This window comes from Pseudoalteromonas translucida KMM 520 (assembly GCF_001465295.1).
Classification (GTDB): Bacteria; Pseudomonadota; Gammaproteobacteria; order Enterobacterales; family Alteromonadaceae; genus Pseudoalteromonas; species Pseudoalteromonas translucida.
The window spans coordinates 749,729-865,071 of record NZ_CP011034.1 but is presented as its reverse complement, the minus strand read 5'-3'; the positions used below and the strand labels follow the sequence as shown (position 1 = coordinate 865,071).

Sequence of the window (115,343 nt, the reverse complement as noted above, 5' to 3'; positions counted from 1 at the left end):
CAAGCTCGCGCACATTACCTGGCCATGTATGGCTAAGGAGCTTTTGCTCAGCTTGCTTATCTAAAATAGCCAGCGGCTGCTTAGCTTTAATTAAATGGCGTTCAATTAAGTGCTTTGCCAACACAATTATATCGCCAGGGCGCTCGCACAATGGCCGCCACATAAGCGGAAAAACGTTAAGGCGATAATATAAATCTTCCCTAAACTGATTATCCGCAACCGCTTGTTTTAAATTGCGATTACTGGTTGCGAGTATGCGTACATCTAGCGCAATGGTTTTACGACTACCTAAGCGCTCAACTTCGCGCTCTTGTAATACACGCAGTAGTTTAACTTGTAAGCCTAAATCCATTTCGGTAATTTCATCAAGTAAAATAGTACCGCCCTGTGCTTGCTCAAACTTACCTGGGCATGCCTGAATCGCGCCAGTAAACGCGCCTTTTTCGTAGCCAAATAATGTTGCTTCTAGCATGTTTTCAGGAATAGCTGCACAGTTAATAGCCACAAAAGGCTTTGCTGCACGCGCTGATTTATCATGAATAAACCGCGCCAATACTTCTTTACCCGAACCACTTGGCCCCAGCACCATAACACTGGCGTCTGATTTAGCTACCCTGCTTGCAAGCTCCAGTAATTGAATACTCGTTGGGTCGGCAACAATAGGGCCGTCGGTTTCTTTGGGTTTTTCGGGCAAATAGCGGCTCACCATATTTAATAGCACCTCGGGTGCAAATGGTTTGGCCATATAATCAATCGCGCCTAAGCGCATTGCCTCTACCGCATCATCAATAGTTGCGTAGGCGGTCATCATTAATACCGGTAAATCGGGGTAATTTAATTTAATACTGCGCAATAAATCTAGGCCGCTCATAGCGCCCATTTGCACATCGCTCACCACTAACGAAAAGGATTCTTTTTTTAGTAGTAACATCGCCTGCTCTGCACTGTCGGCAGCAACGCATTCAATACCCGACATTTCTAGGGTATCTATTAATGCTTCGCGAAGCCCTGCGTCGTCCTCTACAACTAAAATAGTATTACTCATAACGATTCCTCTAATTTAGATGCTGCGCTAATTGGCAATAACAAGTTAAAACAAGCGCCGCCATGTACATTATTAGTCACCTCAATACGCCCTTGGTGCGCATTAGCAACAGAGCTAACAACCGCCAACCCTAAGCCTGTGCCTTGGCTGCTAGTGGTAAAAAATGGTTCAAACAGTTTATCTACCTGCTGTAGGTCAACACCTGGGCCATTATCACTCACGCTAATGCGTACAAAGTCTGGGGTTTGCAAATCGCGCATTGCACTTACTTGCACTTGTGCCCCAGCGCCTATAATTTGAATACTGTTATGAATCAGGTTTTGAATCGCACTAGCAAGCGCGGTTTTATTTCCTAAAATAGTAATGTCGGGCTCAGGTAAGCTTACACCAAGCTCACTGTTATTAAGCGTTACCATGGCATCTGCACCGGCTTTTACTTCGCTTAATAATTGCTGCATAGATACCTGCTCAACCACATGCTGATCGCCACTTTTAGCAAATAACAGCATGTCGTTTACTTGGTTTTCTAAATCTTTTAAACGCGACATTAATTTCGTTTGAAAATTATCGCGCGACGCTTCGGGTAAGCGTTTTGAGCCTAAATTAGCAGCATAAAGCATAGCCGCCGACAGCGGCGTACGTACTTGGTGCGCCAACGATGCCACCATTTTACCCAGCGCACTTAAGCGCTGCATATGCGCAACCCGCTTTTGTAAGCGGCGGGTTTCGCTCAAATCTGTCATTAAAATTAGTTGCCCTGGCTCTGGTGCAAGTGCGGTAATATCAAGTTTTATTAAGCGTCCGTCTTTTAAAGACACTTCGTGGCCATCATCTTGCTGAGGCCGAAAAGAGCGCTGAATAACACTAAACCACTTTTCGCCTTCTAACGGCTCGCCAAGCATATCAATCGCAATTTGATTCGCTTTCGCTATCATGCCTTTACCATCAAGCACTATTACTCCTGCAGGCATAGTATCTACTAAATGCGAAAGCCAACTAGCCTGTTTACGCAGATCGCTTAACTCCCCTATATACTCCTCTTGAAGTAAACATGGGTTATACTGATTTGCAGAAATAAACTGTGGTTTTAACACACTAGCAAGTGCCATAATCAAATCTCTAATTGATGTAGATACAGCTTTAAATGCACAATTTATACCATCTTTTATTAGCATGTATATCATTGAGTTACACAATAAAAATGCGCGACATTAAAATGACGCGCAAATAAAAGCACCGCAACTAAGGAACTATAATGACCAAGCAATCTCGCTGCTCATGGCTCGACACCAGTAAACCCGACTACGTTGCATACCACGATAACGAATGGGGAGTGCCAGTATATGACGATAAAAAACTGTTTGAATTTTTAACGCTGGAGTCGGCGCAAGCAGGCTTGAGTTGGTACACCATTTTAAAAAAGCGTAATGGTTATAGAAATGCTTTTGCCAACTTTGATGTACACAAAGTAGCAGCATTTACCGAGCAAGATATTGAGCGACTAATGCTTGATGCAGGTATTGTGCGTAATCGCTTAAAAATTGCTGCTACTGTAAATAACGCCAAATGCTTTATTAAAATTCAGCAAGAATTTGGCAGCTTTAGTAACTATCAATGGCAGTTTGTTGGCAATAAGCCGCAAGTAAGTAATTTAAATTCTGCTGACGACGCCCCAGCAATTACCCCTATCTCAAGCGCATTTGCTAAAGATTTAAAAAAGCGTGGTTTTAAGTTTTTAGGGCCAACAACCGTATACGCCCATATGCAAGCCTGCGGTATGGTTAACGATCACAGTAATAACTGTTTTAGAAAAGAAGAAGTTAAAAAACTAGGGGCTAGGCAAACAGTCTGATTTCAGGCTTTTAACCAAGCCTCTGTAATTAGTGCGCGCGTCAGCAAGCTTAACGCCTACAGCAAAAGCTAAACGCTGTGCTTGGTTATTTTTTACCTAAAGCCTGAACCCTGACACCTAAAACCTGCACTTTCCATTTCTAGCCGTTCGCTGACACCTAAAACCTGATAGCTGCCCTTAGCTTTTAATCTCTCGACAAGTTATATTTTTTCATTTTTTCGACCAAAGTAGTGCGGCGTACTCCGAGTATTTCGGCGGCGCGAGCAACTACATAATCAAAGCGTTCTAATGCTTGAGTAATTAAGTTAATTTCTAGCTCGGCTAAGTATTCTTTAAGCTCAATCCCTTCGCTGGGTAACAAGCCTGAATCTGCTGTTGCAGAGTGTTCGGGTTCATCGTCATAATCGCTAAAGTCGGTGCTAAATATGTCGTTAAAAGCATCGCGCTCCATTAACTCTTCTGGATACTGTGGCTCATAGGCTTCAACTTCAATATAACGATACTTAGCCGGTAAGTCGGGAACATCTACCACTTTTTCCGGGAACATTATCACCATTCGCTCAACTAAGTTTGCAAGCTCGCGAATATTACCCGGCCAACTATGCTCTTTTAAACTTTCGACAGCGCGCTCAGTAAACTTAGCGGTTGAGCCACTTTGCTCATTAACGCGGCGCATTAACTCTTTTAATAACAGCGGTATGTCATCGGCGCGCTGAGTAAGCGATGGGCTTTCAATGGGGAACACGTTTAATCGGTAGTATAAATCTTCACGAAACGTGCCTTGCTCTATCATGGTTTCGAGGTTGCGATGGGTTGCAGCAATAATACGTACATCAGCCTGAATCGCTTTAGTGCCGCCTACTCGCTCATAACTGCGCTCTTGCAATACGCGCAGCAACTTAACTTGCATTTGCAGCGGCATATCGCCTATTTCATCTAAAAATAGCGTACCGCCTTGTGCCAGTTCAAAACGCCCTTTACGAGCAGAAATAGCCCCTGTAAATGCGCCTTTTTCATGGCCAAATAATTCACTTTCGAGCAACTCCCCCGGAATCGCACCACAGTTAACTGGTACAAAAGGCCCTTTAAGGCGTTTAGATAATAAATGTACGTTACGCGCCACTACCTCTTTACCTGTGCCCGACTCACCTAAAATAAGTACATTAGCATCGGTTTTGGCTACTTGTTCAATTAAAAAGCGCAGATCTTTAACCGCTGATGTTTCGCCCACTAGACCATCAAAAGTATTGTGTGGTTTACTGTGTTTGTGCTCAATAGGCAGCATGCGCTGATATTGTTGGCAGTCGTGTAATAATTGCGTGGTTATTTCGTGGCTAAATGGCTCACAAATCAGCCCCACTACATTAGCAATACTGAGTAAAGGCTTGAGTGTTTCGCCTATGAGTAAAAAAGGAAACGTAGGGTAGCGTTTAATTAAACTTTCGTGATCGAGCGCCTGCAATGCACCTAAAATTACAATGCATTCTTTACTTTGATACTTGCTACATGCTTGCTCAAAATCTGCTTCAGTTTGTAATTGCACCGCTTCACCAATAAAAGTAAGTGAGGCATATAATCCTATCGAGCGATTGTTATTATTATCTAAAATTAAGATCATATTTAGCGGGCCATTCTTTTCACTAATTTATTTTGTTAATCAAATTGTAAGCCAGTTGAAATTGTATGCAAGCACTAGTGGCGACTTTTTGACATTAACGCCAAAAAACAGACACTTTAGTTAAAGCAACAATACTTAAGGATTAATCATTAAGTATTAAGGTTGTAAATACCCCCTAAATTTGCATAAAAAGTTAATCGCAAAGCTTAATACTTAAATTTGAGATACAAAGTAACTTTATAATAAAAATATTCACTAATATTTACTTAAGTTGCCGCCTTTAATGCCGATAAGTAATTATATATAAAATGCTTGGCATTATAATTGCTGGCATTGTATTAATATTTTTAGTTATCAAAATTTAGGATTTTCTTATGGCACATGCATCAATTAAAAAATACGGTCAAGTTCGTGCAAGCAGCATTAGCGAAATGACACCTTACGAACAAATAAACCTAATTTTTAGTAATATTATTGGGCGCTTAGCTGCAACTAAAGGCTTTATTGAACGCAAAGAAATCGAAAAAAAGGGCGAAAACATTTCAGCCTGTGTTTTACTTTTTGGCGCATTACAAGACGCACTTAATTTTGACGTTGAGCAAGGTTCAGAAATTTCAGACAACTTATTAGCGCTATACGATTATTGCCAGCGTACACTAACTAAAGCAAATTTAAATAACGACACAGCAGCAATTATGGAAGTGTCTAGCATAGTGAAAGAAATAAAAGAAGGGTGGGATAATATTCCTGCTAGCGAACGCTCTCCTGCAGTTTAATTTATTATGCCTTTAATAACTGACCAACAGCCAGCAGAGCAAATTAAAAAATTGCTCTGCGAGCTTGAAACACTGGTAAATAACAACGATGCTGACGCGGCAGCTTTACAGCTTGAAGCGTTAAATACGTGTTTAAAAAGCTGGTGCGAAAGTGCTGAGCAGCCAAGTAGTGACGAGCTAACCGCAACACTAGCGCATATTAATACTATTTTAACTCAAGCTAACAGCCATAAAGACGACTCGTTTAAAGCCTTGTTAAAGCATAAAAAGTCAGACAAAGCGATCAGCGCTTACAAAAGTACTTAAAAAGCTAATTAGCTTAATGAAAAGTGAATTAAACGATGGTGTTGCACACTGTTCTTCTCTAAAGCGCAGCGCCTCTTAGCCTCTTTGTGAATAAGTTATTTAAAGATCATTTTTCACAAAGAGAAAACAATGAGGGGGAATGAGAAGCCAATTAAACAGGTTATTTAGTATCTTTTTCTTCTCTAAAGCGCAGCGTCTCTTAGCCTCTTTGTGAATAAATCACTTAAAGCCTTTTTGTACTGTTGTGATTAAATAAAACCGCACTTATAAAACCAGCAGCTACCCTTTGGTAAGCTCACCGTTTGTATTAGCCTAAAGCCTAGTATATTCCCTAGAGATCGAGCCCTTAACTATTTAGACTTTCTAACTACGCCTGGCATATTATCTAACTGAGATTGAAGATAACTACTGGTTGAATTTAAGCCTGCCACCAATAAATCCATGCTGTTGTACTGCGCATAAAGGCGCGACTCTAACGACTGCATTTTACGTGCAAACGATACTCGCTCGTCATCAATACCACGAAGCTGACCTTCTTTACTCTCTATTCTGTTTTGAATTAAGCCATCTGACTTAGTATAAAAGTTCATTAGCTCATCAAACGATTGGGCAAAACCGCCTTCGTCTTTATTTTCGCCAATAAAAAACTGCTGTACTAAATCAACATCATTTTTTACTTGCTCATCTAAACGTTCGGTATCTAAGCTTAATTTACCATAGCGGTCGGCTTCAACACCTAACTGCGACAACGACAAAGAGTTGCCATCGCCTAAGTCAACACTGTTAGTAATTTCTTGCCTTAACTTTGACATAACACCGCGCAGCAGAGAATCACCCGCCATTACGCCAGCACCATCTTCGCCAGATTTGCCTAAGTTTTTACTTAGTTCTAGCAGCTCGTTATAACTTTCGATAAACCCATTTAAGCCAGCTTTAATATTATTGTTATTTTCTTTAACGGTTAGCTTACTTAAGTCGTCGTCAATACCTTGTGCTTTTTTAGCGGTAATAGTCACGCCATCAATCACGTTTTTAAATTCGTTAGTGCTACTAGTTACTGTTACTGTGCCATCAATAGTTATTGACGCGTCAACAGCGGCAACTACTTCGCTCACATTTTTGATTCCTGCAGGTGCAGGATCAAATGCTAAACGCGAAAGGCCTAGGGTATCGGTGTTATTAGCATCGTCATCGGCCACAGCTATTTTAATTTGGTTTTCTACACCACTGGTTTGAGCCGAAAACACTAAGCGCTGGCCAGTATCATCGGTAATTATAGTAGCGTTAATGCTTTTATTATCTTTACTGTTGTTTATTGCATCGCGAACTTCGCTAAGCGTTGCAGTGCCTGATACTGCAATATCAAAACTATTATCGCCCGAGCTTAACGTCATGGTGCCAGCGCCAACAGGGCTAGCGGCATCAAACGCACTCGACATTATTTTATGCTCAGTGGCTAAATTATTTACTTTTACCGAGTAGCCACCTGGTTGAGCGTCTTTATCTGAGCTAAGCGATATAAAATCATCATTACCCGATATAGTACGTTTTTGATAGTTATCAACGTTGCCTAATCCTGTCATCGACTGCTGTACTTTTTCGAGCGCGGCCTTTAATGCCCCCACCGCCGATATATCGGTAGTTAAGTTAGCTTCTTTTTTATTTAAACGTGATTCAAAAGGTGCTTTTTCAGCATTAACTAATGCACCCACAATTTCAGATACTTGTAAGCCTGAACCTAAGCCAGTAAACGAAATAGCCATGTTTATACCCCCTTTTTACACTTTTAAATAAAAAACAAAAAACTTAAAAAACGCAGCTACTATTTAGTAATATAAATATATAGCTATACCGTTTGGTCAATTAATAAACCCGCAGTTTCAGACAACTTAGACACTAAACTTAACACTTCTTCCGAAGGGTATTGTTTAATTACATCGCCAGTGGTTTTATCGAGCACTTTAATTACATCGCGGCCTGAGTCTTCATCAACCTGAAATTGCAAACTGCGGTTCATTTCGCCCATAAAATCCTGCAATTGCTGCGCCACTTTTTCAAGCTGTTCACGCTCTAACGGTTGCTGCTGTGTAGCAGTGTCGGCATTACTTTGATATTGTTGTGCTTGTGAACCACTTTTTTTAACATCATCAATGGCACTAGCCGTTAGTACAGCACTTGCTTGCCCTGCTTTACTTTCGCTAGCTTGCCCAGTGTTACTTGCCGTTACTAAAACTTCTGCGCCTGAGGTAATTGTATTCATAACGCCTCCTAAATAGTTTTAAACATTATACACTATTTATAAATTAGCTTAATTTAGTAAGTTAAACGACAAAAGGAGATGAACAAAGCCATCTCCTTTTTTTAAATTACTAATACAGACTTTGGTATTAGTTAGCTATTAATAAGCTAATGCCTAATAAACTCTTAGCTATTAACCTAGTAAGCTAAGTGCTGCTTGTGGTAACTGGTTCGCTTGCGACAAGATTGACGTACCTGCTTGTTGCAATATTTGGTTTTTCGTCATCTGCGCAGTTTCGGTTGCAAAGTCAGTATCTTGAATACGACTACGTGAAGCAGATACGTTTTCAGATATATTAGCCAAGTTACTAATTGTGTGGCCAAAACGGTTTTGAACCGCACCTAAATCAGCACGCTGTGAATCAATTTCTGAAATAGCAGAGTCTATTAAAGAGATAGCACGCTGTGAGCCAGCCTGAGTTGATATATCAACTGTATTAATTTTTTGCTCTGTTGCTAATACAGCGCTCGCAGCGGTGTTTGCCAAAGTTGTAGCACCTGAAACAGTAAATGACGTCTCTGAAGAAAACTCTAAAGCAGAAGTGTAGCTATTTGCAGCATTGTCTGCACCTACTTGAGTAGGTACAGTACCTCTGGCAGCTAAGCCAACTGTATTTGCTGCGGTGGAATCTGCACTTTTTTGAATTGAAACACCATCTACGCCGCTTACGTTAAGCTGGATAACACTACCTACAATTTTTGCATCATAACCAGCCTCTTGTAATTGCGCCTCTAATGTTGTGTTAGTAGCTGCACTAAAAGCAAATTCATTCTCACCAATAGTTAATACACCTGTAGCAGTTGCAACTGAAATATCAACTTGCGCTACAGCAGAGGCTTTAACAGGGGAATCAGATGCATTTATAGCTGCTGCTGCATCAGTTACTGATGATTCAGCATCAATAACAACATTAGTTGTTGCACCACCAGAAAGAAAGCTTAAAGTTTGAGCTGCAGCTCCACTTGTTTCAAAAACAGCATTATTATCAGCTGCACCAAAAATAGTTCCGGCTTGAACTGCATTTGCGAATGTTCCGCCTATTTTGTCAGCAGAAATATCTTTAAGTGAAACGTTGATCAATTCGTTAGCGTTAGAGCCAATCTGAAATGATTTCGTGCCAAAACTACCGTCTAATAATTGCTGACCACCGAAAGAAGTTGTTTCTGCAATACGTGTTAATTCGCTTTGTAAAGCACTTACTTCCTTTTGTAACGAATCACGGTCTTCTTTAGAGTTTGAACCATTCGCTGATTGCAGTGCTAATTCACGCATACGTTGCAGGATGCTTGTTGATTCGCTCATCGCACCTTCAGCTGTTTGCGCCATTGAAATACCATCGTTAGCGTTACGCTGAGCTACACCTAAACCATTTATTTGTGATGTAAGGCGGTTTGAAATTTGCATACCTGCCGCATCATCCTTTGCACTATTGATACGCATGCCTGATGATAGACGTTCCATTGAAGTAGCTAAGCTCTGGCCTGATTTAGAAAGGTTACGTTGAGCGTTTAGTGAAGATACGTTTGTATTTACTGATATAGCCATGATAAAACTCCTGATTACTTTCGTAATGTTACTATTTTAATTTAACCAAGAGCTGTCACAAATGTATGCTCAGCTCCGAACTGATTAAGTTAACGGCAGGAGATAAATTATCTTTAGGAATATTTTATAAATAAATTAAACTATTTAACAAGCATTATGTAAGACACTGCTTTATAAGAGAATTAAATGAGTAATTTTAACAACAAAAAACGCACTTAATAAAGTGCGTTTATACGTTCAGTTATTAGTTAAACAGATAATTAGCCGCCTAATAAACTAATTGCTGCTTGTGGTATTTGGTTCGCTTGCGACAAGATAGACGTACCCGCTTGTTGTAATATTTGATTTTTAGTCATTTGCGCTGTTTCTGTTGCAAAGTCAGTATCTTGAATACGGCTGCGTGATGCTGATACATTTTCAGATATATTAGCAAGATTACTAATAGTATGACTAAAACGATTTTGCACCGCACCTAAGCCAGCACGCTGACTGTCAATATCTGAAATAGCTGAATCTATTAGTGAAAGCGCGCGTTGCGAGCCCGCTTGTGTTGAAATGTCTATAGTATCGACGGTTTGCTCTTCAGAAAGCTCATTTACCACACCTGTTATAGTTCCGCCATTTGTAACATCAAAAGACCTCTCAGACGAAAACTCTATTGCTGAGGTCAACGTAAAAGATGAGTTGCCAGCACTTAATGCTGTAGTATTAGTTGTATCATCTCTAAAGTTAACTAGGATAGTGTTAGCAGGTAATGCATCTGAATCTTTTTGGATCGTTACACCATCGACACCGCGAACATCCAATTGTATTAATCCACCAACAATTTTAGCATCGTACCCTTGCTCTGTTAGTTTAGCCGTTAATGTTGCATTAGTTTCACCAGTAAGGTCTATATCTTCATTGCCAATAGTCAGAAGCCCGCCAACGCTGCCAGCTAAAGTAATATCTACTTTTGCCACCGCTTCAGCTTTAACTAGTGAGTCTGCAGCATTAATCTGGCTTGCCGTACTTGTAGCTGTGGATTCTGCATCTATAGAAACACTTGTAGATTCACCACCTGAATTTAAGGTAAAAGTTTGCGCCGTTGCACCACTAGTAGCAAAAACAGTACTAGAAGCAGCTGCAAGCCCAAAATTAGTTCCGCTTGTAGAACCTTGAGCAAAGGTCCCTCCTATATCGTCAGCAGCTACGCTACTTAACGTAATATTAATTAGTTCATTTGCATTAGCACCGACTTGAAATGATTTAGTTCCATAGCTACCATCTAAAAGTTGTTGCCCACCAAAAGATGTTGTATCTGCTATTCTTGTTAGCTCGGTTTGAAGTGCTGCAACTTCTTTTTGTAATGAATCTCTATCTTCTTTTGAATTTGAACCATTGGCTGATTGCAATGCAAGCTCTCGCATTCGCTGCAAAATATTTGTTGATTCGCCCATCGCGCCCTCAGCAGTTTGTGCCATAGAAATACCATCGTTAGCATTTCGTTGAGCAACTGCTAAGCCATTTATTTGTGATGTTAATCGGTTTGAAATTTGCAGGCCTGCTGCATCGTCTTTTGCGCTATTAATACGCATACCAGAAGACAGTCGCTCCATTGAAGTAGCTAAACCCTGACCTGATTTAGATAAGTTACGTTGTGCGTTTAGTGACGACACATTAGTATTTACTGTTAATGCCATTTTACCATCTCCGAGTGTTGAACAGGATGTGGTTCAAAATGCTTTTGCAGGAACCACTATTAGATGCAGTTAATAAAGCAGGTTTTGTGCCAACTCAACTAAAGAGCTCAATACATTGTTTTTAAAGTGAAATTATAAACATTAAATTTAGTTTGAAAGTGAAACCGAGCTTTATAATAGAAAGTTAATAAATAGTGACAGTTTTTTGCCGCTTGGATCAGTGGTGATATTCGGGGGCGATTACCGGGATATGACATGTTTTTTACTTTAGTGTGTTTGGTTCTCTAAAGCGCAGCACCCTCTTAGCCTTCTTGTGAATAAAGCATTCAAATATTATTTTTCACAAAGAGAAAACAATGAGGGTAAATGAAGAATAACTTAAACTGGTAATTTTTGTGTTTTTTCTTCTCTAAAGCGTAGCGCCCTCTTAGCCTATTTGTGAATAAATTTACTTAAATTCATTTGCACAAAAAGCAGTAAATGACAAAAAACTAAAGGTGTCAGATAGTCGATAACCAAAAAGCGCGGTATATAACCGCGCCTCCATCAACAAAAACGCCTAGCTTGACTAGTTTTTGCCTAAAACCTGATACCTGACACCTCAAACCTGCTCTTTCACACCGTTCTTGGTTAATTTCTACCTAAAACCTGATACCTGACACCTAAAACCTGCTCTTTCACACCGTGCTTGGTTAATTTCTACCTAAAACCTGATACCTGACACCTCAAACCTGCTCTTTATCTTTAAATATAATCAAATAGTGATAATTTAGCTAAACGGCCAAATGTGGCCTGCGACGCCTGGAGTGCGGTTTCTTGCTGAGTGAGTTCGCTAATTGCAGCGGCCATATCTACTTCAAGCAGGCTTGAACGATTACTTTGGTTTTGAATGTCTAACGCAGAGTTAGAGTCGGTTACTCTTTCTAGCACATTCATCCGCCCGCCTAAACTGGCTTGGGTAAACACGACTTGTTCGCTGGCGTTTTGCAGCTGCGTTACACCATCGTTAAGTACTTGCTGAAAATCGTCCCCCGTAAGCGTGCCATTATTTAAGCCTGTAATTAAACCTTGTAGCGTATTAAGTACGTTTTCTTTGTGGGGTTTTTCTAGGCTAAAATCGAGCTGCTGCCCAGGTGCTGCGCCAGTGAGCTGAATTTTCATTCCGGCAAACTCTATTGGCTCGTCGGTTACATTTCCGCTAACAGGTGGTGTTTGCGCTACTCCATCTCGTAAAATTTCATACTGATCCAGATCGCCTGGGTTAGCACCGGCAGTAACCACTACATTAAAAGTATTTGCTGTGGCTGACACTAAAGGGTCTGGATCAGCGTTATATTGCTCTTTATGAAACTGATCGAACACGCCTTGTTTATCTACATAAACAGAACCCGCAAGCGTACTTGTTGCATCGCCTGCATTAGATGTTACATCGAGGCGTGCATTGGTTTTTTCAAAGGTGTCGTAGCCGTTGTCGCTAGATTTAATTGACACACCTTCGGCAATAGTAATTTTATGCTGACCTTGATCGCCTTGGTAATTGTATTTGCCGCTGGCGGCATCAAACTGATACGGTTGCGTGCTGTCTTGGTAGCCTGAAAATATATATTTACCGTCTTCTGAACGGGTGTTCATTAAATTAGCTAACGTTTTTTGTATTTCGGTTAGCTCCGACGCTAACGACTTTAAGTCGTCTTTACTGTATGCGCCATTACCTGCTTTTAAAGCAATGTCTTTAGCCGCTTGAATACTTTCGTTAATACCTTGCAGTACGCTTTCTTCGGTTTTTAGTCGGCCATTGAGCTGATTAATATTTTTTGTATATTGCTCATTACTTTGTATTTTATTGGTATATAGCATAGCTTGCGATATATCGGCAGGCGCTTCTGAGGTAGATAAATACTTTTGCCCAGTATTTACTCGCTCTTGTGCGTTTGCTACGCCATTTTGATTTTGTAGTATTTTATTAATGCTGTTTTGATACATTAAGTTATTTGATAAGCGCATAATTACCTCGTGGCACTAAGTAAAGTGTCAAAAATAGAACGTGCAGCAGAAAGCACCTGAGCTGAAGCCGCGTAAGATTGTTGAAAGCGCAGTAAATTAGCCGCTTCTTCGTCAAGGTTTACCCCAGATAACGACTCGTACCATGCCTCTGACTGCTGTGCGAGTGCGTCGAATGCTGCGCCGTTTGTTTTAGCTTGGCCTGTTACCACACCAATATCGGTTACTAATCCGGCATACGCTTGGTTAAACGTTTTATGGTTATCGGCATCTGAGCTTGAAACAACATTTTGACGCACCAAGTCACCATTTTGTAACTCGGCTAACTTTAAGCCATTGCGGTTATCGTCAAAGCCGCCTTTGTTAAACTCTAACGTAAAGCTATCGCCTGTTGCTGGCGAGCCTTCAATATCAAAATCAAAGCCATAACCGTCATAAGGAGCACCAAGGCCAGCCAAAACATTTTTACCTGGTGGTGCAATAGTAATTGGCACATTGGCACCGTTTCCATCGCTAATTAAGTAATCATTTGTACCCGCTGCTTTAACTATGGTTATATCTCCATTAGCGAGTGCAGGAGGAGTCGTAGTTGTAAAACCACCAGCGGTAACACTACTCACACTGCCTGCAGAAATAGCGCCACTACCGGTATTATTTATGTCATCGGCGGTGCGTATTGGCGATGCGAGCGCTAGGTCTTCACCGCGCCCGGTGGCGAGAGTGATATTAGCGGCGGCTTCTGAGTTAAGTTTAATTTGAAATTTATCGCCTTCATTACCTGCACCAGCCATAGTCAGCTGCAAGCCAAATAAATCAACACCAGGGTTATTTACCGAGTTAATTTCGCCGCCTACAAATGTTGCTGTTGTAGCAGCGCCTAATGGCTCACCTTTATTATCTACTGGCTGAATACTCACTTCATTTGGGTTTGCTGTATAAGTCACAATAAAATCACTGGCTGGTAAATTACTGCCTTTACCGGGTTCTACTGTTGCACTAACACCCGCACCGCCGGTATTAGCTTGATAGGCAAACCCCTTTGCCGTAGGTATATTGAATATATCGCCACCCAATTTACCGTTAGCATCCATTCCCAAACGGTTTTGCTGATTAAATGCATCTGCTAACGCTAAACCCATTTGGCCTATTTGATTTTGTGCAGGTACTAAAATATCGTCTCTGAAGGCAAGTAAACCACCTATTTTGCCTTTTAATTTACTGGCATCAACCTCAAGCGGCACAGCTTTGCCGCCATTTACATCTAAGCGCAGTTCTTTAAAGTTTGGATCGGGGTCGCCGCGCATCGAAAATAAGTTAAACGAGCCGTTTTGCATTACAACCGCTTCACCGCTGCCCATAAAAACAAGTTTTTCACCATTGGGGCCGTCGAGCGTTTCAATGTCGATTAACTCTGATAAATCGCGAATCGCTTTATCGCGCTCGTTATATGTTCCGCTTGCAGCAGATGCGTTGTTAGTACCATTAACACCAGCAATTTGTTGGTTTAACGATCCTATTTTTTGAATTAAGGTATTGGCTTCATCGGAGAATATTTCGAGCTGCTCATTTACAACATTTTTTTGATCCAGCACTATTCCCGATAACCTATCCATTTGGCTTATTAAGCTATCGGCGTTAGTCATTACTAACGAACGTGCAACCGTTGACGATGGCTGATTAAGCGCTTCTTGCACGTTATTAAATAGCGAGTTTATACCAGTCGATAAGCTATTCGCTTCTTGCGAAAACAACGTGTCTACTCGGTTTGCTTCACTTACAAACTGATCAAAAAACGTTTTATTTGAGGTGTCTCTGTTTAATTGTTTTTGTGCAAATTCATTAAGTAACCTGTAGGTATTACCTTTGCCGACTTGATTGTCGATCATGGTGCCATGCTCTGTACGCTCGCGCACATAGCCGTCGGTATTTACATTGGCAATATTTTTACTGGTTGTTTGCAACAGATCAGTGTTTGCTCTTATTCCTGAATTGGCAATGTTTAATAAATTAAACGACATGTTACTTTACTCCTTGGCGGATCACGTTTGTTGCAATATTTTTTAGCTCGCTACTGTTAAGTACGCGCTTTATTTTATCCGCATAATTTGGGTCTGTTGCATAACCGGCTTGTTGTAATGAGTCTAAAAACGCTGCCGGTTTAGCGGTATTTTGTAATGCTTGTTGATAGCGTGGGTTTTGGGTTAAAAAATCAACAAAGTCGTTCACGCTGTCTTTTATTGAGTCGTAAGCCCTAAAACTGGCTTGTTTTTTAACTGCAGCACCTTGTTCAAACTCTAAGGTAACTTTGTTGGCTTTTTCGCCCTGCCAGCTTTTATCTGACTTAATATTAAATAAGTTATTTGAGCTGTTACCGTCGCTTTTATTAATAATATGCTTACCCCAACCGGTTTCAAGCGCTGCTTGAGCCACCATAACAGCAGGATTTAAACCAATTTTTTTAGCCGCTGTTTTAGCATGCTCCCATACCGAACTTACAAACTCTTCGGCTGTTTCAAAGTTTGGCTTAGCTACTTCTGGCTTTTCGGTGTTCATAGCGCTTTTATCTACAGGCTCGGCTACGGCTTTTTTACGCTGTTGCTGCGGCAACTCTATGCCAGCACGCTGATCGCTTAAAAGATCGTTACTGGTTCTGAGTACTGAAGCTGGGGTGTAATTTTTTGCCGTAGGAGAAAGTTGCTGCACTATTAAATCGGCAAGCCCTAATGAGCCATTAGACGAGAGCTCTGATGAAAGTTGCTGATCATGCATTTCTTCAAAAAACTTTACGCTACTTGAATTTAATGGGCTTTCTTTGTCTTCGAAGGCTTCGCTGGCTTTGCGCATGCTTTTAAGCAGCATTTGCGTAAATATGGCTTCAAATTGTGCCGCTGCTTTTTTGAGAGCCGCTTTTGAGGCATCACTAGACGCGTCGCCACTGTTTAAGGCATCTTTACGCAAAGCGTTTAAGTTACCTAAATCAAAAAAGTTTTGCTTATCGAGGTGATTTGTTTCCATCAGCTTTTTGACACAATAATGAATAATGTATAAAGCAATGCAAAAATTGAGCCAGAGGGGAAAGTGTGGAGCTATATGCCATCGGTTGTCAGCTTTTAAAACTGACCACCGATAGCATTACGTTGTTTTAAATTACGACTAGCTGGCCGTTTATTGCGCCGGCTTCTTTTAGGGCTTCTAGTATTGCCATTAAATCGCCAGGTGCGGCGCCTACTTCGTTTATAGCACGTACTAGGTCATCTAAGCTCACTCCTGGGTTAAATACAAATGCCCGTGAGTCGTCTTGTTTTATATCTATAATACTTTGCTGAGTAACAACGGTATCGCCATCACTAAAAGCATTTGGTTGCGATACATTTAATTGCTCGGCAATCGTTACTGTTAAGCCACCGTGAGTAATAGCAGCTGGTTGCAGCTTTACATTTTTACCAATAACAATAGTACCAGTGCGCGAGTTAACAATAATTTTTGCTGCTGTATCTGCCGGGGTAAATTCTAGGTTTTCGAGCGTTGATAAGTAAGACACGCGCTGCGAGGCGTCTCTTGGGGCAATCACTCTAATAGACGCAGCATCGAGTGCTTGGGCGCTATTTGGGCCAACTAAATCGTTTATGGTTTTTTCTAATCGCTTAGCGGTAGTAAAGTCTGGGCGATTTAAGTTAAAAGTAATATAGTCGTTTTGCATAAATGGGCTTTTAACTGCGCGCTCAACGGTTGCGCCATTTGGAATGCGCCCCACTGTTGGCGTGTTTATAACAACTTTACTGCCATCAAGCCCTTCAGCGCCTAAACCACCTACAATTAAACTACCTTGGCCAATAGCATATACGTTGCCGTCGACCCCCTTTAAAAAGGTTTGCAATAAAGTACCACCACGTAAACTACCTGCACTACCAATAGACGATACGGTAATATCAATAGTTTGCCCGGGCTTTCTAAAAGGCGGCAGTTCAGCATGCACTGCAACCGCAGCCACGTTTTTAATTTTTGGTTTTAAGCTTGCTGGTAACGTAATGCCAAAGCTGTTTAACATGCCTTTAAAGCTTTGCTCGGTAAATCGGCTTTGCTCGCCCGTACCAGGTAAGCCAACAACTAGGCCATAGCCTACTAATTGGTTTGAGCGTACACCCTCAACCATAGACACATCTTTAATGCGCTCGGCCATGGCAGGAAGTTGCCAGCCAAGTAACACCATTAAATAAAAAACTTTAAATACATTCATAATGAATGTCCTCTAAAAAGGAAAAAGTGAGCTACTAAAAAAGCGTGTTAGCCAACCGGCACTTTGTGCTTCTTGAGTTTGCCCTTTGCCCGAATATTGAATTCGTGCATTAGCAATTCTATTTGACTGCACGGTATTATCTGCAGTTACATCTTCTGGCCTTACTAATCCCTCTAAACGAATAAATTCTTCGCCCGAGTTTAACGTTAGCCATTTTTCGCCGCGAATAACTAAATTACCATTAGGTAAAACACGCATTACGTTTACCGATATATCACCGGCTAAACTATTTGACTGATTTGATTTTGAGTCGCCTTTAAATGACGCGTCGCTGCCAATACCAAATTGAATGCTGTCGCCGCCAATATTTACCGGTAATCCGCCTAAACCAATAACGGGGTCGAGTTTTGCGTCTGACTGTTTATCAGTTTCTGTTTTTGCCGCTTTAGAGGCTTGCGTAGATTCTTGCAATTTAACTGTGATTATATCGCCAGTACGCAGTGCTTTTTTATCGGCGTATAAGTCGTTCGATAAATACGTATTAAACAGTGAGCCATTAGCAACTGCCGGTTCAACATTGGGTTCTGGGTACATGGGCGAATAGTAAGGGTCGTCTTGTACTACATCACTATTTTGTGTAGAAACACAGCCACTTAACAATAAAGTACCCGCTGCAAATAATATAATATTGCGCATAATAACCTCTAAAATATTATAATTGCTGATTGATGTAGCTCATCATTTCATCAACTGCCGAAATTACTTTTGAGTTCATTTCGTAAACACGTTGGGTTTCTATTAGGTTTACCAACTCTTCGGTTACGTTTACGTTTGACGTTTCTAGTGAGCCTTGAATAATAGTGCCTAGCCCATCAACCCCAGGGTTACCCTGCACTGGCGCACCACTTACTGCGGTTTCGGTGTAAAGATTTTGCCCTATAGGCTCAAGGCCCGACGGATTAATAAAGTCACTAATGGTAATTTGCCCAATAACCACGTTATCGGCCTGCCCTGCAACGCGTACAGACACTTCACCGTCTTGCGATACGGTGATTGATTGCGCGTCGTCGGGTACGTTCATTTCTGGTTGAACTACATAACCAGCACCCGAGGTTACAACTCGCCCGTCGCCATCGGTAGTAAATTGTCCGTTGCGCGAATAAGCAATATTGCCATCTGGCTGCAGTACTTCAAAAAAGCCTGAACCAGAAATCATCCAATCCAGTGAATTTTCAGTGGTTAACATATTACCTTGCGAAAAGTTTTTTTGGTTAGCTACTACTTTGGCACCAGCACCTAGCATTAAACCTGATGGCATTTCGGTATCTTGCGATGAGCGACCGCCTGGTTGATTAATGTTTTGGTAAAGTAAATCTTCAAAAACGGCGCGGCTTTTTTTATAACCAACCGTACTGGCGTTGGCTAAGTTATTAGAAATAACCGAAATGTCGGTTTGTTGGGCGTCAAGCCCGGTTTTACTGATCCACAATGCTGGATTCATAATCGTGTCCTCATTTTAAAGTTAAACTATGCGCAACAGCTGATCTTGCGATTGATCTATTTCTTCTGCTGTTTTCATTAGCTTTACTTGTAATTCAAATTGGCGTTGATGGCTGATCATATCGACCATTTCGTGTACCGGATTAACGTTCGACATTTCTAATGCGCCGCTTATCACTTGTACGTTAGCTGAGGTTTCAACCGTTTGATTTGGTTTTGGTCTAAATAAACCATCGTTACCTTTTTCAAGTGTTGAGTTATTTGCCTCAACCACTTTTAAACGATCAACCTCTTCTAAAAAGTTAGCCGGCGCGCCCTGTGGGCGTACTTGTATGGCACCGTCTTTACTAAATTCTATTTTTTCAATCGGAACTGGCAAAATAATAGGGCCGCCTTCGCCAATTACTTGACGACCACCGCTGGTGACTAACATGCCTTCGGCGGTAATGTTAAGCGTACCTACTTTTGTATAAGCTTCGTTGCCGGAGGCGTCTTGTACACTCAGCCAGGCGTTATCGCTCATGGCAATGTCGAGCTCGCGACCGGTTTGCTGTATGCCACCCGATGTCATGTTTGAACCTGGGCGCTCTTCCATAGAAAACACCCGCGATGGCAAACCTTCACCAAACGCTTGCATAGATCGAGCTTGGGCAAAGTCGGCTTTAAAACCTGTGGTATTTGCGTTCGCCAAATTATTGGCTTTAAGGGCAAGCCCCATTAAGCTTTGCTTAGCGCCAGACGCGGCAATGTAGACCATTTTATCCATAACATCGACTCACTTAAAAATCTCTGTAAGAACAAATGCAATATATGCGCCAGATTAAATTTAATACTAAAAACTGTTATTTTGAAGGAGTGTAAATACGCATAAGAAAACAATAAAAAGAAGGGAAATATGCTTTTTCGTACTTAGTGTGCGGCGGCAAGCTAGTTGCCCAAAATAAAAAGGCTGCAATTAAGCAGCCTTGAATATTCAAATTAATAAATTGTGCTTATCTAATTTGTAGAATACTTTGCTGAATTGTTGAGTTAACTTCCAGCGCTCGCGAGTTTGCTTGGAAATTACGCTGTGCGCTAATTAAATCAACTAGTTCGTTAGTTAAGTTTACGTTTGATTGCTCAAGCGCTGATGAGTTGATATTACCTAACGTGCCAGAGCCAGGTTCACCAGCAATAGGCTCGCCTGACGCTATACTGGCTTTCCAACCTGTGCTGCCCACTTGTTGTAAACCTTGTGAGTTTGAAAAACGTACCATAGCCACCTGGCCTAAAAACGTTGAGTCGCCATTACTGTACGAAGCCACAACTTTACCATCGGCACCAATATCAATACCCGCTAAACGGCCAACCGTTGCACCGTCTTGCTCAAGTGCTTTTACTTCAAAGCGACTTGCATATTGAGTAGGTATTTTATTAGCTGTACCAGTTTCATCACGCCAGTTAACTTCTATATCTGCAGGAAAGGTAGCACCATTAGTTAATAAATCAGAAAGCCCCGCTGTGCCACCGCCTCCAGCAGTTATAGACAATGGATTAAAAGTGTTACTTAAGTTTGGTGCACTGTCTGTACTTTGTGGTAAACCACTTGAGTCAAACTGAAAAGTAGTCATAGGAGTGTACGGAGCTACTGTTTGTTCAACACCATTGGCACCAAAAGATTTACCATCAAGTGTTGAGTGTACGTTCCATTGATTTTCATTACCGGGTACTGCAGGGTCGCTTTTTACAAAAAACAGCTGCAATACATGTGGCTCACCGAGTGAGTCATACACGGTTGTTGAGGTTGATGAATTATAAGTTGCACTTTCGGTAGGGTTAAACGCAATTGTAGGTGCAATTGATCGTGAGTCTAAATTAAACGAGCTATACACGCTTGAAGTAGCACGCGGCGATCCTGACGAGTCAGGTATTTGTAAAGCCGATGAAGTACTTAAACTCACTGATGTAGTATCACCTGTTGAAGGGTCAACCGGAAAACCTTGTAAAAAGCTGCCATTTGCATCTACCACAAAGTTGTCTTTGTTTAACTTAAATGCGCCGGCACGTGTGTAGGTAAAATCTTGCGCGCCTAGGTCTTGGCTAGTTGCAAAGTAACCTTCACCGGTAATCGCTAAATCTAACGAGTTATTGGTAAACTGTAATGATCCTTGGTGAAATTGTTGTGCAACCATAGTCGTTTGCACGCCGTCACCATTTTTTGTTTTACCAGAACTAAATACCGACGATGCATACACGTCAGCAAATTCTGCGCGCGACTCTTTAAAACCCGTAGTATTTACGTTGGCTATATTATTTGCCGTAACGTTTAAATCTTTTTGTGCGGCAGCAAGGCCGGATAATGCAATATTGAAGCTCATAATTGACCTCTAAACTATTTAATTTTTAGCCCGCTGGCTAATGAATCTTTTACGCGATTTCTGCAACATCAGTCAGCCTAACCGCACCTTCTTTAGTGTTAATAATGATGCCATTTGCACCATTAATATTAACACTCTCAATATTTTTAAAGGTAGCAATTGGCAGGCTCGAAAACTCACCATTAGTACTCCCCTCAGCTTTAATTTTATATTCGCCAGGAGGTAGGCGCTCACCCGCTTCATTTTTACCATCCCATGCAAAACGCACTGCACCAGCTGGTTGCGAGCCTAAATCTATGGTTCTAACTAACTGCCCAGACTCGTCTTCAATTCGTAGCTTTAAGCTTTCAACTGGCTTTTCGGCAACAACTGAGCCTCGTGCATCACCGGCTGCATTTAAGTCTAGCGTGTCAGACTCTAAAAGCGCCTGCTTGCCTACTAATGTAGAAGCTTGTAGTGCTGAGTTTGATGTCATTGATGCAGCTAAAGATTCAAAGTTAGAATTTAAATTTGAAATACCCTCTGCCATAGTAAAGTTAGTCATTTGCGCAATCATCTGATCGTTATCAGCCGGTTTACTCGGATCTTGAAACGACAGTTGCTGCGTTAGTAATGAGAAAAAATCTTCTTGGGTTAACGCATCACTTTTTTCTTTACTGGCTGCTTGCTTATCTTGCCACCGTAAAGAGTCTAAATAGGATGAAGATGTACTAATATCGTTGCTCATAACCTACCCTCTGTTACCGCTGGCCTAACAGCAGTGTTTTACTTAACATTTGCTTTGCTGCATCGGCAACTTGCACATTTGTTTGATACGAACGAGAGGCAGAAATCATGTTTGCCATCTCCTCAACAACATTAACGTTGGGTTTATAGATATAGCCATTTTCATCCGCACTTGGATGGTTTGGGTTATATTCAATTTGTAATGGCTTGTTGCTTTCAACAATACCCAATACTTTAACGCCAACAGCGGAGCCCTGTGGATTACTTGCTGATGCTGAAGCTTTAGTAAGCTCAGCAGCAAATACAGGTTGTCGCGCTCGGTAAGTTTTATCCTGAGAAGAACTAATAGTATTCGCATTCGAAATATTACTTGCGGTGGTGTTTAAACGCACATTTTGTGCGCTCATACCAGAACCAGCAATATCAAAAACATTATATAAACTCATAATTATTATCCTTGGCTACCGAGTGCTTTTTTCAGACCTTTAAATCTGCCGCTTAAAAATTGCAAGCTGGCCTGATACTCCATAGCATTCTGTGCATACAAGTTTCGTTCCACCTGTATATCAACTGAGTTGCCATCACCTGTATCTGGTTGATTTGCATTACGAAACATTTCTGAACCACCAACTTCTTTACTACCACCGGCAATGTGTTTACTGTTGGTTCTTACCATACTATTGCCGCCTTGTTGGTGTGACTTTGCCGTTTTTAGTGCAGAGGCAAAGTCTATATCTTTTGCTTTATAGCCCGGCGTATCAGCATTAGCGATATTGGTAGCGAGCATTTCGGCTCTTTGCGAACGGATCAACATAGCGTGCGGGTGCACACCAAGCGCTTTATCAAAACTGATAGCCATAACCATCTCCAAAAAATTGACTTAGCTTGAACAAAGCAAGAAATAAGCCATTTAACTAATTTTTGTTTAAAGTTACTTAGTAAGCTGATTAAACATAGCTATTTAAAGTGCAGGTTTTAGGAGGAGTTTTAGATAATAGGTAAATTGATATGAGCCAATACAGTTATTATAAAAAATGCCAGTAGTTAAAAACTCTAAAGCACATTTGCACACTGAATGCGAATGGGAGTAAATGAGGAGTGATTTAAACAGATAATTTATCTATTTTTTCTTCTCTAAAGCGCAGCGTCTCATAACCTTTTTGTGGATATATTTGCTTAAACATATTGGCACAATGCGCTTTAAATAAGGGGAGGTGCGAAGCTATAACTAATAACAGTGCTTGGTAATACAAAGCTTAGCTAATTACTTGCTGATCACTAAAACGAAAAACGACGCTAGATGCGTCGTTTAAAATAATGCTTAAAGTGTGCAAACTGCTCGCACTTCACCATACTTGCAGTTATTTCTTTTGATAAATAATACCAGGGTTACATCTAACCATATCAAAATCGTTACTTAAACCGCTCATAGATTCCGACGCCCCTAAAAGTAAATAACCTTTAGGATTAAGTGCTTGAGAAAATTGCGCAATAATTTTTGCTTTTACTTCTGGTGCAAAGTAAATCAACACATTGCGGCAAAATATAATATCAAACTTGCCCATAAGCGCGTATGAGTCGAGTAAATTAAGATGTCTAAAGTTAACCTGTTTTTTTATTGGGTCGATAACTTGAGCCATGCCATTGCCGCTGTCTTTAAAAAACTTTTTACGACGTTCGGCCGAGAGCCCTCTTGCTAGTGCTAACGCGTCATACTCTGCGTGTTTACACATATCCAGCATAGTATTTGATATATCGGTAGCCACTATTTGCGCTCCCTGCGTAAAACCCCAGGAGAACTTGCCTGAAACTCAGCAACCGACATAGCAATAGAGTATGGCTCTTGCCCAGAAGAACTTGCCGCAGACCATATTTTTAATGGTCTGTTAAGCCCTTTAAACTCTGGAAACAGTTTAGTTTTTAATAACTCAAACGGATATTGATCTCTAAACCATAGGGTTTCATTGGTGGTCATTGCATCAACCACTGCGGCGCGTAATTGGCGCTCATGCAATCCCAACGTTTTATTTACTAGCTGTGACAAAGACTCAACATTAAATCGCTTCATTAACGGTGCTAAACGGCTTTTAACCAAGTATTGTTTGTTTTCGCCCAATACAATACCGCACTGTTGTTCTAAAAATAAGCGAAATTGATCGTATTCACTTTGCTGTAAATCTTTACTATTCAAATCAATAACACCTCTGTTTATTAATCACAATGAACCCATTTTCTTACTGCTGTTGCGAGTTCGTCGGGATTAAATTTTGCAATAAAGTCATCTGCACCTACTTTTTCAACCATGGCCTGATTAAAAACACCACTTAACGAGGTATGTAAAATAACATGTAATGGTGCCAATTTAGGGTCGGCTTTTATTTCGGCGGTTAATGTATAGCCATCCATTTCAGGCATTTCTACATCGGAAATAAGTAACCCTACACGTTCTGTAATATCGTTTACGCAGTCGTGTTCGGCTATTTCTTTTAATCGTTTAAGTGCTTCTTTACCATTTTTGGCAAGCTCTGTTTGAACGCCTAGTGGCTCTAATGCTCGCTTAACTTGGTTTCGTGCTACTGCTGAGTCATCGGCAATAAAAACAATTCGCTCGCCTAAATCTTTTTTAATGTCACCTTGTGTAGCCGCAACATCGGCACTTACTTCGGTATTAACGGGACAAATTTCGTTTAATATTTTTTCTACATCTAAAATTTCAACTAATTCGTTTTCAATTTCAGTTACAGCAGTTAAGTAAGAATAACGACCTGCACCTGGCGGCGGCGGCATTATTTTTTCCCAGTTCATATTTACAATACGCTCGACACCGCCAACTAAAAAGCCTTGAACGGTACGATTATATTCAGCAATAATTATAAAACTGTCTTTAATATTTTCAATTGGACGCCCACCCACAGCCATAGAAAGGTCGATAACCGAAATAGTTTGGCCGCGAATATGGGCAACACCACGAATGTAAGCATTTGATTTTGGCATATTAGTAAGAGGAGGACATTGCAGCACCTCTCTGACTTTAAACACATTAATCCCAAAACGCTGACGCCCTCTAAGTTTAAATAGTAGTAGCTCTAAGCGGTTTTGTCCCACCAACTGGGTTCGTTGGTTTACTGAGTCTAAAATACCTGCCATTCAAATCTCCTAAAAAACAAACTATACGGAACGATAATTGCTTTGAATTTATAAAGTCACATAATACAACGGGAGCGTCTACTTTTTGACGCTAAATATTTATACCCTGTTTTAACCTATAAGCATAGCCGAAACATTATGAGTTTGTTAAAAAAAATCAGAAGATACAGTGTTTTTTATGTTCTTACTAGCCTCTGTTTAACTTTACCTTTAGAGGCAAAAGTATTTAGCAAAGACATATTACAACAAATGGCCATAACTCACGTTGCGGCGCAAATTAACAACCTCGATGAAAACAAAGTACAGCTTAGTGCGTTACCACTCGACCCGCGTACTCCCGATCGCAGTTGCGACTCAGAGCCTGAGTTATTGCTCCCCAGCGATCCACCTTTTAATCGCCAAGTAACATTACAAATAAAATGTAACGACACTAACAACTGGGCTCAATATGTACACGTAAGAGTGACCGAAACAGCCCCTGTTGTAGTTGCGAATGTAAATTTAGCTCGTGGCGAAGTAATAACTGCGGCGCATTTAAGTATTGAAATGCGACCAAGCCACTTTATTAGAGTACAATATTTAGATAACCCGGCATTATTAATAGGCAGCCGTAGTAAACGAAATATACGCAGCGGAATGCCACTTTTATTGAGCCAAATATGTATGGTATGTAAGGGCGATGCTGTAAATATTCATGCTAATATTAAGGGCTTAAAAGTCAAAACAACCGGTATCGCACTTGAAGATGGCAGCCTTGGCGAGCAAGTTAAAGTAAAAAACAAAAAAACCGGTAAAGTTTTAAATGCACGCGTAGATGGTGTAGAGTCTGTGCAAGTTAATATATAATTTAAATTTACACTAAAGTATCTTATGTATATGCCGATAACTTGGCATTAGTTGGGTAATATACAGGTTTATTATTATGGTCGGTCAAGTTAATAAAGGTAATCAACAAGCAAATGTGTTAACTAACACTAAACAGCAAAAAGTTGATATACAAAGAGATAATGCAAATACGCAAGCTGCACAGTCTTCGGCGCCTAAAGCTGCCAGCGACTCTGTAAGCTTAACCCCGCAAGCTAAACAGCTAAAAACTCTGCAAGATAAAGCGCAGCAGTCTCCTGGTTTTGATACCGATAAAGTGGCAGAGCTTAAAAAAGCAATCACTGAGGGTAAATACCAAATAGACAGCGAAAAGCTTGCAAAAAACCTAGCTGAATTTGAGTTTAACGTTTATGGCTGATCACAATAGTTTAATTACTATTAAACTAAATGAGCAACACAATTGCTTAGAGTCACTTAATATTTTATTAAATGACGAGCTAACATCTATTGCCTCGCGCCGTGGTGAAGGTTTAAAAGAAATTACCCAACAAAAAATGTCTTTTTTAACCACACTAAGCAGCCTCGATAAAGAGCTCAACAAGTTGATTGCCAATAACGATGAGCAAACAACCGAGATCACCGATTTAATTAAACTAATACGCAGCAAGCTTGAGCAATGCCAAAAGCAAAATGAAGTAAATGCCCACGCAGCGCATCAAGCACAATTAAGCGTTAAGCAATTAAAAGATATTTTAATTGGTGCCCCCTCCTCTATGACCTACGACCAAGCCGGTAGTGTAATAAATACCGATAATAACTTGGTGCGTAATTTAAAAGCTTAATTTAAAATAACGTCCTACATAATAAAAAAGCCCTAACTGTTAATCAGCTAGGGCTTTTTTGTTTTTAGAGTTACTAACGTTTTTAGGGGGAGCTAGAGTCTTATATGGACTCCCTAATAATAAGTTACTTTTTTAACTTCTCGGGGTTTAATTTCGCCTATGTACAGGTCGTGTACGCGCTTCATGTTTAGTTCAAGCTCAGTTATATAGGTGTCGTCTACCGCGTAGGCTTTTATAACTTGTGCGCCTTTAATAATGCCCTGCACTTTGCTTTGTAGGTAATCGTCTTGTGCTATTGAACCTGCAACTGTAGTACCTGCGGTAATTTGTTGCCCATACACTTGCTCTGCAAGCTCTCGGTAAGCTTCTAGCTTAGAAGCCTTAATAGCCATTAGCTGCTTTTGCGACTTATTTACACCCGACTGCAGGCTAATAGGTGCATAACCCACGGCTTTTAATACCGGGTAGTTGTTTGGCTCTACATATTTGTATTCAACGTGCTTATCAAACATATTGCTACAACCGCTTAAAGTTATGCATCCTAACGTGATAAGTAATGGCATTACTCGCATAGTACCTAGCCCTAAAAAATAAATTAAATAATTATACGATACTTATGCAGGTTTAATGCCATTGACACTTGATTGGTGTTTACTCACAAATAACATTGGTACGCTCCTTGCTGTATAACTTACGCTAATAGCTAAAATTTAACTGGAGTAAATGTATGAATTCGTTTTTATCATCGGTATTTGCAGGGCTAAGCGCAACTGCTTTATTAACGTTTTCGCCTTTTACTGCAGCGCAGTGGTATGAGTCGACCGGCCATGCACAAGTTAAAAGTAGCGATGTAGGCGCAGCTAAATCTGCAGCAATTAAAGATGCCATTACACAAGCGTTAGTGTTCTCTGGTGCGCGGGTAAGCTCGGTACAAACCTTAGTAGACGGCGTGCTAATGCAAGATCAGCTTAAAATAAGCAGCCATGGCGAAATTCAAAAAATAGAGCTTGTGAGCGAAGAGCGTCATAATAATCAGCTAGCTATTACACTGCGCTTAGATATTTTTGCACAAACAGAGCAATGCCCACAAAGTAGTTTTAAAAAGTTTGTGGCCGTTACCCAAAGCCAGCTTAATCATCGTGAACAAGCCCGCATGGGTCAAATATTTGACATAGATAAAGCCGTTAGCAAAAATATTTATACCGCATTGCAAAAGTCAAAAATGAGCGCAGTACCAATTGCTTATTACAACAACGCAATAAAGGTCGATAAGTATTTTTCGCAGCAACACGACTACTCTAATGCGCAATTAGAAGATATTTCTTCGCGCAGTAACGCGCAGTACGTTTTATTAAGCCAAATAACCAATCTATCAACTAGCGACAAGCTCAATAGCGACTATGCCTTTTGGCAAGACGAAAGCTATCAACGTAGTTACCAAATAGAGTTTACCCTTTTTGATGGCACAACTTATGAGCAGCTTTGGCAAAATAGCTATCAAAATCAAGCTATTTGGCCATTTGAAAAAACCGCAATTGTTGATGTTAACAGTAGTATGTTTTGGCAATCGCCCTATGGGCAAAGCATAAACGATATAAACCAAACGCTAAGTTACGATTTACAATCAGCTATGGCCTGCTTGCCTACTCAAGGAAAAATTATGCACCTTGATCAGGGCAACATAGTGATTAACTTAGGTAAAGCGCATGGCCTTAAAAAAGGCCAACTACTTAGCATTGCACACCACAACTACCTAACAGACGCTTTAGGCAATACTATGCCACATAAAGTGATTACCCTTAATAGCATTCGTGTTGAGCAGTTGTATCAACAAAGCGCCATTGCGGTAAGCATTAATAATGCACCACTTCCGGGCGTGCAAATTAACGATATAGTCGAAATAGTTAGCCAAAACCTTTAATTCAAGACTTTAGTTAATTTAGCCTTTAAATTAGGGTGAGCCGACAACCATTCACCCAATTGCTCAACCCCCGATAAATGCGGGTAATGCTTTCTAGATGCAAATACTATATTGCGCTGCTGATTAGGGTAAATAGCTAAATAATTAACCCCCACTCGCTCAGTACATGCCAATTTAGGCACAAATGTAACTCCGTCATCCATAGCCACCAGCGCCAGTAATGTTTCTAAACTATTGCCCTGATACTGGCTCGACACATTAACTCCTGCCGAAAAACAAAACTGCTGGGCTTGATCTTTAAAGCAATGGCCATCACTTAACATTAATAGGCTGCATCCTTGTAAGTCGCGCAGCGCTACTTTTTTTTGCTGAGCTAATGAATTATCGTGTGATACAGCCACTACAAAATCTTCTTTGTATAAATTAACCCTATGGTACTTTTTGAGCTCGGGTACATCGGCCAAAATAGCAAAGTCGAGCTCGCCGTTATCTAGCGCTTCTAAAATTGTAGCGGTTTGCATTTCAATAAACGAAAAGCGACTATTAATAAACGCTTCTTTCATTGAAGTGAGTAATACCGGCAGTAAATAAGGCGCAATGGTTGGAATAATACCAATAGTTAACTTACCCTGTAGCGGCTCGTTTGACGTAGCAGCAAGCTCTTTAAGTATTTGTGTTTGTTCTAAAATAATATTAATTTGTGTTAATAAACGCTCGCCTTTGGCAGTTAACGTTACCTGTTTAGTAGAGCGGTCAAATAAAGTAACACCTAGCTCCTGTTCGAGTTTTTTTACTTGGCCACTTAAGGTAGGCTGGCTTACAAAGCACGCATCGGCCGCTTTACGAAAGTGCTTAAAGTGCGCTATGGCTTTTACATACTCTAAATCTTTTAAGTTCATATTCATTACCAGGCTGATAGTTTATACCTATCAGTTTAATGCAAACAAACGATTGGAACTATATTTAAATCACCGCCATAATGGCTATCAACAAATCAAGAGGAACAAAAATTATGTTAAACAATATTGAAGGCAAAACAATCCCAAGCGTTACATTTGCAACTCGTCAAAACGACGAATGGAAATCAGTAACAACAGATGACATTTTTAAAGGTAAAACGGTTGTTGTATTTTCACTACCGGGTGCATTTACACCAACATGTTCGTCTACTCATTTACCACGTTACAACGAACTAGCCGGCGTACTTAAGCAAAACGGCGTTGACGAAATTGTATGTTTATCGGTAAATGACACCTTTGTAATGAACGCATGGGCTGAGCATCAAGAAGCGCAAAACATTACTTTACTACCAGACGGTAACGGCGAATTTACTGACGGCATGGGCATGTTAGTAGACAAAAACGACCTAGGTTTTGGTAAGCGCAGCTGGAGATACTCTATGCTTGTAAAAGATGGCGTGATCGACAAAATGTTCATCGAACCAGATTTACCAGGCGACCCGTTTGAAGTATCTGACGCTGATACAATGCTTGACTACATCAACCCTAAGCAAGCTAAACCAGAGCCAGTAACTGTATTTACTAAACCTGGTTGTCCGTTCTGTTCAAAAGCTAAAGCGCTTCTTACAGAAAAAGGCTTTGCATTTGAAGAGATTGTTATGGGCTCAGGCGCATCACTAACAAGCCTTAAAGCCGTATCTGGCCGTGAAACTGTTCCGCAAGTATTTATTGGCGGTAAGCACATTGGCGGCTCAGACGATTTAGAAAAATACTTTGCTTAATTAATAATTTTGCTCAATGAGTAAATATAAATAGGGGCACTGGTTGCCCCTATTTTATAAGGAAAAAAATAATGAAAGAATTGCAAACCGACGTTGTTGTTATTGGTGCGGGTACTGCGGGTTTAAGTGCTTATCGTAATGCTAAACAATTTACAAATAACGTACTTATGATCGAATCAGGCCCTTACGGCACTACCTGCGCACGAGTTGGTTGCATGCCGAGTAAATTATTAATTGCAGCTGCTGAAGCTGCGCACTCAATCACAATGGCACCTGCATTTGGTGTACACAGCTCTGCACCACGTATTAATGGTAAAGAAGTGATGGCGCGCGTTAAAAGTGAACGCGACCGCTTTGCCGGATTTGTTGTAGAAGCCGTAGATGAGCTTCCAAGCGATGACAAAATTCGTGGCTATGCTAAATTTTTAGATGCAAACCGCGTACAAATAGATGATCACACCATTATTACGGCTAAACGCTTTGTAATAGCAACCGGCTCACGCCCTTCATACCCTGGCGTATTTAATAATTTTGGCGACAAATTAATTATAAACGATGACGTATTTGACTGGGACGACCTTCCAGAATCGGTAGCCGTATTTGGCCCAGGTGTTATCGGCCTTGAAATAGGCCAAGCACTGCACCGTTTAGGCGTTAAAGTAAAATTATTTGGTGTTGGTGGTGCAATTGGCCCCCTTACAGACCCAGTAGTAAAAGACTACGCAAACACCGTATTTGCCGAAGAATTTTTTGTTGATACCGACTCAAACGTATCCGACATGATGCAAGTAGACAACAAAGCGCAGCTTACTTACACCGACAAACAAGGTGCTAAACACACCGAACAATTTGACTACGTACTTGCCGCAACCGGGCGCGTACCAAACACAGATAAACTCGGCTTAGAAAACACCGGCATTGAACTTGATGAACGTGGTGTACCAATTGCCGACGCTTATACAATGCAATGTGGCGATTCAAATATATTTATCGCAGGCGACGCCTGTAATATGCTGCCACTATTACACGAAGCATCTGATCAAGGCTTAATTGCTGGCCAAAATGCTGGACGCTTCCCCGATGTACAGCCAGGATTACGCAGATCAAAAATTGCCGCCGTATTTAGCGACCCGCAAATAGCCATGGTTGGCGAAAGTTATAAAGAAATCACCACTCGCTTAGGCAGTTGTGACTGTTTTGAAATAGGCGAAGTAAGCTTTGAAAACCAAGGCCGCAGCCGCGTAATGCTAAAAAACAAAGGGCACATGCGTGTTTATGCCGAGCAAGGTACAGGGTTATTTTTAGGTGCAGAATTTATCGGCCCACAAGCCGAGCATTTAGCCCACCTACTAGCATGGGCGGTACAAAACAAAATGACCGTACCACAAATGTTAGAAATGCCTTATTACCACCCAGTGATCGAAGAAGGGCTACGCACAGCGCTGCGCGACCTAAACGCCAAACTAAAATTTGGCCCAGACATTATTAACCATTGTATGGAATGTGGCCCAGGGGCATAACGCCCTAACGTAAAAATTAAACTTGCTATTAAAAGCCAAAACCGTTGTTTTGGCTTTTTCATATCGCCAACATTGTTAAATAATTGTATCAACAAAACTTTTTAAACTGTTACACTCTGTTGATAAATCAATAAAAAAATGGAAAAACAATGAGCAATAATAAATTTAGACTCGTCACCCGCAGCGATTTTGACGGCCTAGTATGCGCCGTATTGTTAAAAGACTTAGACCTAATTGATGACATTTTATTTGTACATCCTAAAGACATGCAAGATGGTAAAATAGCTATCACCGCCAACGATATCACCACCAACCTTCCCTACGTCGCAGGCTGCCATGTAGCGTTTGATCACCACCTTAGTGAAACAGTGCGTAATGCAAGCAACATTAAAAATCATGTTATTGACCCACAAGCACCATCGGCAGCCCGTGTTGTTTATGATTATTATGGCGGCGCAGAAAAATTCCCTACTATTTCAGCCCAAATGATGGACGCAGTAGATAAAGGCGATGCCGCACAATTTTCAAAAGACGAAATACTCAACCCAAGCGACTGGGTACTTATGAACTTTATTATGGATGCACGTACCGGACTTGGTCGCTTCCGTGACTTTAAAATTTCGAACTACCAACTAATGATGAAACTAATTGATGCCTGTAAAGACCAAGGCATTGATGAAATATTACAAATGGAAGACGTAGCCGAACGTGTTGCTTTATATAATGAGCATAACGAGCAAGCTAAGCAACAAATAGCCCGCTGCGCCAAAGTTCACAACAACTTAGTGATCCTTGATTTAACGCAAGAAGAAACAATATACGCCACCAACCGCTTTGTTATTTATGCCATGTACCCCAACTGCAATATCTCAATTCATAAAATGTGGGGACTTAAAAAGCAAAATGTGGTTTACGCCATTGGTAAATCAATCACTAATCGTAGCTCAAACACCAACGTCGGCGAACTATGCCTTAAATACAATGGCGGCGGCCACTTAAATGCCGGCACCTGCCAAGTAGAAACCAGCAAAGCCGATACTGTATTGAGTGAACTAATTGAAACAATTACAAATGATGGCTAGGCTCTAGGTTCTGCTGACTTTAAACGAGTAAATTTACGTTTACTCGCTTTTTTATTGCGCATTGCAGGTAAAGTACTTTTAGAAAATCACTCACTAAAAAGTTAAAGCCTTACTTTAGATTTGTGAATAACCGCAGTCAGTTAGCATCACATTTACATTCTGTTTTATGGTTAGCTTAGAGTGAAAGATAATCACTCACAATATAAGGATTTTTACTTAAATTTAATTAGATGTTGAAAATACAGAAGTATTAATAAGCTCTATTAAATTGAATGCCTGAGTTAGCACTGCTACATATGTGCTACACAGAAACAGAAAGGTCAACGGGGTAAATCATAACTCATTGATTTCATTGGTAGCCCCTGCAAGAATCGAACTTGCAACTGCCCCTTAGGAGGGGGCCGTTATATCCATTTAACTAAGAGGCCTAAACTGAAGCTAAAATTATAACGGCATTGTCTTTTTTGGATCAAGTGCAAACTGTGTTTAATTACTTGATAAGTAGATATCTTCTTTGTTTAAAACGTATCTTGGTATAAATTTTCGGCTACTGGCAACGACTTTTTTATTATTTACGTTTATAACTCGGGTATTCACTGTAACGCCATTAGCGCGGTATATTAACGTACCACCAAGTACATGGCTTGCCATATGCTTTTTGCTGAGATTTTTTATGTCTCGTGAAAAAACAAAGTCGCCGCGACGATTTACGTTTATTGCATCACTCGTTTTAAAATCAACCACCCCATAACCAAACTTTTGTAGTTGATGAATGAGTGTTTCTGATATTTGGTTACCCAGCTGGTTGCTGTTATTTAAGGTGGCATCTAAATCGACTATGCTTGTTACCGCTATATTTATGCTCTCCTCAAGCTCACTGCCAGACTCTAGAGTGTCGACTAAATCAAGCGCCATTTGCTCTACATAATTAACCAAAGTTTTATGGTGTTTAAGGGGGGTAAATTGAGTGCTATCAACCTCGGTATGAACCGTTTCTGTTTGCACTACTTTAAGCATTTCATTTAAATCATAACTTATATTATCGTTAGTCGAGGGGTTAACTTCTGTTCGACTTGATGAGCAACCAACTAAAAATAGTAAAGTAATAATAATGAAATTTAAATTATGCTGCATAACTACCTCACTTACCTACTTGTTTAAGCATAATGCCATCGGTTCTGTAACTACTATTAAGTGCATCTACCACTGACTGAGGAATAAAGCCTTGTGCTGTTCCTACTACGGCTTTACTGGCTAAGCCAATAATACGTGCATTTACAAGCACACCACCTTGATGGCTTACTAAAGTGCCGGCTAAAACATAGTTAAAGTTTTGATCTTGGTTGAGCTCAAGGTAGTCGCGGCTAAATACAAAATCGCCGCTTGGAGTTACGCGCATATAATCGGTAGTTTTAAAGTCGATAACTGGTATGCCAAAGCTGTGTAGTTCATGCATGAAACTTTCGGAAATTTGATTTCCTAACAAACTTGCGTCGTTGTAATCATCATCTAAAAACACAAAGCTTGAAACTGCCAGTGGTGTTTTTTCGTTCACATATTGTAGGTTTTCTACCATATTTTGCATTATGCCACGCACATAATGATTAATATTTTTACGCGATGGCGTGCTCGATTTTGAATAATTAGTATGTTGCATTAACCCCGACTGATATACCTGGTTGTCGGTCATTGGAGCTGCCACTGCGCGCTCGCCATTAGCCAATTGTACTGAGTTGTTTTTATTTTTTTGTGTGGTGTCTGAGTTCATGCCTGTTAGCATTTGTGAGCACCCAAAGCCCAATGGCAAACATAATGTAAGTAATAGCTTTTTCATTTTGTGCTCCTAATTAGTATTCGCTGCGATATAAGTTATTATCGCGTTGCTGAACTTTTTCACTGCCCCACATTACATTAATCGGGATTTCGGTACTGCCAGCTGATAAAACGTGTTTATTGTTAATATTAACCAGTCGGGCATTAACAATATAAGCGTGTTGCTGGCGTGTAACTGTGCCGGTAATAATTAAGTCAATATTCTGACGTTCGCGCAGTTGAGTTATATCTCTGCTAAGCACGCTATCGGCGTTAGATGCTAAATTTATATTATTACTTAAACGGTACTCAACGGTGTTATATCCCAATTGAGTGAATTGCGTTAGCAGGCTTTCTTGAATTTGTTGGCTTAAACCTTCAGCTTGGCCGCTGGGAAGCTTTGAATCTAGCGCGTTTGCGTAATAAAAGCTGCTTACCCCAATGCGAGAATTACCGCTTAAAGGTCCTTTAAAGTGACTAAGCTGATAAGTTAAGTTATTTACGTAGTCGTTAACCGTATAAGGTGCCATGGCTGCTTTACGCGCAGTTGTGCTTACACTTGGCTCAGGCTGTGGTGTTAAGCTACATGCTGCTAAGTTTACTAATAATAACGGTAATAAAAGGCGCATAGTTGCCATCCTCAAAAAACATACAAAAGATAAAGCAAGTACTGTGCCGCCCCTTTATCTATTTATAACTTTAGTGGCTGATCTGTGTAATGACTAACAATACAATTAACTTGCTGTAGCTTAAGCTTATTGCAATCTATGTTCGCATTTTTTTGATATTGGTATGCACCTAGCTTTAAACGATAATAAGTAACACCGTTAATTTTTATCGTTTCTACATTTGCAATAAATTCCCCGTGAAATAACTCAGCTGCATTTGCTTTTATTTCATTAAAGCTTTGAACTAGTCGCGCATGTTCAGTTACCGCTGCAACTTGTAAAGAAAAAAGAGGTTGCGTGTATTCCTCTATTTGTTCCACTGGAGCAACTGCATCTGTTGCAGTTGCTTTATTAGCTTCAGCCTCTGCTGTTATTACTGGTTGACTTACATTGCTACTGTTTACTGCCGATTCTCTTTGTGCCACCGCATTCAATTGGCTTATTAATAACTTTAGGTCTTGCTCTATAATTAATAGACGCTCTACGCCCGCTTTAGCTTGCTGCCACTGCTGTGACGAGGCTTTTAATTGATCTAATTCTTCAGCTGAAATAGTAACCTCGGTTTGAGTAGTAACTTTATCTAACGTTTCCACTTTTTGCTCAGTACTACTACAACCCGATATAAAAGCAGTGCCTATACATACTATTATAATTAAAAATCGTTTGTAAAAATTAACATTTTGCATAGTTAAACCTTGTTGATTTTAATGGCTAATTAGTTGTGCTTGCACTTCGCAGCTTAAGCCTTTAATTTGCAGTTCATTACATACTTGCTCGAGTTTACCTTGTTCTGAATCTGCGTATGCTATAGCTAATATATAACGTTTTTGCTGTTTATCCTTTATGTAAAATGCTTCTCGCTTTGACGCAGCAGGCAAGTGCTGTTTTATTAACTGGTAATACGCTTTCATTATAGGTAACGATGAAAAACGCCCCGCGTTAGCAATATAAGCTGGCTTTTTGGCTTTTTCTTTAAGCTCAAAGTCTACGCCCATTACTACTTCACCTTGCGCTGGTAAGTTCACCATAATTTGTTGTGTATCTTTAAGTGCTTTACGCTCTTTAAACTCATCATCAATTACGGCTTTATATTCACCAGGGCGTAAATCAGTAAATAAATAATAACCGTCGTAAGCAGCTTGTGTTTGCGCCACTTGTTTGCCCTGCTGGTCAAGTAACTTAATTGTGGCGAATGGTTGCACTTCGCTGGGCTTACCATCATGCTGTTTATATACCGTGCCCTCTATTTCACTACTATTGTTAAGCGGTATTTCCATGTATTCAACAAAGCCCGCACGCGGTGTTATTGAAAAACCATCGTTAGCGGCAACTAAAAAAGGCTCGTTAATGCTACCGGGCTCAATCACTATATCAGTGGTTAAATTGGCTGGCATACCCGATAATAAAGCGATACCGTGCTCATCAGTTATCGCTCTTCGGTAATTTTGTAGCCCTTTAACTTTGATCCCTTCTAAATTTTGCTCACCATCGTCATAAATACCATTATTATTTTCATCAAGATAAACATGTACCATTAAAGAGCCCGACTGAACTAAACTGCGGTTATTAACAAAGTAGTTGTTGTTTTTAGTGTCATACCCTAGGCTAAAGCGACCAAATAAACCGATACGCCAATTATCCTCACTATCGTAATTAAAATTACTATTTAAGCTAAACAGCTGAGCTTGCCAATTTAATCCTAACTCAACAAACTTAATGTTATCTTCTAGCTGGTGTGTTAATTTTAATTCTGCTTGTAAATTAGAGCTTAGGTTACGGCTAAACTCCGTTTCGTAACTCGTAACTTCACTTTCTGGTTTAATTTCGTAGTTAACACCGAAACGCGTGCTCAATCGTCCAAAACGTTTTTGCAACCGGCTACTACCAAAAAAGGTATCATTATCTGACCACTGTAAATTATTATTAAACGAATAGCCGCTATTATAGTAGTTTAAGCTATTTCCAAATCTAAGAATGCTTTGTTGAGTATCACTACTTATATGTGACGCCGTGTTTTGATAACTTAAATGGCCATAATTATTTTGCATAACATTACCCGATACAAATAACTCATAAGCGTCTATATCGTTATATAAATTACTCTGCTGGCTAGCATTTAATAATGATGCTTTTCGCATACTAAAGCGCACAGATTGTCCGGCAAGCTCAGTTCTGGCTGCAAGTTCAAGCTCTTTTTCACTGTCATTACTTTTTTCATAATCTAAATTAATTAATACACGATTAAAAATACTTAAATTAGAGCCAAACGCATAATTATTTTGACTCTCTGCGTTATCACTTTTTAGAGCCGATATCCCCGCATAAACAGAAAAATAGTCAGTTACCCCCTGCTCATAGCGACCTGCTAACAACCAGCCTTGTTGATCGTTGAAGTAATTGGGAGTTGTGAGGAGCTGCTCGCCCTCTTGGGTTAATGAAAGTTCATAAAAGCCTTCTCCCTCATTTAAGCTATTACCGTCAATTAAATACTCTTCAACTTTGCGCTCTACTTGTCCCTGTGGCCCGTAAAATATAAGCTCAAACGTATTAGTCCCAAACAGTAAATCTATATTTTCAAAAAGATAGCGCCCATCAGGTAAACTAAGCTGCTGATCAATTAAAATTTTATTCCGATATAGCTCTACATCCCAACCAGCCTGTATTGCACCGGTTAAGTTTATTTGATTACTATTTACCTTTTTATACAACGGTTTGTTATTTACTTTAACTCCACGTGCGTAGTTACTAGTAAAATTACTTCCTATTTGCGTAGAAAGTACATCACCAAACTCTATACTAGTGGCATTTAATGGCCCTAATAAGCTTGCGCTTGTATCTTCACGGCTAAAAGATAAACGTGAATCCCTAATATCATCGCCATTTTGTCCAGCAAGGTAGTATTCACTTTTTAAATAAGCGAGATCTTGCGAGCCTAAAATTGAGTAATTTAAAGAACTATTCGATTTAGTTGCAGAATAACTAAGCTGGAAATCAGCTACAGGTGCAGATACTGCTTGGTAAGGACTGGCTTTCCAAGGTAATGTGGGCTCTAAACTATCAGTATTTTTTGATATTTTTCTCTCTTCGCGCTGTAGTCTTTGCTCGATTGGTAATTGTTGTTTAGGAGAAAGCCTAAGCTCCAAGGAACTAAAGTTTAGCTTTGAATTTAACTCAAACCAATTATTTAAAAGCGCTGAATCAATAAATATATCACCAGCATCAAGGTAGTAATCTTGCTCAGATAGTGGGTAAAGCTCGCCTTTTATAACGACTGTTTTATTAGTTAAATCCAGCTCAAAACGATTGTTTTGTGAAATATACCAACCTTTTGCAGTTAAATTTTCGTTATTAATTGCTATGGCAAAATTAAGTTGCTCAAACAAGCTATTAAGCTCAAGCCAAGCGCCTTTATCGCTTTTTATAGCAATTAATTCACCTAAATAATATTGACGTAAGTACGCTGAAAAAAACAACAGTTCTCCCACAGGAATTCCTGCGTTTTTATCACCACTACTATTAATTAGTGTGGCTTGCTCTTTACTGTGAACAGTATTAACCTGCTCAGAAGTTAAAGCTTGCCATTTTTTTTCAATATTAACTAAAGTGTTATACACAGCATCTGTTTTATTTACAGATGCCTGCACACCAAAACCTAATACAAGTAAAATTAAGCTTACACTCCATGTGAAATGCATTTTTAAAATCAGTTTAATAGTCCTAATGATCCTACATTAATATTAACTATTTTCTCGGCAAACTTGGTACCTTGATATTCTTTTAAACCGGAATACACGATACGCAATTTACCAGGCCCTTTAATTGTATTTTTTTCAAATAGACTTAACGTCAATCTAGCCAATGGTACTTCAGCGTAAATACTATAGTCGTTAATCATAGACACTTTAATTTCTTCACTACTATTACTTGCTTGGTAAAAAGCTTCAACTTTACCAAAAGCACTATAATTTCCTGTTTTCGCAAGCGAAACAAGTAATGCGCTATTTTTTTGATTTTTTATTACTTCAACAGATTCAATATCTACTTCAGGTATTTTAGCCCCTTGGCGTAATATAATTGGTATGGAGTAACTCAAAATCATATTAATTGTGATACCCATTCCTTGTTTATTACTTTTAGTTTCATTAGGTAGGGCTTTAAATAATAAATGCGAACGATACTCTTTATCGTCTAAGCCTCTAGGTTTCCTAAGTGCAAGCTTTACTATTTGTCGCTCACCAGGAGCTAGGCGCACCTGTGACGGGCTCATACGTACCATATTGCTCAATGATGAAGAAGGTGTCTGCCCATCAGTTAGGGTAATGTATCCACCTTCTGGTTTTGCTGTTTTTTCCTGCCATTCTAAACGGTATGTCTGATATTCATCGCCATTGTTTATAACGATCACTTTGGCAACGCGTTGGCGTTCATCAAAAGAAATACGAGTTGGGGAGATAAGTAAATTGGCTTGGCTATTAAAGCTTATGAATAGCTGGCTGGCACACGCAAGTATAAAAAAAAGTTTAAATAAATTCATTGTGAAATTGCTCTTAATACGAAATTGTTAGTTCAATTGTGGTGCTGTAGTTATCGTCTATATATGGTTGCCCGTCGCCACTGGTGCTTAACTGCCCCCCAACCTTTAAAACCCCCATGCCATATGCGTTTGTTGTTACAGAAGAAGCATAAATGACACTGTTAAGTATAAAAGCGTTTCCACCATTCACTCTACTAAGGGATGGATATACACCTGTATCACTTATGTTTAATTGTACTCGTGCCCCGAATCCCTCAAAAAGCAATTCTGCAGGATGTCCACTTTGCATTAAATGTATATTGGTTGTCGAACTACTGCCACTTGGTAAAAGAGTGATTGAGCTACTAGGTGTATTTTTTACGACAACAATCGTACCGAAGTTTAGAGGTTCAAGAACGGTCACCTGAGCAAGTGCCTGAACGCAAAAAAAAGCACTCAGTAATAAAATAAGTTTTAGCACAAAGTGCCTGCCATTAAGGCAGGCAAATACTATTAATAATCTAATATTAATGTGAATGTACCACTGTAATCGCCGTCAATGTAATCACTTGAAGGGGTTGTTGCATCTGTAGTTAATGTTGCACCCATATTAAATGTAGCAGCGCCTGTAGAGTCAACTTGAATAGCTGTTGTTGCTGCACTATTTGGGTTTGCGCCTGTTAATACGTAGTAAGTAGGAGTACTAAGTGTAAAGCCTGCAGTACCTGCAGGAGCTGTTACCGGAGAAATAGCACCCGTTACACCTGTCGCATCAATTGTTAGTGTTGCAAAAGGAGAAACTCCAGACACTGAAAAAGAAGCTGGCGTACCTGCTGTAAGTACTGCAATTTCTGCGCCCGCACCTGAAGCAGCTGTTTTTGATGATGTTGCAGGGTTGGCTGCAAGAACAAGCGTCGCTGTATCGGTTGTAGCTGTATCTGCTGTAGCACGAATAGTACCAAAATCTAAATCTGCAGTACTTTGAAAAGTAAATGCATTTTGAACAGTTACACCTGCGTTAAATGTCGCAGTTTCTGCCGAAGCACCAAAAGCAAGTAAAGCAACAGATGCAGCCAGTGTAGTTTTAGTTAATAATTTTTTCATATTCATTCCTTAGATATGTTTTCATAAACCTTACATTTAGGTTAAATTAATTATCGACCAAAATCATTATATGTTTAGGATTATTTCATACTTTTTTAAAAAATTTATAAAATCGCTTTTTTAATTCAATAAATACAGCTTATTGTTTATTAAACATTTTCTCCAGCAAAAGGAGATAACTTACAGGCTAGGTCTATTTTAGATAAGATTCGACAAAAAATGATGGCATCTTGCTTATTATTAAATGGCCCAGCGATTAACTGATGCAACACTATGTTGGGCTTTGAAAGAGTGTTTACTTTATATTGAAACGCTTTAAAAATTAAAGGGTATGCTTTTTGAAGCCTTTGCGAAGTAAGTATTGCTAAATCTTTTTTTAAGTAACTACCTAAATTCACGGCATAAGTAGATTGCTGTGGGGTAGTTAAAGTTGTTTGGGCTGTTTCTTGTATATTCTGTTCACTTGTACCATGTTCAACTAATTTAACACCTGTACGCATATTTTCAGGTACTGTCTCTAAATCTGCTTGTAGGGATAGCGCTTGAACTAACATTAATAGCTCACTTTCAATTTCGCTTAAACGCGTTATTTTATCTTTATTAGCGTCCCATTGTTCTAGGTAAGGTTTTATTTCTTCCATGCGTACTATGTCATTTAACTGTGTGGCGTCAGTATTTTGATTACTACACCCTGCAACTAAAATAACTAAAATACATATTAAAAACAGTCTGTTCAATTTTATTCAGCCATATTAATTTACTTACAAACTATAAAGCAAAAAATATACCACAAAATTAAATAAAATTATAACTACAGCTTTACCGGTTTATCTGTGTAGTTACTTACTATGCAGTCGAGTTTATAAAGTTTAAACACGTCGCAATCGGCTTGGGCATTTTTAAAGTTTTGATACACGCCTAACTTTAATCGATAGTAGGTTTTATTATTAACATTTGCTGTTTCAACATTGGTGCGAATTTTATCTCTAAATAACGGCGCGGCTTGCTCATTGAGTTCTTGCCATGCTTTAACTAAGTCTTTTTCGGAATCGAGCGACGCAACTTGTAATGCAAAAACTTGCTTTGGAGTATTTAATTTTACCGTTGGTTTTGTACTATAAGCTGGTTTAATTGCTTGCTGAGCAGTGCTCGAGTAGCGTTGTTTGCGCGTGGGGCGATTATAATGATTGCGAGCTTTTTGACTAGACTGCGCAATTGCTTTGCTATTTATAATATCTATATGGTTTACCAAATAGGTAATATCTTTTTCTAGCTTTAAAAGTCGTTCAATCCCAGAGCGGGCTTGCTGCCATTGCATTGCGGCATCTTTTAGTTGCGCCAGCTCTAATGCAGTAATAGACACATATTCAGGCGAGTCGTTTATTGGCTCTACTAATACCGTTTTGTTGGGCGCAGTTGCACAAGCAGTACTAAACAAGAGTATAAGCAAACTCAATATTAAAGTATTATTTTTTTTATATTTAAACATGCATTCGCGGCCCTGAAAGTAGTGTAAGTACACTTACATTTCAGTTAAACATTCTTATAAGTAAGCGTTTAACTTTATTAATTGTGCTTGGATATATTACCTAGTTTATTTTATACCAATAATTACTGAAGCAATTAATGTGCTTTTTAGCTTAGCAGTCAATAAATTAAACAATAGTTAACACAAACATTACATCATAATTTACAGCGTGTCTGCAGTTATAATTTTTTTATCGCCAAATACAACGATATTAACGACTATAAAACAAAAAAGACGCCATATAGGCGTCTTTTAGTTACTTTTATAAAAAGCAGGAATGTTAAATTAATGTTTTAATAAACGTTTTTAACTCGTCAGCAAATTCTTCACGACGTAGTGCAAACTCAATAGTTGCTTTAAGATAACCAATTTTACTACCACAGTCGTGGCTACGCCCTTTAATTGCGTATGCATCAACAGTTTCGTGCTGCATTAGCATGGCAATAGCGTCTGTAAGCTGAATTTCGTTACCAGCACCTTGCGGTGTTTTAGCGAGTAATGGCCAAATATTTTTACTTAATACATAGCGCCCTACTACAGCAAGGTTTGATGGTGCTTCGTTAACTGGTGGCTTTTCTACCATGTTATGAATTGGCGAGCTTTCGCCTTGTTTTAGCTCAACACTGCCCAAGTCAACAACACCAAATTGATCAACTTCAGCCATTGGTACTGGCTCTACCATTATTTGGCTATGTTGAGTTTGCTCAAAGCGGCTGATCATTTCGGCTAAGTTATCTTTACTAAGATCGCTTTCCATATCATCAATTATTACATCGGGTAAAATAACCACAAATGGTTCGTTACCTATAATTGGCGCTGCACAGTTAATTGCATGCCCTAGGCCTTTGGCTTCGCCTTGGCGTACTTGAATAATAGTTACATCTTTAGGACAAATAGACTGTATTTCGGCAAGTAGCTGTCGTTTTACTCGTTTTTCTAGTGTGGCTTCAAGCTCAAAACTAGTGTCGAAGTGGTTTTCTATTGAGTTTTTACTTGAATGCGTTACCAGTACTATTTCTTTAATACCTGCAGCAACGGCTTCGTTAACTACGTATTGAATTAGTGGACGGTCAACAACCGGTAGCATTTCTTTTGGAATTGCTTTGGTGGCTGGTAACATGCGAGTTCCGAGGCCCGCTACGGGGATCACTGCTTTCATGGTGTTTTCCTTAATCTGTTTTGTTATACCGAAAATGGGTATTGAATGGCTTCGTGACACTCATAACCTGTCACTTCAAAGTCATCGCGTGTTACCCAGGTTTCTATATCGTTTAGTGATTTAATGTTTGGATTAATTTTTAACTGCGGCGATGCAAACGGCTCGCGTTTCAACTGCACATCGCGCATTAGCTCAAGCTGGTTTTCATAAATATGCGCGTTGGTTATTTTATGATACGCCTTACCCGCTTTATGCCCAGTAATTTGCGCCACTAATGCCAGTAATACAAAACACTGAATTTGATTAAAATTAAGCCCTAGCGGTACGTCGCAGCTACGCTGAATTGACGTTAAATAAAGTGTGTCACCTAATAATGAAAACGTGTGCGTGTGCATACACGGGCGTAAACAGCCAAGCTCAAATTCGCCTGGGTTGTAAAAACTAATTATTTCACCGCGATCGTCTATACCATTTTTTAAGTTATTAATTACTTTTGCTAGCTGGTCTAGCGTTGAGCCATCTGGGCGCTGCCAAGCACGCCCTTGTACGCCATAAACACGGCCCATATCGTCCTCACCTTTACGGTGCGGATTATTAAGCCAAGCGCTATTTTCGTTTGCATTTGCATCCCAGGTTTTACAGCCTATTTCGCGAAACTGTGCAGCGCTATCGTAACCACGCAAGTAACCGAGCAATTCAGCAATAGCTGCTTTGTAATAGCTTTTACGCGTAGTGATCATCGGAAACTGATTATTCGCCACATCGTATTCTAAATCGGCGTTGATCACGGTTAAACAGCGTGTGCCTGTACGTTTGTTTTCTACCCACTGGCCTTCATCAACAATACGCTGACATAATTGTAAATATTGTTTCATGGTATTTATTCTAACCCTTTACCGCTGTTTTTTGTGGTGCTTGCTTATAAGCCCAAATTAATAAGCCTAACCCGCCTACTATCATAGGCAGCGAGAGTATTTGCCCCATCGAGATAAAATCGGCAAATAAACCCAGCTGTGCATCTGGTTGGCGAAAGTACTCAATGCAAAATCTAAATATGCCGTAACCTAGTAAAAACACACCCGCTACACTCCCAGCAGGGCGAGGCTTTTTAATAAACCACTGTAAAATTAAAAATAATACTAAGCCTTCAAAAAATGCTTCGTATAGCTGCGATGGATGGCGTGCTAACGGCCCGCCGGTTGGAAATACCATAGCCCATGGTACATCGCTTACTCGACCCCAAAGCTCACCATTTATAAAGTTACCTATACGTCCCGCTAATAAACCTACCGGTACAAGCGGTGCAACAAAGTCGCCTACTTGCAGTATTGACTTTTTACGTGTCCAAGCAAAAATAACAACTGCGGTGATCACACCTAAAGTGCCACCATGAAACGACATTCCACCTTGATCTATCCTGAACAAATATAGGGGGTTTTCTATAAAATAGCTAAATTGATAAAATAATACATAACCAATACGCCCACCAAGAATTACTCCTAGCATGCCGTAAAATAGGAAATCGCCTACTTGGTCTTTAGTCCAACCTGAATTTGGTTTTGCCGCTTGGCGATTTGCAAACCACATTGCAAATGCAAAACCTATTAAATACATTAATCCGTACCAACGTACGCTTAGTGGCCCGACAGAAAATATGATCGGATCGATTACAGGAAATTCCAGTGCCATAAAAATAAACCTTTAGCTAAAAACCATTTTAATTGCGATGATAACAAGTAACACCGCGAAAACTTTCTTTATTGTATTAACCGGTAAATAGTGGGTTGCTTTAGCACCAATAGGCGCTATAAACCACGAGGTAATTACAATCCCAAATAATGCAGGTAAATATACAAACCCTGCAAAGCCGTGTTCTAAATCGGTAACCTGCCATCCGGCACTGATATAACCAATAGAGCCAAAAAAGGCGATAACAATTCCGCATGCTGCAGCGCAGCCTATGGCCTTTTTAATATCAACCGAAAAATAATGCAGTAAAGGCACAATTAATGCGCCACCGCCTATACCTATTAACCCAGATAGTGCCCCCATAATGGCACATAAGCTGCCTAGAATAGGACCCGACGGTAAAGGTTTTTCTGACAAAGGTTTATTACGAGCTGATAACACCATTCTTAAAGCAATAAATACCACGCTTACAGCAAATACCGTGCGTAATATTTGCTCGGGTATTAAGCTTGCAGCAAAGCCACTAATTAGCGCGCCAACGGCCACGCCCGACATAACCCAAGGTGCAATAACCCAAGGCACGTTATCATTTTTATGATGAGCCAGCGCTGAAGATGTAGAGGTAAACAAAATAGAGGCAAGCGATGTTGCAATGGCAATAACTAATACATTTTCAGCAGCCGTTACATTAAAAGCGAGTAATAAGGCACTTAATACGGGCACAATAATTAAGCCGCCACCAATTCCGAGTAACCCGGCTAAAAATCCGACAACACAGCCTAGTAGCGCGCAACTTGCAACCAATAATCCTAGATCATACATAGTTATCCCATATACCTTTTATTATGCGCGTATCTTAATGGATTCTGATTACAGTTAACACGAGAATTTATTTGGGGGTATAAAATAAGTTACCCAGCTCATGCTCTATCATAAAGCTGCGAGTTAAACGCAATACTTGCTTAGCCGACGATTGCGCTAAGCACTCTTTAAGTAATGCTTCCATTTCGCTGACATGTAAGCGCCTAAGCACCCATTTAACTTTATTTAGTGATGACAAGTTCATACTTAAACGACGATACCCCATGGCAATAAGTAATATTGCGCCTTCAGGATCGCCGCCAAGCTCGCCGCATAAACTAAACGGTAGCTCGTACTGCTGGCACTCACGAGCCACTTTATTTAATACTCTGAGCACTGCAGGATGATACGGGTTAAACAGTTCTGCAACCCGGGCGTTTGATCTGTCTACAGCGAGCAGGTATTGCGTTAAATCGTTACTGCCTACAGAGCAAAAATCGACTTTTTTAGACCAGTCTGCCAGCATAAATACACTCGACGGTACTTCAAGCATAATACCTATATCGGGTCGTTCAATTGTTTGCTCTGGGTATTGCTCGTTAAGCTCAAAATACGCTTGCTCAAAAAGTGCTAATGATTCGTCTACTTCTTCTGTACCACTGATCATCGGCAGCATTATTTTTAAATTACCTAAGCCTATATTTGCTTTTAGCATGGCTTTGAGCTGATCTAAAAATAGCTCAGGGTGATCTAAACTAATACGAATACCGCGCCAACCTAAAAAGGGGTTTTCTTCGGTAATATTAAAATAATCGAGAACTTTATCGCCACCAATATCTAACGTTCGCATTACTACCGGGTTAGGGTAATAACTGTTAAGTACTTCTCGGTACCAGGTTTCTTGCTCAGATTGCGATGGAAACTGCCCTTTTTGCATAAACCAAGCTTCGGTGCGGTACAAGCCAACGCCATCACAAATATGGGCGCTATTTTGCTGCGTGTTTAACTCTAATCCCGCATTGAGTAGTAAACTTATGTGCTCACCATCAAGGGTAACCGCTGTAAAGTTTTGCTCGGCTAAAAAACGATTATTAAGTAAGTTGTCTTGGTGCTGTAATTCGGTGTATTCATCAATTAGCATTTGCGATGGGGAAATATATAACCGCCCCGAAAACGCATCCAAAATCATTGGCTTACTATTTAATTGCAGTAATGGAATATCTTCGATGCCCCAAATAGCAGGCACGCCCATAGCACGGGTTAGTATTGACGCATGACTATTTGCCGAGCCATTTATGCTCACCACACCCACTAAACGATCGTTAGGCACCTCAGCCAGCATGGCAGGAGTAAGTGTATGCGCTATAAGTATGGTATTGGGTGGATAATCTTTGATTGCGAATTCGGTATTAACAAGGTGGTGCAACACTCGCAGGCCAATGTCTTTAACATCAACCGCGCGCTCTTTTATGTATGGGTCTTGCATGGCATTAAACTGAGCGATTAAACGCTCAATTACTATTTTTAAGGCGCTTTTTGCACACCATCCTTGTTGCAACTCCATCTCAACGTTATGGCCTAAGCTTTTAGCATCGAGTAATTGCTGATAAACATCAAAAACAGCCAAAGCCTCATGCGGAATAGAGTCGCTTAGTGTCATTGATAGTGTATTAAATTCTTTTCGGGTTGCCGCCACTGCTTGGGTAAATAAGCGTCGTTGCTCATTTACATCACTTTCTTTTTCCAGCTCAATTGATTTAAAGTTAACTTTAGGAATAACTACAAATGCATGGCCAATACTAATACCCGGAGCACTCGACACCCCTTTTAATACCGAGGTTTGATGAGAGGACTCATCTTGACGCAATACTTCTTTTATTTCAGCATGCGCTAATTGTGAGGCAAGTTGCGCCGACAAAGTAATTAAAAATGATTCTTCATCTTGGCTAAATACGCGCGCCATTTTTTGTTGTACTACAATAACGCCCAGTACTTTTTTTTGATGCACCACAGGCACAGACAAAAATGCGTTATAGCCTTCTTCGTTAACTTCTGGGGAAAGCTTAAAGCGAGGATGAGATTTGGCAAAGGCAATATTAATTGCCTCCTCGCGCTGTGCCACCAGCCCTACTAGGCCTTCGGTAAAGCCAATTCTAAACTTACCCACCGCATCGGGGTTTAATCCTTCGGTGGCCATAAGTACAAAGTTATCTTGGCTGTAGTCAGCAAAATAAATAGAGCAGCACTGGGTTTGCATGGCTTCTTTAACCATTGTCACAAAGCACGCTAAAGCACTGTCTAAATTCGCTTGTTGCGAAACCGACTCTGCAATAGACCTAAGTGTTGCCAGCATGTCCTGCTCCTTTAATTTACTACCTTTTATTTCGCCAATGATCTTTTTGCTGTTCGCGTTTGTTAAAAGGCATAGCAAAAGGAGCAAACTCTTTCATTACACGCCGATAAACATCGCGTTTAAACGACACCACCTGCCTTACCGGATACCAATAACTTACCCAGCGCCAATCATCAAATTCAGGATGGTGGGTTTTAAGTAAATTTACATCCTCATCTTTACAGCGTAGTTTTAGTAAAAACCATTTTTGTTTTTGCCCAATACATACCGGACTTGAGTCTCGGCGTATTAATCGTTTGGGTAACTTATAGCGTAACCAATGTTTAGAACTTGCAACTATCTCTACATCTTCTGGTCGCAAGCCTACTTCTTCGTGTAATTCGCGGTACATGGTTTGCTCTGGCGTTTCACCATCGTCAACACCGCCTTGAGGAAATTGCCAAGAATGTTGACCATAACGTCTAGCCCAAAACACTTGTCCTTGGTTATTGCAAATTACAATTCCGACATTGGCACGAAAACCTTCGGCATCAATCACCTTAGTGCCTCATTTGTAAGTCGATTTTTAATGATTGTTCCACATTACCTGCTTTACGGCAAACAATATTGGAATATTTACTGTGGTTACTCACAGCTTGTGCATAACTTTTGTAAAACACGCTCATTTAGCAAACAAATCCACAATGTAAGATCGAAAAACTGGCTTTCTCCACAGATTCTGTGGATAAACATGTTTATATATGTGTACTCATTCAAACAACCTTAGTGTCACTTAATAAAAACTGAACAGTTTATTTTTAAATTACATTATAATTCATGGAGTTATATTTATTTAACTGTTTATTAATGTGTGCAAAATTGCACCAACCCCAAGGTGCACAAAAAACACCCAAAGGCAAAGATATCCACGGCTGAACTGATTTGCTATCATGGCGATGGTATTTATTCAACTTAAATAAACAGTATGCGACCTATAAAACCACATTCAATTAATGACTTAATGCAGCGTGTTAATAATATTGCCGGGCTTACCCTTGGCCAATTAGCCAATGAATATAACTTTAAAACGCCTGATGATTTACTCCGTGAAAAAGGCTGGACGGGGCAATTAATTGAATATGTATTAGGCGCAACTGCTGGCTCAAAACCACTGCCCGATTTTGAAGATTTAGGCATAGAACTAAAAACACTGCCAATTTCTTATAAAGGCAAGCCGCTAGAAACCACCTTTGTGTCGGTAACCCCACTCATTAACGTTACTGGCATGACCTGGCACGCAAGCAGCGTACGTAAAAAACTTAACCATGTACTTTGGTTGCCTATACTAAGTGAGCGCGACATAGCCCCGTTTGATAGAACCATAGGCAGCGGCTTTTTATGGCAACCTACGCCTGAGCAAGACGCCTTACTGCAACGCGATTGGGAAGAACAAATGGAGCTTATTGCCCTAGGGCGTATTGATGAAATATCGGGGCATTTAGGTGACGCAATTCAAATTCGCCCTAAAGCCGCGCACAGTAAAATAGTAACCGATGCTATTGGCCCTAATGGTAAAATTATTAAAACCCTGCCCCGTGGCTTTTATTTAAAAACCAGCTTTACTGGCGAAATTTTAAAACAGCAGTTTCAACTTTAATTTTCTAAAGCGATTAGCTAATGATCTGCGAATAAACTAAGTAACCACTATTTCACTACCGAGCTTAGTTATTTCGTTTGATTTTTAAATTTTAATTACAACTCTAAAAACGCTTAAACTCTGTGGTAAATAACTTTTCGCACTTCGTGCGCGCGCGAGCAAGCTCTGCGCCTACAACTATCTTTATCAGCTGCTTCAGCTGCCTTTCCCTATTTTTATTCAGGCAAAAAAAATCCCCACCAAAGTGAGGATTTATAAGCTTAACATCATATTCTAATTAAAGAATTACTGACCTTTAACTTCTTTTAAACCGTTGTACGGTGCTTTAGCGCCTAATTGCTCTTCAATACGAAGCAATTGGTTGTACTTAGCAACACGATCAGAGCGGCTTAATGAACCTGTTTTAATTTGACCTGCGGCTGTACCTACTGCTAAATCTGCAATGGTTGAATCTTCTGTTTCGCCTGAGCGATGAGAAATAACAACTGTGAAACCAGCATCTTTAGCCATTTTGATTGCAGCTAACGTCTCAGTTAAAGAACCAATTTGGTTAAACTTAATTAAGATTGAGTTAGCAATACCGTTGTCGATACCACGTTTTAAAATCTTAGTGTTGGTTACAAACAAATCGTCACCCACTAATTGGATTTTATCACCCATTAGTTTAGTTTGGTGTGCAAAGCCATCCCAGTCAGACTCATCAAGGCCATCTTCGATAGACACGATTGGGTACTGCTGAGTTAAGTCTTGTAAGAAGAAGTTAAATTCTTCAGAAGTGAACTTTTTGCCTTCACCTTTAAGATTGTAAATATTTGCTTCTTTGTCGTAAAACTCAGAGGCAGCACAATCAAGCGCTAATGTAATGTCTTTACCTAGCTCGTAGCCTGCATTTGCAACAGCTACTTTAATTGCCGCTAGTGCTGCTTCGTTAGATGCAAGGTTTGGTGCAAAACCACCTTCGTCACCTACCGCTGTTGAGTGACCGTCTGCTTTTAATACTTTAGCTAGGCTGTGAAATATTTCTGCGCCCATGCGAAGAGCTTCACGGAAGTTTTTAGCGCCAATTGGTTGGATCATAAACTCTTGAATATCTACAGAGTTATCTGCATGTTCGCCACCATTGATAATGTTCATCATTGGTAATGGCATAGAGTAAACACCCGGTGTACCGTTTAAATCAGCAATATGCTCATAAAGCTCAACTTTTTTAGATTGTGCAGCAGCTTTAGCCGTTGCTAGCGATACTGCTAAGATTGCGTTAGCACCTAATTTTTCTTTATTTTCGGTACCATCTAAATCTAGCATTACTTGATCAACAGTGCTTTGCTCAAGTGCATTTTGGCCTGCTAAAGCGGTTGCGATTTCATTATTAATAAAACCAACTGCTTTTAATACGCCTTTACCTAAATAACGAGATTTATCACCATCGCGTAATTCTAATGCTTCGCGAGTCCCTGTAGATGCGCCAGACGGCGCCGCAGCACGGCCCCATGAACCATCAGCTAAATGTACATCAGCTTCAACAGTTGGGTTACCACGCGAATCCATAATTTCGCGACCAATTACTTTTACGATTACTGACATCTTGATTCCTCTATATTCCCAAAATGGTGAATTACTGCCAACTTAATTTAAACTAATTTGGTTGGCATTTAAAACAAATAAGCCGTGCAATATGCACGGCCTATTAATATTACGAAGACGCTTTTTGGTGGATGTGAGCCGCAGCTACAAACCCTTCAAACAGCGGGTGACCATCGCGTGGTGTTGAAGTGAATTCCGGGTGGAATTGCGCTGCAATAAACCAAGGGTGATCTTTATTTTCAATAATTTCTACTAGTTTTTTATCTTCCGATAAACCAGTAAAGCTTAAACCAGCTTTTTCTAGTTGCTCTACAAAGTTATTATTAACTTCGTAACGATGACGATGACGTTCTACTATTTCATCGCTACCGTATACTGCATGCACTTTAGAACCCGGTGTTAAATGACATTTTTGTGCGCCTAAACGCATAGTGCCACCTAAGTCTGATTTTTCATCACGCTGCTCTACTTTACCTTCAGCATCTAGCCATTCGGTAATTAAGCCAACTACAGGGCTTGCAGATTGCGCGTTAAACTCAGTTGAGTTTGCATCAGTAAGACCCGCTACGTTACGAGCATATTCAATTAACGCCACTTGCATACCTAAACAAATACCTAAGTAAGGCACTTTGTTTTCACGCGCGTATTTAGCCGCTAATATTTTACCTTCAACGCCACGACTACCAAAACCACCAGGCACTAAAATAGCATCTAGATGAGCTAACGAATCAACGCCTTTGGTTTCTAAATCTTGTGAGTCGATGTACTGAATATTTACCGTTAAACGGTTTTTCAGACCGGCATGTTTTAATGCTTCGTTTACAGATTTATACGCATCTGGTAATTCAATGTATTTACCTACCATACCAATAGTTACTTCACCTGTAGGGTTAGACTCTTGATAAAGTACTTGTTCCCATTCAACAAGGTCAGCTTCAGGGACATCTAAATGAAAACGACGACATACAAAGTAATCTAAATCTTGCGACTTTAATAGCGCAGGAATTTTATAAATACTGTCTACATCTGGTAGTGATATAACCGCTTTTTCTTCTACGTTGGTAAACAATGCAATTTTTGCACGTTCGTTACTTGGTAGTTTGCGGTCTGAACGACAAATAAGAATATCAGGTTGAATACCAATTGAACGTAGTTCTTTAACCGAGTGCTGCGTTGGCTTAGTTTTCACTTCGCCTGCAGGGCCTAAAAATGGTACTAGCGTTAAGTGAATAAATAACGCGCGCTCACGGCCTATTTCTGTGCCCATTTGACGAATTGCTTCTAAAAATGGTTGTGACTCTATGTCACCCACTGTACCGCCAATTTCAACAAGTGCTATATCATAGCCTTCAGCGCCAGAATAAACACGTTGCTTAATATCGTTGGTAATATGTGGAATTACCTGAATTGTTGCTCCAAGGTACTCGCCACGTCGCTCACGATGTAATACATCTTTGTATACACGACCTTGTGTAAAATTATTGCGACTTGTCATTTTGGTGCGAATAAAGCGCTCATAGTGACCTAAATCTAGATCGGTCTCTGCGCCGTCTTCTGTAACGTATACTTCACCATGTTGAATTGGGCTCATTGTGCCTGGATCAACGTTGATGTAAGGATCCAGCTTTAAGATAGTAACATTTAAGCCACGGGCCTCTAAAATAGCTGCCAATGATGCTGCTGCAATACCTTTACCCAACGAAGAAACAACCCCGCCGGTAACGAAGATAAATTTTGTACTCATGCGAACCCTAGAATATCAGGAATTAAAAGGAATATAATACCCAAACAAGTGATTTTGGAATATAAACAGGACGGGGAGAAATTGTACCAAAGCATAGCCAATCAATCCAGCTAAAATTAGAAATTGTAAGCACAAAAAACAGCCATAATTTTACTACACACTATTTGACTTTTTTGATCTCATCCCATGCTGCATCCATCTCATCAAGCGTGGCCGACTCTAAACATTTACCTTGGGCATTTAAATAAGCTTGTACTTTTTCAAAGCGGGTTGAAAACTTGTCGCTGGCGCTGCGCAGTAATTGCTCTGGGTCGCGCTTTATATGGCGCGCAACGTTTACTGTAGCAAACAGTAAATCGCCCAGCTCTTCTGCGCTGTGATCTGAATACGGATTGTGAGCGAGTGCTTCTTTTACTTCGTCTACCTCTTCGCTCACTTTATCCAATGCACCATGGTAACTTGGCCAATCAAAACCAAGCGCTGCCACCCGCTGCTGAATTTTTTTAGCTTTACTTAAGCTTGGCATATTAACGGGAATATCTTGCCACAGCGAAGGCGTAGCATCTGCGCTTTTGGCGCTGCGCTCTTGTGCCTTAATTGCTTGCCACTGCGTAGCAAGCTCATCATCACTTAGCGCTGTTTGCTGGTCGAACACATGAGGATGACGGCGCGTAAGTTTAGCGTTTAATTGTGCCACTATATCGTTAAAATCAAATAACTTTTGCTCATTAGCAAGTTGAGCATAAAACACAATTTGAAAGAGTAAATCGCCAAGTTCATTTTTAAGCTCACCTAAATTGCCCGATTCAATGCAATCTGCCACTTCAAACGCTTCCTCAATAGTGTGTGGCACTATTGAGCTAAAGGTTTGCTTACGATCCCAGGGGCAACCAATCTCAGGATCTCTTAGCGTTTTCATTATATTTAGTAGTTGCGCAAGCGCTGCGTTATCTGTCATATTTATTGCCCTCGCTTTGCACTGTGTACACCTTCAATTTGGTGTAACTTAGAAAGCACTCTATTAGTACCCGACAGATCGTGTACCTCTATTTGCATGGTAAATATAGCAATTTGATTATCATCAACGGTATTTACATTCATATTTAGCACATTCACTTTTTCGTTGGCTAACACTACACTTATGTCGCGAATTAAACCTGAGCGGTCGCTGGCTTCTATTCTAATACTTAGCGCATAGGAGTTATGAATATCGTCTGACCAGCTTACTGAAATAACTCGCTCTGGGTGCTGAGTTTTTAAATTATTAAACGAGTCGCAATCATCACGATGTACACCAATACCGCGCCCTTGCGTTATATAGCCAATAATTTCATCCCCCGGAACCGGACGACAACATTTAGCAACATGACTCATTAAGCTGCCTACGCCGTCAACCACAATACCGTTATTATCGCCGGTTACTTTTGTTGGGGTTTTAAAGCGTATTACCGGCTCGTCTTCGGGGCGATCGGTAACAAAGTTAAGCATTTGATTAAGGCGAATATCGCCTGCGCCAATGGCGACCATTAAATCGTCGAGCTCTTTAAAGTTAAAACGCTTAATAGCGGGTGCTAAGTCTCTATAATTTAAATCGAGTTTTTGCAGTTCGTTATCGAGTATTTCTTTACCAGCACTAAGATTCTTGTCGCGATCGAGCTGTTTAAACCAATGGTGTATTTTGGCTCTAGCACGCGATGACTTTATATAGCCTAATGATGGGTTTAACCAGTCGCGGCTGGGGTTTGGCTGTTTTTGGGTAAGAATTTCTACCTGATCGCCGGTGCTTAACTGATGGGTAAATGGCACAATTTTGCCAAATACTTTAGCGCCAATACAACGATGCCCCACATTAGAGTGAATATAATAAGCAAAATCTAATGGTGTTGCTCCCAGTGGTAAGTCAAAAATATCGCCGCGCGGGGTAAATACGTATACGCGGTCTTCTACCACTTGGTTTTTAAGCTCTTGTGCTAGGTCGCTGCCATCAACCACTTCTTCTTGCCATTGTAATAATTTACGCAGCCAGCTAATTTTTTGCTCATAACCTGAGCCTCGCCCTGGCAATGCGCCTTCTTTATACATCCAATGCGCAGCAACACCTAGCTCGGCATCTTGGTGCATATCGCTGGTGCGAATTTGAATCTCAACCGTTTTGCCTTCGGGGCCAAATACCACGGTATGAATAGACTGATAGCCATTTTGCTTAGGCGTGGCCACGTAGTCGTCAAACTCTTTATGCAAATGACGCCAGTTAGTGTGCACTATGCCCAGCGCGCCGTAACAATCTTGCAGGCGCTGTACCACAATACGCATTGCGCGAATATCAAACAGTTGATCAAACTCGTAGTTTTTTTGCGCCATTTTTTTATAAATGCTGTAAATATGTTTTGGCCGCCCGTAAACCTCAGCTTCTATGCCCGCCTCACTTAAACGGCTTTTAACTTGCGCTACCATGTCTTCCATGTAGGCTTCACGCGCTAGGCGTTTGTCATCAAGCTGTTTGGCAATGTTTTTATAAATATTGGGGTGCAAATACCTAAACGATAAGTCTTCAAGCTCCCACTTTAATTGCCCTATACCTAAGCGGTTTGCCAGTGGAGCAAAAATGTCGGCGGTTTCTTTGGCGGCAATAACGCGGTCTTCTTCTGCGGCATTTTTTACATTGCGTAAATGACATACTTGCTCTGCTAACTTAATAACAACCGCGCGCACATCCTCTACCATAGCAAGTAACATACGGCGAATATTATCAACCTGTACCGTGCCTTTACCTTGATGCGCCAAAGTGCTAATAGTAGCCATTTGCGCGACCCCGCTTAACAATACCGCAATACTGCTACCTAGCTGCTCTTCAACGGTTTCAAGGGTGACTAAGTTATTTATAAAATACGGCGTTAAATAAGCAGTAGCTAATGAGTCTGCATCAAGATTAAGCTCGGCTAAAATTTCGACCATTTCAATGGCTGTGCTTTGTCGGGTGGTATTGTCGCACGCTAAACAAAGTGCCTGTGCTTTATTAAGCAACTCTACTTTTTCTGCCGACAGAGCAAGCAACTTTAAGCGACTAGCAAAGTCCCCGGTTTCATCCTGTTGATGTGATTGACGTGTAGCTACCATAATGCGCTTTACCTCCGTTGAAATAACGCCATAGTTTCAATATGCCCGGTGTGCGGAAACATATTCATTAGCCCAATTTTATGCAGTTCAAAGCCTGCTTGCGAAATAATAGCGCTGTCACGGGCTAAAGTAACAGGGTCGCATGAGACGTATAAAATAGTTTTAAACTGCTTTAAAGGAAGTTGTTCTAATACGGTTATTGCCCCAGTACGTGAGGGGTCTAGCACCAGTACATCTAAATTTTTATTAAACCACGAAGCCGTTTCAATTTTATTTGTTAAATCAAAGCAATTAAATTGAGCATTAGCGATTAAGTTAGTGTGCGCATTTTGCGTTGCCATTGCAACCGCTGAAGCAACCCCTTCTACACCAATTACTGTTTTTGCTTGTTTTGCCAGCACTAATGAAAAGTTACCAATACCACAAAATAAATCTAATACGTTTTCGTCGCCTTTTAGTGCCAGCCAATTTTGGGCTTGTTTAAGCATTGCTTGATTAACGCTAGCATTAACTTGGATAAAGTTATTTAAGCCAAACTCAAACTTTAACCCTAACTCTTCAAGTGCATAAAATGGCATGGCTAAATGTGAGTGTTCAATCACTTCACTTTCGCTTTGCCACACTAGCTGCCATTGTTGCTCAGCGGCGCTTTGCGATACCAGTGCTTTTATACTCTCTGGAATAGGTTTTGTGTGGCGAATAATAACAAAGTTTTGCTCATCGCCTTGGCACAATTGCAAGTGAGATACACAATGCAGTGCCTTGTGTTGATTAATTAAGTTATCAAATACAGTAAATACATTTGCAAATACTTCACTTAGTACTGGGCATTCATTAATACTAATAATACTTTTAGAGCCACTTGCTCTATAGCCTACACGCATTTTTTTTGCTGTTTTATCAAACATTACCGCTAAACGAGCACTTCGTCTGTAATGAGTGGCTTTACTTAATAAGGGGGCTTGCCAGTTTAATTCATCTAGCTTGGCAAATTTTTCAAATAATTTGCTCACCGCTATTTGCTTTTCGACTACCTGTTGGCCGCTATCTAAATGCTGCAACTGACACCCACCACATTGATTATAATGCTCACAAAACGGCGCTACGCGATATTCACTCGCCTGTAATACTTTATGTGTTTGCGCTTCGCTGTAACGCGCTTTGTCGGCAACAATGGTGGCTTTTACTTGCTCGTTTGGCAAAGCATTACTTACAAAGCACACTTTATTATTATGTTTCGCTATGCCGCGGCCATGGTGATCCATGGCGGTGATATCGAGCACTAAAGACTGTTGTTTTAGCGGTTTTTTTGTTGCTTTAAATATTTGCGCCATTAGGCATTACCTTAAACATTTGATGAATCGACTCCAATTGCAGAATACCTCATTATCCGTATATACTCTGAGCATGCTGATAACAATAATAACGCTCCCAATATGACTAAATTAGGCTTACGCGATTCTGTTTTAACACTCACTCTGATCCCCACGGTGATCATTGGATTGTTACTCGGTGGTTATTTTACAATAAATCGTTACATTGAGCTTGATGAAATTTTATATCAACAAGGGACTACTATTTCAGAGCCCCTTGCTATTGCGCTTGAGCAACCATTACTTGAAAAAAACAAACAGCTACTAAATCGTGTTATTAGCTATACCCACAATAAGCACTCCCCGGTAGTAAAAGCGATTGCATTATTTGACGACAATAATAAGCTCATAATAACCAGTAACTATCATCGCTTGTTTGATGACTTGCTCAACAACGAGCAACTAAATAACCTTAATGCCACTCAAGTTCATAAAACAGATGATTTAATTACCTTTTTTACACCCATTATTAATCACACAAGTCCTGATACAAAATGGGATAAATCGATATTTCAAACCTCACTAGGAACTGTGGTATTACAGTTAAATAAAGATCAAGCAGTTATTGGCCAGCAAAGAGCCTTACTGGTCAGTGGTATTGTTATTATACTAGCCCTAGTACTGGCCGCTATTTTAGCACTTAAACTTAGCCATATGTTTATGAGTCCTCTTAATAAATTAGTATTGGCAACCGATAGGCTCGTGGAAGGTAAAAGAGAAACTGGTTTAAACGAATCTATGGTTGGTGAGTTTGAGTTGCTCCGCGAAGGGTTAAATACTATTTCTTACTCTATGGTGATGCAAAAAGATGAAATGCAAAAAAACATTGATCAAGCCACCAGTGATTACCGCGAAACTCTAGAGCAGTACGAAACGCAAAATATTCAGCTCACTATGGCAAAAAAAGAAGCCCAAGATGCCAACCGGGTTAAATCTGACTTTTTGGCAAAAATGAGTCATGAGCTACGCACCCCTTTAAATGGCGTGATTGGTTTTACGCGTCAGCTGCATAAAACGCCATTAAATAAAAACCAAAAAGATTACTTAGATACCATTGAACTGTCGGCTAATAGTTTAATGACCATTATTAGCGATATATTAGATTTTTCAAAATTAGAAGCGGGCGCTATGGAACTTGAGTCTATTCAGTTTCAGTTGCGCGATACCGTTAACGAAGTAATGACGCTGTTAGCCCCAAGCGCCCATGACAAGCAACTTGAGCTGTCTATTTATATTAGCCCGCAAGTGCCCGATCACCTAACCGGCGACCCTACGCGATTAAAACAAGTTTTAATTAATTTATTAAGTAACGCCATTAAGTTTACCGAAAAAGGCGCTATAAAAGTCGATATTAGCCATAGACTACTCGATGAAGAGCGCACCTCGGTTTTAGTTTCAGTGGCCGATACCGGCGTAGGTATTCCTGTTGATAAACAAGATGCATTATTTACCGCCTTTGGCCAGGCTGATTCTAGTATTACCCGTAAATTTGGTGGCACTGGCTTGGGACTTATTATTACCAAGCATATTGTAGAGGCCATGAGTGGTAAAATTACACTTAACTCAGCCCCTGGTAATGGCACCTGCTTTACCTTTAATGGCGTATTTAGATTACCTAATCATGTGTTTGCCAGTGACTTGCCAACTAAATCTTTGCTCGGTAAGCATGTTTTATATTTAGAGCCACACGAGCACACCCATCATGCTGTTTTATCTTTGCTTAACGAATGGCAAATAAGTGTGACCGGCTGCTTTAGCGACGCGGAATTTTTAGCTGCAATCGCCAATAAAGAACAGCAATATGATATTTGTATCATTGGTGATATGGCCTCGGTTAACGATATGCAACGCCTAAAAAGCCATGTAAAAGCGGTGCGTGAATCAACCGACTATTTATATTTAATGCTTAACACTGTATCGCATAGTATGCGTGAAGCCTTTATTGGCAGCGGCGCTGATGCCTGCTTAAGTAAACCACTTAACCATCGTAAATTGTGTGAACTACTTGCCGCGCCGTATCGATTAGATCACCCCGTGCACAATATTGAACAAAATGAGCAAACACTCTTACCGTTAAAAGTATTAGTAGTTGACGATAATGACGCTAACTTAAAATTAATTTATACCTTACTTAATGAGCAGGTTGAGCTAATAGACACAGCACACAATGGCTCGCAAGCTTACAGTTTGAGTAAAAGCCACAAGTACGACGTAATATTTATGGACATACAAATGCCAATTATGGATGGTATTACTGCCTGTAAGCTAATTAAAGAATCGTCGCTAAACGAAGATACGCCCATCATTGCCGTAACCGCACATGCGCTTCACAGCGAAAAAGAGCAGCTATTAAAAGACGGTTTTGAAGGCTATTTAACTAAACCGATTGATGAGGATATGCTTAATCAAATTATTTGCGATCATAGCCCACAACTACCGGTTAGCCGCGATAAACTAAAAAATATGCCACAAAGCCCGCCCCCCTTTAAGAGTGTGCGCCTTGATTGGGGCATAGCACTGCAACATGCAGGCGGTAAAAGTGAACTGGCATTAGAAATGCTCAATATGTTACTTCTCAGCGTGCCCGAAACACTTAGCTTATTAGCGCAAGCTATTGCCGATGAAGACTGCAAACAAGTACTGAGCATTATTCATAAGTTACATGGGGCGTGTTGCTACACTGGCGTTCCTAAATTAAAGTCGCTGGCCGAAACAATCGAAACCGCGTTAAAAAGTAACTGCGTATTAGCCACTATTGAACCTGAGTTATTTGAACTACAAGACGAGCTAGAAAACTTACTACTTGATGCTAAAAATTAAAGGCTCAAAACTATAAAACGATAGCTATTGCGCCATCAGTACAATAAATAGGAAGAGACTTTATGAGCAATAACAAAGTAATTGGTAGTATTGAGTGGCGCGATCTTACTGTGGCTGATGCACAGCAAATTAGCGACTTTTATACACACGTTGTTGGTTGGCAAAAAGAGCCTGTAGATATGGGCAGTTACAATGATTTTAATATGAATAACGCACAAGGGACAATAGCAGGCATTTGCCATGCAAAGGGCGATAACGCCGATTTACCAGCGCAGTGGTTAATGTATGTTCGCGTAGAAAACGCTCAACTTAGCGCACAAAAAACGCTGGAGTTAGGAGGTGAAATTATTAAGGGGCCAACTGAATATGGTGGCGAAAGCTATTTTATAATTCGCGATCCAAGTGGCGCTATTTTAGCAGTGTATTCTTAACTTTTACTGGCTTTAATGATACTCACCCAAGCTAATTGGTAACTTACATAACAGCGGGACTCAAAACCCGAAGCTTCATGCACCTAATAGTACTAAGTGGCAAGGAAGCTTCAAGTAGCTTATTTAAACAGTGAGAGCGATGCCTTAGGCACGCGCTTCAAGCATTAAGCGTTTCATATCGCGTACGGCTTTATCTAGCCCATCAATAGCGGCACGCGCAATAATAGCGTGACCAATATTAAGCTCATAAATCTCTTCCATTGCGGCAATTGGTTTTACATTATGGTAATGCAAACCATGGCCCGCATTGACAATTAAGCCAATACTGGCTGCATATTTAACACCTTGGCGAATATGTTCAAGCTCTTTGCTTATTGCCTCATCGGTTGTGGCATCAGCGTAAGCACCGGTATGAATTTCAACATACGGAGCGCCCGTTGCTTTAGCTGCATCTAGCTGCGCTTTATCGGCATCTATAAATAACGAGACTTTAATACCCGCGTCGCTCAAGGTTTTTGTTGCTGCGGTAATTTTTTCAAGATTACCCGCCACATCTAGCCCGCCTTCAGTGGTTAGCTCTTCGCGCTTTTCTGGCACTAAGCATACGTATTCAGGTTTTACCTCAAGTGCAATATTGATCATTTCATCGGTTACGGCTGTTTCAAGGTTCATTCGTGTTTGAATGGTTTTAGCCATTACATACACGTCACGGTCTTGAATATGACGGCGATCTTCACGTAAATGAATAGTGATGCCGTCGGCTCCTGCATGCTCAGCTACACTTGCTGCATGTGCTGGATCAGGGTAGCTAGTGCCACGTGCTTGGCGAAGTGTTGCAATATGATCAACGTTTACACCCAAAAGAATATCTTTCATTATTTTACCTGTAAAATTACGTTTATTGAGAGGCCGCAAATAACTCACGACTTTTTAATGGTTTATTACCAAGCAATGGCTTTAATAAGTAGCGGCTTAATTGTTTTGCCATATATAGCACATCTGCTTGGCTAAAGTCATGATTTGCTATGGCATTAAGTTGTATACCGCTAAATCCAGAACGCGGATCGTCTTGTACTAAAAAGCCAACTTCTGCAAAATAGCTATACGTTCGCTTTTCATCTATGGGTTCACCGCTGGCGTCAAAACTAAAGTCGACGCCATAACCTAGTAGTTCTAATAGTTGAAATTCGTAAGAACGTAGCACGGCTTGTAAATTAGCGCCGCTATTAAGGTTTTTTAAGTGCGTATTATAAAGCTGAAAAACCTGATCAATCGGTTCATTAATTGGCACAATTCGATTAGTTAATTCATTTAAATAAAAGCCACAATAAAGCTCATCACCTTTTAAAAAAAGTGGCGTTCCGTGCAGTTCAAATTTGTTGATGTATTTTAAATCGTACTTGCCGTTGTAATGTACCAACAAGGCTTGGAAAGGTTGTAATTGCGCTTTATGTTTAGTGGCCTGGCGGCCACTAATACGGGCTAGCATTCTAAGTTGGCCAACGCCTTCTACTAGCATATCAAGCATTACTTGGGAGTCACTATAAGGACGCCGATGTAATAAATACGCTCTGTAGAAGTCGCTATCCATAATTTAAGCTGCTAGCAGATTATTAGTCTTCACCATAACCTAGGCTTCTTAGTGCGCGCTCGTCGTCAGCCCAACCCGATTTAACTTTAACCCAAAGCTCTAAAAACACTTTGTTATCAAGCATTTCTTCAAGATCTTTTCGTGCTTCGCGACCAATGGTTTTTAGCTTTTCGCCTTTATTACCAATTACCATGCGCTTTTGAGTTTCGCGCTCAACCAGTATTAAACCATTGATATGCCAAATACCGTTTTCTTGCCATTTAAACTGCTCTATTTCAACAGTAACAGAATACGGAAGCTCTTCGCCCATAAAGCGCATTAACTTTTCACGAATGGTTTCTGCTGCCATAAAGCGCATTGAACGGTCAGTTACGTAGTCTTCTGGAAAGTAAAATTCACTTGGCTGAAGGCGTTTAGTTACTTCTGCTTTGATCAAGTCAATATTTTTACCTTGCTCAGCCGATACTGGCATAATACCAATAAAGTCAAACTTGTCGCCTAACCACTTCATATGAGGCAGCACTAGGTCGCGATCTTTTACTAAGTCTATTTTATTGATCACCAATAATACCGGCTTACCACTTTGCGATACTTTGTTAAGTACCATGTCGTCATCGGCATTCCAGTGAGTGCCTTCAACCACAAATATAATAAGCTCTACATCACCAATTGAACTTGATGCTGCACGGTTCATTAAGCGGTTAATAGCACGTTTTTCTTCAACGTGTAGGCCTGGTGTATCAACGTAAACAGCTTGATGCTTACCTTCGGTATGAATACCCATAATACGGTGGCGTGTGGTTTGTGGCTTACGTGAGGTAATACTAACCTTTTGCTCAATAATTTTATTAAGTAAAGTAGATTTACCTACGTTAGGGCGCCCTACTATTGCGACCATGCCGCAAAACGTATCTATATCGCCATCGTGTGGTTGTATTAAGGTATCAAGGTTCATTTTTAAGTATCTTCAATGCTTTTTCAGCAGCTTTTTGTTCGGCTTTACGACGCGAGCTACCAACAGAAATAATGCTATCCATGCCATCAACAATACATTCAACCGTGAATGTTTGATTGTGTGCCTGGCCTTTTGTATCAACAACTGTATAGCCCGGTAACGATAGTTTACGAGCTTGCAAATGCTCTTGCAGCAGGGTCTTAGGATCTTTTTGATTAAGCCCTGGTGAAATAGCATTTAAACGCTCTTCATACCAAGATAAAATTAATTCGCCACAGCGTTCAATATCCGAATCTAAAAACACAGCGCCAATAATCGCCTCTACGGCATCGGCAAGTGTTGACTCACGACGAAAGCCGCCGCTTTTTAGCTCGCCTGGACCTAAGCGTAAATAATCTCCTAAGCCAAACTCTAAGCCAAACTCAGCCAATGTTTGACCACGCACTAAGGTAGAGCGCATACGGCTTAAGTCGCCTTCACGCGCTTTAGGAAATTTAGCATACAGCGCATTTGCAATCACAAAGCTTAAAATTGAATCACCTAAAAATTCTAGACGCTCGTTATGCTGACCTTTATGACTACGATGCGTCATTGCTTGCTCAAGCAAGCCTTGATCTGCAAATATGTAGTCTATTGTTTTGTATAGTTCTGTTACATTTTTTTTCATTGCTATTGAATATTACCTAGGCGTTCAAAACGAACACCAGTTGGAACCCATCCTGGTAAAATGTCATCTGGGCCATTATCAAATTCAAAACTCATCCATATAAAGACAGCTTTACCCACCAAGTTTTCTTTTGGCACAAAACCCCAAAAGCGACTATCTTGGCTGTTATCGCGATTATCACCCATCATAAAATAATGATCAGCAGGAACAACCCATTCATCGGTAGGTGTACCCGGTTGCTGATAATAACGCCCTTTACGTTCAGGCGCCTGAGGGTTAATTAAAATATCATGACTTAGCGTAGTTAAGTTTTCATTTAAACGCGCTAATGCCATTGAGCCTTGCTTAAATTCGTCATCATTTATTAATTTAAAATCAATTTTATTAAATTCATTACAAAGCAGCTCACCCTGCTGGGTTTCACCTGCTTTACAATTTGGTTGAATATATAAACGCTTATCACGATAAACTATTTTATCGCCAGGCAAGCCTATTGTGCGTTTAATAAAATCGACCTTTTCGTCTAGCGGATATTTAAAAACAATAATATCACCACGCTCAGGCTCACCTACATCAACTAATTGACTGCGCCATACTGGATCTTTAATCCCGTACGAATACTTTTGCACTAAAATAAAATCTCCTACTAATAAAGTAGGCATCATTGAACCAGAAGGTATTTGAAACGGTTCAAACATAAACGATCTAAATATAGTGATAGCAGCAATCATCGGAAAAATCGACTTTGCTGTTTCTGTAAGCATAGGCTCTGGTGCAATTAATGCGGCAGTTTCTTCATCTAATTTACCACCTGCAGAAGCCTCTGCCATAGCCAAATGCGCGTTTCGTTTTGGCGCAAACATTAAGTGGTCTATTAACCATATTAAACCTGAGCCTAAGGTTAATAGCACCAATAAAACTGAAAAATAGCCAGCCATTTAAAATCCTTTGTTTTTATTTACCAACTTTTAAAATAGCTAAAAACGCTTCTTGAGGCACTTCAACGTTACCTACTTGTTTCATACGTTTTTTACCATCTTTTTGCTTTTTAAGTAGCTTTTTCTTACGACTCACGTCACCACCGTAACACTTAGCAATTACGTTTTTACGCATCTGTTTTATCGTAGTACGGGCAATAACATGTCCGCCAATAGCTGCCTGAATCGCAATATCAAACATTTGACGTGGAATTAGCTCTTTTAGCGCATCAGCAAGCTGACGACCACGAGATTGAGCAATATCACGATGTACAATAATAGCTAGTGCATCAACACGCTCAGAGTTGATTAAAATATCAACACGTACCATGTCTGATGTTTGAAAATGCTTAAAGGTGTAATCAAGTGAAGCAAAACCACGACTTGTAGACTTTAATTTATCGAAAAAGTCCATTACCACTTCGGCCATTGGTAGCTCATACGTGATTGCAACTTGCTTACCGTGGTAAGTCATTTTTGTTTGCATGCCACGTTTATCAACACACAAAGTAATAACATTACCTAAGTACTCTTGAGGCACTAAAATATTGGCTTCAACAATCGGCTCGCGAATTTCTAAAATATCGTTTACCGCAGGTAAGTCAGACGGGTTATCAATTTGGAATGTACCGTCTTTTTTAGTCACTATTTCGTAAATTACGGTTGGTGCTGTGGTGATTAAATCAATATCGTATTCACGTTCTAACCGCTCTTGAATAATTTCCATGTGCAGCATGCCTAAAAAGCCACAACGAAAACCAAAACCAAGTGCAGTTGAGTTCTCTGGTTCGAAAAATAACGACGCATCGTTTAAGCTTAATTTGTTAAGCGCATCACGAAACGATTCATATTCATCAGAAGCAATTGGGAACATACCCGCATACACTTGTGGTTTAATTTTTTGAAAACCAGGTAAACGCAACGGTGCCGCATTTTTTTGATGAGTAATGGTATCGCCCACTGGCGCACCATGTATTTCTTTAATTCCAGCAATTACAAAGCCTACTTCACCAGTTCTTAAAATACCTGTGTTAGTTTGCTTTGGTGTAAATACACCCACCTGATCGGCTGTGTGCACATGATCGTTCGACATGATTTTAATTTTGTCGCCGGTGCGTAGTTCACCGTGCTTAATACGTACTAGTGATACAACACCTTGGTATGGGTCAAACCATGAGTCAATTATAAGTGCTTGAAGAGGCGCATCTTTATCGCCAACCGGTGGTGGTACATCTTTAACTATCATTTCAAGTACTTCGGCAATACCAACGCCAGTTTTAGCGCTACATTGCACTGCATCTAGGGCATCAATACCAATAATATCTTCGATTTCTTCAGCCACGCGAAGCGGATCGGCTTGTGGTAAATCAATTTTATTAAGTACGGGTATTACTTCTAAGTTCATTTCTAGGGCGGTGTAACAGTTTGCCAGTGTTTGTGCTTCAACACCTTGGCCAGCATCTACAACGAGTAACGCACCTTCACATGCTGCCAATGAGCGTGATACTTCATAAGTAAAATCAACATGCCCTGGGGTGTCGATAAAGTTAAGCTGGTAGGTTTCGCCGTCGTTGGCTTTATAATTCAAGGTTACACTTTGCGCTTTAATGGTAATACCACGTTCGCGCTCAATATCCATTGAATCCAAAACCTGTTTTTGCATTTCGCGGTCGGTTAAACCACCACAAACTTGGATCAAACGATCTGAAAGGGTCGATTTACCATGGTCAATGTGGGCGATGATCGAAAAATTACGGATATGCTTCATAAACTGGATTCTAAACTCTATTTTTAATGGACTAAGTAGATATACCTAAACAACTTGAAAATATTTGTTTTTATATTTTCAAGTTGTTGTGGCGTAAGCGGGCAATTTTACATTTAATTGGCATCAATCACCATCTATTTGAGTTAAAGGAAGGCTAATTGGATGAATTTTTATCACTTTGATATCATGCCTGAATGATTTAACCCACATTTTAGCCATTAAAAAGCCAATACCACCACCCAAAGCAGCGGCTAAAATTTGCCATCCCTCGGTAACTAACAGTAATTCAGCAGCGACTAACGCAAAGGCTAAGCTTAAAAATAGCGGCAGCATATAGACGGTAAATGCGTGTTTAACAACGTGGCTATCATCGAGCGACAAGGTGATTTTTTGGCCCACCACTACGGGCGTGTCAAATTTGTAGGGAAAGGTTTTTTTAGCACTGCCAAATAACTTACTAAATACCTGCGATCCACAACGGCCATTACAGCCTTCGCATGCTTGTTTTTGTTGTGCCTCTAAATGTGCAATGTGGCCACTAAGGGCCACAACTTTTAAGGTTTGTTCAATCATAACAACTCTTTATAAATCGTTTATAATGCACGGATCACCGACTCTGCAATTTTTTTGGCGGCTAAACTAGGAATATTTCCCACTACCGAAACGTCAAAATTGCCGCCGTTGTGCACATAAACTGTAGTTGCCCCAGAAGTGAGTGAGCCACTTAAGCGCTTACCCGGCAAAGGTCTTTGTATAAATACCGATACTTCTACAAAGCCATCTGAAAATAAATAGTAGTCGGTTAATTCATTATTTAAATCTAATTTATGGCGGTCTGATTTTAATAATTCAAAGCCTGCTGGCAACCAGTCTATTTTCCACGTTTTTGCCGTATTACTGCTCAATGTTTCGAGTGAGTTATTTGGTAACGGGGTTGGAAAATTACGATTAAGTATTTCCAGCAACATACTCGCCGGCTGCTCTGTAACACTTATGTGGGTAAGTTGCAGTTGTTCTAAAGCTTCGCCTTGATGATTAACGTAGGCCGCTTTTAGCAATAAAGACGATTCCATATCAAGCCAAATCCAGTAGTTATATTTGTCTTCATCTTTAGATTCTATACGCACTAACTGAGCTGCTCTTCCTGATATACGTCCTTTTCCACCAAGTACAAAGTCATAATGGTTACTTAAACGCTCAACGTTTTTAAACAGTACTTCTGGAATTGGCCCAGCAATTGAATCGGTTGTAAGTGAATAAGGCTCTGATTGCGGCTCAAAATAAGTTACTTGGTTGTCAACGCGCACCATTTCTAGGCCCGCGCCATTGAGTAAACTTAAATGCTCTATCTCAATGTCACCTTGTTTTGCATGTACCCAACGGTAGGGTTCCATGGTTTTGCCTTTAACAACCACAAACGAGGCGTCAAAGTTACGGGTATGAACGGCATTTGCCATTTTAAGCAGTAAATCTTTGGCAGGATTGGTGTCGCTGGCAAAAGTATTAAAGCTGATTGCCAGCGACAGAATAAAAGTAATTACTTTCATTTAATTAGTTTTTTTCCTCTGTTTTTTTTGCATCCGTTTGCGCAGCCTCTAATGAATGGGCAACACGAGCTTGGCGTTGATGCTCTAAAACAAGTGCGCCAATACGTTGCTGCTGCAATTCACGCAAACCATTTTCTGCATTTTTAAGCGCGGGCTCCGATGAATAACTCACTGGTGATGCAATACCTGTAAAAGGCGTTGTTTGCAGTAATGGAATTTCGCTTTGTTGCGCGCCATCGCCCTGTGGCAACATATTTACGCCTACAATTGCAAACATAGCAACACTTGCTGCAATCGCAAGTTGTGCCACTGGCTTGCGCCAATTAAATACCACAACTTTATTGTCGTTTATAGTATCACTTTGCGGCGCAGATTGCGCTTTAGACTGACTGAAGTCTGCATATACTGGTTCGCTTTCGAGTGCTAACGCAACACGCTTGCTAATATCAATATGAATATCGCTGTGATCTTTTTGAGCTCGCATTGCATCACCAATTAACGCATAACGGCCAAAGGTAGCAACGTCTTGCTCTGCAATTTTCGCATCTGCTAGTTGTTGCTCGCCGTCAAGTAATGCAGATAACGATTCGTCATCTAACCTGTTAACGTGTGCTTTTATCATACTAAGACTCGCCTATTAATGGGTTTAATTTGTTATCAATTGCTTCACGGGCACGAAATATACGCGAACGTACCGTCCCGACTGGGCAATCCATTACCACGGCTATTTCTTCATAGCTCATCCCTTCAATTTCTCTAAGGGTGATTGCGGTTTTAAGATCTTCAGGCAAACTATCAATCGTATTAAAAATAACAGCGCGTACTTCTTCGCTCAGCAGTAAATTTTCAGGAGATGCGTTAGAACGCATTGAGTCCGCGCAGTCATAAAATTCGGCATCTTGTGCGTCTATATCACTTGCAGGCGGTTTACGCCCCTGAGCTACTAAATAATTTTTAGCACAATTTACTGCAATACGGTACAACCAAGTATAAAAGGCACTATCGCCCCTAAAGTTAGGAAGCGCACGATAAGCTTTTATAAACGCTTCTTGTGCTACATCTGCAATATCACCTTGATTTGACACATAACGTGAGATCAAACCGGCAATTTTGTTTTGATACTTCTTTACTAATAGGTTGAAGGCGTTTTTATCTCCTTGCTGAACCCTTTTTACTAGCGCTAAATCTTGATCCTGCTCGCTCATTCGAGCCGGTACTCCTGTGTCTAATTTTTGCTTATCATTCATAGTGTCGCCATTGTTCACAGATACTCTGACTCTTACATGAATAAAAAGTTCTGCTTTATATTGTTTTTTTATTAAATAGTCGTAAATAACCGTAGTTAGAGCCAAAATTACTACTTGGTATGATGGCAAATATGATACAACTACCACTATTGAAAACAAACATTGCTCTATATGGGCATTGTAACCGCAAAGTACCTCTGACATGAACCAAAATAAACATCACATTGCAGATGTCGCTATTATCGGTAGCGGCGCAGCGGGCTTATCACTTGCCTTATCTTTAGCTAACTATTGTAACGTTACCGTAATCAGTAAGGGAGCACTCACTGAAGGTTCCACACTCTATGCCCAAGGTGGTATAGCCGCGGTATTTGATAAGAAACATGACAGTATAGAATCACATGTGCAAGACACGCTCGACGCGGGCGGTGGCTTATGCGACAAAGAAGCAGTGCACTATACCGCTAGTAATGCCCACGATTGTTTGCAATGGTTAATTAATCAAGGCGTACCGTTTGATATAGAGCTGGATAGCCATGGGAAAGAGCGTTTTCATTTAACGCGTGAAGGCGGCCACAGCCACCGACGCATATTACACGCCGCCGACGCTACTGGTAAAGCCGTACAAACAACATTAATCAGCCAAGTTCAAACCCACAAAAACATCACCCTGTTAGAGCACTACAACGCTATTGATTTAATTACAGATAAAAGCGGCAATCAAGCCAGCTCGCATATAAATGGCATGTATGTATGGAATAAAAATGCTAAAAAAGTAGAAACAATTGCGGCTAAATTTGTTGCTTTAGCGACGGGTGGCGCCAGTAAAGTGTATTTATATACTTCAAACCCTGATGTTTCCAGTGGTGATGGTATTGCTATGGCATGGCGTGCGGGCTGTAGAGTGGCGAACATGGAATTTAACCAGTTTCATCCAACCAGTTTGTACCACCCTGAATTACAAAACTTTTTAATTACCGAAGCAATGCGTGGTGAAGGCGCCTATTTAAGACGCCCCGACGGCAGCCGATTTATGCATGAGTTTGATGAGCGTGAAGAGCTTGCTCCTCGCGATATTGTTGCTCGCGCTATCGACTTTGAAATGAAACGTTTGGGTGCCAATTGCGTATTTTTAGATATTAGTCACAAAGATAAAGATTTTATTATTGAGCACTTTCCCACTATATATGCAAAGTGCCTAAGTGTCGGGCTCGATATTACTAAAGACCCTATTCCTGTTGTACCTGCAGCGCATTATACCTGTGGCGGAGTAATGACTGACTTTAATGGCAAAACCGATTTAGATAACTTATATGCAGTAGGCGAAGTTGCTTATACTGGCTTACATGGCGCTAATCGTATGGCGAGTAATTCATTACTAGAGTGTATTGTGTTTGCCCATGCGGCTGCAAAAGACATTTTAAGCAAAATTGAACATGCACCAGAGCCCATTAACCTGCCGCACTGGGATGAAAGCCGCGTAGCTAATTCAGATGAAGAAATAGTGATTACTCACAACTGGCATGAACTAAGGTTATTTATGTGGGACTACGTGGGTATTGTGCGCTCAACAAAACGTTTAGAGCGGGCGCTACATAGAGTTGAGTTGTTACAGCAAGAAATACATGACTATTACGCTAACTTTAGAGTTAGTAATAACTTGTTAGAACTACGTAATTTGGTACAAGTTGCCGAACTAATTATTCGCAGTGCACTTGAGCGTAAAGAAAGCCGTGGCCTGCATTACACTATTGATTATCCAGAGCAAAACGCTAATCCAACGCCTACTATTTTAACTCCACAGCGTTAATTGCATTAAGTGTGGCGCGTTTTAGACGCGCATAGCTTTGTACATCAACACTATTGGCTGTAATAATCAGCCAATAGTTGTTATTAAAACCCTTAATATAAAGCCAAACACTGTTGCCAATTAAGCGGCTTTTAGCACTTATTTCGCCTTGAATTAACCGTGTGTTATTTTCAAACCTAAACTGCTTTGGGGCTAAAATAATAACGCCTTCGAGTGGCTGTACTGCCTGCATTTTTAGCCATACAAGTATGGCCGCTACAAGGTTAACAACCATGCAAAAAATTATTGCCTCAAATGAACTTAAAAATAAGCACAGCAATAATGTTAAAACACAAAAAAAGACCACTATAGGTTTATGGTCTGTTTTGTTTGCTGTAACCGTAAACCTATACACGAACTCGGTCTAAAATAAGTTGTACCATGCTGTTAAGCTGCTCATCTTTACATTCTTTATGGCCCATAAACCAAGCAAATAAGTCAGGATCTTCTTCGGTAAGTAAACGCTGAAAAATAGCTTGCTGTTCAACGCTAAGTGAATCAAAAGCATCTTCTACAAAGGGCATAAACAATACATCTAGCTCTAGCATGCCACGGCGACAAGCCCAACGGATACGTGCTTTACTATGAATTTCAGTCATTTTAAACCTCATATTTAATTGACTTGAGTTTAACAAATACCAATTAATTTAGCAGCTCTTAATCACTTATTAAAATAATAAAAACCCGCACTGAGTTAGCTGCTGTACCCAAGGTTGTATCTACGTTATTATGTCACCTCATTAAGTAGTCAAAGAAGGTGTTTATGTCGATTGTTCATGCGTGTGCTTTATCTCATCAGCTTATTAGCCTCTCTGGCGCAGATAAATTATCTTATCTTCACGGACAAATCACTCAGGATATCAACAAGCTAACCAATAACAATCATCTTTGGGCCGGGCACTGTAGCGCCAAAGGTAAGTTATGGGGCGTGTTTAAATTATTTTCTCATCAAGATCATTACTATTTAATTGGCTCTAAGGCTGAGGTAGAGTGCTCTTTAACCGAGTTAAAAAAATATGCGGTATTTGCTAAAGTAGACATTAACGTAGCACCACAGCGATTAATTGGCTTAATTAGCGACGACTTTACTGAGTTACTCACACAACTTAATATCGAATTTACAGCGCAAGACACTGCATGCGATTTTAGCCATGGTAAAGCTCTTAAGCTTACCGGCAATCGACTTCTACTAATGGTAGATGAGCAATTTAACTTGCCTGATAACGTAGTAACGCTTGATAACGATATGCTATGGCAACAAGCTGCTATTTTAGCTGGCGAGCCGCAGCTTAATGAGCAAGCCATTGGTGAATACGTGCCGCAAATGGTTAACTTGCAAGCAATCGGTGGCATTAGCTTTAAAAAAGGCTGTTACACCGGACAAGAAACCGTAGCGCGAATGAAGTACTTAGGTAAAAATAAGCGTGCTATGTATATCGTTTCAGGGCAAAGCGATGGGTTACTCACTGAGTTGGATCTAGAAAGACAACTAGGCGAAAACTGGCGCCGCGCTGGTCAACTTATTAGCCAGAGCTTTAATGAACAAAGTAAAACACTTACTGGCCTTGTAGTGTTGCCAAACGATACTGATGTTACTCAGGTACTTCGTGCAAAACACACTCCTTCGGTAGAGCTAAACATTCTTCCTCTACCCTACTCTCTTGAAGATGAATAAATAGGACTGACTATGATCGTTGCAGCAAACAAAGTGGTAAAAATGCATTATTCGGTATTAGATAATGACGGTAATACCATTGATAACTCGTTCGATGGCGAACCACTAATTTTTATTATTGGCACCGGCTATCTAATTTCAGGCCTAGAAAAAGCTCTGCAAGGTAAACAAGCTGGCGACACGTTAAGCGTAAAAGTTGAACCTGATGAAGGTTACGGCGAGCGTAGTGACAACTTAATGCAAGCTGTGCCTAAAGAAATGTTTGAAGGCATGGAAATTGAAGTGGGCATGCAATTTCGTGCATCAACCGATGATGGCGATCAATCAGTCATGATCATCGACATTCAAGACGAAGAAGTTATTGTAGATGGTAATAACCCACTAGCCGGTATTACGCTTAACTTTAATGTAGAAATTTTAGAAGTACGCGATGCAACCGAAGAAGAGCTAAGCCATGGTCATGTACATGGTGAAGGCGGTTGTGGTCACGACCACTAAAATCCCCTAAGCAAATAAAAAAAGCGCCTTAGGCGCTTTTTTTGTTACTAAACTTAATTTAATTACATTTTAAACTGCAGCTGGTTTAGCATCATCTGTAGCTGCTTTAAGTGTTTCTGCAGGTGCTATTTTACCTTCAAGCGCTGCGAGTAAGCCTTGCTGATCATTAGTGCCAACTCTGTATAAAGTGCCATCTTTAAGGGTGAGTTGAATAGCACTAAAGCCAGACACTGTATATATCCAGCCATCGTGGGTAATACGAATACCAATACCATGTCGATACGAGTTTTGCACCGCTTTAGCTTCTGCAATATCTGCAAGTGCAATACTTTGCCCAGCAACACCAGGACCAAATGCCCAACTAATATGAGTGTCATTTACTTTAACGGTTAAGCCATGAAACAAAAAACCCACCAGCACTAAAATACCGGCAAACACCATAAGTGGGCCATCAGCCCCAATTAAATTCCAGGCAAGGGCTACAAAGCCACCAATCCAGGCTAATACAAAAAATATAAATAGCGCATACTGTTTATGCTGATACATAACACTCTCAAAATTAAATAACGATACGATTAAAAATAAAACAACTTAAAAGCTATAAACTAATGTTGCGCTGAGCTCTGAGTCAAACTTGAGCTTATTTTCTTCAGGTTTGGAATTATAACGATACATATAAGCAAACTTAAGTGATACCCCACCAATTACTTGGCTGATCAAGGCTGTTTCTGATTTTAATCGTGAATTAAGCCCCGACAAAGACTGCTCTATACTTACATCTTGATTAAAGCGCGTTCGCTCAGAAACCAACCGCTCCCATTGCATAGCAAAGCGCACTAAATAACCTACTTTGTTTTTATCATCTTCGCTAACATCAGATTGCTCCTCAGCCACAGAGCGATACAAACCAGGCCCTATATCAATATCCACTTTATTTTTAACGCCTTGGTACACGCGCGCACCATAACCTGTTGCTACGGTACTTTTAAATGCTAGACCGCTAAATTGATCTTCTTCGTAATCGCCATAAATAAAAAATGAGGAGTTTTTAACACCTACTTTGTAGTTACCTTGCGCCGATATAAACACCCGGTTAGCGGTCACATCAGACTTTCCGGTGTCATCGTTATGATCGCGTTTGTATAAGGAATCTATTTTAAATTGATTACGCCAGCTTTCAAAATCTTGATAAAGGTTACCTTTGAGTTTAAAACTGGTCGAATTAGTATTGCCTTTACTTAATATAAAGCCAAATTCGGTGTCGCCGTAAAGCATTTCGCCTTTGTGTAAATCATGAATTTCTTCATCCGAGAGCTGTCCGTATTCATGAAAATCTTCAAAAGGATCGACAGCCCAACTTGGGCGGCAAACCATTAAAAAAATTAAGAATAAAAACTTACGCAAAACACTCTCTCTTGTAGGTGATCATAAAATAACTTTAACTAAAACTGAGTTACTCAGTCTCTTTCCATAAAATGTGACAAAAAGGCGCGTCTTTATCACGGCTAATTAAAATTTTAGCGAATAACACATCGTCATTTTCAAATTCTAAGCCTACTAACACCTGCAAAAAATGATCAGCTTCAATTTCTAGAGCAACAAAATCCTGCCATTGCTCATCGGGCTCACCCTCTTCAATAAAACCAAGTTCTTCTCTGTATTGATTAAAAGTTTCAACGTCTTGCTCATTCAGGTTGCTTGGAGCCAACTCTAAAAAAATATCGTACGCTTGATGAGTTGCTTCTTCTTCTGTGTATAAACGCGGGCCTGACATGAGTAGTTAACCTTTGAGCTTTTAAAGTATGATCATAATACCAAAAGTTATCGCTGTTTTGAGAAAAAAACGCTGAAAAAACTGACTTTCTTCAGTCTCTTAATTGTTATAAGTAAAATCAATCAATTGAGACCTGCCGCTAGCCAATAAATTCATTTTATTTTAATCAACTACGCTCACTTTACTTAACTTAAATAACATCATAAGCTCAGGCAACAGGTCAGAGGAGTGCAAAATGATAAAATTAGAAAAACAACAAGGCATTGCAATTGTCACACTAAGCAGAGCGCAAAAACAAAATGCTTTAAGCTTTGCTATGTTTGTTGAGCTTAATAAAATAATAAAAAAGCTTAAAAAAGATCGCAGCATCCGCGCCGTCGTTTTAAAAGGCGAAGGCGATCACTTTTGCGCGGGGCTAGATATAGCCGCAGTGATGGCGTCGCCGCTTAATATTATTAAATTATTATTTAAATGGTTACCTGGCAATAAAAATTTAGCCCAGCGAGTAGTACTGGGTTGGCAATCGCTTAGCGTGCCGGTTATTGCCCAAATTAATGGCAACTGCCTTGGCGGTGGATTACAAATTGCACTGGGCGCTGACTATAGAATAGTGCACCACGATGCCCAATTTGCCATTATGGAAGCACGCTGGGGATTATGCCCTGATATGGGGGCTAATGTTGTAATGAGCGGTTTAGTAAAACGCGATCAAGCACTTTGGCTTGCCAGCCATGCTAATCCAATAAGTGCACTACAAGCAAAAGAGCTTGGCTTGGTCACTCAAGTAACTGATGACACCGAAGCCGCCACACAAAAAATGTTGGAAATACTATTAGCCCGCTCGCCCGACACCCTGGCGGCAATTAAGCGCGTTACCCAGCAAAGCTATAAAACTCAGCAACGCAACATACTCGCCAAAGAAACCTTTAGCCAAATTAGATTATTACTTAGTCCAAATACCAAAAAGGCAATTGCTAAAGCAAAAGGTAAAACCGATATTCATTATGCCAATCCTAAACGCTGGTAAGATGATGCATGCATAAATAACAGAGATTTGTTAAAGTAAAATTCCTGACTTTCCAATGAGTTCTCTAATGAAATATGTGTTAAGTAGCGCAATTATTTTACTCTGCTTAGCGGCGGCTAAATTCATTATGCACAGTATTGGCGGCAGTTTTCCTGCGCCTTTGCTGGCAATGGTTATCTTATTGCTGCTCCTGTTAACCGGCATAGTAAAAGAGCATCAATTAAAGCCCTGCGCTTCACCTATTTTAAATATTATGCCCATCTTTTTTATTCCTGCGGGGGTTGGCTTTATTGAGCACCTTGGCTTAATAAAGTCGCATTGGCCTTTTTTAGTTGCCATTATATTGCTAGTTCCTATTAGCACCTTATTGTTAGTTAGTAGCGTTATTGCCTACTTTAAAGGACGCGTAAATAATGACTGAGCAACTAAAATCGCTAACAGCACAACTAACCCCAGATTTATGGTGGCTTAGCGTTCCGGTTATTATTGCGCTGTTTTTATTATTAAGGCTACTTAACCAGCGGGTTAAGCATGTTATTTTAAAATCGCTTACTAACCCTGTATTTTTAAGTATAGCTATTATTGCTTTACTCTTGGTTAATTTAAACTTGCCTTACACTAAATTTGCTAGCCACAGCCAATTACTAAGTTGGCTGTTAGAGCCCGCTATTGTGGCACTAGCATTACCTTTATATCAGCAGTTTGTTCATGTACGTAAAAACTTACTCTTAATCGTAACCACTTGTAGTTTAGGGATTATTAACGCCACTGTAGTGGCTTTTTTACTTAGCATGATATTTGCTGTACCCACACAACTTAGCGCCTCAGTTGCAGCATTGAGTGTAACAACCCCTATAACGCTAATTGTAACCGAGTCATTAGGCGGTATTGACTCGCTCGCCGCTGCCTTGGTTATTTTTATTGGTTTATTGGGGGCTTTATTTGGCTTTATACTTTTTAAACTAATTAAAATTTATAACCATGAAGCGCAAGGCGTTGCCATGGGAACTGCCTGTCACGCTATTGGCACCGCGGCGGCATTGGTTGAGCATCCTAAAATAGGTGCATTTTCATCGGTTGCCATGGCATTAAGTGCGCTTTTAACGGCTGTAATAGTACCGTTTTTATATCCAATCTTAGTCAACACTTTGCTATAGTTAGCAAAAATATTTAATAGCCACCTTAAGAGCACATATGATCAGCCCAGAAATAGAACAGTTTGAAAAATACTACGCCATGCTTACCGAGTATTTAGTTACCTATAGCATGCAAATTGTAGGTGCTATTTTTATACTCTTAATTGGCTTGTGGGTTGCGCAAAAGCTTGCCAACGTAGTAGCTAATTTAATGGCTCGCCATAATATTGACGTCACGTTAACTAACTTTGTAAGTAACCTAGTTAAAGTGTTGCTCATAATAATTGTCATTATTATTGCGCTGGGTAAAATAGGCATTAGTGTTACCCCTTTTGTGGCCGCTATTGGTGCTGCATCGCTTGGTGCAGGTTTGGCAATGCAAGGTATGTTGTCTAATTATGGTGCTGGCCTTGCTATTATTGCTACTCGTCCTTTTGTGGTTGGCGACACCATTGAGGTTAAAAATGTCAGCGGGCAAGTTAAAATAATAGAGCTGGGGCATACAGTGCTGATTGACGAAGAAAAGGTAGAAATAACCATACCCAATAAGCATATCCTCGGTGAAATACTCCATAATTCGTTTAAATTTTCACTGGTAAAGGGCGAAATTACCATTGCTTACAGCGCGTGTTCTAATAGCGCAGTTAAACTAATTGAAGATGTTGTGAATGGCCATGAGCTTGTGGCTAAAGTGCCCAATGCACAAATTGGTATAGAACGCTTTGCCGACAATGGCGTAACTATTAGCTACCGCTACTGGGTACCAACCACCAAAATAATCGAAACCAAGTTGGCTATTAATGGTGGGGTTTATAGCGCTATGAATAAAGCGAATATTGAAATACCTTTACCGCAGCGCATTGTTAGTATTATTAAAAGTGATTAATTTATAAACCTAAGCCGTTTAAAGCGGTTTAGGTTTATCTGTACTGGGGTTTAATTCAAGTTTAGGCGCACTCATGCCTTTTAGTAATCGGCCAAAAATATCAGCCCCAGTAATAATGCGTTTTTCATCGCCCCATACCAGTACTACATCGTGCTCAATTGCCCCATCGAATGACTTATCTAATGAATGACTGGCGCGAATTTTTAAAATAACGTCACTTAAGCGCATACTTTCATCGATCACTATTATTGGTCTGTGGCAAAAGTGGTACGGATCAAATGTATCTGGCTCAAACAAAGCTGCGCGTAAAAAACCATCCGCATCAACCACTAACAAAGGATCGCCTACCTGATTAGTAATAATCACCCAGTTATAACCAGACTTGTGCAGTTTGCGTAAAAATTCATTATCGGCACTGAGTGTTAGTTCAGGAAATATTGGTAAATCAAGCTTGGTTGGTAACGCTATGATTGAGTCGGGATCTATCACTTCGCCTTCTTTAGTAACACTTATTTCATCTAAACTAAAAAAGTTAAGTGCACCAATACCTTCTACGTGCTGTACATCAGCCTCTTCAGCTTCTATGTGCTTACGAATAATACCTCTGAGCTCACTCTCTGCAAAGTAGGTAATACCTTCTTTGCCTAACCAAGCATCGAGTATTAGCCCTGTAGGCTTAGCAACGACATAAAACAGTAATTGATAAAACTTAATTAACGGCGACAACATGCTGGCCATTTTTAACGCATTACGTGAAAAATACGCCTGTGGTGTTATTTCGCCAATAATAGTAATAGCAATAGTTGAGAATAAAAACGAACTTGCACCCATTAATACCGAGTCAGAAAGTAACGTCAGCAGTACGTTAATACCTACGTTACCCCACAAAATAGTCGAAAGTAAAAAGTTAGAATCGTTACGCAGTGCCATTACTTTTATCGCAGCGGCGTTACCTTTACTACTTTCCATTTCGAGTTGTAATCTACTTAGCGAAAAAAACGCCAAGTTTAAACCCGAAAATATTGCCGACTGCGAAATACACAGTGCAATAGCACACCAAATCATGACATCAAAAGTCATTGTTTTTCCTATTTATTTACGCGTTCCTTGCGATACAAGGCACTATAACAGTAGCAAACTACCTAAACCTAAAAAGGTAACAAAACCAACTATATCGGTTACTGTAGTTAAAATGACCGAGCCCGAAAGCGCAGGATCTATTTTCATTTTATCTAAAATAGAAGGGATCACTACACCCGCTAACGATGCTGCAACTAAGTTAAGCAAAATAGCCACGGTAATGGTAATGCTTAGCATAACGTCGTTAAACCACAAAAAGGTTAGTGCGCCAATAACAAAGGCCCAGACAAAACCATTTACCGCGCCTACTCGTAACTCTTTTTTAAGTAGCGCCGCGCGGTTAGAGTCGGTTACTTGGCCAAGTGCCAAGCCACGTACAATAACAGTGAGCGTTTGACTCCCGGCAATTCCGCCCATAGAGGCCACTATTGGCATTAATACCGCCAAAGCCACTACTTGCTCTATAGTTGCACCAAACAAGCCAATAAACCACGATGCTAAAAATGCAGTCGCCAAATTTATACCTAGCCAAATACCCCGGTTTTTAGCACTTTTTCGTACACTCGCAAATAAATCTTCGTCTTCACGTAGACCACCCGCTTTAGCAGCAGCCTCGTCGGTTATTTCTTGGCGTAACTCATACGCAGAAGCAATGGTTAAGCGGCCCAGCAATTTGTTATCAACATTAACAACCGGCATTGCCATTTTTTCGCTATGAATAACCACTTCCGCAGCTTCGTATAAATCATCATCAGCATGCAGCGATACATAATCATGGTTTGCTAAAGTAATTAAACTGTCGTTGTCATTGGCTTTTATTAGAGCATTAATTGCCACTTCACCAATTAAACTACCTTTACGGCTTACTAAATAAATAACCTCTGTGAACTGCGGCAACCCCTTATGAAATAACTTTTTAGCGCCCCCTGCGGTTAACTTTTCAGACACTTTTAAAAAGTCAAAACCTAACCAGTGACCTATTTGCTCAGAAGGGTATTGTTGCGCTAATTCATATTGCTTTGTTTGTGCTTCATCGAGTTGTTTTTTTGCATACTCAACAAACCGTTCAGGAATTACTTCTTCAAGCTCAAGCAGTTCTTCTACGTTAACTTCGTCTAATAGTTTAAAACCGTCGCTATCATCTAAAGTTTGCAGTAACCATAAGGTACTGTCATCGCTTAAATTAACAAATATTTCGTGTTGCGTGTCTTCATCTAACAACTGCCAAATTTCAAGGCGCTGTTCTTTAGGTATTGCTTCAAAAAGCAATGATAAATGCTCAGTTGATAATGTTAATTGTGCGTCTATTAATAACTTATTTTTGCGCTCTGTGGTGTCGCACTGTAATAAGTCATTTATGAGTTGGGGTAGTTTATCAACCGGATACTCAATCATCTTAAGCCTTAAAGTTTAGTAGGTTATATTAATAAATAGTCACTTATTAATATGTATTGCTATTAGTGTAACGTAGGGGGCATAAAATACTGAAAAAAATATGCAAACTCACCCGCTTTTTTCGCATTGTATGCGTAAAAATAATCAGCGGTTAATGTTTTTATTATTTTTTTAAATTTAATTACACAAGCCAAATCACGACTTACTTTTGATATAATTTCAGATGCTTAAGTATAGGTAATTGCATACTTCTTAATTAGCTAAGTAGGGCTACCTTACTGTGGATAAAACTAGCAGGCAAAATAAAAGCCGTAACTAAAAAATTACGGCTTTAAAAATGATTCAATTTTAAAATATGTTTTAAATTTTAAACTGCCCAACTAAATCGCCTAAGCTTTCACCACGACCAGCTAAATGTAAACTTACCGATGACGTTGTTTTACTTGACTCTGTTAGCTCATTTACAATTTCTTGAATAGCAAAAACATTACGGTTTATTTCTTCAGTTACACTACTTTGCTCTGTTGCAGCTGTTGCTATTTGGGTACTCATATCGTTTATAGTGGTAACCGATGTAGTAACCGCGCCTAAGCTTTCTGAAATAGCACGTGATGACTCAACTGAGCGATTACAGCTTTGCTGACTTGCTTGCATAGCATTAACCGCCGCAGTAACTAAGTTATGCAGTTCACTAAGCATTTCGCTAATTTCTAACGTACTTACTTGGGTACGACTTGCTAAGCTTCTTACTTCATCAGCAACTACTGCAAAACCTCTGCCCTGCTCACCCGCACGCGCCGCTTCAATTGCTGCGTTAAGTGCCAGTAAATTTGTTTGCTCTGCAATGCCGCCAATAACACTCAATACACTATTAATTTTTTTAGATTGTTCACTTAACGAATCAACCTGTTCAGCAGCTGTATTTATTTCAGCCATTAAGTTTGATACTTCACTTAAAGATATATCAACACATTCCTGCGCTCTTGCTACTTCTTGCGTTGCAGCCTGAGTTGACACTGCAACTTGGGTCGTATTTTGCGCCACTTCGTGAGAGGTTGCAGACATTTCAGTAATCGCGGTCGCGACTAAATCGGTTTCATGGTTATGTTTTAGTAATTTATCTTCAATTACCAAGGTTTGTGTATTTATATCTGCTGATGCCGTTTTAACATCGTTAGTTACATCAACCACACTGGCTATAATACCGTGCAGTTTACTTACGAATATATTAAACGACTCACCTAATTGGCCAATTTCGTCGTGGCTGTCAATTTCTAAACGTCTAGTTAAGTCGCCTTCACCTTTAGCTATATCATCAAGGCTTTGCACCATTCTTTGTATCGGTTTAAGCATATGGTTGGCAGCAAATAAAGCGCCCGCAATAGTTAATAACAAACAAAAGAACGCAATGATCAATAAGGTGGTTACTTTTTCGCTCATGCTTTTTTGCATAGATAGCTCAAAGCCTTCAAGCTCTGCTTCTATGTCGTCCATATAAGCGCCAGTGCCTAGCATCCAGTTGGTTCCAGGGATCATCGCTGCATAACCTATTTTTTCAACTAAACCGTTGGTATTTGGTTTTTGAAAATGATACGTAAACGCCCCACCACCTTGGCGTGCTTGTGCAAGTAAACCTACAATGATTTTTTTACCATTAGGGTCAGTCATGGCTATTTTGTTTTGCCCTTCTATTGCATCACCTAACATCGCATGAAAAACACTCACGCCATTAGTGTCATAAATAAAGAAGTAGCCGTCTTCGCCAAAGGTTAGTTCTCTTAATGCATTTTTAGCATCTTGCTCAGTGCCATTTGCAAGCTGGTGTTGTACTACTTGACTACCAATTTCAATTTCAGTTTTTAATAGCGTTTGTTTATCTTTTAATAACTTACTTTTAAAGGTGTCAAAGCTGTGCTGCTGACTTTGCATTTCTAAATAGTACGAACTTGATAAAAAGCTAACCAATAATAATATTAGTGGCAAAATAGCGAGTAGTAACAATTTACTTTTCAAGCTTAAATTACTCATTTCTTCTCCAAATAAACGCATTGTAAGCTGTAAAAGCCCTACTCTCATTTTGTAACTTAGTCGCTGCAAAATTTATAATTTACTCTAGCAACCCCCTTCATCATATAAACGGCTAAGTCTATTTAATTAAGGTAGGTATTTACTTAAAAGTATAACTAGTGGCTGGTGATTATAGTCGTAGTTACTTTGGTTTAATACAAAAACACGCTATTGTCATTAATAAACCTAAGATGAATAGTAATAAAGTTGCAACTTATCCGAGTATAATTAATAACCTTTAAAGTAAGCAAAACACCTAATACAGATAAAATATTTAATTAATTGCCGCAATGGTGAGTAAACACAACATAAAATGCTTATTTACAATGTAAACAATTTAAAATTGTTTAGTTTTTTTGCTTTTTGTAACATATAATTAAAGTATTAATACTAAACTCCTATAACAAATCAGGTACAATTATTTTAATTGCACCTTGGCTATTTATTAATTAAAACGAAGGGTTAATGAAGTATTTATTTTTTATACTGCTATTTATCACCGCAAATGTAACTGCTAAGCCTGAAACTAATAATAGTATCGCTTTTTATTACTCTGCACCTATGCCCTTAGCTGAAATGACTTTTTATTCGCGTGTTGTAGTGCAACCAGAGCTGATCACCAAGCACGAGCTAAACTGGCTCAAACAGCGTAATATTGCTGTTTATGCTTATTTAAGTGTTGGCGAGTCGTTTTCAAAGAGTGAGTCTTCACTTAGTGTTAATCCTAATTGGAATAGCTATATTAGCGACTTAACTGCATCGCAGTGGCAACAGCATGTACAAAATAGTGCGCTATCACTAAAGGCACGTGGCTTTAGTGGTTTATTTTTAGATACCCTTGATAGCTACCAACTATTAGACAAAAAACATAATAAAAATGCCCAACAAGCGGGTTTAGTTTTTATTATAGAGCAGTTATCGAACACCTTTAATAAACAACTCATTCTTAATCGTGGCTTTGAGCTTTTACCGCAACTTAAAGGTAAAGCTAACGATTTGGTTGCGGAGGGTTTATTTAGTCATTTTAACCCGTTAGATAACAGCTATAAGTTAACCAATAAAAATGATCAAGCATGGTTAAATGCTCAACTTCATAAAGCGCAAGACCTTAGTTTTAATGTACAAGTAATTGATTATGCAAAACCTAAGCAACGCCTTGCTATGGCGCAAAAAATAATTAATGCTGGTTATACTCCTTGGGTAACTGATGGCCACTTACAAACATGGGGAACATCTAATATAGCGCCGGTTCCACGTCGTATTTTAATTCCGTATAACAGCAATGTTAAACCACTTATATACACTACAGTACATTTAAAACTTGCTACTATGATTGAATATTTAGGTTATATTCCCGATTATATTAATGTAGCCAAACGCGCTCTACCTGTAGTTGACCCAAGCTTGCACGCCGGTATTATTTCGTGGGCTAGTTTTGATACCTTTTATACGCCAACTATTACCAACTGGCTTGAAGCAAACTTAGGCATAGTGCCAGAACTAATTTTAGGTGATCCCCCCTCAGCAAATAAGTTAATGTTGAACCTAGGAGCCGAGCCGTTAGATGTTACACCTGTGGGCCCTTATGAGCTGGAGAGTTTTACCCCTTGGCTAAAAGGTGAATCAAGCATACCGCCAGTTGTAACTAACCCGTACTTTCTTAAATTAGCCGCTAATTCAAAAGCGCTGATTAGTATAAAAGCAGCCGATGGCACATCGCTAGTACAAGGCACTAAAACTAAATATGGTGCGCTTGTGGTGGCTCCATGGTTAATAGACACCTTACCTATGGAAGGTAGCAAGTGGGTAGTAGATCCTCGTACCTTACTCACAAAAGCAATGGGGCTGGCACCTATTTTAGTACCCGACACCACCACTCAAAGTGGTCGACGCATGTTAACCATACATATAGATGGCGATGGGTTTACCAGTGTTGCGCATTTTGCCAAAAAGCCTTATTCAGCCGAGGTCATTCTCGACAAAATAATTAAGCACTATAAATTACCTTTAACCTCATCGATTATTCAAGCCGATATTGAGCCCGGCGGTTTACACTCAAAAATGAGCCCTAAGCTTGAGCGCATTGCTCGGGATATATTTAAACTTCCTTATGTTGAAATTGCTTCGCATACCTACAGTCATCCATATTTTTGGACGGCACTAGCCGGGCGTAAAGATATAGACGAGGAAGATACTGTATATGGTTTAAAGCTAGATATACCCGGCTACAACACCATTAGTTTAGAAAAAGAAATTACCGATTCAATTAAATATATTGATGACAAACTAGCCCCAGCAAATAAAAAAACAGTGATTATGCTATGGTCAGGCGATGCAACACCTGGGCCTAAAGCGCTTGAGCTGGCACGTGATGCCGGAGTACTTAATATAAATGGCGGCAATACCGACGTAAATGCAGATAACCCAAGCCTAACGCATGTATCGCCTATTGGCCGACCTGAGCGTGATTTGTTGTATCAAATTTACGCGCCAATATTAAATGAAAACGTATACACAAACTTATGGCATGGCCCTTATTACGGTTTTAAACGCTTAACCGAAACCTTCGAAATAACCGAAAAACCATACAGATTAAAACCCTACACTATATATTTTCATTTTTACTCGGGTGAAGTCCCTGCCGGCCTTGATGCACTAAAGCATAATATTGATTATGTTTTGGCAAGACCAAACACCCCTGTGCATTTAAGCCATTACGCTAAAGTAGCAAAAGACTTTTACTTTTCAGCCTTAGCAAAAAATAGCGATGGCCAATGGTTATTTAGCTCTAAAGATATTAAAACTCTACGAATTCCTGATGTTTTTGATATGCCAAATATTTCTCAAAGTAGTGGCGTAGCAGGAGTTACTCAAAAAGGTGACTATGTGCATGTAGTGAATAATATTGCACAACTTAGTTTTGATCATAGTAAAGAAAATAAAGCCCCCTATTTAGCCTCTGCTAATGTCATTATTGATAATTGGCAAGTAAATGGCCCTGTAAACTTTAAGGCTTGGGTACCGGCAACGCTTGATTTAATCAATGCACGTGCTTGCGTATTTATTTCTCATTTAGGTGAGCGATACAAAGGCCTTACACGCGGCGATATTACACAATTTAAAATACCAGCAGGTGACTTTTATGGTTATCTTAACTGTAACTCAGGGGTTTAATAATGACTAATAAAAAGCGCCCTCAGTTAATTTCTTTAAAAACGATTTTAGTTATATTAGCCGTAAGCTGTTTTGCACTTTATGCGTTATTTCCGCGTACTTTATTTTTTGAAAAAGAAGCGCTATCGCAAGATTACACCTTTGAAAAATCGTATTTAAATGCTGCGCTTAGTACCGATCCTAATAACGAAAAGTTACGTGCAAAGTTAATTGAACTGCACATTAAACTCAGTGAATATGCAGCTGCCACCAGTGAACTTGAAAAACTACCTAAAAGCGATAAAAAATCACTACTTGAAATTCAATTAATGTACGCTTTGTGGTTAGCAAATGATGCAAAGAAAGACGACCGCTTTGAGGAGCTATCGTTAAAAGTAGGTGCGCTAAAAAACTGGGACGAGCAAATACTTAACATAGCTAAAGCCCTTGGCTTACATGCTAAAGTGGCGCTTTACTATCAGCAAAATGCACAGCCTTTACTCGCTGCCGATTACTGGCTGAGTGCTGGGGAGCCTGCTAAAGCGCTCGCAATATATAAAAACAATATTAATGCAGATATTGCGCCTAAAGCCATAACCACTGCACTGGGAGCAAATAACCCTGAGCAAGCCTATGCTTGGTGGAAAACATATGGCAATAGCACAAATATAAAGCGTACCCTTTATTTAGCAAACCTAGCCGGTAATACCCAAGATGCCGCCAGTGCTATCGAAAATTTACTCAAGCAAGAGCCTAATAATAACGAATACCTAACTAAGGCAATGTATTTGCGCCTAGCCGATGGTAACACCCAAGGTGCTGAGCAATTATTAACACAGCTATTAATCAATAACCCAAACGATAAAGAGCTACGTTTGCTTAATTGGAAAATGAAACGTTGGCTAAATAAGCCAGAACAAGCACTTGTAGAATTTAAATGGCTAATGGCCAACCATGCCGTTAACGTTGCCATGTTAACCGACAGCATTAATGACGCCGTAGCGCTATATTTGTACCAAGACGCCAACGATATTTTTCAATATAAAGCGCAAAATAGACAACTCTCTGATAAGGGCTTCGTTCGTTGGATGCAAACTAATGAATTTATTGGTAACCCAGAGCAAGAGCTCAATAATATAGAGCGTTTTGAGCAAATTAATGGCAAAAGCTTACTGTCGCAATATTGGAAAGCAAAAGTATTGCACGATACCGGTAACTTAAAGGGGTTAAGAGCGTTATGGCCTAGCTATAAAGGCCCTAAAAACGAAGAAAATTTATTATGGCTGGCACGCGCATTTTGGCTAGCAGAAGACTATAAAACTGCGCTCACTATTTTACAGCAAAAACAACAAAGCACCGACGATGAGTTTTGGAGTGCCCGTGTTGATATGGCCTTAAGACTGCAAAATAAAAAAGAAGAATTGTATGCCTATGAGCAATTAAAAGAAATTAGCCCACTGAGTGTTGGTGATATGCAGCAGTATCAGCAATTACGTTTTGAGGGGAACCCCAAAGGCTTGCTTGATTACCTATGGCAACAAGTACCACTGAGTGCTAGGCAGCTTATTCAAGTTACGCAACTGAGCGTGCAGCTTAACGACGTAGACTCTATTGCTCGCGTACACAACGAACTTGAAAAACAGCGCTACAATAAACAGCTTTATCCAGCATGGTCTTTACTGTCGAATTGGTATCAAAATCAAAACGATTTAAACTCTGCTTATACCACCCTTAACAGAGCGGCAAAACTCAGTGAATATAATCCTGATGTAGTCCTTGCCCAAGGCTGGTTAGCGCTGCAAATGCACGACACCATAATGATAAAACGTATACTAGCTAATTATTCGCAAACTGAGCCCTCTTATAATTGGGCGCAACTTTTAGCTAGTTTATCTATTTATGAAAAATCGTATAACAGTGCATACTTTTATTTGCGCCAATTAGCTATAAGTAACCCAAAAGATTTAACCACCTTAGTTAATTTAGCCGACATTATGCAGCTGCTTGGCTATAACGCCAACGCCACTGAGCTACAGCATTACCTATTGCAGCATTTACCTAAAGATAAATACGCTTACCGAGGACTAATGTACCGCTGGGCGGGAGCTATGGCTGTGCCGCATTTAATGCAATTTAATACTATGGATGAACTTGCACCCGACACTATTGGTGAGCCTGTTGCAAATTGGTGGCTAGCCAGACGAGCCGCAAAAAACTTAGCGCCTTGGCAAACTCTGCAGTTAAATATGATTAACGGTGAGTTTAATAACGTTGAGCAACAACTTACTGAAAACACCTTAAGTGAGCTTGATCAATTAAATGCACTACTGTATTTAAAACAACCTTATGCCACCATGCAGCGTTGGTATGAAACATTAACAAATGAGCCTACAGCGGCGCAAACTAGTTTATTACGCAACGCACGAAATGCTTATTTTAGAGCGCTTGAGGTGAACTTTTCGCCTGAAGCCGGCTTAAACAGCAGCCAATATGATGTAAACGTGTATTTTCCCTATGCAAAAGGCCAATGGAAATTAAGTATTAGTAACCAGCAAAACCTTAACAATAATGGCTTACTGTTTGCTATCGAAGATAAAATGACTTGGGGCCGATGGTATTTTGATGCCAAAATTGATACTCACCAAGGCACATTAGCGAGTCGTCAAGGGCTTAGTTTAGATACTCGTTACCAATGGGATTCGCGCACTCAAGTAGGTTTAAAGCTTGAGCATAATGTAGAAAACCGCCAATCTGAAACACTATTAAGTTTTGCCCAACTAGATAAAGCCACCGCATATATAAACTACAACATTGATGGCAGACAAAGCGTGCAACTCTCTGGATCTGCACTGTCTTTTTCACGTAGAAGTGATAACAGCAGCATAGTAAGCGGGCAAGAATACAATGCCCGATACCAATACAACATTTTAAAAGACCGCCCTGTATGGAGCACCTACTTTAGCGCGCAATGGCAAGATTTTGACCCTGTAAATACCTTTATTAATAATGAAGCTAATTTATTGCCAATCGATCTTCAGCCTTTTAGGCGTTTAGCCCTAGGCACTTCATTTGCATCTACAGGATCGCTAGAGCCACCTTATTTAGGCGCTAGCCCTTCGTGGTTATTTGACATAAGTACAGGCTATCAAACCCTTAACGACACGCTTGATATTTCAGTTTCAAGTGGTGCGGGTTGGTCTATTTTGGGCGATGATTTATTTAGATTACAGCTGGGTTATCAAAGTAGTAATAAAGTGGGTAACTCAGATACACAATTACAATTAGGATATTACGTACATTTTTAATGTTAGGAGAGATTATGTTTCGTTTAGTTATACCATGTTTGGTATTAGTTTTATCAGCTTGTACAACCAGCCATGTGGCTGATGATGTTGAGCTTAGACCAACTACAACAGTGGCATTATTACCACTTGTAAATCATGCGCAAACACCGCTTGCTGGTGAACGTGCAGAGGATATTTTAGCCAGTATTTGGCAGCAAAATAAGCTGCCTACTTTAATTCGTGCACCACGCACTAACAATAAAGAGCTACCACCGCTAGACGATCAATACCGTGTAGATAACGCAATGCAGTGGCTAAGCACGCAACAAGCCGATTATATTATTAGCGGCAGCATTGAAGAGTGGCGTTATAAAGCAGGACTTGACGGCGAACCTGTGGTTGCTTTAACTCTATCATTAACGGCTAACGGCCAAACAACACCACTGTGGACAGGCACAATTGCTAAAAGCGGTTGGGGACGAGACAGCATTGCTGCAGTAGCCCAAGATGTCATAGCCGATTTACTATCTTACATAGAGGTTAGTGAGTGAAAACACATTTCTTTCGCCCAAGAGAGGTTCCTGAGCTACAGATATGGGCTGAGGTATTTATATTTACCGCGCTGGCTTTAGGGCTACCCGTGCTGTTTAACACAGCGGATCCCTTTTGGACGCAAGGTGGGTTTTCGTGGCCGGTTTTAGGCCCTCTGCTAGTTGCATTACGTTACGGCTTTTCAAAAGGCTTTATTAGCATACTAAGTTTGCTTATTGGCCAACTGCTGCTTGTAGAAACAGATATTTTAACGCCCCAAAGTGGCTTTAATATTAACGCTATTTTAGGTTATGTTATTGTCATTATGATCACTGGCGAGTTTAGAGATGTATGGGATCGCACCAATCAAAGACAAACTATTCAATTAGAATATGTAACCGAACGATTAGAGGTATTTACCCGTCAATATCATCTTATTAGCTCCTCGCATGATCGCCTTGAGCAAGTGCTTGCTGGCCATACACTTAGTTTAAGAGAATCACTGCAAGAAGTAAGAGAGTCGATTGGGCAGCTAGAAGAAAGGTGTTTAGATAGCGCCGCACAAAGTATTTTAAATCTATTTGTTGAATACGGAACATTAGAAAAAGCGGGCATATACAAGGTTGAAAACAACATCATTGTAGATCCGCCACTCGCTGCAATTGGTGAAATGAATACTGTATCTATGTCAGATCCGCTTGTCAGTGCTATGTTTGCAGAAAACGAATTAGTATCGGTAAAAGACGTAAAAGCTTCTTTAGGTATAAGCAAGTACCATATTGCTATTCCAATGACAGATATTAGCGACACTATTTATGGTGTTGTATTAGTCGAAAAAGTGCAATTTTTTGCTCTTAAAAACACCACGCTTACTTTACTTGCAGTTATGGCTGGACACATTGGTGACTTACTCCGTCACGAAATAACTAACCCGGTAATGCAAGCCAGTGAAGCGCCCTCCTTTGTTAAACAAGTAAAACGTGCAAATAAAGAAGCTAAACGTTATAAAATCCCGTCTCATTTATTAAAAATAACGGCTACAAATATTAATACTGAATCGCGTCAACTTATGAAATATTTAAGCGAAGCTCGCCGTGGTTTAGATATTTATTTGTATAACAACGAAAAGCAAACATTACTGCTACTTATGCCTTTGGCTGACGAACTTGAAAAAACAGGATTCATTGCTCGTTTAAATAGCTGGAGCAAAGAACGTACGGGTAAAAATCTGAATGATTTAGGCATAGTGATCGAGCAACAAATAGCATTGCCTATTAATAACGACGATTTAAAAAGATTGGTCGAATTTCATGATTAAAATTATCATTGCAGCCATATTAGGGTGTATATGCGAATATTTTGCATTACTGCAAATACTCGACACTCCCAACTGGCTAATTGTTACTTTACTCCATGCATTAGCTAGCCTTTTTTATGCTTTTATTAGCTATACACTCATTCCTGTAAAATACAAAACAACCCCATTTAGCAGTGTTTTGTTTTTATTTTTATTACTGCTTTCACTGCCCATACTTGGCATTATAGGCGTTGTATTTGCATTAAGCTTTGCCCTATGTAAACCAATCAAAAATGACGACATTGAAATAGAAGAACATAAAATCCCAGTGCTTCCCTTTGAAGCTAAAATGACTTCGGCAAATCCGTCTTATTCTATTGGTGGCTTAAAAGCTATTTTAAAACACGCCAGTGAGCCTAATAAGCGCTTAAGTGCTGTAATGTCTGCGCGTCACATGAGTGATGCACGCGCTATTCCTATTTTAAAACTTGCGCTTAAAGACCTAGAAGATGATATTCGTTTACTCGCTTATTCAACACTCGATGGCAAAGAAACTAAAATTAACGAAAAAATAAGCCAATATCAGCAAGAAATTGCCTTAACAAGCACGCAACCCGAATTAGCTAAATTACAACAACAACTCGCTGAGCTGTACTGGGAGCTAAGTTATTTAGGCTTAGCCCAGGGCGCGCTAAAATCGTACGTACTAGAAAAAGCAGAGCTACTGGCTCTGCAAAGTGTTGAGCATGTAAAAGCCCCTGCCACCTTTGTGTTATTAGGGCGTATTTGTTTATCGCTAAACAAATACCCGCAAGCACTAACGCACTTAACACACGCTACTGAATTTGGCATGGCGCTGCGCCATGTATTGCCATATAAAGCCGAAGTTGCTTTTTACATGGGCCAATTAGATGATTGTAAGCGCTATTTAAATGAGCTTCCTAAACAACCTGAAGGTAGCGAACTACGCCATTTACAGGAGTACTGGCATGGCTGAAAAAAATGCTGACATATTACTACTTTTAGAAGGCACCTACCCATATGTCCGCGGTGGCGTATCAAGTTGGGTGCACCAAATAATTGAAGGCTTACCACATTATAATTTTGAGTTGGTATTTTTGGGCGGCGCACCTGAGCACTACGGCGAAATTCAATACCAGCTACCTAATAATGTCACTAAATTACATGTTCATTATTTAATTGAAAATAACACCACTGAAATAAAAGCGAAGCATGGCACTAAATATAAGCAGGAGCTGTTTGATTTTTGGCAACAGCTGCAAAGCTACTTTCGTGACTGTAACGATCCAATACCCACTGAGTTATTAAAATTTGCTTTTGAAACACTCGGCAAAAAAGATGGCATTAATGCTGCCGATTTTTTATATAGTGAGTCATCTTGGCAAGTGCTTTCAAAATACTATTTAAGTTATTGTGATGAATCGTCATTTATCGACTTTTTTTGGTCATACCGTAATTTATATCAGCCGTTATTTAAAATAGCAGAAATAGCTAGAGGCTTGCCTAAAGTAAAACTAATTCATTCTATATCAACAGGCTACGCGGGTATTTTAGGCTCTGGAGCCAGTGTGATAAGTGACACGCCTTTTTTACTTACCGAGCATGGTATATACACTAAAGAGCGTAAAATTGATTTAATTCAAGCAAGTTGGATCAAAGATTCGGAGCAGAGCTTAGGTAAAAATTTAAATACCGAAATGGGCTTTATTCGGCGTATGTGGATCAACTTTTTTGAGCAAATTGGCCGTACAACGTACCAACAAGCAACTAAAATTATTTCTTTGTACGATGGTAATAAGCAACGCCAAATTAAAGATGGCGCAGAGCCGGCAAAAACCCTTGTGGTACCTAATGGCATTAAAACAGTACGTTTTAAAAAAGCTCTGTTACAACGCCCAGAAAAAACGCCAATGGTAGTAGGGTTAATTGGCCGTGTTGTGCCTATTAAGGATATAAAAACCTTTATACGCGCAATTAAAGAAGCACAATCTATTATACCCACCCTAGAGGGCTGGATAATTGGCCCTTTTGAGGAAGATCCTAAATATTATCAAGAATGCCAGTTATTGGTCGACAGCTTAGACTTAATCGACAATGTGAAATTTTTAGGCATGCAAAACATTGCTGAAATACTGCCTAAATTAGGCGTTGTCGCACTCACCTCAATATCTGAGGCGCAGCCTTTAGTATTACTAGAAGCAATGGCAGCTGGCGTGCCTGTATTAGCCACTGATGTAGGTTCTTGCCGCGAAATAATCGAAGGCGCAACCGCACAAGACAAAACCTTTGGCAAAGCTGGCGAAGTAGTAGCAATAGCCTCCCCTAGTGAAACTGCTCAGCAAATAATAAATATATTACAAAACGAGCAAAGGTGGCGCGAATATCAAAAAAGTGGCCTTGAACGGGTACAAAAATTTTATGATGAGAGCCATATGTTTGCTCGTTACGATAAACTTTATAAGGATACAATGGCATGGCCGGAATAGGTTTTGAGATACGTAAGATTCTCAAAAAAAACACCCTGCTTTCAGTATTTGAAGCTTACGGTTACGCTGGATTAATTGGCTCAGGCCCTTGGTTACTATCAATTATTGCTTTAATGCTTATTGGTATTTTAAGCTTGGGCATTGTGCTACCAAAAGTACTGATCATTCAATTTTTAACCTTAGTTACCTACATGATGGCCGCCTCGCTTATTTTAACCGGCGGCTTACAGCTATTATTAACGCGTTTTATTGCCGACCTGCTTTTTACTAAAGATGATGGTCAAATACTGCCTAACCTACTTGGCGCGCAATTAGTTACCACCATAGCTGCGTTACTCGTTGGCCTTGCTGTGTGGCCATTATTACCACTGCCAGTGGTGACTAAATTAATTATTTTAGGTGCATTTGTTGGCTTATGTAATCAATGGCTTGGGGCTATATTTTTATCGGGTATGAAAGAGTATCGGCTTATTTTAGTTACCATGCTTAGTGGTTATTCTTTTATGGTATTACTGGCATATTTACTAAGAGATTGGCAATTAGACGGGTTGTTTTTTGCTTTTTTTGCTGGCGAAGCGCTGTTATTTTTTAGCTTTTTATTTATGATTATTCGCCGCTATCCTGGTGATAAGTTAATTAGCTTTGATTTTTTAAATAATAAAAAAGTGTATTACAGCCTGTTCTTTTGTGGCTTGTTTTACAATATAGGTGTTTGGGCTGATAAAATTATTTTTTGGTACTCTCCTAGTACTTCAATTGAAATTATTGGCACTCTCAGGGCAAGTCCTATTTACGACTTACCCATATTTTTAGCCTACTTGTCTATTATTCCTGGTATGGCCGTGTTTTTAGTAAGAATGGAAACTGACTTTGTTGAGGAGTACGACCGTTTTTACACTGCAATACGCGAAGGTGCCTCTTTAAATGAAATTTATCTATTAAAAGATAATATGATACAAACTGCCCAAGGTGGTTTATACGATATATTTAAAATTCAGGGTATTACCGTAGCTTGCTTATTACTTTGGGGTGAGCAAATACTCACTTTTATAGGTATAGATCCTAACTACAAAACCTTATTATTTATCGATGTAGTGGGTGTGGGTGTACAGGTTATCTTTTTATCAATACTCAATATTTTATTTTATTTAGATAAACGTTTTACTGTGCTGGTACTCGCAGCAATATTTTTAGTCGTAAATGTTGTTTTTACCTATTTGTCGGTAGCACTTGGGCCGCAGTTTTATGGCTATGGCTTTGCATTTGCAACTGTTATTAGCTCAGTTGTGGGTTTGTTTTGGTTATCTAAACAGTTTGAAGATTTAGAATACGAAACCTTTATGCTGCAATAATAAACGCTTAATATTTCAGGCTATCGGCTTAAACTAAGCTTATAATGCCAAAACTAATAAATAAGTGTAATAAGCATAAACTGCTTATTACACTTATTCCCCCAATAAAATTCTTTTATAAAGGAATATTCAATGGCTTTTGATTATGGATCGATTGATCTTGGACTAAAAAACCCCTTCAAACTTGAAGGCAAAGTAACCGCGCTAAGAGGTGCTATAGAGTCAATTACCGGTATTACGCTGCTTGTTGTTGCTGCAGGGTTAGTTAAAGAAGATGCAACTGCCGGGTGGATCTTGATGCTTTTTGGGATGATTATTTTAGGGTTTGGCATTGCTTCACTCTCAACAGGTATTTATGCCACACTAAAATACTTTGTTGGCCGTAATCACCCTACGTCACTCGCTTATAACTACAGTAAATCGCAAAGTTCTACCGCAAAAGAAGAAAAAAAAGAAGTTGCCTATAACGACCAAGAACTAGAAGAAATGCTTATGGGTCGTAAAAACATTACTTTTAAAGAGCCTAAAGGGTTTTTATCTCGCTTGTTGCATAGCCTTATTCCTAAACTAATGTTTTTACCCTACCCAATGCGTAATATTGCCCAGCAATTATTTGGCTCATGGGTAAGTACCTTTGTGGCACTTATTGCGTATGGACTGGTAGCTTTTGTATCTTTGTCGGGCTTTACCGGTGAAGCAGGCGAATTAGCATTTCCCATATACAGTAGCATTTTAATGTTTTATGTATTGTTTTCATGGCGCTCGGCTGGTAAACCAACGACTCGTAATGCTGCAAGAGAAATAGAACCACTTGGTGGTGGTGCACTGGCTAAAATTATTTCGTTATCGTTTATTTTACCCATTGTTATTGGCCTTTCTATGTCATGGTTAATGCAAGAACAACGCATTAGTAAAGCGCAAATAGATGTTTGGTTTGAACAACTACCAAACCTGCATGCGGGTATGTATTTAGTCGCTATTATTATTTTAGCCACCTTAAGCTGCGCACTGGTTTTTACTATGTTAAAAGCACGATTAAATACCATAACACCAAGCACTGAGGTATCTGAACTGCGCGAAAACTGGCAAGAGTCTGTACACCCTACTGAAATTTTTATTAATCTAGATAACCTAGTAATGGCTAACCGTCGTTATAAAGAAGTGCCTAATCGCGTATACCGCGAGCTCAACCCACAATTGCAAGAGCAAGTAGAAGGAAAAGGCGGCTTTAAAGGAGAAATAATTCAAGAAATACAGCCTAAACTGCATGAACTAGATTTAGGTAAAGGCTTTAGTATGGCTAGGTTATTAGCGCTACTTAGCGGTAACTTCCTGTATTTAATCGCGCTTATTTTCACAGTATTATTAGCCTACTCTTTCATCGATATTTATCGTTATATTGATAGCGCAAATATCAATTCAATAGAGCAAGCACTTAATAATCGTCATATTTCACCTATGAGCGAGCTAGTAATGGCAAGCGTACACTTATTACTGATAGGTGTATTAATTAAAGCCTTTGCTCAGCTATTAAGTAGCAATGCACATTTATTTTTTGCTGAAATGCAATTTGAATCTCTTTTGGTCTATTTTAAATGTGAAGGTACATTTACTGAGTCTAAAATATCAACCGGTACAGGTATTCACGACAGCACTCGCTCTGAAAACACGTTAGTACGTAGCAGCATTACCCCTTGGGTTATTGTTTCGCGAATAGTAACCACCACTTTTGCAGCAACAGGCATGAAAAACCTTGAGCATCCACGCCATATTATGGAAATGCACAAAGACGAAGGCCAGTTACAAGCAATTAAAAACGATGTGATTGCGTTCTTAAAAGATCGCGAGTCAATTGCCTCAATTACCAGTGAGCGTGATTTAGGTAACGCGTCGCAAATTCATCAGCTTAATCAGCAAACACGCGCTATGCCAACACAACAAAGTGCAATTACAAAAAATGATGAAGAAGCCGCCGGCTTTATCAGACAACAAGATGATTTAGCCTCAGAAATCAAGTCATAACACAGTAATTTAATTATAATGCAATGCCACTGGCAATCAGTGGCATTTTTAACAGCAACTATACCTTTTTAAACCCCAGTTAACTTTGCTCACTTTAATGTCATGCTTGTTCTAAATTAAACGCTGTAACAACGTACAAAGCCCTTGCTTTATGCGCTAAAACGCAAATAATAAAGCAATCTATAATTGGGTAAGAATGAGAGAATGAGCTACATACTAACCACACAATGCGCCGATGATGTAGGGCTAATAGCCAAAATCACCGGGCTTTGCCACCAGCATAATTTAAATATTACACGTAATAATGAATTTGTAGACAAAGACGCTAAACGCTTTTTTATGCGTACAGAGCTCACTGGTGAGCCACAAAGTAACTTTTTACCACTACTACGCGAAATACTACCTGCAGACGCTAAAGTGGCTTTACACAATGGTACAAAAACCAAAGTTGTGTTACTTGCTACTAAAGAAGCACATTGCTTAGGTGGCGTATTATTAAAGCAATTCGAACAAGCGCTCAATATTGAAGTGCAAGCCGTTATAGCAAACTACCCTATTTTAGAGCCGCTTGCTAAAGGGCTTAATGTTCCTTTTCATGTTATCTCTCATGAGGGATTAACACGCAGCGAGCACGATCAGCAAGTAGGCGATTTAATTGCCAGCTATAATCCTGACATTATTGGTTTAGCTAAATATATGCGTATTTTAAGCCCTGAGTTTGTGCAACGCTTTGAGGGCAAAATCATTAATATTCATCACTCTTTTTTACCCGCTTTTATTGGTGCAAAACCTTATCACCAAGCATTCGAACGTGGCGTAAAAATAATCGGAGCCACAGCTCACTTTGTCAATAACGAGTTAGACGAAGGGCCTATTATTTTGCAAGATATTACGCCTGTAACCCACGCAGAAACCGCAAAAATGATGGCCAATATGGGTAAAGATGTAGAAAAAACAGTATTTTGTAAAGCGCTACAACTTGCCTCAGAGCATAAGCTATTTATTAACGGTAATAAAACCGTGGTGTTTTCGTAAAACAAAAATGCCAGCAAATTATGCTGGCATTTTAAACAATCAAATAATACTCATTGTATTACTCAGGTATTATTAAGGCGTGTAATAAGTGGGTGATCCTGGCCCTACTGGCATACCCAACACAAATACCCATAAATAAAACAAAATAACCCAACCAACAAAAAATATCATACTGTATGGCAACATAGTGGCTACCAGTGTGCCTATACCCATATCTTTTTTGTATTTAGCAGCGACAGCGAGGATCAAGCCAAAATAACTCATCATTGGTGTTATTAAGTTAGTAACCGAGTCACCTATACGATAAGCCGCCTGAATGGTCTCTGGTGCGTAACCAACTAACATTAGCATAGGTACAAAAATAGGCGCGGTAACAGCCCATTGCGCCGATGACGACCCTAAGCTTAAGTTAACCAATGCACACATTAATATAAATAATACAAAAACTTCGGGGCCAGTTAAGTTTAAAGCTTGCAGTAATGCAGCACCGTTAATTGCTAAAATAGTGCCTAAATTGGTCCATTTAAAAAACGCGACAAATTGTGCAGCAAAAAACACTAGTACAATATACATGCCCATTGAGCTCATACTTTTACTCATGGCATTTATTACGTCTTTGTCGTTTTTCATGGTGCCAACAACGCGCCCATATACAAAACCCGGAATACCAAAGGTTACAAAAATAAACACCACTATGCCTTTCAAAAAGGGTGAGTGGGCTACTAATCCGGTTTCGGGATTACGTAAAATGCCATCGGCTGGCACTATGGTCCATGCAAGTAGCAGCGATACAACTAATAACGACACGCCTGCCCACTTTAAACCCGACTTTTCTTTGGCCGTTAACGCAGCAATATTATTTTGTGCAAGATCAGTACTGGCCTCTTCAGGATTATATTTACCTAAACGTGGCTCAACAATTTTTTCAGTAACTAGGGTGCCTAAAATCGCAATTAAAAACACCGACACCATCATAAAATACCAGTTAGCTTCTGCGCCTACTTGGTAAGTTGGATCGATCATTTGCGCCGCAGGTGTGGTAATACCTGCCAGTAAGGGATCAATTGTGCCTAATAATAAGTTAGCACTATAACCACCCGACACCCCTGCAAACGCCGCTGCTAAGCCCGCTAATGGATGACGTCCTAAACTATGGAATATCATTGCAGCTAATGGAATAAGCACCACATAGCCCAGCTCAGACGCGGTATTAGATAAAATAGCGGCAAACACCACCATAAAGGTCACTAATCGCTTTGATGCGCCCATTACCATGCCGCGCATTGCTGCAGACAGCAGTCCAGAGTGTTCCGCAACACTCACACCAAGTAAAGCCACCAGTACCGTGCCCAGTGGTGCAAAGCTGGTAAAGTTAGTTACCAAGCCAGTTACAATACGCTGTAACCCCTCGGCACTAAGTAAGCTCACTACTTCAATAACACCATCAAGTTCGCGCCCAGGCGAGCCTTCAGGTCGAGGATCGATTGCACTTAGGCCAAACCAATCCGCCACCCCACTAAATACAACAATTACGATACAGAAAATTGCAAATAAGGTGATGGGATGCGGTAGCATATTGCCTAAAAATTCTACGCCGGCTAAAAAGCGGTTAAACCAGCCTTTATTTGCGCTTTCATTACTACTTTGGGCCGTGGAGTCTAAAGAGTCTGACATACCATGTTCTCTTAATTATAAAATGCCCGTAAGCTAGCATTATTTTTATAGGAGATCATGTAATAAAGGTGAATAGCTTGTGATAATTGCGTGTATAAGCGTAAATAAGACTAAAAAAGAGGCTTTGCGCCCCTATTCTATGCATTGTTTTATATTTGCTCTATAGGTGCTAATTGTAGTTTTGCAGCAATTAATACCGCTTGTGTGCGGTTATATACGCCGAGTTTTCTAAATATGGCGGTAATATGCGCTTTCACAGTGGCTTCAGAAATATGTAACTCATACGCTATTTGCTTATTTAGCAAACCTTCGTGCAGATATTGTAAAACACGGTATTGTTGTGGGGTAAGTGAGGCAACTTGCGCTGCAATTTCTCGGTCTTCGCCTTGAATTTCGGCGACTTTATTTTTTAATTCTGTTGGTAACCAAGTATCGCCTTCGAGTATTTGATTAATTGCATTGGCAATATCATCAGATGATGATGACTTAGGAATAAACCCCATTGCGCCATAACCCATTACTTTAGATACAATATTAGCGTCTTCACTTCCCGAAACCACCGCAATAGGTAAACTAGGATAGTCTTCTCTAATACGAATAAGGCCGTATAAATCACCATTACCTGGCATGTGTAAATCCAGCAGTAATATATCAAGATCTTCTTGCTCGCTTAACACCTGCAATGTACTGTCAAAATCAGATGATTCAAATACTTCTAAATCGTCAAATTTTACAGTTAGTGCACCCTTTAGTGCTTCACGAAATAACGGATGGTCGTCCGCTATTAAAAACTGACTCATGGTTCACTCCTAATAAATTCGGCTGTGCCCTATCTAGTAGAGCACAGCCGATATACTACGTTTAGAATCAACTTGTAATCAAGCTTTTAACGCGCATTTAACGATTTAATCGATTTTCAATTAACTCATCAACCACAGATGGATCGGCAAGTGTTGATGTATCACCTAGTTGTTCGTGCTCGTTGGCCGCAATTTTACGTAAAATTCGGCGCATTATTTTACCAGAACGCGTTTTTGGTAACCCTGGTGACCACTGAATCATATCGGGTGACGCAATTGGGCTTAACTCTTTACGAACCCAGCTACGAATTTCTTTGGTTAACTCATCGCTTACTGTTATACCTTCGTTAGGGGTAATGTAAACATAAATACCTTGGCCTTTAATATCATGCGGATAACCTACTACAGCGGCTTCAGCTACTGCTGGGTGTGCAACCAGTGCGCTTTCTATTTCAGCTGTGCCTAAACGATGCCCCGATATATTAAGTACATCATCTACACGACCAGTGATCCAATAGTAACCATCTTCGTCTCGACGACAGCCATCACCACAAAAATACACACCTGGGTAGGTAGAAAAGTAAGTTTGTTCAAAACGTTCATGATCGCCATAAATAGTACGAGCTTGCGATGGCCAGCTATCTAAAATAACTAAGTTACCATCGGCTTCACCCTCAAGCGTATTACCCTCAGCGTCAAATATTGCCGGCGCAATACCAAAAAATGGACGCGTTGCAGAACCTGGTTTTAAATCGGTAGCACCTGGTAATGGGGTGATCATAATGCCACCCGTTTCTGTTTGCCACCAGGTATCAACGATAGGGCAATTTGACTTACCTATTTGTTCGTAATACCAATTCCACGCTTCTGGGTTAATTGGCTCACCAACCGATCCTAAAATTCGTAAACTATTACGATGAGATGATGCTACAGGCTCATCGCCTTTTGCCATTAAGGCACGAATAGCGGTAGGCGCGGTATATAAAATAGTAACACCGTGTTTATCAACAACTTCGCCCATACGTCCTGCGGTTGGGTAAGTAGGTACACCTTCAAATACAACTTGGGTACAACCATTTACCAGCGGGCCATAAGCAATATAACTGTGCCCGGTGATCCAACCTACATCGGCGCTACACCAAAAAACATCGTCCTCTTTTACATCAAATATATATTCATGTGTCATCGATGCATAAACTAAATAACCACCCGTGGTATGTACCACGCCTTTTGGCTGACCTGTTGACCCTGATGTGTATAAAATAAATAACGGATCTTCAGCGTTCATTGCCTCAGGCTCGCACACAGGCTCTTGATCTGCAATTAAGTCGTGCCACCATATATCATGGTCGTGCCAATCAACATCACCACCGGTAAGTTGGTGCACAATAACATGCTCTATACTTGTTACAGACTCTTGCAACACCGCTTCGTCAACGTTTGCTTTAAGTGGCACACAGTTACCAGCGCGGCGTCCTTCGTCTGAAGTAATAACCACTTTTGCGCCCGAATCCTTAATACGATCGGCAATCGCAGAGGGTGAAAAGCCACCAAATATAACTGAGTGAATAGCACCAATACGTGCACACGCTTGCATTGCGTAAATAGCTTGTGGACTCATTGGCATATAAATAGCGACGCGATCACCTTTTTGTACGCCTAGCTTTTTTAAACCATTAGCAAACTTTGCTACTTCATCGTGTAATTTCTGATAAGTAATATGCTCACTTTGCGATGGGTTATCGCCTTCCCATATAAGCGCTACTTTATTGGCTTTTGTTTTTAAGTGGCGGTCAATACAGTTATACGATGCATTAAGGTAGCCATCTTCATACCACTTAATATTTATGTGGCCTTTATCAAAGGTGGTATTTTTTACTTTAGAATAAGGAGTAAACCAATCAAGGCGCTTACCGTGTTCAGCCCAAAAACTTTGTGGATCATCAATCGAGTGTTTATACATTTTATTATATTTATCGTTATCGACGAGAGCTGTGTTTTTAATATGCGTAGGAACTGGATAGATATTTTTTGACATCTTGGTCTCCATTTAAATTACTTGCCTTAGGCTTTTCCCAAGGATTACTCAGCAATGCGCTATTAAGTATTAGACCTTAGTTGTAAAGCTATTCTAATTACTAATTTGTTGTTTATAATCGCTGCGCTATTTATTACTTTTACATAAATAATACATGATGTTAAATGTAAGTAAATAATCACATTGTAATCATTACACCTTAGTCTTATAGACTAATAGATGATTGAGTAAATAGTGTACATATTTAAAAGTGCTTCACCTAAGTATTATAATATTTGCATTAATTAGCTTTAATTTTTATTTAACGAATTAAAAATTTTTAAATTAACTTTTATTCGTTAATAATACACTCGATAAATAAAAAGCAATAATCAACACGTAGCCTATAAAGGACGCAACAATGAAATTTACCCCATTAAAAACACTTGCAGCAAGTGCTGTACTATGTGCACTTTCAAGCACAGCTTATGCAGCCACTGCAGCGAAAGTTGGAGATACTGAATTTACTTACGGCGGATACATTAAATTAGATGCTATGTGGAGTGACTATTCTGCAGGCGCACCAGCGGGCACTAACGTTGGTCGTGACTTTTACGTACCGAGCACACTAACTGTAGGCCCAGACAATAGCTCTGACGCTGTATTTGATATGCATGCCCGTGAATCTCGTTTTAACTTTGGTACAGCCACATTACTAGATAATGGTAAAACCATTAATACCAAAATTGAAATCGATTTTTTAGCTTCTGCCCCTGGTGGTAACGAGCGTGTATCTAACTCTTACGCTCCACGTGTACGTCATGCATTTATTAGCTACGATGGTTGGTTATTTGGCCAAACATGGTCTAACTTTCAAAACGTCGGCGCACTACCTGAAGCACTTGATTTTATAGGCCCAGCAGAGGGCACAGTGTTTGTGCGCCAAACCCAAGTTAAATACACTACTGGCGCTTGGTCTTTCTCATTAGAAAACCCAGAAAGTACCATTACTACTGCTGGCGGCGGTATGGCTGTAACCGACGATGCTTCATTGCCTGACTTTACTGCACGTTATACCCATAAAGCCGACTGGGGTAACTTGGTAGTTGCTGCACTTGCTCGTCAACTTACTTATAAAGTAGGTGCTATTGATGCCGATGAAACATCATTTGGTGTTAGTGCATCGGGTATAGTTAAACTAGGCGAAGACAACTTTAAGTTTATGCTTACACAAGGTAAAGGCTTAGGCCGTTATGTTGGTGTTAATGTAGCCCATGGTGCAGTACTCAATGGCGATGATTTAGATGCTATTGATTCAACTTCTGGCTTTGTAGCGTATCAGCATAAGTGGAACAGCCAATGGCGTTCAACTTTCTTATATTCATTTTTCAGTGCTGATAACAACACAGACTTACTCGCCCTTACAGGCGATCCAACTAAATCAAGCCAAAGCTACAGTGCTAACATTTTATACTCACCAGTTAAACGCTTAACTTTTGGTGCTGAGTTTAAGCATGCCGAGCGCGAGCTTGAAAGCGGTAACGATGGCGATATGGACCGTTTACAATTCTCGGTTAAGTATGCATTTTAAGCGTACATAGTTTACTTCCTTGAGCGGCCTTGGCCGCTTTTTTTTGTTAATTAATTTATAAGTCTCATCTGTTTTATCAACTTCATCACTCTTTATTAATCCCTATAGTATAAATAGTTATAAATAAAATCCACAATGCAATTGCAAATCACTATCATTTAGATTAAGTTAAGCGCTTTATTTTTGAACCTTTTGGAAAACACCATGTCGTCCTCTAAAGTTTTGCGTTTATCTAAACTAAGCCTTATTACCTCTTTAATTTTATCTGGGCATGCATTTGCAAAAAACGATAAAAACCAGCAGCAAATTGAAAAAATTGCTGTGTATGGTCAACATCATAAAAACTATATTACCGAAGAAGCACAATCGGCAACCAAACTAGGTTTAACCATAAAAGAAACTCCGCAGTCTATTTCAGTTGTTTCTCGCGCTTTAATGGATGATTTTTCACTCGATGATATAAACGCAGTACTAGAAAGCACACCGGGTGTAACGGTAGAGCAAATAGAAACCGATCGTACTTATTTTAAAGCCCGTGGCTTTGACATCACAAATTTTCAAGTTAATGGTTTAGGTATTCCACAAAGCTCGGGGTCAATTCAAGGCAGCCTTGATACCTCAATTTACGACCGAGTAGAAATAGTTCGTGGCGCGAATGGTTTAATGACAGGTGCAGGTAATCCTTCTGCTACTGTAAACATGGTGCTAAAAAAACCAACTTATATAACCCAAGCTAATGCATCTGTTTCGTACGGTTCATGGAATAAAAAACGCTTAGATTTAGATGTATCAACGCCTATTAATGAAGAGCATGCTGTTAGAGCTGTATTTACCAAACAAAAAGCCGACTCATATCTAGATCGCTACGAAACAGATAAAACCGTTATTTATTTAGCCTACGAGGGAAAGTTAACCGATAACACCCTGCTAAGTGTTAACTACGTTAATCAACAAAAAGATGCCGATAGCCCACTTTGGGGGGCACTACCACTTTATTATACCGATGGCACACCCACAGACTATGACGAATCAACGAGCACCGCCGCTGACTGGTCTTACTGGGATAACAGTGCCGAGCAAGTATATGTAACGATTGAACAAAATTTATCTGCAACATGGGTTGCTAAAGCGCGTTACGCTCATGTTGAAAACGAGCAAGACTCTGAATTATTTTATGTATACGGTACCCCTGATAAAGACACTGAACTTGGTTTAACCGGTTACGCAAGCCGTTATGATTATAACGATAAGCACGATTTATTTGATCTATATGCGAGTGGTAAATTTGATTTATTTGGCCAAGAACACGACTTGTCATTGGGTGTTAGCCAAGCAAAAATGGATTACAACGAGCAATCCCTTTACGATTACACCACAGGGAATGGTTTTCCGGCAATGCCGTCACTTAAAACGTGGGATGGGGTAATACCACAAGCAACACTTACAGACAGTGTAAATGGTAGCAATATAACTAATGAGCAAAAATCTGCTTATATTTCAACTCGTATCAAATTAAGCGAACCTTTAAGCCTACTAGCTGGCGTACGCTATACTGATTGGAAAACAACAGGCACAGCTTATGGCGTTGCGCAAACACAAAGTGACTCACAGCTAATACCCTACATTGGCACTGTGTATGACTTTAACGAGTCTTTATCGGCTTATGCAAGCTACACAGAAACATTTGTGCCGCAAAAGGAGCTTGATATAAATGCCAACCAACTGGCGCCTATTACTGGTAAAAGTAGCGAACTAGGTGTTAAAGCCCAACTTTTAGACGAGCAAGTTTTTGTAACACTTGCTTATTTTGATACAAAACAAGATGGCCTTGCTATCGCTATACCTAACTCATTACCCGACGATACTCGTTACTACGCAGCAGATGGTATTAACAGTAATGGTTTTGAAGTAGAGCTAAGCGGTAAGTTTACAGATGACTTGAGTGCAAGCATTAGCTTTAGTAATTTAAGCATTGATGGCGATGACACAGTAAAAGATTACACCCCAGAGAATCAACTCAAGGTTGCAGCAATCTACCAAGTTCCTTTCATTGATGGTTTATCGTTTGGTGCAAATTATCGCTGGCAAGATTCAACAAGCCGAGTCCAAATCAAAGATGCTAACAAAATCGCAAGCGTGACTACAAAGCAAAATGCCTACGGATTACTTGATTTAATGGCAACTTATAAATTGAGTGAAAATATAGGCGTTACTTTTAATATTAATAACACCACAGGTGAAAAATACTTACACAGCTTGTATTGGGCTCAAGGTTACTACGGTGCACCGCGTAACTACGCTCTATCTGTAAATTGGCAGTTGTAAATTTAAACCAAAAAAAAGCGCTAACCATTACTGGTTAGCGCTGCTTTAAAGCTCGGGTCAAATCAAGCTTAAATTATTTAATATTGCTTAAAGGTCAGCTTCATCGCCTAACTTATCTTCACCATCGTCTGGTTCAATAGTTGCTTTTAGTAAAAGCATGTCGCGTAACTTGCCTTCAATTTCGTCTGCAATTTCTGGGTTTTCTTTTAAAAACTTAATTGAATTAGACTTACCTTGGCCAACTTTGTTACCACAGTAACTATACCAAGCACCTGCTTTTTCAACAATTTTATGCTTAACACCTAAGTCAATTAGCTCGCCTTGTTTAGAAATACCTTCACCATACATAATGATAAATTCGGCTTGCTTAAATGGCGGTGCTACTTTGTTTTTAACAATTTTAACCCGGGTTTCGTTACCAACAACCTCGTCGCCTTCTTTTACCGAACCAATACGACGAATATCAATACGTACCGATGCGTAAAACTTAAGTGCGTTACCGCCAGTTGTTGTTTCTGGGTTACCAAACATTACACCAATTTTCATACGGATTTGGTTAATGAAAATACATAAGGTGTTCGAGCGTTTAATATTACCTGTTAGCTTACGTAATGCTTGCGACATTAAACGTGCTTGTAAGCCCATGTGCGAATCGCCCATGTCGCCTTCAATTTCAGCTTTTGGTGTAAGTGCTGCAACCGAGTCAATAACAACTACGTCAACCGCGCTTGAGCGTACTAACATGTCACAAATTTCGAGTGCTTGCTCACCAGTATCTGGTTGCGATACAAAAAGCTCATCTATGTTTACACCAAGCTTTTGTGCATAAACTGGATCAAGAGCATGCTCAGCATCAATAAAGGCACATGTTTTGCCTTCTTTTTGTGCTTCAGCTATAACTTGCAAAGTAAGCGTTGTTTTACCAGACGACTCAGGGCCATATACTTCTACAATACGCCCCATAGGTAAGCCACCTATGCCTAAGGCAATATCGATACCTAATGAGCCTGTAGATACAGATTCAATGTTTAACGCTTTGTTATCACCCAATTTCATAATTGAGCCTTTACCAAATTGACGTTCAATTTGTGATAAAGCCGCGTCCAACGCTTTTTGTTTGTTATCGTTCATTTTACTCTCCAAATCCAGCTAATGCGACAAGTATACTGTATGAAATCACAGTATCAAGTTAATTTTATTATTTTATCTGCTCTATTATAGTTTTTAAAGAAAATACAATAGCTTGCAGTCTAACCTGTGCTCTATCGCCGGTAAATACTTGCTTAAATGCCAGCTGTTTGTCGTTAATGTGTAGCCCAAACCATACTAAGCCTACCGGCTTATCTGGGGTTGCTCCTCCTGGGCCTGCAATACCCGATACAGTAATCGCAATATCGGCATTAGTTACTGCAATTGCGCCTAAAGCCATCTCACGCACCGTTTGCTCGCTTACCGCCCCATATTGCGTTAATGTGGCGGCACTTACATTTAGTAAATCTTGCTTTGCTTGGTTACTGTAAGTTACAAATGCACGGTCAATATAGGCAGAGCTTCCAGGGGTGTCGGTAAGTGCATAACTTACCCCGCCACCAGTACATGACTCAGCAGTAGTGATCCATAAGCATTTATCCGTTAAAATAGCGCCTAATTGCGCAGCAAGTGTTTTAATCTCTTGATGTAATTCCATATTCAGCCTTTGGGTAAATACATGTCGTTTGATCTTTATGCTCCACACACTATAAAACAACAAACCCCTATGATGCAGCAGTATCTAAAAATAAAATCAGAGCATCGCGATATTTTATTGTTTTATCGGATGGGGGATTTTTATGAACTCTTTTTTGATGACGCAAAGCGCGCCGCTCAATTACTCGATATTTCGCAAACTCAGCGCGGTAAAGCCGGTGGCGATCCTATTCCTATGGCCGGTGTACCTTATCATGCCGTAGAAAACTATTTAGCCCGTTTGGTGCAAATGGGCGAATCTGTTGCTATTTGCGAACAAGTGGGCGATCCGGCTACCAGTAAAGGGCCTGTTGATCGCAAAGTGGTGCGTATTGTCACCCCGGGTACAATTTCTGATGAAGCCTTGCTGCAAGAGCGCCAAGACAACTTACTTACCAGCGTATGGCAGAGTAAAAAAGGAACTTATGGCATTGCATATCTTGATATTAACTCGGGTCGCTTTAATGTTGTAGAAGTTAATACCGACGAAGCATTTACTTCAACTATCCAACGCCTCGCCCCTGCGGAATTACTGTATAGCGAAAGCTTCGAAAATGTTCATTTAATTGAGCACATTAAAGGTGCGCGCCGCCGCCCTGAATGGGAGTTTGATTTAGACACCGCTCAGCATTTATTGTGTGAGCAATTTGGCACAAAAGATTTAGTCGGTTTTGGCGTTGATAAAGCCCACAGCGCCTTAGTTGCCGCAGGTTGCTTAATGCAATACGTTAAAGACACCCAACGTATTGCATTACCCCATATTCGTGCCATTACTCTTGAGCACAACGAGCATGCCGTTATTTTAGATGCTGCTACTCGTAAAAATTTAGAGCTGACCGTTAATTTATCGGGTGGGTTTGAAAATACGCTAGCGCAAGTACTTGATAAAACAGCAACCCCTATGGGATCTCGTTTACTTAAGCGCCGTATTCATACCCCAGTGCGTAATAAAGACGAGCTAAACTCGCGGCTAAACGCGATTAGCGCAATTTTAGAGGTACAGCTTTGTGGTGAGCTACACGAATCATTAAGAGAAATTGGCGACGTAGAACGTGTTATTGCCCGCCTTGCTTTGTGCACTGCTCGTCCTCGCGATTTAACTCGCCTGCGCAGCGCCTTACAAGCACTTGCACCGCTGCATACTTTATTAAACGATGCCAGCGATCCGCGCATAGCCAGCATTATTAAGCAATCGCCTGAGCTACCTGATTTACAAGCGCTATTAGAGCGTGCAGTAATCGAAAACCCGCCGGTACTTATTCGCGACGGCGGGGTAATTGCCCCAGGTTATAACAGCGAGCTTGATGAATGGCGTAACTTAAGCAAAGGCGCAACCGATGTGCTTGATCAGTTAGAGTTACGAGAGCGTGCACGTACAGGAATTAGCACCCTTAAAATTGGTTATAACCGAGTACACGGCTTTTTTATTGAAGTAAGTCGCGCCAATGCGCATTTAGTACCTGCCGATTATATTCGCCGCCAAACACTTAAAAATAATGAACGCTACATTATTCCTGAGCTAAAAGAGCACGAAGACAAAGTACTTGGCAGCCAGTCAAAAGCATTAGCACTGGAAAAGCAGCTTTACGAAGAGCTATTTAGATTTATTGCGCCGCATATTGAGCAATTACAAATAATGGCAGCCGCCCTTGCCGACTTAGATGTGCTAAATAACTTAGCAGAGCGTGCACTTACACTTAACTACGCTAAGCCAATACTTTGCGATAACGACAACATAAGCATTAAACAAGGTCGTCATCCTGTAGTTGAGCAAGTAATGAAAGAACCCTTTATTGCCAACCCAGTAGAGCTAAATGCACAACGTAAAATGTTAATAATTACCGGGCCAAACATGGGTGGTAAATCAACCTATATGCGCCAAACTGCACTTATAGTACTAATGGCTCATATTGGCAGTTACGTACCCGCAGACAGCGCTAAAATAGGCAATATTGACCGTATATTTACTCGTATTGGCGCAAGTGACGATCTCGCCTCTGGCCGCTCTACCTTTATGGTAGAAATGACCGAAACCGCTACGATTTTAAATAATGCCACAGCGCAATCTTTGGTATTAATGGATGAAATTGGCCGCGGAACCAGTACTTACGATGGGCTTTCGCTTGCGTATGCTACTGCCGATCATTTAGCGTCAAAAATATCAGCAAAAACCTTGTTTGCCACCCACTACTTTGAGCTAACCGAGCTTGCAGAGCAAACGCCTGGGCTAGTAAATGTGCACCTTGATGCCATAGAGCATAACGACACCATTGCCTTTATGCACACGGTACTTGATGGCGCAGCAAGTAAAAGTTTTGGCTTACAAGTTGCTGCACTTGCTGGCGTACCCAAGTCTGTAATAAATCAGGCAAAACAAAAGCTTAAATTACTCGAAAATCACCAAAGTGTCACTGCGCCTAATATTGAGCAGCAAGCATTTACCTTTAATAATGAAGCCCAACAAATTAGCCCTTCTGAAGTAGAATTGCAGTTAACGGCTATCGATCCTGATAACTTATCACCGCGCCAAGCTCACGATTTACTCTATAAATTAAAAGCACTTCTTTAATTTACAAACAAAAAAAAGCTGAAGAATAAAACCTTCAGCTTTTTTACACATAACATGGTACTTTATTAAAACTTACGCAAAGTGCTCAAATAAACTCTCTGTACTTAAGCCTTCTTGTTGCAAAATATCTTTTAAACGACGTAATGCTTCTACCTGAATTTGTCTAACGCGTTCACGGGTTAACCCTATTTCGCGGCCAACATCTTCAAGCGTTGATGGCTCATAGCCTAATAAACCAAAGCGACGGGCTAATACCTCACGCTGCTTTGGATTTAGCTCTCCTAACCAGTCAACAATGTGTTTATTCATATCGTTATTTTGTACTTCGCCCTCAGGGCCAACATTGTTGTCATCGGCAATAATATCGAGCAAAGCGGTATCGTTTTCGCCGCCAATCGGCATATCAACCGAGGCTATTTTTTCATTCAAGCGCAGCATTTTGGTGACATCTTCAACCGGCTTATCTAAACAAGCTGCTATTTCTTCGGCGGTTGGCTCATGGTCTAATTTTTGAGTTAGCTCGCGCGCGGTACGTAAATATACGTTAAGTTCTTTTACTACATGTATTGGCAAGCGAATAGTGCGCGTTTGATTCATAATGGCGCGTTCTATCGTTTGACGTATCCACCATGTTGCATAAGTAGAAAATCGAAAGCCACGTTCAGGATCAAACTTCTCTACGGCGCGAATTAAGCCTAAATTACCCTCTTCAATTAAATCAAGTAACGCTAAACCTCGGTTGTTATAACGACGGGCAATTTTTACTACAAGGCGCAAGTTACTTTCAATCATGCGCTTGCGAGACGCTTCGCACCCTTTTAAAGATTTACGAGAAAAAAACACCTCTTCCTCAGCGCTTAACAACGGAGAAAAACCAATTTCACCTAAATAAAGCTGAGTAGCATCTAAATTTTTAGTGACTTCTTCTTTGACAAAAACGTCATCATCCACAGCTTCAAGCAGCGGTGTTGAATCATCATCAACAGCAGTTTCATCTAATTTATTATCTACGAGGGTGTTTTTATCAACTTTTGCTGCATCAGCCATAAGACTTCTCCTGAGCAAGTTATCAATATCTTTAAAAATTAGGGAAGGTACTTAGCAGGATTTACAGCTTGTCCTCGGTAGCGAATTTCAAAACGAAGTGCCGTTACCGCAGATTCTGAATTTCCTATCTCTGCTATTTTTTGTCCAGCCTTAACTTCCTGTTTTTCTTTAACAAGTAGTTTCGAGTTGTGTGCATAAGCACTCAAGTAGTCGTCATTATGTTTTAAAATAATTAAACTACCATAACCTCGAAGCGCATTACCCGCATAAACCACTGTTCCTTGTGCGGCGGCTAAAACGTCAGCCCCTTTTTTATTAGCAATCTGTAAGCCTTTGTAGCCATTTTCCTTGTTCGAAAAGCGTTGTGTTATTTTGCCTTTTGCTGGCCAAAACCACTGCACTTTACTACTCGACAAATGCTTAGAGTTACTAATTTTTTTATTGGCTTGTTTCTGAACATACCCTCGTTGTTTAGGCTTATCAAGCTCTTTCTTTGATTTATTGTTATTTTTTTGTGAAGTTTTTGCGACTTTTTTAATAGAAGGAGTATATTTTTTTGTCTTTTTGTATTTTTTTGCTATGGCAGAAAAGGAAATACTCTGCCCGGGGAATATTGTGTAAGGTGCTGGTATTGAATTGTTTTTTGCTAAGGTTCTAACATCTTGGCCTGCACTAAATGCTATAGAATAAAGTGTATCGCCTTTTTGAACAGTATATTTATCGCCATTAATGTTAATTTTTCTGCCGTAATTATTAACATCATTATTTAAACTACTGACAGGCGCCGGAACATGGTTAGACGAGCAAGCAAAGAGCAAAATACTAATAAATAAAGCAACATAACATTTTATTTGTTTATTCACTGTATTTAGCTCCTTATGTTAATAACATTATTTTATAGTACTTAACGTAATAAAATGTATGCAACTGCAATTAAAAGCACAACTGCCCATCCAAGCACTTCAATGTATTGACGTAATTTTTGCTCCATTTTAACACCGCCCCACTTCATCAGTGCAGCAACTAAAAAGAACCGAGCGCCTCGCCCTACTGCAGACGCAATTAAAAACGGCAAAAATGCCATTTGTAATACCCCTGCGCCTATAGTAAATACTTTATAAGGAATAGGCGAAAAACCCGCTATAAACACCACCCACACGCCATAGTTTTTAAACCAATCAAGTGCAATATCAAATTTATCTTGCCAGTGCATTTGTACTATAAGTGGCTCAACAACCGGTTCAAATAACCAAAAGCCGAGTAAATAACCTACTATGCCACCAACAACAGACGCTATAGTGGCAAAACTTGCAAACCGCCATGCTTTTTTAGGCTGAGCAAGCGACATTGGTGCCAGCATTACATCAGGAGGAACTGGAAAAAACACAGACTCTGCAAAGCTCATTGCAGCTAAATAACGCTCTGCATGACGGTGCTTAGCCCACACTAGAGCCATATCGTATAATTTAGTAAACAACTTCAAAATGAATTCCTATTCAATATCACCAGCGACTAGCGGTACAAATCTAACCGGCGCAATTACGTGTTCTGTGTAGTTATTGCCATTGCGAATAACCATTGTTAATTTTTGCTCTTGCTCACCAATCGGGGCAAGTAACACACCACCATCAGCTAATTGAGCTAATAGATCTTGCGGGATTTTAGCCGCAGCTGCGGTGACTATAATGCCGTTAAACGGCGCTTGCGACTCCCAACCTTGCCAGCCATCGCCATGCTTCATTGCCACATTATATAAATCGAGCTGATGTAAACGACGCTTAGCTTGCCATTGCAATGCTTTAATACGCTCTACTGAGTAAACCTTGGTAAATATTTTAGCCAATATTGCCGTTTGATAGCCCGATCCCGTGCCTATTTCTAGCACCTTGTCGCGCACACCTGCTAAGTGCAACAGTTCGGTCATACGCGCCACAATATAAGGCTGGGAAATAGTTTGCCCTTGCCCTATTGGTAACGCAGTATTTTGATACGCTTTATGTTGTAGCACGTCACCCACAAATATATGTCGTGGTATTTGTGCAATCGCATCTAGTACTTGCGTATCCTCAACACCTTCACGCTGTAATAGCGCTGATAGCGCCTTGGCGCTGCGAGTATAATTAGCCAGCACGGTTTATCTCCAAATCAGCTAACCACTCCCCTACCGCTTTAATGCTCTCGTTAGCGGTCATATCAACACTCAGTGGGGTAACCGAGGCATAGCCGTTATTAATTGCATGAAAATCGGTACCTTCACCGGCATCACTTTCTGTCCCTAAAGATCCGTACCAGTAAATATCTCGACCCCAAGGATCGGTTTGCTTGGTCATGGTTTCAGCTTTGTGGCGTGCGCCTAAACGCGTTACCTGTACACCTTTTAATTCGCTTAGAGGAATGTCGGGTACATTAATATTTATAATTTGATCTTTTGGTAGCGGATGCGACGCTAAACCTTTAATAATACTTATAGTTACTGCTGCTGCCGTTTCAAAATGCTCGCCATGGTGCGAACACAAAGACACTGCAATAGCGGGCAAACCTAAATGGCGACCTTCGGTTGCAGCAGCTACCGTGCCTGAGTACAAAGTGTCGTCACCTAAATTAGCGCCGTGGTTTATACCTGCGACCACTAAGTCGGGCATTTCATCAACTAGCTGGTTAACGCCTAAATGCACACAGTCAGTAGGTGTACCATTAACCGATATAAAGCCATTTTCAAGCTTTGTAGCACGCAGTGGGTTAAGCAAAGTTAACGAGTTACTTGCACCACTGCAGTTACGGTCGGGGGCAACTAAAGTTACCTCGGCAATTTGCATTAATGCTTGATATAACACCGCAATACCTTTAGCGCCTACACCATCGTCGTTACTTAATAGGATCTTCATCTTTGCTGTCCTTTTCTTTTCGCTCGCGTGGGCTTG

General features: G+C 40.1%; 103 protein-coding genes, 1 tRNA gene and 1 pseudogene (2 of these 105 running past the window's edge). 32 read left to right on the top strand and 73 right to left on the bottom strand.

The genetic code is table 11. The features are described from left to right. Positions 1-1,045, bottom strand: partial view of a sigma-54-dependent transcriptional regulator gene (locus PTRA_RS04005; RefSeq protein WP_058372784.1) — the 5' portion only. It extends 416 nt beyond the left edge of the window; the window shows 1,045 of its 1,461 coding nt (coding positions 1-1,045); it begins with the start codon at positions 1,043-1,045; the stop codon falls past the left edge of the window. Then, on the bottom strand, positions 1,042-2,154 hold the full coding sequence (locus PTRA_RS04000) for a sensor histidine kinase (RefSeq protein ID WP_058374513.1): 1,113 nt from the start codon (positions 2,152-2,154) through the stop codon (positions 1,042-1,044). The genes PTRA_RS04005 and PTRA_RS04000 overlap by 4 nt, the downstream gene beginning before the upstream one ends. Before the next feature lie 146 nt (positions 2,155-2,300). Between PTRA_RS04000 and PTRA_RS03995 the strand changes: the two genes are divergently transcribed. After that, complete coding sequence (locus PTRA_RS03995) at positions 2,301-2,897, top strand: DNA-3-methyladenine glycosylase I (protein ID WP_058372783.1); 597 nt, start codon at positions 2,301-2,303, stop codon at positions 2,895-2,897. A 184-nt stretch (positions 2,898-3,081) separates the two neighbouring features. On the opposite strand, the gene PTRA_RS03990 is transcribed toward PTRA_RS03995, so the two are convergent. After that, positions 3,082-4,515: a sigma-54 dependent transcriptional regulator gene (locus tag PTRA_RS03990; RefSeq protein WP_058372782.1), complete on the bottom strand. Its 1,434-nt coding sequence runs from the start codon at positions 4,513-4,515 to the stop codon at positions 3,082-3,084. Positions 4,516-4,889: 374 nt separating this feature from the next. Between PTRA_RS03990 and fliS the strand changes: the two genes are divergently transcribed. Both fliS and PTRA_RS03980 read left to right on the top strand, forming a co-directional pair. After that, the gene (gene fliS / locus PTRA_RS03985; protein WP_058372781.1) at positions 4,890-5,291 is read left to right on the top strand and encodes a flagellar export chaperone FliS; all 402 of its coding nucleotides are present in this window, start codon (positions 4,890-4,892) and stop codon (positions 5,289-5,291) included. A gap of 6 nt (positions 5,292-5,297) precedes the next feature. After that, positions 5,298-5,597 carry a hypothetical protein gene (locus PTRA_RS03980; RefSeq protein WP_058372780.1) on the top strand — a complete coding sequence of 100 codons (300 nt, stop codon included), beginning with the start codon at positions 5,298-5,300 and terminating at the stop codon, positions 5,595-5,597. A 350-nt stretch (positions 5,598-5,947) separates the two neighbouring features. Here the strand turns inward: PTRA_RS03980 and fliD are convergent, their stop codons facing one another. The 17 genes and pseudogenes from fliD to PTRA_RS03895 all read right to left on the bottom strand — a co-directional run bounded on the left by fliD (position 5,948) and on the right by PTRA_RS03895 (position 25,091). Further along, a complete protein-coding gene (gene fliD, locus PTRA_RS03975) occupies positions 5,948-7,360 on the bottom strand; it encodes a flagellar filament capping protein FliD (RefSeq protein WP_058372779.1) in 1,413 nt (470 codons plus the stop codon). A gap of 83 nt (positions 7,361-7,443) precedes the next feature. Further along, on the bottom strand, positions 7,444-7,857 hold the full coding sequence (locus PTRA_RS03970) for a flagellar protein FlaG (RefSeq protein ID WP_058372778.1): 414 nt from the start codon (positions 7,855-7,857) through the stop codon (positions 7,444-7,446). A gap of 171 nt (positions 7,858-8,028) precedes the next feature. Beyond that, complete coding sequence (locus PTRA_RS19355) at positions 8,029-9,441, bottom strand: flagellin (protein ID WP_058372777.1); 1,413 nt, start codon at positions 9,439-9,441, stop codon at positions 8,029-8,031. A 260-nt stretch (positions 9,442-9,701) separates the two neighbouring features. After that, positions 9,702-11,123, bottom strand: coding sequence for a flagellin (locus PTRA_RS19350; RefSeq protein ID WP_058372776.1), 1,422 nt, complete (start codon positions 11,121-11,123; stop codon positions 9,702-9,704). Between the two features lie 744 nt (positions 11,124-11,867). Continuing rightward, positions 11,868-13,127 (bottom strand): flagellar hook-associated protein FlgL, encoded by a 1,260-nt coding sequence (gene flgL, locus PTRA_RS03955; RefSeq protein WP_058372775.1) that lies wholly within the window; start codon positions 13,125-13,127, stop codon positions 11,868-11,870. Positions 13,128-13,129: 2 nt separating this feature from the next. Next, entirely contained in the window at positions 13,130-15,142 is a 2,013-nt protein-coding gene (gene flgK / locus PTRA_RS03950) for a flagellar hook-associated protein FlgK (RefSeq protein ID WP_058372774.1), read from the bottom strand. A gap of 1 nt (position 15,143) precedes the next feature. Next, the gene (gene flgJ, locus PTRA_RS03945) at positions 15,144-16,139 is read right to left on the bottom strand and encodes a flagellar assembly peptidoglycan hydrolase FlgJ (protein ID WP_058372773.1); all 996 of its coding nucleotides are present in this window, start codon (positions 16,137-16,139) and stop codon (positions 15,144-15,146) included. 127 nt (positions 16,140-16,266) lie between these two features. After that, positions 16,267-17,361 (bottom strand): flagellar basal body P-ring protein FlgI, encoded by a 1,095-nt coding sequence (locus PTRA_RS03940; RefSeq protein ID WP_058372772.1) that lies wholly within the window; start codon positions 17,359-17,361, stop codon positions 16,267-16,269. 12 nt (positions 17,362-17,373) lie between these two features. After that, the gene (gene flgH, locus PTRA_RS03935; RefSeq protein WP_058372771.1) at positions 17,374-18,057 is read right to left on the bottom strand and encodes a flagellar basal body L-ring protein FlgH; all 684 of its coding nucleotides are present in this window, start codon (positions 18,055-18,057) and stop codon (positions 17,374-17,376) included. Between the two features lie 16 nt (positions 18,058-18,073). Next, positions 18,074-18,862: a flagellar basal-body rod protein FlgG gene (flgG, locus tag PTRA_RS03930; RefSeq protein ID WP_011327468.1), complete on the bottom strand. Its 789-nt coding sequence runs from the start codon at positions 18,860-18,862 to the stop codon at positions 18,074-18,076. A gap of 21 nt (positions 18,863-18,883) precedes the next feature. Then, complete coding sequence (locus tag PTRA_RS03925) at positions 18,884-19,627, bottom strand: flagellar basal body rod protein FlgF (protein WP_011327467.1); 744 nt, start codon at positions 19,625-19,627, stop codon at positions 18,884-18,886. A gap of 226 nt (positions 19,628-19,853) precedes the next feature. After that, entirely contained in the window at positions 19,854-21,218 is a 1,365-nt protein-coding gene (gene flgE, locus PTRA_RS03920) for a flagellar hook protein FlgE (RefSeq protein ID WP_058372770.1), read from the bottom strand. Positions 21,219-21,267: 49 nt separating this feature from the next. After that, positions 21,268-21,945 (bottom strand): flagellar hook assembly protein FlgD, encoded by a 678-nt coding sequence (locus PTRA_RS03915; RefSeq protein WP_058372769.1) that lies wholly within the window; start codon positions 21,943-21,945, stop codon positions 21,268-21,270. Positions 21,946-21,958: 13 nt separating this feature from the next. Next, complete coding sequence (gene flgC, locus PTRA_RS03910) at positions 21,959-22,390, bottom strand: flagellar basal body rod protein FlgC (RefSeq protein WP_011327464.1); 432 nt, start codon at positions 22,388-22,390, stop codon at positions 21,959-21,961. A gap of 5 nt (positions 22,391-22,395) precedes the next feature. Then, on the bottom strand, positions 22,396-22,803 hold the full coding sequence (gene flgB / locus PTRA_RS03905) for a flagellar basal body rod protein FlgB (RefSeq protein WP_041454356.1): 408 nt from the start codon (positions 22,801-22,803) through the stop codon (positions 22,396-22,398). A gap of 502 nt (positions 22,804-23,305) precedes the next feature. Beyond that, positions 23,306-24,135 (bottom strand): annotated as a pseudogene (locus PTRA_RS03900) (CheR family methyltransferase). A 20-nt stretch (positions 24,136-24,155) separates the two neighbouring features. Further along, the gene (locus tag PTRA_RS03895; RefSeq protein WP_011327460.1) at positions 24,156-25,091 is read right to left on the bottom strand and encodes a chemotaxis protein CheV; all 936 of its coding nucleotides are present in this window, start codon (positions 25,089-25,091) and stop codon (positions 24,156-24,158) included. 138 nt (positions 25,092-25,229) lie between these two features. Between PTRA_RS03895 and flgA the strand changes: the two genes are divergently transcribed. The 3 genes from flgA to flgN all read left to right on the top strand — a co-directional run bounded on the left by flgA (position 25,230) and on the right by flgN (position 26,758). Beyond that, a complete protein-coding gene (gene flgA, locus PTRA_RS03890; protein WP_058372768.1) occupies positions 25,230-25,937 on the top strand; it encodes a flagellar basal body P-ring formation chaperone FlgA in 708 nt (235 codons plus the stop codon). Positions 25,938-26,013: 76 nt separating this feature from the next. After that, on the top strand, positions 26,014-26,334 hold the full coding sequence (flgM, locus tag PTRA_RS03885) for a flagellar biosynthesis anti-sigma factor FlgM (protein WP_011327458.1): 321 nt from the start codon (positions 26,014-26,016) through the stop codon (positions 26,332-26,334). Beyond that, on the top strand, positions 26,327-26,758 hold the full coding sequence (gene flgN, locus PTRA_RS03880) for a flagellar protein FlgN (RefSeq protein WP_058372767.1): 432 nt from the start codon (positions 26,327-26,329) through the stop codon (positions 26,756-26,758). The genes flgM and flgN overlap by 8 nt, the downstream gene beginning before the upstream one ends. Positions 26,759-26,871: 113 nt before the next feature. Here the strand turns inward: flgN and PTRA_RS03875 are convergent, their stop codons facing one another. Continuing rightward, positions 26,872-27,330, bottom strand: coding sequence for an LPP20 family lipoprotein (locus tag PTRA_RS03875; protein WP_011327456.1), 459 nt, complete (start codon positions 27,328-27,330; stop codon positions 26,872-26,874). A gap of 155 nt (positions 27,331-27,485) precedes the next feature. Between PTRA_RS03875 and PTRA_RS03870 the strand changes: the two genes are divergently transcribed. After that, positions 27,486-28,679, top strand: coding sequence for a flagellar assembly protein FlgT (locus PTRA_RS03870; protein WP_058372766.1), 1,194 nt, complete (start codon positions 27,486-27,488; stop codon positions 28,677-28,679). Here PTRA_RS03870 and PTRA_RS03865 read toward each other — a convergent pair. After that, complete coding sequence (locus tag PTRA_RS03865) at positions 28,676-29,578, bottom strand: LysR substrate-binding domain-containing protein (protein WP_058372765.1); 903 nt, start codon at positions 29,576-29,578, stop codon at positions 28,676-28,678. The two genes, PTRA_RS03870 and PTRA_RS03865, sit on opposite strands and share 4 nt — an antisense overlap. A gap of 113 nt (positions 29,579-29,691) precedes the next feature. Between PTRA_RS03865 and PTRA_RS03860 the strand changes: the two genes are divergently transcribed. From PTRA_RS03860 to PTRA_RS03850, 3 genes are all read left to right on the top strand, one after another. Beyond that, complete coding sequence (locus tag PTRA_RS03860; protein ID WP_011327453.1) at positions 29,692-30,420, top strand: glutathione peroxidase; 729 nt, start codon at positions 29,692-29,694, stop codon at positions 30,418-30,420. A 71-nt stretch (positions 30,421-30,491) separates the two neighbouring features. Continuing rightward, complete coding sequence (locus tag PTRA_RS03855) at positions 30,492-31,940, top strand: dihydrolipoyl dehydrogenase (protein WP_058372764.1); 1,449 nt, start codon at positions 30,492-30,494, stop codon at positions 31,938-31,940. Between the two features lie 149 nt (positions 31,941-32,089). After that, positions 32,090-33,022: a hypothetical protein gene (locus PTRA_RS03850; protein WP_058372763.1), complete on the top strand. Its 933-nt coding sequence runs from the start codon at positions 32,090-32,092 to the stop codon at positions 33,020-33,022. Positions 33,023-33,375: 353 nt separating this feature from the next. Here the strand turns inward: PTRA_RS03850 and PTRA_RS03845 are convergent. The 17 genes from PTRA_RS03845 to rppH all read right to left on the bottom strand — a co-directional run bounded on the left by PTRA_RS03845 (position 33,376) and on the right by rppH (position 49,187). Continuing rightward, positions 33,376-33,450 (bottom strand) — tRNA-Arg (locus PTRA_RS03845). 58 nt (positions 33,451-33,508) lie between these two features. Beyond that, a complete protein-coding gene (locus PTRA_RS03840) occupies positions 33,509-34,156 on the bottom strand; it encodes a FlgO family outer membrane protein (protein WP_058372762.1) in 648 nt (215 codons plus the stop codon). A 7-nt stretch (positions 34,157-34,163) separates the two neighbouring features. Beyond that, the gene (locus PTRA_RS03835; protein WP_058372761.1) at positions 34,164-34,856 is read right to left on the bottom strand and encodes a FlgO family outer membrane protein; all 693 of its coding nucleotides are present in this window, start codon (positions 34,854-34,856) and stop codon (positions 34,164-34,166) included. A gap of 13 nt (positions 34,857-34,869) precedes the next feature. Further along, complete coding sequence (gene lptE / locus PTRA_RS03830) at positions 34,870-35,463, bottom strand: LPS assembly lipoprotein LptE (RefSeq protein WP_058372760.1); 594 nt, start codon at positions 35,461-35,463, stop codon at positions 34,870-34,872. Between the two features lie 62 nt (positions 35,464-35,525). Next, positions 35,526-36,188, bottom strand: a complete 663-nt coding sequence (locus tag PTRA_RS03825) for an SPOR domain-containing protein (protein ID WP_058372759.1) — start codon at positions 36,186-36,188, stop codon at positions 35,526-35,528. 18 nt (positions 36,189-36,206) lie between these two features. Beyond that, entirely contained in the window at positions 36,207-39,146 is a 2,940-nt protein-coding gene (locus PTRA_RS03820) for a carboxypeptidase-like regulatory domain-containing protein (protein ID WP_157756038.1), read from the bottom strand. 59 nt (positions 39,147-39,205) lie between these two features. Continuing rightward, entirely contained in the window at positions 39,206-40,036 is an 831-nt protein-coding gene (locus tag PTRA_RS03815; protein WP_058372757.1) for a fimbrial biogenesis chaperone, read from the bottom strand. Between the two features lie 13 nt (positions 40,037-40,049). Further along, a complete protein-coding gene (locus PTRA_RS03810) occupies positions 40,050-40,496 on the bottom strand; it encodes a hypothetical protein (protein ID WP_058372756.1) in 447 nt (148 codons plus the stop codon). A 32-nt stretch (positions 40,497-40,528) separates the two neighbouring features. Beyond that, positions 40,529-41,119 carry a DUF4402 domain-containing protein gene (locus PTRA_RS03805; protein ID WP_058372755.1) on the bottom strand — a complete coding sequence of 197 codons (591 nt, stop codon included), beginning with the start codon at positions 41,117-41,119 and terminating at the stop codon, positions 40,529-40,531. 149 nt (positions 41,120-41,268) lie between these two features. Further along, positions 41,269-41,856 carry an SPOR domain-containing protein gene (locus PTRA_RS03800; RefSeq protein ID WP_058372754.1) on the bottom strand — a complete coding sequence of 196 codons (588 nt, stop codon included), beginning with the start codon at positions 41,854-41,856 and terminating at the stop codon, positions 41,269-41,271. Positions 41,857-41,930: 74 nt separating this feature from the next. Beyond that, positions 41,931-42,608: an SPOR domain-containing protein gene (locus PTRA_RS03795; RefSeq protein WP_058372753.1), complete on the bottom strand. Its 678-nt coding sequence runs from the start codon at positions 42,606-42,608 to the stop codon at positions 41,931-41,933. Positions 42,609-42,927: 319 nt separating this feature from the next. Beyond that, positions 42,928-43,806, bottom strand: a complete 879-nt coding sequence (galU, locus tag PTRA_RS03790) for a UTP--glucose-1-phosphate uridylyltransferase GalU (RefSeq protein WP_011327445.1) — start codon at positions 43,804-43,806, stop codon at positions 42,928-42,930. 23 nt (positions 43,807-43,829) lie between these two features. Next, complete coding sequence (locus PTRA_RS03785; RefSeq protein ID WP_011327444.1) at positions 43,830-44,681, bottom strand: thymidylate synthase; 852 nt, start codon at positions 44,679-44,681, stop codon at positions 43,830-43,832. A gap of 10 nt (positions 44,682-44,691) precedes the next feature. Continuing rightward, positions 44,692-45,495 (bottom strand): prolipoprotein diacylglyceryl transferase, encoded by an 804-nt coding sequence (gene lgt, locus PTRA_RS03780; RefSeq protein ID WP_058372752.1) that lies wholly within the window; start codon positions 45,493-45,495, stop codon positions 44,692-44,694. A gap of 12 nt (positions 45,496-45,507) precedes the next feature. After that, complete coding sequence (locus PTRA_RS03775) at positions 45,508-46,317, bottom strand: sulfite exporter TauE/SafE family protein (RefSeq protein ID WP_058372751.1); 810 nt, start codon at positions 46,315-46,317, stop codon at positions 45,508-45,510. A 67-nt stretch (positions 46,318-46,384) separates the two neighbouring features. Continuing rightward, positions 46,385-48,649 carry a phosphoenolpyruvate--protein phosphotransferase gene (gene ptsP / locus PTRA_RS03770; RefSeq protein ID WP_058372750.1) on the bottom strand — a complete coding sequence of 755 codons (2,265 nt, stop codon included), beginning with the start codon at positions 48,647-48,649 and terminating at the stop codon, positions 46,385-46,387. Between the two features lie 19 nt (positions 48,650-48,668). Continuing rightward, positions 48,669-49,187, bottom strand: a complete 519-nt coding sequence (gene rppH / locus PTRA_RS03765; protein ID WP_008111786.1) for an RNA pyrophosphohydrolase — start codon at positions 49,185-49,187, stop codon at positions 48,669-48,671. Positions 49,188-49,613: 426 nt separating this feature from the next. Here rppH and mutH point away from each other — a divergent pair, with 426 nt between their 5' ends. Further along, positions 49,614-50,285 (top strand): DNA mismatch repair endonuclease MutH, encoded by a 672-nt coding sequence (mutH, locus tag PTRA_RS03760; protein ID WP_011327439.1) that lies wholly within the window; start codon positions 49,614-49,616, stop codon positions 50,283-50,285. A 285-nt stretch (positions 50,286-50,570) separates the two neighbouring features. Here the strand turns inward: mutH and eno are convergent, their stop codons facing one another. From eno to rlmD, 5 genes are all read right to left on the bottom strand, one after another. After that, positions 50,571-51,869: a phosphopyruvate hydratase gene (gene eno / locus PTRA_RS03755; RefSeq protein WP_058372749.1), complete on the bottom strand. Its 1,299-nt coding sequence runs from the start codon at positions 51,867-51,869 to the stop codon at positions 50,571-50,573. 109 nt (positions 51,870-51,978) lie between these two features. Next, positions 51,979-53,613: a CTP synthase gene (locus PTRA_RS03750; RefSeq protein WP_058372748.1), complete on the bottom strand. Its 1,635-nt coding sequence runs from the start codon at positions 53,611-53,613 to the stop codon at positions 51,979-51,981. 160 nt (positions 53,614-53,773) lie between these two features. Beyond that, entirely contained in the window at positions 53,774-54,571 is a 798-nt protein-coding gene (gene mazG, locus PTRA_RS03745) for a nucleoside triphosphate pyrophosphohydrolase (protein WP_058372747.1), read from the bottom strand. 2 nt (positions 54,572-54,573) lie between these two features. Next, the gene (relA, locus tag PTRA_RS03740) at positions 54,574-56,730 is read right to left on the bottom strand and encodes a GTP diphosphokinase (RefSeq protein WP_058372746.1); all 2,157 of its coding nucleotides are present in this window, start codon (positions 56,728-56,730) and stop codon (positions 54,574-54,576) included. Between the two features lie 8 nt (positions 56,731-56,738). Beyond that, positions 56,739-58,064: a 23S rRNA (uracil(1939)-C(5))-methyltransferase RlmD gene (gene rlmD / locus PTRA_RS03735; protein WP_058372745.1), complete on the bottom strand. Its 1,326-nt coding sequence runs from the start codon at positions 58,062-58,064 to the stop codon at positions 56,739-56,741. Between the two features lie 102 nt (positions 58,065-58,166). On the opposite strand from rlmD, the gene barA reads away from it, so the two are divergent. Next, the gene (gene barA / locus PTRA_RS03730) at positions 58,167-60,923 is read left to right on the top strand and encodes a two-component sensor histidine kinase BarA (protein ID WP_058372744.1); all 2,757 of its coding nucleotides are present in this window, start codon (positions 58,167-58,169) and stop codon (positions 60,921-60,923) included. 62 nt (positions 60,924-60,985) lie between these two features. Next, complete coding sequence (locus PTRA_RS03725) at positions 60,986-61,354, top strand: VOC family protein (RefSeq protein ID WP_058372743.1); 369 nt, start codon at positions 60,986-60,988, stop codon at positions 61,352-61,354. 144 nt (positions 61,355-61,498) lie between these two features. Here PTRA_RS03725 and pdxJ read toward each other — a convergent pair whose 3' ends face one another. The 10 genes from pdxJ to rpoE all read right to left on the bottom strand — a co-directional run bounded on the left by pdxJ (position 61,499) and on the right by rpoE (position 70,064). Further along, entirely contained in the window at positions 61,499-62,230 is a 732-nt protein-coding gene (gene pdxJ, locus PTRA_RS03720; RefSeq protein WP_011327431.1) for a pyridoxine 5'-phosphate synthase, read from the bottom strand. Positions 62,231-62,252: 22 nt separating this feature from the next. Continuing rightward, entirely contained in the window at positions 62,253-62,945 is a 693-nt protein-coding gene (gene recO, locus PTRA_RS03715; RefSeq protein ID WP_058372742.1) for a DNA repair protein RecO, read from the bottom strand. A 22-nt stretch (positions 62,946-62,967) separates the two neighbouring features. Beyond that, positions 62,968-63,900 carry a GTPase Era gene (gene era, locus PTRA_RS03710; protein ID WP_058372741.1) on the bottom strand — a complete coding sequence of 311 codons (933 nt, stop codon included), beginning with the start codon at positions 63,898-63,900 and terminating at the stop codon, positions 62,968-62,970. Next, on the bottom strand, positions 63,890-64,567 hold the full coding sequence (gene rnc / locus PTRA_RS03705; RefSeq protein WP_041454353.1) for a ribonuclease III: 678 nt from the start codon (positions 64,565-64,567) through the stop codon (positions 63,890-63,892). The genes era and rnc overlap by 11 nt, the downstream gene beginning before the upstream one ends. A 2-nt stretch (positions 64,568-64,569) precedes the next feature. After that, positions 64,570-65,505, bottom strand: coding sequence for a signal peptidase I (gene lepB / locus PTRA_RS03700; protein ID WP_058372740.1), 936 nt, complete (start codon positions 65,503-65,505; stop codon positions 64,570-64,572). Positions 65,506-65,521: 16 nt separating this feature from the next. Beyond that, complete coding sequence (gene lepA, locus PTRA_RS03695) at positions 65,522-67,312, bottom strand: translation elongation factor 4 (protein WP_058372739.1); 1,791 nt, start codon at positions 67,310-67,312, stop codon at positions 65,522-65,524. A gap of 123 nt (positions 67,313-67,435) precedes the next feature. Then, positions 67,436-67,885 carry a SoxR reducing system RseC family protein gene (locus PTRA_RS03690; protein ID WP_058372738.1) on the bottom strand — a complete coding sequence of 150 codons (450 nt, stop codon included), beginning with the start codon at positions 67,883-67,885 and terminating at the stop codon, positions 67,436-67,438. Positions 67,886-67,905: 20 nt separating this feature from the next. Continuing rightward, on the bottom strand, positions 67,906-68,859 hold the full coding sequence (locus PTRA_RS03685; protein ID WP_058372737.1) for a MucB/RseB C-terminal domain-containing protein: 954 nt from the start codon (positions 68,857-68,859) through the stop codon (positions 67,906-67,908). A gap of 4 nt (positions 68,860-68,863) precedes the next feature. Then, a complete protein-coding gene (locus tag PTRA_RS03680) occupies positions 68,864-69,481 on the bottom strand; it encodes a sigma-E factor negative regulatory protein (protein ID WP_058372736.1) in 618 nt (205 codons plus the stop codon). A 1-nt stretch (position 69,482) separates the two neighbouring features. Next, the gene (gene rpoE / locus PTRA_RS03675; RefSeq protein WP_011327422.1) at positions 69,483-70,064 is read right to left on the bottom strand and encodes an RNA polymerase sigma factor RpoE; all 582 of its coding nucleotides are present in this window, start codon (positions 70,062-70,064) and stop codon (positions 69,483-69,485) included. A 244-nt stretch (positions 70,065-70,308) separates the two neighbouring features. Here rpoE and nadB point away from each other — a divergent pair, with 244 nt between their 5' ends. Next, on the top strand, positions 70,309-71,916 hold the full coding sequence (gene nadB / locus PTRA_RS03670) for an L-aspartate oxidase (protein ID WP_058372735.1): 1,608 nt from the start codon (positions 70,309-70,311) through the stop codon (positions 71,914-71,916). On the opposite strand, the gene PTRA_RS03665 is transcribed toward nadB, so the two are convergent. Together PTRA_RS03665 and PTRA_RS03660 are read right to left on the bottom strand one after the other, a co-directional pair. Next, a complete protein-coding gene (locus PTRA_RS03665) occupies positions 71,894-72,190 on the bottom strand; it encodes a hypothetical protein (RefSeq protein ID WP_058372734.1) in 297 nt (98 codons plus the stop codon). The two genes, nadB and PTRA_RS03665, sit on opposite strands and share 23 nt — an antisense overlap. A 112-nt stretch (positions 72,191-72,302) precedes the next feature. After that, positions 72,303-72,554: an FAD assembly factor SdhE gene (locus PTRA_RS03660; protein WP_011327419.1), complete on the bottom strand. Its 252-nt coding sequence runs from the start codon at positions 72,552-72,554 to the stop codon at positions 72,303-72,305. A gap of 164 nt (positions 72,555-72,718) precedes the next feature. Here PTRA_RS03660 and ygfZ point away from each other — a divergent pair, with 164 nt between their 5' ends. Next, positions 72,719-73,630, top strand: a complete 912-nt coding sequence (gene ygfZ, locus PTRA_RS03655; RefSeq protein WP_058372733.1) for a tRNA-modifying protein YgfZ — start codon at positions 72,719-72,721, stop codon at positions 73,628-73,630. Between the two features lie 12 nt (positions 73,631-73,642). Next, entirely contained in the window at positions 73,643-74,128 is a 486-nt protein-coding gene (locus PTRA_RS03650; RefSeq protein ID WP_058372732.1) for an FKBP-type peptidyl-prolyl cis-trans isomerase, read from the top strand. A gap of 69 nt (positions 74,129-74,197) precedes the next feature. Here the strand turns inward: PTRA_RS03650 and PTRA_RS03645 are convergent, their stop codons facing one another. From PTRA_RS03645 to PTRA_RS03635, 3 genes are all read right to left on the bottom strand, one after another. Beyond that, positions 74,198-74,674: a hypothetical protein gene (locus tag PTRA_RS03645; protein WP_058372731.1), complete on the bottom strand. Its 477-nt coding sequence runs from the start codon at positions 74,672-74,674 to the stop codon at positions 74,198-74,200. A 45-nt stretch (positions 74,675-74,719) separates the two neighbouring features. Further along, complete coding sequence (locus PTRA_RS03640) at positions 74,720-75,502, bottom strand: DUF481 domain-containing protein (protein ID WP_099046584.1); 783 nt, start codon at positions 75,500-75,502, stop codon at positions 74,720-74,722. Positions 75,503-75,581: 79 nt separating this feature from the next. Continuing rightward, on the bottom strand, positions 75,582-75,902 hold the full coding sequence (locus PTRA_RS03635; protein ID WP_058372729.1) for an HI1450 family dsDNA-mimic protein: 321 nt from the start codon (positions 75,900-75,902) through the stop codon (positions 75,582-75,584). A 235-nt stretch (positions 75,903-76,137) separates the two neighbouring features. Here PTRA_RS03635 and PTRA_RS03630 point away from each other — a divergent pair, with 235 nt between their 5' ends. From PTRA_RS03630 to PTRA_RS03615, 4 genes are all read left to right on the top strand, one after another. Then, a complete protein-coding gene (locus PTRA_RS03630) occupies positions 76,138-76,929 on the top strand; it encodes a crotonase/enoyl-CoA hydratase family protein (protein WP_058372728.1) in 792 nt (263 codons plus the stop codon). A gap of 67 nt (positions 76,930-76,996) precedes the next feature. Further along, positions 76,997-77,350, top strand: a complete 354-nt coding sequence (locus PTRA_RS03625; protein ID WP_058372727.1) for a CidA/LrgA family protein — start codon at positions 76,997-76,999, stop codon at positions 77,348-77,350. Beyond that, positions 77,343-78,086, top strand: coding sequence for an LrgB family protein (locus tag PTRA_RS03620; RefSeq protein ID WP_058372726.1), 744 nt, complete (start codon positions 77,343-77,345; stop codon positions 78,084-78,086). Before PTRA_RS03625 ends, PTRA_RS03620 begins: the two co-directional genes overlap by 8 nt. Positions 78,087-78,123: 37 nt before the next feature. Continuing rightward, the gene (locus tag PTRA_RS03615) at positions 78,124-78,951 is read left to right on the top strand and encodes a mechanosensitive ion channel family protein (protein ID WP_058372725.1); all 828 of its coding nucleotides are present in this window, start codon (positions 78,124-78,126) and stop codon (positions 78,949-78,951) included. 18 nt (positions 78,952-78,969) lie between these two features. Here the strand turns inward: PTRA_RS03615 and PTRA_RS03610 are convergent, their stop codons facing one another. The 3 genes from PTRA_RS03610 to PTRA_RS03600 all read right to left on the bottom strand — a co-directional run bounded on the left by PTRA_RS03610 (position 78,970) and on the right by PTRA_RS03600 (position 83,454). Next, positions 78,970-80,031, bottom strand: coding sequence for a DUF21 domain-containing protein (locus PTRA_RS03610; RefSeq protein ID WP_058372724.1), 1,062 nt, complete (start codon positions 80,029-80,031; stop codon positions 78,970-78,972). A gap of 42 nt (positions 80,032-80,073) precedes the next feature. Beyond that, positions 80,074-81,426: a magnesium transporter gene (locus PTRA_RS03605; protein ID WP_058372723.1), complete on the bottom strand. Its 1,353-nt coding sequence runs from the start codon at positions 81,424-81,426 to the stop codon at positions 80,074-80,076. 360 nt (positions 81,427-81,786) lie between these two features. Continuing rightward, positions 81,787-83,454, bottom strand: a complete 1,668-nt coding sequence (locus PTRA_RS03600; RefSeq protein ID WP_058374512.1) for a methyl-accepting chemotaxis protein — start codon at positions 83,452-83,454, stop codon at positions 81,787-81,789. Between the two features lie 504 nt (positions 83,455-83,958). On the opposite strand from PTRA_RS03600, the gene PTRA_RS03595 reads away from it, so the two are divergent. From PTRA_RS03595 to purU, 9 genes are all read left to right on the top strand, one after another. Continuing rightward, positions 83,959-86,667: a bifunctional glycoside hydrolase/polysaccharide deacetylase family protein gene (locus PTRA_RS03595; RefSeq protein WP_058372722.1), complete on the top strand. Its 2,709-nt coding sequence runs from the start codon at positions 83,959-83,961 to the stop codon at positions 86,665-86,667. A gap of 2 nt (positions 86,668-86,669) precedes the next feature. Continuing rightward, positions 86,670-89,951, top strand: a complete 3,282-nt coding sequence (locus tag PTRA_RS03590) for a tetratricopeptide repeat protein (protein WP_058372721.1) — start codon at positions 86,670-86,672, stop codon at positions 89,949-89,951. Positions 89,952-89,965: 14 nt separating this feature from the next. Next, the gene (locus PTRA_RS03585; protein WP_058372720.1) at positions 89,966-90,481 is read left to right on the top strand and encodes a hypothetical protein; all 516 of its coding nucleotides are present in this window, start codon (positions 89,966-89,968) and stop codon (positions 90,479-90,481) included. Then, positions 90,478-91,779, top strand: a complete 1,302-nt coding sequence (locus tag PTRA_RS03580; protein ID WP_058372719.1) for a PelD GGDEF domain-containing protein — start codon at positions 90,478-90,480, stop codon at positions 91,777-91,779. Before PTRA_RS03585 ends, PTRA_RS03580 begins: the two co-directional genes overlap by 4 nt. Beyond that, positions 91,772-92,755, top strand: coding sequence for a tetratricopeptide repeat protein (locus PTRA_RS03575; RefSeq protein ID WP_058372718.1), 984 nt, complete (start codon positions 91,772-91,774; stop codon positions 92,753-92,755). Before PTRA_RS03580 ends, PTRA_RS03575 begins: the two co-directional genes overlap by 8 nt. Then, positions 92,748-94,265 carry a GT4 family glycosyltransferase PelF gene (gene pelF / locus PTRA_RS03570; protein ID WP_058372717.1) on the top strand — a complete coding sequence of 506 codons (1,518 nt, stop codon included), beginning with the start codon at positions 92,748-92,750 and terminating at the stop codon, positions 94,263-94,265. Before PTRA_RS03575 ends, pelF begins: the two co-directional genes overlap by 8 nt. Continuing rightward, entirely contained in the window at positions 94,253-95,617 is a 1,365-nt protein-coding gene (gene pelG / locus PTRA_RS03565) for an exopolysaccharide Pel transporter PelG (RefSeq protein ID WP_058372716.1), read from the top strand. The genes pelF and pelG overlap by 13 nt, the downstream gene beginning before the upstream one ends. 132 nt (positions 95,618-95,749) lie before the next feature. Then, positions 95,750-97,639, top strand: a complete 1,890-nt coding sequence (locus PTRA_RS03560; RefSeq protein WP_058372715.1) for a hypothetical protein — start codon at positions 95,750-95,752, stop codon at positions 97,637-97,639. Between the two features lie 204 nt (positions 97,640-97,843). Further along, the gene (gene purU, locus PTRA_RS03555) at positions 97,844-98,674 is read left to right on the top strand and encodes a formyltetrahydrofolate deformylase (RefSeq protein ID WP_058372714.1); all 831 of its coding nucleotides are present in this window, start codon (positions 97,844-97,846) and stop codon (positions 98,672-98,674) included. Between the two features lie 72 nt (positions 98,675-98,746). On the opposite strand, the gene PTRA_RS03550 is transcribed toward purU, so the two are convergent. The 3 genes from PTRA_RS03550 to acs form a co-directional block, all read right to left on the bottom strand. Continuing rightward, complete coding sequence (locus PTRA_RS03550; RefSeq protein WP_058372713.1) at positions 98,747-100,348, bottom strand: AbgT family transporter; 1,602 nt, start codon at positions 100,346-100,348, stop codon at positions 98,747-98,749. Positions 100,349-100,497: 149 nt separating this feature from the next. After that, entirely contained in the window at positions 100,498-101,148 is a 651-nt protein-coding gene (locus tag PTRA_RS03545; RefSeq protein WP_011327396.1) for a LuxR C-terminal-related transcriptional regulator, read from the bottom strand. A 97-nt stretch (positions 101,149-101,245) separates the two neighbouring features. Continuing rightward, on the bottom strand, positions 101,246-103,186 hold the full coding sequence (gene acs / locus PTRA_RS03540) for an acetate--CoA ligase (protein ID WP_058372712.1): 1,941 nt from the start codon (positions 103,184-103,186) through the stop codon (positions 101,246-101,248). Positions 103,187-103,586: 400 nt separating this feature from the next. Between acs and PTRA_RS03535 the strand changes: the two genes are divergently transcribed. Continuing rightward, positions 103,587-104,756, top strand: a complete 1,170-nt coding sequence (locus PTRA_RS03535; protein ID WP_058372711.1) for a DcaP family trimeric outer membrane transporter — start codon at positions 103,587-103,589, stop codon at positions 104,754-104,756. Between the two features lie 204 nt (positions 104,757-104,960). Then, positions 104,961-107,081 carry a TonB-dependent siderophore receptor gene (locus PTRA_RS03530; RefSeq protein ID WP_058372710.1) on the top strand — a complete coding sequence of 707 codons (2,121 nt, stop codon included), beginning with the start codon at positions 104,961-104,963 and terminating at the stop codon, positions 107,079-107,081. 87 nt (positions 107,082-107,168) lie between these two features. Here the strand turns inward: PTRA_RS03530 and recA are convergent, their stop codons facing one another. Continuing rightward, positions 107,169-108,212: a recombinase RecA gene (gene recA / locus PTRA_RS03525; RefSeq protein ID WP_058372709.1), complete on the bottom strand. Its 1,044-nt coding sequence runs from the start codon at positions 108,210-108,212 to the stop codon at positions 107,169-107,171. A 67-nt stretch (positions 108,213-108,279) separates the two neighbouring features. Then, entirely contained in the window at positions 108,280-108,768 is a 489-nt protein-coding gene (locus PTRA_RS03520) for a CinA family protein (protein WP_058372708.1), read from the bottom strand. 21 nt (positions 108,769-108,789) lie between these two features. Here PTRA_RS03520 and mutS point away from each other — a divergent pair, with 21 nt between their 5' ends. Beyond that, positions 108,790-111,375: a DNA mismatch repair protein MutS gene (gene mutS / locus PTRA_RS03515; protein ID WP_058372707.1), complete on the top strand. Its 2,586-nt coding sequence runs from the start codon at positions 108,790-108,792 to the stop codon at positions 111,373-111,375. A 72-nt stretch (positions 111,376-111,447) separates the two neighbouring features. Here the strand turns inward: mutS and rpoS are convergent, their stop codons facing one another. The 6 genes in view from rpoS to truD are tightly spaced (at most 41 nt apart) and all read right to left on the bottom strand, a layout consistent with a single transcriptional unit that may run on beyond the window. Beyond that, positions 111,448-112,422: an RNA polymerase sigma factor RpoS gene (gene rpoS / locus PTRA_RS03510; protein ID WP_011327388.1), complete on the bottom strand. Its 975-nt coding sequence runs from the start codon at positions 112,420-112,422 to the stop codon at positions 111,448-111,450. A gap of 38 nt (positions 112,423-112,460) precedes the next feature. Beyond that, positions 112,461-113,285: a peptidoglycan DD-metalloendopeptidase family protein gene (locus PTRA_RS03505; protein ID WP_058372706.1), complete on the bottom strand. Its 825-nt coding sequence runs from the start codon at positions 113,283-113,285 to the stop codon at positions 112,461-112,463. Between the two features lie 41 nt (positions 113,286-113,326). Continuing rightward, a complete protein-coding gene (locus tag PTRA_RS03500; protein ID WP_041454351.1) occupies positions 113,327-113,905 on the bottom strand; it encodes a YqaA family protein in 579 nt (192 codons plus the stop codon). A gap of 9 nt (positions 113,906-113,914) precedes the next feature. Next, positions 113,915-114,553 carry a protein-L-isoaspartate(D-aspartate) O-methyltransferase gene (locus PTRA_RS03495; protein ID WP_058372705.1) on the bottom strand — a complete coding sequence of 213 codons (639 nt, stop codon included), beginning with the start codon at positions 114,551-114,553 and terminating at the stop codon, positions 113,915-113,917. Further along, positions 114,543-115,307 carry a 5'/3'-nucleotidase SurE gene (gene surE / locus PTRA_RS03490; protein WP_011327384.1) on the bottom strand — a complete coding sequence of 255 codons (765 nt, stop codon included), beginning with the start codon at positions 115,305-115,307 and terminating at the stop codon, positions 114,543-114,545. Before surE ends, PTRA_RS03495 begins: the two co-directional genes overlap by 11 nt. Further along, positions 115,288-115,343: the end of a tRNA pseudouridine(13) synthase TruD gene (gene truD / locus PTRA_RS03485; RefSeq protein WP_058372704.1), read on the bottom strand. The gene runs 994 nt beyond the window's last position; 56 of the gene's 1,050 nt are visible here — the last part of the coding sequence; the start codon falls outside the window, past its right edge; the stop codon is at positions 115,288-115,290. The genes surE and truD overlap by 20 nt, the downstream gene beginning before the upstream one ends.

Bases quoted from the DNA above. Each gene is read 5' to 3' on its own strand.
- PTRA_RS03560 (WP_058372715.1), top strand. From the start codon at position 95,750: ATGGCTTTTGATTATGGATCGATTGATCTTGGACTAAAAAACCCCTTC.
- rnc (WP_041454353.1), bottom strand. From the start codon at position 64,567: ATGAAAAAAAATGTAACAGAACTATACAAAACAATAGACTACATATTT.
- galU (WP_011327445.1), bottom strand. From the start codon at position 43,806: ATGAAAGCAGTGATCCCCGTAGCGGGCCTCGGAACTCGCATGTTACCA.
- surE (WP_011327384.1), bottom strand. From the start codon at position 115,307: ATGAAGATCCTATTAAGTAACGACGATGGTGTAGGCGCTAAAGGTATT.
- PTRA_RS03535 (WP_058372711.1), top strand. From the start codon at position 103,587: ATGAAATTTACCCCATTAAAAACACTTGCAGCAAGTGCTGTACTATGT.
- PTRA_RS03875 (WP_011327456.1), bottom strand. From the start codon at position 27,330: ATGCGAGTAATGCCATTACTTATCACGTTAGGATGCATAACTTTAAGC.
- fliS (WP_058372781.1), top strand. From the start codon at position 4,890: ATGGCACATGCATCAATTAAAAAATACGGTCAAGTTCGTGCAAGCAGC.
- flgE (WP_058372770.1), bottom strand. From the start codon at position 21,218: ATGAGCTTCAATATTGCATTATCCGGCCTTGCTGCCGCACAAAAAGAT.
- flgB (WP_041454356.1), bottom strand. From the start codon at position 22,803: ATGGCTATCAGTTTTGATAAAGCGCTTGGTGTGCACCCGCACGCTATG.
- flgN (WP_058372767.1), top strand. From the start codon at position 26,327: ATGGCTGATCACAATAGTTTAATTACTATTAAACTAAATGAGCAACAC.
- PTRA_RS03575 (WP_058372718.1), top strand. From the start codon at position 91,772: ATGATTAAAATTATCATTGCAGCCATATTAGGGTGTATATGCGAATAT.
- PTRA_RS03625 (WP_058372727.1), top strand. From the start codon at position 76,997: ATGAAATATGTGTTAAGTAGCGCAATTATTTTACTCTGCTTAGCGGCG.
- recO (WP_058372742.1), bottom strand. From the start codon at position 62,945: ATGGATAGCGACTTCTACAGAGCGTATTTATTACATCGGCGTCCTTAT.
- PTRA_RS03610 (WP_058372724.1), bottom strand. From the start codon at position 80,031: ATGACTTTTGATGTCATGATTTGGTGTGCTATTGCACTGTGTATTTCG.
- flgH (WP_058372771.1), bottom strand. From the start codon at position 18,057: ATGCGCAATATTATATTATTTGCAGCGGGTACTTTATTGTTAAGTGGC.
- PTRA_RS03530 (WP_058372710.1), top strand. From the start codon at position 104,961: ATGTCGTCCTCTAAAGTTTTGCGTTTATCTAAACTAAGCCTTATTACC.
- PTRA_RS03680 (WP_058372736.1), bottom strand. From the start codon at position 69,481: ATGATAAAAGCACACGTTAACAGGTTAGATGACGAATCGTTATCTGCA.
- rpoS (WP_011327388.1), bottom strand. From the start codon at position 112,422: ATGGCTGATGCAGCAAAAGTTGATAAAAACACCCTCGTAGATAATAAA.
- PTRA_RS03940 (WP_058372772.1), bottom strand. From the start codon at position 17,361: ATGAATGTATTTAAAGTTTTTTATTTAATGGTGTTACTTGGCTGGCAA.
- fliD (WP_058372779.1), bottom strand. From the start codon at position 7,360: ATGGCTATTTCGTTTACTGGCTTAGGTTCAGGCTTACAAGTATCTGAA.
- nadB (WP_058372735.1), top strand. From the start codon at position 70,309: ATGAACCAAAATAAACATCACATTGCAGATGTCGCTATTATCGGTAGC.
- recA (WP_058372709.1), bottom strand. From the start codon at position 108,212: ATGAACGATAACAAACAAAAAGCGTTGGACGCGGCTTTATCACAAATT.
- flgL (WP_058372775.1), bottom strand. From the start codon at position 13,127: ATGCGCTTATCAAATAACTTAATGTATCAAAACAGCATTAATAAAATA.
- PTRA_RS04000 (WP_058374513.1), bottom strand. From the start codon at position 2,154: ATGGCACTTGCTAGTGTGTTAAAACCACAGTTTATTTCTGCAAATCAG.
- PTRA_RS03870 (WP_058372766.1), top strand. From the start codon at position 27,486: ATGAATTCGTTTTTATCATCGGTATTTGCAGGGCTAAGCGCAACTGCT.
- flgM (WP_011327458.1), top strand. From the start codon at position 26,014: ATGGTCGGTCAAGTTAATAAAGGTAATCAACAAGCAAATGTGTTAACT.
- PTRA_RS03690 (WP_058372738.1), bottom strand. From the start codon at position 67,885: ATGATTGAACAAACCTTAAAAGTTGTGGCCCTTAGTGGCCACATTGCA.
- PTRA_RS19350 (WP_058372776.1), bottom strand. From the start codon at position 11,123: ATGGCATTAACAGTAAATACTAATGTGTCGTCACTAAACGCACAACGT.
- purU (WP_058372714.1), top strand. From the start codon at position 97,844: ATGAGCTACATACTAACCACACAATGCGCCGATGATGTAGGGCTAATA.
- era (WP_058372741.1), bottom strand. From the start codon at position 63,900: ATGAACCTTGATACCTTAATACAACCACACGATGGCGATATAGATACG.
- PTRA_RS03980 (WP_058372780.1), top strand. From the start codon at position 5,298: ATGCCTTTAATAACTGACCAACAGCCAGCAGAGCAAATTAAAAAATTG.
- PTRA_RS03815 (WP_058372757.1), bottom strand. From the start codon at position 40,036: ATGAATTTATTTAAACTTTTTTTTATACTTGCGTGTGCCAGCCAGCTA.
- PTRA_RS03550 (WP_058372713.1), bottom strand. From the start codon at position 100,348: ATGTCAGACTCTTTAGACTCCACGGCCCAAAGTAGTAATGAAAGCGCA.
- PTRA_RS03660 (WP_011327419.1), bottom strand. From the start codon at position 72,554: ATGACTGAAATTCATAGTAAAGCACGTATCCGTTGGGCTTGTCGCCGT.
- ygfZ (WP_058372733.1), top strand. From the start codon at position 72,719: ATGTCGATTGTTCATGCGTGTGCTTTATCTCATCAGCTTATTAGCCTC.
- PTRA_RS03725 (WP_058372743.1), top strand. From the start codon at position 60,986: ATGAGCAATAACAAAGTAATTGGTAGTATTGAGTGGCGCGATCTTACT.
- PTRA_RS03640 (WP_099046584.1), bottom strand. From the start codon at position 75,502: ATGGTTTGCCGCCCAAGTTGGGCTGTCGATCCTTTTGAAGATTTTCAT.
- pelG (WP_058372716.1), top strand. From the start codon at position 94,253: ATGGCCGGAATAGGTTTTGAGATACGTAAGATTCTCAAAAAAAACACC.
- PTRA_RS03595 (WP_058372722.1), top strand. From the start codon at position 83,959: ATGAAGTATTTATTTTTTATACTGCTATTTATCACCGCAAATGTAACT.
- lgt (WP_058372752.1), bottom strand. From the start codon at position 45,495: ATGGCACTGGAATTTCCTGTAATCGATCCGATCATATTTTCTGTCGGG.
- PTRA_RS03615 (WP_058372725.1), top strand. From the start codon at position 78,124: ATGATCAGCCCAGAAATAGAACAGTTTGAAAAATACTACGCCATGCTT.
- PTRA_RS03855 (WP_058372764.1), top strand. From the start codon at position 30,492: ATGAAAGAATTGCAAACCGACGTTGTTGTTATTGGTGCGGGTACTGCG.
- barA (WP_058372744.1), top strand. From the start codon at position 58,167: ATGACTAAATTAGGCTTACGCGATTCTGTTTTAACACTCACTCTGATC.
- PTRA_RS03665 (WP_058372734.1), bottom strand. From the start codon at position 72,190: ATGGTTGTTAACCTTGTAGCGGCCATACTTGTATGGCTAAAAATGCAG.
- PTRA_RS03995 (WP_058372783.1), top strand. From the start codon at position 2,301: ATGACCAAGCAATCTCGCTGCTCATGGCTCGACACCAGTAAACCCGAC.
- PTRA_RS03630 (WP_058372728.1), top strand. From the start codon at position 76,138: ATGATAAAATTAGAAAAACAACAAGGCATTGCAATTGTCACACTAAGC.
- PTRA_RS03805 (WP_058372755.1), bottom strand. From the start codon at position 41,119: ATGAAAAAATTATTAACTAAAACTACACTGGCTGCATCTGTTGCTTTA.
- flgA (WP_058372768.1), top strand. From the start codon at position 25,230: ATGAGTTTGTTAAAAAAAATCAGAAGATACAGTGTTTTTTATGTTCTT.
- PTRA_RS03970 (WP_058372778.1), bottom strand. From the start codon at position 7,857: ATGAATACAATTACCTCAGGCGCAGAAGTTTTAGTAACGGCAAGTAAC.
- flgJ (WP_058372773.1), bottom strand. From the start codon at position 16,139: ATGGAAACAAATCACCTCGATAAGCAAAACTTTTTTGATTTAGGTAAC.
- PTRA_RS03775 (WP_058372751.1), bottom strand. From the start codon at position 46,317: ATGTATGATCTAGGATTATTGGTTGCAAGTTGCGCGCTACTAGGCTGT.
- PTRA_RS03605 (WP_058372723.1), bottom strand. From the start codon at position 81,426: ATGATTGAGTATCCGGTTGATAAACTACCCCAACTCATAAATGACTTA.
- ptsP (WP_058372750.1), bottom strand. From the start codon at position 48,649: ATGCTGGCAACACTTAGGTCTATTGCAGAGTCGGTTTCGCAACAAGCG.
- eno (WP_058372749.1), bottom strand. From the start codon at position 51,869: ATGTCAGTAATCGTAAAAGTAATTGGTCGCGAAATTATGGATTCGCGT.
- pdxJ (WP_011327431.1), bottom strand. From the start codon at position 62,230: ATGAAAGATATTCTTTTGGGTGTAAACGTTGATCATATTGCAACACTT.
- PTRA_RS03840 (WP_058372762.1), bottom strand. From the start codon at position 34,156: ATGCAGCATAATTTAAATTTCATTATTATTACTTTACTATTTTTAGTT.
- lptE (WP_058372760.1), bottom strand. From the start codon at position 35,463: ATGCGCCTTTTATTACCGTTATTATTAGTAAACTTAGCAGCATGTAGC.
- rlmD (WP_058372745.1), bottom strand. From the start codon at position 58,064: ATGGCGCAAATATTTAAAGCAACAAAAAAACCGCTAAAACAACAGTCT.
- flgC (WP_011327464.1), bottom strand. From the start codon at position 22,390: ATGAGTTTATATAATGTTTTTGATATTGCTGGTTCTGGTATGAGCGCA.
- relA (WP_058372746.1), bottom strand. From the start codon at position 56,730: ATGGTAGCTACACGTCAATCACATCAACAGGATGAAACCGGGGACTTT.
- PTRA_RS03850 (WP_058372763.1), top strand. From the start codon at position 32,090: ATGAGCAATAATAAATTTAGACTCGTCACCCGCAGCGATTTTGACGGC.
- PTRA_RS03545 (WP_011327396.1), bottom strand. From the start codon at position 101,148: ATGAGTCAGTTTTTAATAGCGGACGACCATCCGTTATTTCGTGAAGCA.
- PTRA_RS03650 (WP_058372732.1), top strand. From the start codon at position 73,643: ATGATCGTTGCAGCAAACAAAGTGGTAAAAATGCATTATTCGGTATTA.
- PTRA_RS03915 (WP_058372769.1), bottom strand. From the start codon at position 21,945: ATGAGCAACGATATTAGTACATCTTCATCCTATTTAGACTCTTTACGG.
- PTRA_RS19355 (WP_058372777.1), bottom strand. From the start codon at position 9,441: ATGGCTATATCAGTAAATACAAACGTATCTTCACTAAACGCTCAACGT.
- PTRA_RS03520 (WP_058372708.1), bottom strand. From the start codon at position 108,768: ATGGAATTACATCAAGAGATTAAAACACTTGCTGCGCAATTAGGCGCT.
- PTRA_RS03645 (WP_058372731.1), bottom strand. From the start codon at position 74,674: ATGTATCAGCATAAACAGTATGCGCTATTTATATTTTTTGTATTAGCC.
- PTRA_RS03635 (WP_058372729.1), bottom strand. From the start codon at position 75,902: ATGTCAGGCCCGCGTTTATACACAGAAGAAGAAGCAACTCATCAAGCG.
- PTRA_RS03825 (WP_058372759.1), bottom strand. From the start codon at position 36,188: ATGCAAAATGTTAATTTTTACAAACGATTTTTAATTATAATAGTATGT.
- PTRA_RS03785 (WP_011327444.1), bottom strand. From the start codon at position 44,681: ATGAAACAATATTTACAATTATGTCAGCGTATTGTTGATGAAGGCCAG.
- mazG (WP_058372747.1), bottom strand. From the start codon at position 54,571: ATGACAGATAACGCAGCGCTTGCGCAACTACTAAATATAATGAAAACG.
- PTRA_RS03685 (WP_058372737.1), bottom strand. From the start codon at position 68,859: ATGAAAGTAATTACTTTTATTCTGTCGCTGGCAATCAGCTTTAATACT.
- rpoE (WP_011327422.1), bottom strand. From the start codon at position 70,064: ATGAGCGAGCAGGATCAAGATTTAGCGCTAGTAAAAAGGGTTCAGCAA.
- PTRA_RS03590 (WP_058372721.1), top strand. From the start codon at position 86,670: ATGACTAATAAAAAGCGCCCTCAGTTAATTTCTTTAAAAACGATTTTA.
- PTRA_RS03835 (WP_058372761.1), bottom strand. From the start codon at position 34,856: ATGAAAAAGCTATTACTTACATTATGTTTGCCATTGGGCTTTGGGTGC.
- PTRA_RS03860 (WP_011327453.1), top strand. From the start codon at position 29,692: ATGTTAAACAATATTGAAGGCAAAACAATCCCAAGCGTTACATTTGCA.
- PTRA_RS03620 (WP_058372726.1), top strand. From the start codon at position 77,343: ATGACTGAGCAACTAAAATCGCTAACAGCACAACTAACCCCAGATTTA.
- lepA (WP_058372739.1), bottom strand. From the start codon at position 67,312: ATGAAGCATATCCGTAATTTTTCGATCATCGCCCACATTGACCATGGT.
- PTRA_RS03925 (WP_011327467.1), bottom strand. From the start codon at position 19,627: ATGGATAAAATGGTCTACATTGCCGCGTCTGGCGCTAAGCAAAGCTTA.
- PTRA_RS03795 (WP_058372753.1), bottom strand. From the start codon at position 42,608: ATGTTTAAATATAAAAAAAATAATACTTTAATATTGAGTTTGCTTATA.
- PTRA_RS03585 (WP_058372720.1), top strand. From the start codon at position 89,966: ATGTTTCGTTTAGTTATACCATGTTTGGTATTAGTTTTATCAGCTTGT.
- flgG (WP_011327468.1), bottom strand. From the start codon at position 18,862: ATGAATCCAGCATTGTGGATCAGTAAAACCGGGCTTGACGCCCAACAA.
- mutS (WP_058372707.1), top strand. From the start codon at position 108,790: ATGTCGTTTGATCTTTATGCTCCACACACTATAAAACAACAAACCCCT.
- flgK (WP_058372774.1), bottom strand. From the start codon at position 15,142: ATGTCGTTTAATTTATTAAACATTGCCAATTCAGGAATAAGAGCAAAC.
- PTRA_RS03750 (WP_058372748.1), bottom strand. From the start codon at position 53,613: ATGAGTACAAAATTTATCTTCGTTACCGGCGGGGTTGTTTCTTCGTTG.
- mutH (WP_011327439.1), top strand. From the start codon at position 49,614: ATGCGACCTATAAAACCACATTCAATTAATGACTTAATGCAGCGTGTT.
- PTRA_RS03600 (WP_058374512.1), bottom strand. From the start codon at position 83,454: ATGAGTAATTTAAGCTTGAAAAGTAAATTGTTACTACTCGCTATTTTG.
- lepB (WP_058372740.1), bottom strand. From the start codon at position 65,505: ATGGCTGGCTATTTTTCAGTTTTATTGGTGCTATTAACCTTAGGCTCA.
- pelF (WP_058372717.1), top strand. From the start codon at position 92,748: ATGGCTGAAAAAAATGCTGACATATTACTACTTTTAGAAGGCACCTAC.
- PTRA_RS03895 (WP_011327460.1), bottom strand. From the start codon at position 25,091: ATGGCAGGTATTTTAGACTCAGTAAACCAACGAACCCAGTTGGTGGGA.
- PTRA_RS03865 (WP_058372765.1), bottom strand. From the start codon at position 29,578: ATGAACTTAAAAGATTTAGAGTATGTAAAAGCCATAGCGCACTTTAAG.
- PTRA_RS03990 (WP_058372782.1), bottom strand. From the start codon at position 4,515: ATGATCTTAATTTTAGATAATAATAACAATCGCTCGATAGGATTATAT.
- acs (WP_058372712.1), bottom strand. From the start codon at position 103,186: ATGTCAAAAAATATCTATCCAGTTCCTACGCATATTAAAAACACAGCT.